Source organism: Shinella granuli (genome assembly GCF_004341885.1).
In the GTDB taxonomy this organism is placed as follows: domain Bacteria; phylum Pseudomonadota; class Alphaproteobacteria; order Rhizobiales; family Rhizobiaceae; genus Shinella; species Shinella granuli.
In genome coordinates, this window is the sequence record NZ_SLVX01000008.1 from 57,772 (window position 1) to 173,114 (window position 115,343).

Annotated in this window: 90 protein-coding genes and 2 pseudogenes (2 of these 92 only partly in view); 56 read left to right on the forward strand and 36 right to left on the reverse strand. The window is 67.4% G+C overall.

Features of this window, described 5'->3' with window-relative positions; translation table 11 throughout:
* The 3 genes in view from EV665_RS14735 to EV665_RS14745 are tightly spaced (at most 7 nt apart) and all read left to right on the forward strand, a layout consistent with a single transcriptional unit that may run on beyond the window.
* Positions 1-162, forward strand: partial view of a polysaccharide biosynthesis/export family protein gene (locus EV665_RS14735; protein ID WP_380685739.1) — the 3' end only. It extends 1,062 nt beyond the left edge of the window; only the last 162 of its 1,224 coding nucleotides appear in the window; its start codon lies beyond the left edge, outside the window; its stop codon occupies positions 160-162.
* A 7-nt stretch (positions 163-169) separates the two neighbouring features.
* Positions 170-1,444, forward strand: a complete 1,275-nt coding sequence (locus tag EV665_RS14740; RefSeq protein WP_210234637.1) for an O-antigen ligase family protein — start codon at positions 170-172, stop codon at positions 1,442-1,444.
* The gene (locus tag EV665_RS14745; protein WP_133034642.1) at positions 1,441-2,472 is read left to right on the forward strand and encodes an acyltransferase family protein; all 1,032 of its coding nucleotides are present in this window, start codon (positions 1,441-1,443) and stop codon (positions 2,470-2,472) included. The genes EV665_RS14740 and EV665_RS14745 overlap by 4 nt, the downstream gene beginning before the upstream one ends.
* Positions 2,473-2,772: 300 nt before the next feature.
* Here the strand turns inward: EV665_RS14745 and EV665_RS14750 are convergent, their stop codons facing one another.
* Together EV665_RS14750 and EV665_RS14755 are read right to left on the reverse strand one after the other, a co-directional pair.
* Positions 2,773-4,893 (reverse strand): ATP-binding protein, encoded by a 2,121-nt coding sequence (locus tag EV665_RS14750; RefSeq protein ID WP_133034643.1) that lies wholly within the window; start codon positions 4,891-4,893, stop codon positions 2,773-2,775.
* Complete coding sequence (locus EV665_RS14755; protein ID WP_133034644.1) at positions 4,890-5,630, reverse strand: response regulator; 741 nt, start codon at positions 5,628-5,630, stop codon at positions 4,890-4,892. The genes EV665_RS14750 and EV665_RS14755 overlap by 4 nt, the downstream gene beginning before the upstream one ends.
* A gap of 234 nt (positions 5,631-5,864) precedes the next feature.
* On the opposite strand from EV665_RS14755, the gene EV665_RS14760 reads away from it, so the two are divergent.
* The 11 genes from EV665_RS14760 (at position 5,865) to EV665_RS14810 (ending at position 19,724) form a co-directional block, all read left to right on the forward strand.
* On the forward strand, positions 5,865-6,887 hold the full coding sequence (locus EV665_RS14760) for an ABC transporter substrate-binding protein (RefSeq protein WP_064333541.1): 1,023 nt from the start codon (positions 5,865-5,867) through the stop codon (positions 6,885-6,887).
* A gap of 120 nt (positions 6,888-7,007) precedes the next feature.
* On the forward strand, positions 7,008-8,036 hold the full coding sequence (locus EV665_RS14765) for an ABC transporter substrate-binding protein (RefSeq protein WP_133034646.1): 1,029 nt from the start codon (positions 7,008-7,010) through the stop codon (positions 8,034-8,036).
* A 72-nt stretch (positions 8,037-8,108) separates the two neighbouring features.
* Positions 8,109-10,334, forward strand: a complete 2,226-nt coding sequence (locus EV665_RS14770) for an ABC transporter permease (protein WP_133034647.1) — start codon at positions 8,109-8,111, stop codon at positions 10,332-10,334.
* Positions 10,331-11,392, forward strand: a complete 1,062-nt coding sequence (locus tag EV665_RS14775; RefSeq protein WP_064333538.1) for an ABC transporter ATP-binding protein — start codon at positions 10,331-10,333, stop codon at positions 11,390-11,392. The genes EV665_RS14770 and EV665_RS14775 overlap by 4 nt, the downstream gene beginning before the upstream one ends.
* 19 nt (positions 11,393-11,411) lie before the next feature.
* The gene (locus EV665_RS14780) at positions 11,412-12,212 is read left to right on the forward strand and encodes an inositol monophosphatase family protein (protein ID WP_133034648.1); all 801 of its coding nucleotides are present in this window, start codon (positions 11,412-11,414) and stop codon (positions 12,210-12,212) included.
* Positions 12,213-12,434: 222 nt separating this feature from the next.
* Complete coding sequence (locus EV665_RS14785) at positions 12,435-14,261, forward strand: ABC transporter permease (RefSeq protein WP_133034649.1); 1,827 nt, start codon at positions 12,435-12,437, stop codon at positions 14,259-14,261.
* A complete protein-coding gene (locus EV665_RS14790; protein WP_133034650.1) occupies positions 14,261-15,382 on the forward strand; it encodes an ABC transporter ATP-binding protein in 1,122 nt (373 codons plus the stop codon). Before EV665_RS14785 ends, EV665_RS14790 begins: the two co-directional genes overlap by 1 nt.
* Before the next feature lie 72 nt (positions 15,383-15,454).
* Complete coding sequence (locus tag EV665_RS14795; RefSeq protein WP_133034651.1) at positions 15,455-16,561, forward strand: ABC transporter substrate-binding protein; 1,107 nt, start codon at positions 15,455-15,457, stop codon at positions 16,559-16,561.
* A 93-nt stretch (positions 16,562-16,654) separates the two neighbouring features.
* Positions 16,655-17,500, forward strand: a complete 846-nt coding sequence (locus tag EV665_RS14800) for an inositol monophosphatase family protein (protein ID WP_133034652.1) — start codon at positions 16,655-16,657, stop codon at positions 17,498-17,500.
* Positions 17,497-18,138: a dual specificity protein phosphatase family protein gene (locus EV665_RS14805; RefSeq protein WP_133034653.1), complete on the forward strand. Its 642-nt coding sequence runs from the start codon at positions 17,497-17,499 to the stop codon at positions 18,136-18,138. The genes EV665_RS14800 and EV665_RS14805 overlap by 4 nt, the downstream gene beginning before the upstream one ends.
* Positions 18,135-19,724: a metallophosphoesterase family protein gene (locus EV665_RS14810; protein WP_162853065.1), complete on the forward strand. Its 1,590-nt coding sequence runs from the start codon at positions 18,135-18,137 to the stop codon at positions 19,722-19,724. Before EV665_RS14805 ends, EV665_RS14810 begins: the two co-directional genes overlap by 4 nt.
* A 97-nt stretch (positions 19,725-19,821) precedes the next feature.
* Here the strand turns inward: EV665_RS14810 and EV665_RS14815 are convergent, their stop codons facing one another.
* A complete protein-coding gene (locus EV665_RS14815) occupies positions 19,822-20,868 on the reverse strand; it encodes a LacI family DNA-binding transcriptional regulator (protein ID WP_133034655.1) in 1,047 nt (348 codons plus the stop codon).
* Positions 20,869-21,059: 191 nt separating this feature from the next.
* On the opposite strand from EV665_RS14815, the gene EV665_RS14820 reads away from it, so the two are divergent.
* The 3 genes from EV665_RS14820 to EV665_RS14830 are packed head-to-tail and all read left to right on the forward strand — an operon-like array spanning position 21,060 to position 24,804.
* Positions 21,060-21,893, forward strand: a complete 834-nt coding sequence (locus EV665_RS14820; RefSeq protein WP_133034656.1) for an N-formylglutamate amidohydrolase — start codon at positions 21,060-21,062, stop codon at positions 21,891-21,893.
* The gene (locus EV665_RS14825; protein ID WP_133034657.1) at positions 21,890-23,743 is read left to right on the forward strand and encodes a flavohemoglobin expression-modulating QEGLA motif protein; all 1,854 of its coding nucleotides are present in this window, start codon (positions 21,890-21,892) and stop codon (positions 23,741-23,743) included. The genes EV665_RS14820 and EV665_RS14825 overlap by 4 nt, the downstream gene beginning before the upstream one ends.
* Positions 23,744-23,754: 11 nt before the next feature.
* The gene (locus EV665_RS14830; protein WP_064333527.1) at positions 23,755-24,804 is read left to right on the forward strand and encodes a glutathione synthetase; all 1,050 of its coding nucleotides are present in this window, start codon (positions 23,755-23,757) and stop codon (positions 24,802-24,804) included.
* A gap of 19 nt (positions 24,805-24,823) precedes the next feature.
* Here EV665_RS14830 and EV665_RS32645 read toward each other — a convergent pair whose 3' ends face one another.
* On the reverse strand, positions 24,824-25,039 hold the full coding sequence (locus tag EV665_RS32645) for a hypothetical protein (protein ID WP_210234638.1): 216 nt from the start codon (positions 25,037-25,039) through the stop codon (positions 24,824-24,826).
* Positions 25,023-25,586 (reverse strand): hypothetical protein, encoded by a 564-nt coding sequence (locus tag EV665_RS14835; RefSeq protein WP_210234639.1) that lies wholly within the window; start codon positions 25,584-25,586, stop codon positions 25,023-25,025. Before EV665_RS14835 ends, EV665_RS32645 begins: the two co-directional genes overlap by 17 nt.
* On the opposite strand from EV665_RS14835, the gene EV665_RS14840 reads away from it, so the two are divergent.
* The 13 genes and pseudogenes from EV665_RS14840 to EV665_RS14905 all read left to right on the forward strand — a co-directional run bounded on the left by EV665_RS14840 (position 25,573) and on the right by EV665_RS14905 (position 42,438).
* The gene (locus tag EV665_RS14840; RefSeq protein ID WP_133034658.1) at positions 25,573-26,010 is read left to right on the forward strand and encodes a TetR family transcriptional regulator C-terminal domain-containing protein; all 438 of its coding nucleotides are present in this window, start codon (positions 25,573-25,575) and stop codon (positions 26,008-26,010) included. The two genes, EV665_RS14835 and EV665_RS14840, sit on opposite strands and share 14 nt — an antisense overlap.
* Before the next feature lie 279 nt (positions 26,011-26,289).
* On the forward strand, positions 26,290-27,900 hold the full coding sequence (locus EV665_RS14845) for an ABC transporter substrate-binding protein (protein WP_133034659.1): 1,611 nt from the start codon (positions 26,290-26,292) through the stop codon (positions 27,898-27,900).
* Between the two features lie 362 nt (positions 27,901-28,262).
* Entirely contained in the window at positions 28,263-29,252 is a 990-nt protein-coding gene (locus tag EV665_RS14855; RefSeq protein WP_162853066.1) for an ABC transporter permease, read from the forward strand.
* A pseudogene (locus EV665_RS14860) lies at positions 29,249-30,055 on the forward strand (ABC transporter permease); the annotation flags it as partial. The gene EV665_RS14855 and the pseudogene EV665_RS14860, both read left to right, overlap by 4 nt.
* A 126-nt stretch (positions 30,056-30,181) precedes the next feature.
* Complete coding sequence (locus tag EV665_RS14865; protein ID WP_133034791.1) at positions 30,182-30,958, forward strand: ABC transporter ATP-binding protein; 777 nt, start codon at positions 30,182-30,184, stop codon at positions 30,956-30,958.
* Positions 30,955-31,752, forward strand: coding sequence for an ABC transporter ATP-binding protein (locus tag EV665_RS14870; RefSeq protein ID WP_133034661.1), 798 nt, complete (start codon positions 30,955-30,957; stop codon positions 31,750-31,752). The genes EV665_RS14865 and EV665_RS14870 overlap by 4 nt, the downstream gene beginning before the upstream one ends.
* Positions 31,742-32,839 (forward strand): aminotransferase class V-fold PLP-dependent enzyme, encoded by a 1,098-nt coding sequence (locus EV665_RS14875; RefSeq protein WP_133034662.1) that lies wholly within the window; start codon positions 31,742-31,744, stop codon positions 32,837-32,839. Before EV665_RS14870 ends, EV665_RS14875 begins: the two co-directional genes overlap by 11 nt.
* Positions 32,840-33,441: 602 nt before the next feature.
* Positions 33,442-34,056 carry an ANTAR domain-containing response regulator gene (locus tag EV665_RS14880; protein ID WP_133034663.1) on the forward strand — a complete coding sequence of 205 codons (615 nt, stop codon included), beginning with the start codon at positions 33,442-33,444 and terminating at the stop codon, positions 34,054-34,056.
* Entirely contained in the window at positions 34,053-35,264 is a 1,212-nt protein-coding gene (locus tag EV665_RS14885; RefSeq protein ID WP_133034664.1) for a CmpA/NrtA family ABC transporter substrate-binding protein, read from the forward strand. The genes EV665_RS14880 and EV665_RS14885 overlap by 4 nt, the downstream gene beginning before the upstream one ends.
* A gap of 313 nt (positions 35,265-35,577) precedes the next feature.
* Entirely contained in the window at positions 35,578-36,804 is a 1,227-nt protein-coding gene (locus EV665_RS14890; protein ID WP_133034665.1) for an MFS transporter, read from the forward strand.
* A 15-nt stretch (positions 36,805-36,819) separates the two neighbouring features.
* On the forward strand, positions 36,820-39,270 hold the full coding sequence (nirB, locus tag EV665_RS14895) for a nitrite reductase large subunit NirB (protein ID WP_133034666.1): 2,451 nt from the start codon (positions 36,820-36,822) through the stop codon (positions 39,268-39,270).
* 11 nt (positions 39,271-39,281) lie between these two features.
* Positions 39,282-39,611, forward strand: a complete 330-nt coding sequence (gene nirD / locus EV665_RS14900; RefSeq protein WP_064333515.1) for a nitrite reductase small subunit NirD — start codon at positions 39,282-39,284, stop codon at positions 39,609-39,611.
* Between the two features lie 175 nt (positions 39,612-39,786).
* Positions 39,787-42,438 carry a nitrate reductase gene (locus tag EV665_RS14905; protein WP_133034667.1) on the forward strand — a complete coding sequence of 884 codons (2,652 nt, stop codon included), beginning with the start codon at positions 39,787-39,789 and terminating at the stop codon, positions 42,436-42,438.
* Positions 42,439-42,507: 69 nt separating this feature from the next.
* On the opposite strand, the gene EV665_RS14910 is transcribed toward EV665_RS14905, so the two are convergent.
* Positions 42,508-43,554, reverse strand: a complete 1,047-nt coding sequence (locus tag EV665_RS14910) for a LacI family DNA-binding transcriptional regulator (RefSeq protein ID WP_064333514.1) — start codon at positions 43,552-43,554, stop codon at positions 42,508-42,510.
* A 287-nt stretch (positions 43,555-43,841) separates the two neighbouring features.
* Here EV665_RS14910 and EV665_RS14915 point away from each other — a divergent pair, with 287 nt between their 5' ends.
* The 7 genes from EV665_RS14915 to EV665_RS14945 all read left to right on the forward strand — a co-directional run bounded on the left by EV665_RS14915 (position 43,842) and on the right by EV665_RS14945 (position 51,238).
* Positions 43,842-45,176 carry an ABC transporter substrate-binding protein gene (locus EV665_RS14915; RefSeq protein WP_133034668.1) on the forward strand — a complete coding sequence of 445 codons (1,335 nt, stop codon included), beginning with the start codon at positions 43,842-43,844 and terminating at the stop codon, positions 45,174-45,176.
* A 270-nt stretch (positions 45,177-45,446) separates the two neighbouring features.
* Positions 45,447-46,394 carry a carbohydrate ABC transporter permease gene (locus tag EV665_RS14920; RefSeq protein WP_064333512.1) on the forward strand — a complete coding sequence of 316 codons (948 nt, stop codon included), beginning with the start codon at positions 45,447-45,449 and terminating at the stop codon, positions 46,392-46,394.
* A complete protein-coding gene (locus EV665_RS14925) occupies positions 46,391-47,329 on the forward strand; it encodes a carbohydrate ABC transporter permease (RefSeq protein ID WP_133034669.1) in 939 nt (312 codons plus the stop codon). Before EV665_RS14920 ends, EV665_RS14925 begins: the two co-directional genes overlap by 4 nt.
* Positions 47,326-47,514, forward strand: coding sequence for a hypothetical protein (locus EV665_RS14930; protein WP_064333510.1), 189 nt, complete (start codon positions 47,326-47,328; stop codon positions 47,512-47,514). Before EV665_RS14925 ends, EV665_RS14930 begins: the two co-directional genes overlap by 4 nt.
* A 4-nt stretch (positions 47,515-47,518) precedes the next feature.
* Positions 47,519-48,616 (forward strand): ABC transporter ATP-binding protein, encoded by a 1,098-nt coding sequence (locus tag EV665_RS14935; protein ID WP_133034670.1) that lies wholly within the window; start codon positions 47,519-47,521, stop codon positions 48,614-48,616.
* Positions 48,609-49,604: an ABC transporter ATP-binding protein gene (locus EV665_RS14940; protein ID WP_133034671.1), complete on the forward strand. Its 996-nt coding sequence runs from the start codon at positions 48,609-48,611 to the stop codon at positions 49,602-49,604. The genes EV665_RS14935 and EV665_RS14940 overlap by 8 nt, the downstream gene beginning before the upstream one ends.
* A 14-nt stretch (positions 49,605-49,618) precedes the next feature.
* Entirely contained in the window at positions 49,619-51,238 is a 1,620-nt protein-coding gene (locus EV665_RS14945; RefSeq protein WP_064333508.1) for a dihydroxyacetone kinase subunit DhaK, read from the forward strand.
* A 291-nt stretch (positions 51,239-51,529) separates the two neighbouring features.
* Here the strand turns inward: EV665_RS14945 and EV665_RS14950 are convergent, their stop codons facing one another.
* The 3 genes from EV665_RS14950 to EV665_RS14960 form a co-directional block, all read right to left on the reverse strand.
* A complete protein-coding gene (locus EV665_RS14950) occupies positions 51,530-54,718 on the reverse strand; it encodes an efflux RND transporter permease subunit (RefSeq protein ID WP_064333507.1) in 3,189 nt (1,062 codons plus the stop codon).
* Between the two features lie 324 nt (positions 54,719-55,042).
* Positions 55,043-56,233 carry an efflux RND transporter periplasmic adaptor subunit gene (locus tag EV665_RS14955; protein WP_133034672.1) on the reverse strand — a complete coding sequence of 397 codons (1,191 nt, stop codon included), beginning with the start codon at positions 56,231-56,233 and terminating at the stop codon, positions 55,043-55,045.
* Between the two features lie 45 nt (positions 56,234-56,278).
* Entirely contained in the window at positions 56,279-57,100 is an 822-nt protein-coding gene (locus EV665_RS14960; protein WP_064333505.1) for an alpha/beta hydrolase fold domain-containing protein, read from the reverse strand.
* Between the two features lie 142 nt (positions 57,101-57,242).
* Here EV665_RS14960 and EV665_RS14965 point away from each other — a divergent pair, with 142 nt between their 5' ends.
* Positions 57,243-58,211 (forward strand): LysR family transcriptional regulator, encoded by a 969-nt coding sequence (locus tag EV665_RS14965; protein WP_133034673.1) that lies wholly within the window; start codon positions 57,243-57,245, stop codon positions 58,209-58,211.
* Here the strand turns inward: EV665_RS14965 and EV665_RS14970 are convergent.
* Positions 58,180-59,505: an MFS transporter gene (locus tag EV665_RS14970; RefSeq protein ID WP_064333503.1), complete on the reverse strand. Its 1,326-nt coding sequence runs from the start codon at positions 59,503-59,505 to the stop codon at positions 58,180-58,182. The genes EV665_RS14965 and EV665_RS14970 overlap by 32 nt on opposite strands.
* A 296-nt stretch (positions 59,506-59,801) precedes the next feature.
* Here EV665_RS14970 and cyoA point away from each other — a divergent pair, with 296 nt between their 5' ends.
* The 5 genes from cyoA to EV665_RS14995 all read left to right on the forward strand — a co-directional run bounded on the left by cyoA (position 59,802) and on the right by EV665_RS14995 (position 64,903).
* Positions 59,802-60,896, forward strand: a complete 1,095-nt coding sequence (gene cyoA / locus EV665_RS14975) for a ubiquinol oxidase subunit II (RefSeq protein WP_133034674.1) — start codon at positions 59,802-59,804, stop codon at positions 60,894-60,896.
* An 84-nt stretch (positions 60,897-60,980) separates the two neighbouring features.
* Positions 60,981-62,981, forward strand: coding sequence for a cytochrome o ubiquinol oxidase subunit I (gene cyoB, locus EV665_RS14980; RefSeq protein WP_133034675.1), 2,001 nt, complete (start codon positions 60,981-60,983; stop codon positions 62,979-62,981).
* Between the two features lie 4 nt (positions 62,982-62,985).
* On the forward strand, positions 62,986-63,609 hold the full coding sequence (gene cyoC / locus EV665_RS14985; RefSeq protein ID WP_133034676.1) for a cytochrome o ubiquinol oxidase subunit III: 624 nt from the start codon (positions 62,986-62,988) through the stop codon (positions 63,607-63,609).
* A complete protein-coding gene (cyoD, locus tag EV665_RS14990) occupies positions 63,606-63,992 on the forward strand; it encodes a cytochrome o ubiquinol oxidase subunit IV (RefSeq protein WP_064333500.1) in 387 nt (128 codons plus the stop codon). Before cyoC ends, cyoD begins: the two co-directional genes overlap by 4 nt.
* Positions 63,993-64,183: 191 nt before the next feature.
* On the forward strand, positions 64,184-64,903 hold the full coding sequence (locus EV665_RS14995; protein ID WP_133034677.1) for an SURF1 family protein: 720 nt from the start codon (positions 64,184-64,186) through the stop codon (positions 64,901-64,903).
* Between the two features lie 6 nt (positions 64,904-64,909).
* Here the strand turns inward: EV665_RS14995 and EV665_RS15000 are convergent.
* From EV665_RS15000 to EV665_RS15015, 4 genes and pseudogenes are all read right to left on the reverse strand, one after another.
* Positions 64,910-65,857: pseudogene (locus EV665_RS15000) on the reverse strand (IS630 family transposase).
* A gap of 189 nt (positions 65,858-66,046) precedes the next feature.
* Entirely contained in the window at positions 66,047-67,714 is a 1,668-nt protein-coding gene (locus EV665_RS15005; RefSeq protein ID WP_133034678.1) for a metallophosphoesterase family protein, read from the reverse strand.
* Positions 67,715-67,718: 4 nt separating this feature from the next.
* Positions 67,719-68,204 carry a class I SAM-dependent methyltransferase gene (locus tag EV665_RS15010; RefSeq protein WP_133034679.1) on the reverse strand — a complete coding sequence of 162 codons (486 nt, stop codon included), beginning with the start codon at positions 68,202-68,204 and terminating at the stop codon, positions 67,719-67,721.
* 9 nt (positions 68,205-68,213) lie between these two features.
* On the reverse strand, positions 68,214-69,557 hold the full coding sequence (locus tag EV665_RS15015; RefSeq protein WP_133034680.1) for a nucleotide sugar dehydrogenase: 1,344 nt from the start codon (positions 69,555-69,557) through the stop codon (positions 68,214-68,216).
* A 166-nt stretch (positions 69,558-69,723) separates the two neighbouring features.
* Here EV665_RS15015 and EV665_RS15020 point away from each other — a divergent pair, with 166 nt between their 5' ends.
* Together EV665_RS15020 and EV665_RS15025 are read left to right on the forward strand one after the other, a co-directional pair.
* Positions 69,724-70,821, forward strand: coding sequence for a glycosyltransferase family 4 protein (locus EV665_RS15020; protein WP_133034681.1), 1,098 nt, complete (start codon positions 69,724-69,726; stop codon positions 70,819-70,821).
* Positions 70,818-71,552: a polysaccharide deacetylase family protein gene (locus tag EV665_RS15025; RefSeq protein ID WP_133034682.1), complete on the forward strand. Its 735-nt coding sequence runs from the start codon at positions 70,818-70,820 to the stop codon at positions 71,550-71,552. The genes EV665_RS15020 and EV665_RS15025 overlap by 4 nt, the downstream gene beginning before the upstream one ends.
* A 651-nt stretch (positions 71,553-72,203) precedes the next feature.
* Here the strand turns inward: EV665_RS15025 and EV665_RS15035 are convergent.
* The 9 genes from EV665_RS15035 to EV665_RS15080 form a co-directional block, all read right to left on the reverse strand.
* Positions 72,204-72,623 carry a cyclic nucleotide-binding domain-containing protein gene (locus tag EV665_RS15035; protein ID WP_064333492.1) on the reverse strand — a complete coding sequence of 140 codons (420 nt, stop codon included), beginning with the start codon at positions 72,621-72,623 and terminating at the stop codon, positions 72,204-72,206.
* Between the two features lie 47 nt (positions 72,624-72,670).
* Positions 72,671-75,382, reverse strand: coding sequence for an ABC transporter transmembrane domain-containing protein (locus EV665_RS15040; protein WP_133034683.1), 2,712 nt, complete (start codon positions 75,380-75,382; stop codon positions 72,671-72,673).
* A gap of 70 nt (positions 75,383-75,452) precedes the next feature.
* Positions 75,453-76,604 carry a glycosyltransferase family protein gene (locus EV665_RS15045; protein WP_133034684.1) on the reverse strand — a complete coding sequence of 384 codons (1,152 nt, stop codon included), beginning with the start codon at positions 76,602-76,604 and terminating at the stop codon, positions 75,453-75,455.
* A complete protein-coding gene (locus EV665_RS32850) occupies positions 76,601-77,968 on the reverse strand; it encodes a glycosyltransferase family 4 protein (RefSeq protein ID WP_245507722.1) in 1,368 nt (455 codons plus the stop codon). The genes EV665_RS15045 and EV665_RS32850 overlap by 4 nt, the downstream gene beginning before the upstream one ends.
* Positions 77,969-77,985: 17 nt before the next feature.
* Positions 77,986-79,188 (reverse strand): glycosyltransferase family protein, encoded by a 1,203-nt coding sequence (locus EV665_RS15055; protein ID WP_133034685.1) that lies wholly within the window; start codon positions 79,186-79,188, stop codon positions 77,986-77,988.
* Positions 79,189-79,261: 73 nt separating this feature from the next.
* Positions 79,262-80,437, reverse strand: coding sequence for an ABC transporter permease (locus EV665_RS15060; RefSeq protein ID WP_064333489.1), 1,176 nt, complete (start codon positions 80,435-80,437; stop codon positions 79,262-79,264).
* Entirely contained in the window at positions 80,434-81,432 is a 999-nt protein-coding gene (locus tag EV665_RS15065; RefSeq protein ID WP_064333488.1) for an ABC transporter permease, read from the reverse strand. Before EV665_RS15065 ends, EV665_RS15060 begins: the two co-directional genes overlap by 4 nt.
* A gap of 241 nt (positions 81,433-81,673) precedes the next feature.
* Complete coding sequence (locus EV665_RS15075; protein ID WP_133034686.1) at positions 81,674-83,575, reverse strand: ABC transporter substrate-binding protein; 1,902 nt, start codon at positions 83,573-83,575, stop codon at positions 81,674-81,676.
* Complete coding sequence (locus tag EV665_RS15080; RefSeq protein WP_064333486.1) at positions 83,572-85,485, reverse strand: ABC transporter ATP-binding protein; 1,914 nt, start codon at positions 85,483-85,485, stop codon at positions 83,572-83,574. The genes EV665_RS15075 and EV665_RS15080 overlap by 4 nt, the downstream gene beginning before the upstream one ends.
* Positions 85,486-85,730: 245 nt before the next feature.
* Here EV665_RS15080 and EV665_RS15085 point away from each other — a divergent pair, with 245 nt between their 5' ends.
* The 3 genes from EV665_RS15085 (at position 85,731) to EV665_RS15095 (ending at position 89,213) form a co-directional block, all read left to right on the forward strand.
* A complete protein-coding gene (locus EV665_RS15085) occupies positions 85,731-86,693 on the forward strand; it encodes a glycosyltransferase family 32 protein (RefSeq protein ID WP_133034687.1) in 963 nt (320 codons plus the stop codon).
* 166 nt (positions 86,694-86,859) lie between these two features.
* A complete protein-coding gene (locus tag EV665_RS15090; RefSeq protein WP_133034688.1) occupies positions 86,860-88,203 on the forward strand; it encodes a UDP-glucose dehydrogenase family protein in 1,344 nt (447 codons plus the stop codon).
* Positions 88,200-89,213 carry an NAD-dependent epimerase gene (locus EV665_RS15095; protein ID WP_133034689.1) on the forward strand — a complete coding sequence of 338 codons (1,014 nt, stop codon included), beginning with the start codon at positions 88,200-88,202 and terminating at the stop codon, positions 89,211-89,213. The genes EV665_RS15090 and EV665_RS15095 overlap by 4 nt, the downstream gene beginning before the upstream one ends.
* Positions 89,214-89,330: 117 nt before the next feature.
* Here EV665_RS15095 and EV665_RS15100 read toward each other — a convergent pair whose 3' ends face one another.
* From EV665_RS15100 to EV665_RS15110, 3 genes are all read right to left on the reverse strand, one after another.
* Entirely contained in the window at positions 89,331-91,784 is a 2,454-nt protein-coding gene (locus EV665_RS15100; RefSeq protein ID WP_133034690.1) for a beta-mannosidase, read from the reverse strand.
* A gap of 207 nt (positions 91,785-91,991) precedes the next feature.
* Positions 91,992-92,888, reverse strand: coding sequence for a fructose bisphosphate aldolase (locus EV665_RS15105; RefSeq protein WP_133034691.1), 897 nt, complete (start codon positions 92,886-92,888; stop codon positions 91,992-91,994).
* Positions 92,889-92,958: 70 nt separating this feature from the next.
* Complete coding sequence (locus EV665_RS15110; protein WP_133034692.1) at positions 92,959-94,464, reverse strand: winged helix-turn-helix domain-containing tetratricopeptide repeat protein; 1,506 nt, start codon at positions 94,462-94,464, stop codon at positions 92,959-92,961.
* Positions 94,465-94,613: 149 nt separating this feature from the next.
* Here EV665_RS15110 and EV665_RS15115 point away from each other — a divergent pair, with 149 nt between their 5' ends.
* A complete protein-coding gene (locus EV665_RS15115) occupies positions 94,614-94,820 on the forward strand; it encodes a DUF1127 domain-containing protein (protein WP_064333665.1) in 207 nt (68 codons plus the stop codon).
* A gap of 23 nt (positions 94,821-94,843) precedes the next feature.
* Positions 94,844-96,010: an MFS transporter gene (locus tag EV665_RS15120; RefSeq protein WP_133034694.1), complete on the forward strand. Its 1,167-nt coding sequence runs from the start codon at positions 94,844-94,846 to the stop codon at positions 96,008-96,010.
* 6 nt (positions 96,011-96,016) lie between these two features.
* Here the strand turns inward: EV665_RS15120 and yghU are convergent, their stop codons facing one another.
* Positions 96,017-96,931: a glutathione-dependent disulfide-bond oxidoreductase gene (gene yghU, locus EV665_RS15125; RefSeq protein WP_133034695.1), complete on the reverse strand. Its 915-nt coding sequence runs from the start codon at positions 96,929-96,931 to the stop codon at positions 96,017-96,019.
* A 385-nt stretch (positions 96,932-97,316) separates the two neighbouring features.
* On the opposite strand from yghU, the gene lhgO reads away from it, so the two are divergent.
* The 5 genes from lhgO (at position 97,317) to otsA (ending at position 105,435) form a co-directional block, all read left to right on the forward strand.
* A complete protein-coding gene (gene lhgO, locus EV665_RS15130; protein WP_133034696.1) occupies positions 97,317-98,510 on the forward strand; it encodes an L-2-hydroxyglutarate oxidase in 1,194 nt (397 codons plus the stop codon).
* Positions 98,511-98,672: 162 nt separating this feature from the next.
* Positions 98,673-99,263, forward strand: coding sequence for a 3'-5' exonuclease (locus EV665_RS15135; RefSeq protein ID WP_064333477.1), 591 nt, complete (start codon positions 98,673-98,675; stop codon positions 99,261-99,263).
* Positions 99,264-99,462: 199 nt separating this feature from the next.
* The gene (locus EV665_RS15140; RefSeq protein WP_133034697.1) at positions 99,463-100,572 is read left to right on the forward strand and encodes an efflux RND transporter periplasmic adaptor subunit; all 1,110 of its coding nucleotides are present in this window, start codon (positions 99,463-99,465) and stop codon (positions 100,570-100,572) included.
* A 3-nt stretch (positions 100,573-100,575) separates the two neighbouring features.
* Positions 100,576-103,725, forward strand: a complete 3,150-nt coding sequence (locus EV665_RS15145; protein ID WP_133034698.1) for an efflux RND transporter permease subunit — start codon at positions 100,576-100,578, stop codon at positions 103,723-103,725.
* 222 nt (positions 103,726-103,947) lie between these two features.
* Positions 103,948-105,435 carry an alpha,alpha-trehalose-phosphate synthase (UDP-forming) gene (gene otsA / locus EV665_RS15150; RefSeq protein ID WP_133034699.1) on the forward strand — a complete coding sequence of 496 codons (1,488 nt, stop codon included), beginning with the start codon at positions 103,948-103,950 and terminating at the stop codon, positions 105,433-105,435.
* A 6-nt stretch (positions 105,436-105,441) separates the two neighbouring features.
* On the opposite strand, the gene EV665_RS15155 is transcribed toward otsA, so the two are convergent.
* The 4 genes from EV665_RS15155 to EV665_RS15170 are packed head-to-tail and all read right to left on the reverse strand — an operon-like array spanning position 105,442 to position 110,392.
* Positions 105,442-106,476, reverse strand: a complete 1,035-nt coding sequence (locus EV665_RS15155) for a histone deacetylase family protein (protein ID WP_133034700.1) — start codon at positions 106,474-106,476, stop codon at positions 105,442-105,444.
* A gap of 1 nt (position 106,477) precedes the next feature.
* Positions 106,478-107,560, reverse strand: a complete 1,083-nt coding sequence (locus EV665_RS15160; protein WP_133034701.1) for an ABC transporter ATP-binding protein — start codon at positions 107,558-107,560, stop codon at positions 106,478-106,480.
* A 20-nt stretch (positions 107,561-107,580) separates the two neighbouring features.
* Entirely contained in the window at positions 107,581-109,017 is a 1,437-nt protein-coding gene (locus tag EV665_RS15165; RefSeq protein ID WP_133034702.1) for an amidase, read from the reverse strand.
* Between the two features lie 10 nt (positions 109,018-109,027).
* Positions 109,028-110,392, reverse strand: coding sequence for an aminotransferase (locus EV665_RS15170; protein ID WP_133034703.1), 1,365 nt, complete (start codon positions 110,390-110,392; stop codon positions 109,028-109,030).
* 185 nt (positions 110,393-110,577) lie between these two features.
* On the opposite strand from EV665_RS15170, the gene EV665_RS15175 reads away from it, so the two are divergent.
* Entirely contained in the window at positions 110,578-111,255 is a 678-nt protein-coding gene (locus EV665_RS15175) for a GntR family transcriptional regulator (protein WP_064333471.1), read from the forward strand.
* 19 nt (positions 111,256-111,274) lie between these two features.
* Here EV665_RS15175 and EV665_RS15180 read toward each other — a convergent pair whose 3' ends face one another.
* The 5 genes in view from EV665_RS15180 to EV665_RS15200 are tightly spaced (at most 11 nt apart) and all read right to left on the reverse strand, a layout consistent with a single transcriptional unit that may run on beyond the window.
* On the reverse strand, positions 111,275-112,018 hold the full coding sequence (locus EV665_RS15180; RefSeq protein ID WP_133034704.1) for an SDR family NAD(P)-dependent oxidoreductase: 744 nt from the start codon (positions 112,016-112,018) through the stop codon (positions 111,275-111,277).
* A gap of 10 nt (positions 112,019-112,028) precedes the next feature.
* Positions 112,029-112,832 (reverse strand): ABC transporter permease, encoded by an 804-nt coding sequence (locus tag EV665_RS15185; protein WP_064333469.1) that lies wholly within the window; start codon positions 112,830-112,832, stop codon positions 112,029-112,031.
* A 3-nt stretch (positions 112,833-112,835) separates the two neighbouring features.
* Positions 112,836-114,110, reverse strand: a complete 1,275-nt coding sequence (locus EV665_RS15190; protein ID WP_245507723.1) for an ABC transporter permease — start codon at positions 114,108-114,110, stop codon at positions 112,836-112,838.
* A complete protein-coding gene (locus EV665_RS15195) occupies positions 114,107-115,153 on the reverse strand; it encodes an ABC transporter substrate-binding protein (RefSeq protein WP_133034706.1) in 1,047 nt (348 codons plus the stop codon). The genes EV665_RS15190 and EV665_RS15195 overlap by 4 nt, the downstream gene beginning before the upstream one ends.
* An 11-nt stretch (positions 115,154-115,164) precedes the next feature.
* Positions 115,165-115,343, reverse strand: the end of a protein-coding gene (locus EV665_RS15200) for a polyamine ABC transporter substrate-binding protein (RefSeq protein ID WP_133034707.1). It continues 850 nt past the right edge of the window; only the last 179 of its 1,029 coding nucleotides appear in the window; the start codon falls outside the window, past its right edge — the gene reads right to left on this strand; its stop codon occupies positions 115,165-115,167.

Genomic DNA, 115,343 nt, shown 5'->3' on the forward strand with positions numbered 1-115,343 from the left:
GCCGATGCGGCCGCCTTCAAGGACGGGCTCTCGTCCGCCAACATCGCCTATTCGATCCTGCGCACGGTGAAGGGCAAGGCCGAAGAGATCGCCGCCACCGAAACGACGCCGGTCCTGCCAGGCGATATCGTCAAGGTGGGGCTGAGCCTGAAGACGCAGTGAGGCGGCCATGCGGATCGCCAAGGCAAGCCTGATCGACCCCGGGGCCAACACGGTCTATGCCGCGACGGCCGTCGCGCTGTCCTTCTTCGTCTTCGCCTATTCCTTCCGCTTCGGCCAAGTGTCGATCCTCGCCTATTATGCGCTGTGGCTGCCGCTGGTCATCGTCGATTACCGGCGGGTGCTCGGCAATTATGCGCGCTACGGCTGGATCTTCGCCTTCGCCGTCTTCGCGTGCCTCTCCGTCTTCTGGTCGCAGGCGCCAGGCGTCACGGCCCGCGCGAGCGTGCAATATCTCTCCCATGTCGTCTGCGCGCTGATCGCCATGCGCGTCGTCGACACGCGCACGCTGGTGCGCGGCGGCCTTGCCGGCACGGCGCTCGTATTGTGTTACTCGCTCGTCTTCGGCGTCTATCACCTTGATCCGCTCGACGGCACCTACAGCTTCGTCGGCGCCTTCGCCTCCAAGAACCAGCTCGGCTTCTACGCCTCGCTCGCCGTGCTCTTCGCCTTTGCCGCGCTCGTCCTCGGGGCCGAGCGCGGGGCGTGGAAGCTCGTCGCCCTCGTCTGCGTGGCCGTCGCGCTCTACTGCCTGAAAGCCTCGCAATCGGCAACCTCGGTGCTCACCACCGCTGCCGTCGCGGGTCTCTGCCTCGGGCTGAAGGCGCTGGAATGGCTGGCGCCGGCGCACCGCAAGATGCTGTTCCTCGTGCTCGCCGTCTTCGCCGTCCTCGTGCTCCTCGCCGGTGCCTATGGCGGCGGCTATGTGCTTGTGCTCGGCGCCTTCGGCAAGGATGCGACGCTGACGGGGCGCACCTATCTCTGGCAGCAGGGCATCGAGACGGCCGCGGCCGCGCCCTTCGTCGGCATCGGCTACCAGGCCTTCTGGGTGCAGGGTTTTGCCGAGGCCGAGCGGCTATGGGCCGCCTTCTTCATCGGCACCCGCTCGGGCTTCCATTTCCACAACACCTTCATCGCCGCGACGGTGGAGACCGGGCTGATCGGCTGCCTCTTGCTGTCGATGGTGCTGCTCGCCGCGCTCGCCGGCCATCTCCACCGGCTCCTGTCGGCGGCGCACGACCTGGAGGCGCTGGTCCTCTTCACCGTTGCGGCGCTCCTGGCGGTGCGAACCTTCGTCGAGATCGACATCCTCAATCCCTATCACGTCGGCTCCTTCCTGCTCTATTTCGCCGCCGGCAAGCTTGCCGATGCCCGCCGCGCCCGAAGAGGGCAGCCGGTCTACCGCGTCCGGCTGCCGCCGCGCGTCGAAGGCATCCGCCCATGACGGAAGAGACCCGGCCAGCGACGCTCTACGGCATCCAGTACCTGCGGGCGCTCGCCGCGCTCGCGGTCGTCTTCTTCCATGCCGGCGAGCGCAGCGGCCATGCGCTGGCGATCGGCGCGGCGGGGGTCGACGTCTTCTTCGTCATCAGCGGCTTCATCATGTGGGTGATCGTCGCGCGGCGCCCGGTCCCGCCCGGCCGCTTCCTCACCGAGCGCCTGCGCCGCATCGTGCCCATCTACTGGCTGGCGACCGGCGCCATGGTGGCGGGCGCGCTGCTCGGCCTCTTCCCCAATCTCGTGCTGACGGCACGCCACCTCCTCGCCTCGCTGTTCTTCGTGCCCTTGCCCTCGCCGAGCAGCGGGGAGGTCTGGCCGGTTCTCGTCCAGGGCTGGACGCTCAATTACGAACTCTTCTTCTACGCCGTCTTCGCCGCCTGCCTGCTCCTGCCCGCGCGCATGAGGCTTGCCGCCGTCGCCGCCATCTTCCTCGCCCTCGTGGCGCTCGGCCTAGCGGTGACGAGCGAAAACCCGCTCTTCGTCACCTATACCCGGCCGATCATCCTGGAATTCGTCGCGGGCATGCTGATCGGCCGGCTGTGGCTCGCCGGGCGGGTGCGCGGGAGGGTGCCGGGTCTTGCCCTCATCGGCCTGTCGCTCGCCGGTTTCGCGACGATCGGCATCCTCCGGCTGCCCTTCGACGAATGGACCTGCGGCCCGCTCGCGGCCATGCTCGTCTACGGCACCGCGGCGCTGGAGCGGGAAGGCGGCGTGCCGCACCTGCGGCTTCCCGCGCTCCTCGGCGATGCCTCCTATTCGATCTATCTCTGGCACACCTTCGCCATCTCGGTCGTGGCGAAGGCGGGAACGATGCTCGGGCTGGCGCCGGCGCTCGTCTTCCTCGCCTCTGTGCTCGCCGGCCTCCTGGCCGGCCTTGCCGGCTACCGGCTCATCGAGCGCCCGCTGCTGCGCGGGTTTTCCGGAAAGCGCCGCATGGAGGCCGCCCGCAAGGCAGTCGCCACCGAGGGATAACGCATCCGTCCATGAGCCCGTTCTGCCTGACGGCATCTCCCGCTTGGATGGAAACCGTTGCCGTTCTCCCCTTCTCCCCCGCGGGGAGAAGGTGCCGGCAGGCGAATGAGGGGGATGGCGAAGGCGCAAAGGCTCTATTCGACCCTTCGGGCCACCTTCTCCCCGCGGGGGAGAAGGGAAGGAGGCAATGCTGAATTCCACATGCGACTGCCTGGCCCTCAGGGGGAGAAGGTTGGGCGCCCGCATTTCTGGCGCAGAGAGTGTCGCGGGTTAGCCCCTCCCCCTTGTTGGGAGGGGACTTCACGCCGGGCGATTGCCCTCCGGCCCGAGCGGCGGAAAGGTGAGTTCCACCACCGTGCCCCGTCCCGGTGCCGAGAGGATGCGGGCGTCGCCGCCGCTCTGGCGCACGAAGCCATAGACCACGGCAAGGCCGAGGCCGGCGCCGCCTTCCTCGTCGCGCGTGGTGAAATAGGGCTCGAAGGCCTTGTCGGCGGCTTCCGGCGACATGCCGATGCCCTCGTCCGCCACCGAAACCACGACACCCGCCCCGCCGCCGAGGCAGCGGATGAGGATCGTGCCGCCCGACGGCATGGCGGCGGCGGCGTTGAGGCAGAGGTTGAGGATGGATTGCTCGAACAGCGCCGCATCGAGCAGCACCGTCGGCAGGCCTTCGGCAATGTCGAAGACGAGCCGGCACTTCTCGCCGACGGCGATTTCCAGCACGTCCGCCATGCCGCGCAGCAGCGCGCCGATTTCCACCGCGCCCGGATGGATCGGCTGCTGGCTGCCGATGGAGAGCATGCTGCCGGCGAGCGAGCGGCCCCGGTCGGCGGCCTTGCGGATGCGGGCGAGATGCCGCTTCTGCCGGTCGTTGAAGCCGGTCTCGCGCTCCAGGAGACCGAGGCTGCCGGTGATGATGCCGATCATGTTGCCGACTTCGTGGCTCACCTGGTGCGTCATGCGCATGATGCCGTCGAGGCGCTGGATCTTGGCCGCCTCCGCCTCCTGCCGGTCGATATCGGTGACGTCGCGCGCGAGCAGCACGATGCCGCCGTCCGGCTGGCGCGACAGCGAGACCTCCGTCACCCGCCCTGCCGCGGAGCGATGGCGCAGCACGGAGCGATCTTCGAGCGCGCCCGCCTCGCTTTCGGCCGGCAGCAGCGCCGGGTCGATCTCGGGGATCGGGGCGACGAATTTGCGCACCGGCAGTTTGCGCGCCGAACCCGACCAGCCGACGAGCTCGATGACGCGGCGGTTCATGGTGATCGGCCTGCCGCGCGGATCGAAGAGCGCGATGCCCTCGTTCATGGTGCGGAAGGTCGAGCGGATGGTGCGCGCGGCGGCCTCGGCGGTGCGCCGCAGCCGCGAGACGCGCTCGACGCTCTCCCGGAAGGCGCGGAAGGCCTCCAGCAGCCGCACCAACTCGGTCTCCGTGCCGTCGTAGCGCGGGGCGTCGACGTCCTTGCGCCCTTCCGCCAGCGCGTTCATGCCGTTCGACAGCGCGACGATGCCGCGTGAGACGCGCATGACGGAGCGGATGGAGAAGATCGCCATGACGAGCACGAGCAGCGCGGCGAAGGCGACGATGACGAGCAGGCGGCTCAGCGCATCGGAGGTCGAGACGAGATCGTCGTTGAGGCTGCGGGCGACGGCCTCGCTCTGGGTCTCCGTGGCATGCGAGAGATCGCGCGAGACGGAATGCAGCCGTGAGACGGCGGCGCGGATGGCGAACATTTCGAGGAGGTAGCGCGTCTGCGCCTCGAAGACGCGTTCATAGGGCGCGAACTCGGCGGCGGAAATCCGCACGTCCGGCGCGGCGCGCTCGATGCGCGGCGCGGTTTCGGCAACATAGCGGCGGCGCAGTTCCCCGAGCTGGAACAGGCTGTCGGAATTGGAGGCCGACTGCACGATCGCATTCAGCCGCCGGCGGAAATCGGTGTCGGCGATGCCGCTGCCGGTGGCGATCTCGCCGAGCGCGGCGGCGGCCTCGGCCTTGTGCTGCTGGGCACTGTCCGCATCGCCGGCAAGGGCCATGGTCTGCGTGCGGATCGTCTCCAGGAGCTCGACGATGCGGGCGCTGGCAAAGCCCTTCACGGCTGCCGCCCCGCTCTCCGGCGCCATGGTGCGCAGCAGCGCGTCGACCTGCGCGACCACCGAGCGGCTTTCGCTGGAGACCCGGTAGGGCGAGGTGGCGTTCATCAGGAAGGGCGCGCTGGAGACGAGGTCGGAGACCTGGCGCGAGACGAGCGAGGCCTTGGCGAGGCTCGAAAAGGCCTGCAGGCCGTAGCTCGCCATCTCCTCGCGCGCCCGCTGCAGGCCGTAGATGGCGATGGTCGACAGGCTGAAGACGAGCACGCAGATGAAGACGATCGCAAACGGGAGGCGGAAGGCGATCGAGGAGAGGAAGGGGCGGCTGATCACGGCGAAGGCTCGCCGTCGTCGGTGTCGAGCACGTAGCCCTTGCCGCGCCGCGTCTTGATATGGCGCGGCAGATCCGGGTTGCGCTCGATCTTGCGGCGCAGGCGCAGCACCAGCACGTCGACATTGCGGTCGATGTAGCGGTCGCTCTCGGCGCCGAGCCGGTCGAGGATATGCGCGCGGCTGACCGGGATGGTCGGCGTCTCGGCGAGGATCTCGAGCAGGGCGAATTCGGCGCCGGTCAGCGACTTTCCGGGATCGGTGCGGCAGACGGCGCGGCGGTTCGCAAGGTCCACCGACCAGTCGCCGAGCTTCAGGGACGCCGGTTCGTGCTCGCGCTCGCTGTCCCGCTCGGGCTTCAGCGAGGGGATCGTGCGGCGCAGCACGGCCTTGATGCGCGCCGTCAGCTCGATCGGCTCGAAGGGCTTGACGACATAGTCGTCCGCCGCCGTCTCCAGCCCCAGCACCCGGTCCGCGGCGCTGCCCGCCGCCGTCACCATGACGATGCCGATATTGGTCTGCGCGCGCAGGCGCTGGGCGAACACCCTGCCGGAAATGCCGGGCAGGTTATGGTCGACGAGCACGAGATGCACGCTTTCGCGCGCCAGCACGCCCGCCGCCGCCTCCGCCGACGGCGCGGTCACCGGTACCCAACCCTCCGCCTCCACCAGGTCGGAGATGAGCTCCGCCATGTCCGGATCGTCCTCGACGATCAGAATCCGTATCCTCTCGTTCAGCACATGTCCTTCCTCCCGCGCCCATCATAGTGAGGCCGGGATGATTGTTCAAAGCGGCTCGCATTATGCGGCTTTGTCACATTTGTAACCTTTGTCATCTTTGAGAGGGCGGGCAGGCCGGCGCTGTAAGAACGGTAACCATTCTTCGATTGCGGTGCGCGGCGGATGTGCCATCCTGAACGCGGAGATTGGAATGTCCGCCGTTGCAGGCGGCGCGTTCCAAATGGGAGGAACATCGTGAGAGGCATCAGCGCTTTCGGCGCGGGCGCGGCCCTGTGGCTGGCGACCGCCACGGCCGGCATGACGGCCCCTTCGCTCACCGTCCTGTGCGGTGTGGACGAGGTGTGGTGCGCCGCCATGCAGAAGGCCTACGAGGCGAAGACGGGCCTTGAGATCGCGATGACGCGCATGAGCACCGGCGACATCCTCAACCAGATCCGCGCGGAAAAGGCAGCGCCCACCGTCGACGTCTGGTGGGGCGGCACGGGCGACACGCATCTGCAGGCCGGCTCGGAAAACCTGCTCGAACCCTACCAGCCGGCGCATGAGCGCGACATGCTGCCCTGGGCGCAGAACTTCTTCGCCATGTCCGGCGGACGCTCGGCCGGCATCTATGCCGGGGCGCTGGGCTTCGCCTACAATGCCGACCTGCTGCGGGCGGCAAAGCTGCCGGCGCCGACCTGCTGGAAGGACCTGACGGACATCGCCTATCGCGGCCGCATCCAGAGTGGCAATCCGAACTCCTCCGGCACCGCGTTCACGACACTCGCGACGCTCGTGCAGCTCTTCGGCGAGGAGGAGGCCTTCCGCTATCTCGCCGCGCTCAACCGCAACATCGAGCGCTACACGTCATCGGGCTCCGCGCCGGTCAAGGCCGCGGCGCGCGGCGAGGTGCTGATCGGCATTTCCTTCATGCACGATGCCGTCACGCAGAAGGAGGCGGGCTCCCCGCTCGTCATCGTCGCGCCCTGCGAGGGCACGGGCTACGAGATCGGCGCCGTCAGCATCGTCAAGGGCGCGCGCCATGTCGAGGAGGCGAAGCGCTTCGTCGATTTCGCGCTGAGCCCGGAGGGCCAGGCGACGGGCGCGGCGGCCGGCCAGAACCAGGTGCCCTCGAACGCCATGGCAAGCCTGCCGCTCGCCGCGCCCGACATCTCGCTGATCAAGATGGTGGATTACGACTTCGCCACCTTCGGCTCGCCGGAAGAACGAAGTCGGCTGCTCGAGCGGTTCGACGCGGTGCTCTCCGCGACGAACTGATCGAGGCCCGGAAGCAAACCCTATTCGACAATGCGCGAACGAGCCGCCGGCGGGCAGCCCGAAGGCCCCGCCATGCCCGTCCGCGCCAGCATTCAAACCAAGGCAACAGGAGGATGCCCCATGAAGACCAGAACCCTTTCCCTCATGCTTTTTGCCGGAACGGCGCTTGCCGCCCTGCCGGCTGCGGCGGCCGGCGAACTCAACCTCATCTGCTCGGCCGACGTCGTCATCTGCGAGCAGATGAAGGGCGATTTCGAGAAGGCGCACGGCGACATCAAGGTGAACATGGTGCGCCTGTCCTCGGGCGAGACCTATGCCAAGGTGCGCGCCGAGGCCCGCAACCCGAAGACCGACATCTGGTGGGCCGGCACGGGCGACCCGCATCTGCAGGCCGCTTCGGAGAACCTGACGCTGGAATACAAGTCGCCGAAGCTCGACGAACTGAACGACTGGGCGAAGAGCCAGGCCGAAAGCGCGGGCTACAAGACGGTCGGCGTCTATGCCGGCGCGCTCGGCTGGGGCTACAACACCGAGATCTTCAAGTCGAAGGGCTTCAAGGAGCCGGTCTGCTGGGCCGATCTCCTGGCGCCGGAACTGAAGGGCGAGATCCAGATCGCCAACCCGAATTCCTCCGGCACCGCCTATACGGCGCTCGCCTCCCTCGTGCAGATCATGGGCGAGGACCCGGCCTTCGACTACCTGAAGAAGCTCAACGACAACATCTCGCAATACACCAAGTCCGGCTCGGCGCCCGTCAAGGCGGCGGCGCGCGGCGAGACGGCGGTCGGCATCGTCTTCGTGCATGACGCGGTGGCGCAGACGGCCGAAGGCTTCCCGGTCAAGTCGATCACGCCCTGCGAGGGCACCGGCTACGAGATCGGCTCCATGTCGATCATCAAGGGCGCGCGCAACCTCGACAATGCCAAGATCTGGTACGACTGGGCGCTGACCGCGGAGGTCCAGTCGCGCATGAAGGATGCCAAGTCCTTCCAGTTGCCGTCGAACAAGAACGCGAAAATCCCGAAGGAAGCGCCGCGCTTCGAGGACATCAAGCTGATCGACTACGATTTCGCGACCTATGGCGAACCGGCCAAGCGCAAGGCGCTGCTGGAGCGCTGGGACCGCGAAGTCGGCGCGGCCGCCAACTGACGGCCTGATGGACGGCGCCCGTCTCCTCCGGGCGCCGTCTTCCCGAAACGACACACCATAGCGAGGTCGGCCATGAGACATGGCAATCGCAGGCTGGACGTGGTCCTGATCCTGGGCGTGGTCGCTTTGACCCTTCTGCCCTGGTACCGGATCGACGGCGGCTTCTACGGGTTCGGTTGGCTGGCCGGTTTCCCCCTTTCCACCGAGGCCGCGCCCGGCCTCGTGCAGATCGCCGCGCATGGCCGCCTGTGGCTTGCCGGCGTCGTTCTGCTGCTTCTCCTCGCCGGCGCGGCGCGCGGCATGACGGACCCGATGCGCCGCGGCGCCGCACTGGCGTGGGTGGGCGCGCTCGGCGTCCTCTTCCTGTCGCTGCAGGGTCTTGCCATCGGCTTTTCCGGCTGGACGTGGACGATCAGCGAAAGCCTGTTCGGCATGCTCCCGGACGGCCAGCCCGCAATGGGCGCCGGCGCCGTGCTCTCGGCCGTCGTCTTCGTGCTGCTCTTTTCCTTCGGCCTTGCCGAGCGCGGCGTCATGAAGGGCGATGCCTTCGTCATCAGCGCCATCTCGCTGCTCGTCTTCCTCGTCGCCGTCTTCGTCTTCTATCCGATCGGCAGCATGTTCACCGGCGCGGTGCAGGATTTCGACGGCTCGTTCAACCCGGACAATTTCATCCGCAACCTTCAGGATCCGAGCATCTGGAGCCTGAACTGCGTCATCGGTGCGGGGCGCTGCGGCGTTGCCTGGCGCACCCTGTGGCTCGCCATCATGACCGGTCTCGGCTCGACGCTGCTCGGGCTCGCCTTCGCGCTGGTCGCCACCCGCACGCGCTTTCCCTACAAGAAGGGCCTGCGCCTCCTCACCATCCTGCCGATCATCACGCCGCCCTTCGTCATCGGCCTGGCGCTGACGCTGCTCTTCGGCCGCGCGGGCGTCATCACGCAGGGGCTTTCCGAGCTTTTCGGCATCGAGCCGGGCCGCTGGCTCTACGGCCTCACCGGCATCTGGATCGCGCAGGTCCTTTCCTTCACGCCGATCGCCTTCCTCGTCCTGATCGGCGTCGTCGAGGGCGTCAGCCCGTCGATGGAGGAGGCCTCCACGACGCTGCGCGCCGACCGCTGGCGCACCTTCCGGCGCGTCTCGCTGCCGCTGATGAAGCCGGGCCTCGCCAATGCCTTCCTCATCGGCTTCATCGAGAGCATGGCCGATTTCGGCAACCCGCTGGTGCTCGGCGGCAGCCACGGCGTGCTCTCGACGGAGATCTTCTTCGCCGTCGTCGGTTCGCAGAACGATCCCTCGCGCGCCGCCGTGCTCGCCATGGTTCTGCTCGCCTTCACGCTCTCGGCCTTCCTCGCCCAGCGTTTATGGCTGTCCGGCAAGAACTTCGCCACCGTTACGGGCAAGGGCGACAGCGGGGCGCATATCGCGCTGCCGCGCGGCCTGTCGATCGGCGTGCATGCCATCGTCATCCCCTGGGGCCTCTTCACCCTGGTCGTCTACGGCATGATCCTCGTCGGCGGCTTCGTGAAGACCTGGGGCCTCGACAATTCGCTGACGCTCGACCACTACGCCAAGGCCTTCTCCATCAGCTTCGACAATGGCACTGCTTGGGGCATCGCCTGGACGGGCGTCGCCTGGAACTCGTTCTGGACGACGATGGAGATCGCGCTGATCTCCGCGCCGCTGACGGCCATCGTCGGCCTTTTGACGGCCTATATCATCGTGCGCCAGAAGTTTACCGGCAAGAACGTGTTCGAGTTCGCGCTGATGATGAGCTTCGCCATTCCCGGCACGGTCATCGGCGTCAGCTACATCATGGCCTTCAACCTGCCGCCGCTGGAAATGACCGGCTCGGCGCTGATCCTGATCGCCTGCTTCGTCTTCCGCAACATGCCGGTCGGCGTGCGCGGCGGGATTGCGGCGATGAGCCAGCTCGACAAGAGCCTGGACGAGGCCTCGCTGACGCTGCGCGCCGGCAGCTTCCGCACCATCCGCAAGGTCATCCTGCCGCTCCTGCGGCCCGCCATCACCGCCGCGCTCGTCTATTCCTTCGTGCGCGCCATCACCTCGATCAGCGCCGTCATCTTCCTCGTCAGCGCCGAATACAACATGGCGACCTCCTATATCGTCGGCCTCGTCGAAAACGGCGAATACGGCGTGGCGATCGCCTATTCCTCCATGCTGATCGTCGTGATGATCACCGTCATCACCGGCTTCCAGCTTCTCGTGGGCGAACGGCGCCTGCGCCGTGAAAACCGCGTCGCCGGCCTTGCCCCCTCTCGTCAGGAGAAAACCGCATGATCAACCAGAAAGCCGGCTCCGTCACGTTCGAGAACGTGAAGAAGGCCTTCGGCGCCTTCACCGCCATCCCCGACCTTTCGCTCACCATCGAGCCCGGCACGCTCGTCACCCTGCTCGGTCCCTCCGGCTGCGGCAAGACGACGACGCTGCGCATGCTCGCCGGGCTGGAACACCCGACGGCCGGGCGCATCCTCATCGGCGGCAAGGACGTCACCATGCTGCCGGCCAACGAGCGCGACGTTTCGATGGTCTTCCAGTCCTACGCGCTCTTCCCGCACATGAGCTCGCTCGACAATGTCGCCTACGGCCTCGAATCCTCCGGCCTCTCGCGCAAGGAGGCGCGGGAGCGGGCGGAGGAGGGGCTGGCGCTCGTCGGTCTTGCCGGTATGGGCGGGCGCCTGCCGGCCGAGCTTTCCGGCGGCCAGCAGCAGCGCGTCGCCGTCGCCCGTGCGCTGGTGCTGGAGCCGCAGGTGCTGCTGCTCGACGAACCGCTCTCCAACCTCGATGCGCGCCTGCGCCGCCGGGTGCGCACCGAGATCCGCGAGCTCCAGCAGCGCCTCGGCTTCACCGCCGTCTATGTCACCCACGACCAGGACGAGGCGCTCGCCGTCTCCGACCGGATCATCGTCATGAAGGACGGCGAGATCGCCCAGTCGGGCGCCCCGCGCGAGCTTTACGAGTTCCCGGCCTCCTCCTTCATCGCCGATTTCATGGGCGAGGCGAATGTCATCGCCTGCGAGGTCGTCGGCATTGACGGCACCGAGGCCGATATCCGCATCGGCAGCCTGAAGCACCGCGTACCCGCCGGCCGGGCGAGGCCCGGCGCCGCCAGCCTTGCCGTGCGCCCCGGCGCGGTGACGCTCGCCGAAGGCCGCGGGGAGGGGCTTGCCGGCCGCATCCTGCATTCGGCCTATCTCGGCGACCATGTCGAATACGAGGTGGAGACCGATGTCGGTACGCTCTTCATCGTCGACCATGCCGTCGACCGCATCCTGCCCGCCGCCTCCGACGCCACGCTCGGCTTCAAGAACCGCGGCATCGCCCTCATCAGCAACTGATACACCAAGGAAGAACAGCATGACGTCGCAAGAGACGGACCTCGACAGGCGCTTCGTCCTCGCCAAGGCCATCGCCCAGGAGGCGGGGGCCATGGCGCTCGATTATTTCAACCGCCGCGACAGCCTGGTGATCGAGACCAAGCGCGACCCGCAGGACGTCGTCTCCATCGCCGACCGCACCGTGGAGAAGCTGATCCGCGAGCGGGTCGAGGCGACGTTCGCCGGGGACGGCTTCCTCGGCGAGGAGTTCGGCCATACCGCGGGCAGCTCCGGCTATACCTGGGTCGTCGATCCCATCGACGGCACCGCGCCCTTCGTCAGCGGCATGCCGAACTGGTGCGTCTCGATCGCCGTGCTGCACGGGAACGAGCCGGTCATCGGCGTCATCGGCGCACCCTGCCACAACGAGCTCTATGCCGCCGCCGCCGGCAGGGGCGCCAAGCTCAACGGCAGGGTCCTGACGCTCGACCCCACCCGCAACGTGCGCAACGCCATGACCGGCATCGGCGCCAACAGCCATGTGGCGCCGGAAGTCATGGCCGACATCATCATCCGGCTGCTGCAGGCCGGCGGCACCTTCATCCGCAACGGCTCCGGCGCGCTGATGCTCGCCTATGTCGCGGCCGGCCGGCTCGTCGGCTATTACGAGCCCTACATGCACGCCTGGGATTGCCTTGCCGGCTATTGCCTCGTGAAGGAGGCCGGCGGCTGGCATCACCCCTTCCCGGTGGAGGGCGAACGGCTGACCAGGGGGGCACCGGTCGTCGCCGCCGGCCCGGGCGCCCGCGCCGACCTCGAAAGGCTGGCCGGGCTTGCCTAGCAGGCCGGTTTTGCGCGTCTATGCACGGCTGTGCAATATTGTGTTGACAAGTGCCGACCCTCAATGATTGACTGCACCCACTGACCGGCCGGGATGGGAGGAAACATTCCCGGTTTGGTCGAATTCGGTGCGGTGGCCGGCGGAAGCTGGTAGGGGAGGAAGCATTGCACGGCTTTGCGAAGACTGTTGAAAAAACGTGCCGCAACGCACAAGGCGGGCTCCATGGCCACGTCTGATGCGGCTGTAGCGCCGGCGCCCGTTGGCGGCGCGCGCTGGCGCTACAGATTGCGGCTGGCGCTACGCGAGCCGACGACGGTGATCGCCGTTCTGATGGCGGCGCTGTTTGCCTATCTCATCGTGGTGCCGATCCTGTCGATCCTTTCGGACGCGGCCACCGTGCAGTTCGGCGACGAGCGGCGCACGGCGGGCGAAACGGGCAGCGTCACCATCTACTATCTCTACCGCGCCTTCGCCTCGCCCGTCGCGCACGATCTCTTCTGGGAACCGCTCCTCAACACGCTGAAGGTGGCCTTCGGCGCCATCGCCATCTCGCTGTCGGTCGGCGGCGTGCTCGCCTGGCTGATCGCCCGCACCGACATGTTCGGCCGCCGCTGGTTCGCCACCGCCCTCATCGTGCCCTACATGCTGCCGGCCTGGACCTTCGCGCTCGCCTGGACGACGCTGTTCAAGAACCGCACCGTCGGCGGCCAGCCGGGCTGGTTCGAGGCGATCGGACTGTCGCCACCCGATTGGCTCGCCTATGGCCAGGTGCCGATCACCATCATCCTCGCGCTGCACTATACCCCCTTCGTCATCCTGCTGTTCGGCTCGGCGCTGCGCCGCTTCGACAGCCAGCTTGAGGACAGCGCGCGCATTCTCGGCGCGCCGGGCCGGGTGGTCGCGCTGCAGATCATCCTGCCGCTGATGCGCCCCGCGCTGCTGTCGGCGGTGCTGCTCATCTTCGCCAAATGCCTCGGCGAGTTCGGCGTGCCCTATGTGCTCGGCCTGCCGGTGAAGTTCGACGTGCTGGCGACCTCGCTCTACCGCTCCATCGGCTCGCGACAGACCGGCGTTGCGGGCGTGCTCGCCGGCGCCATCATGCTGATCGGCGTTCTGGCCATCATGATCGACGCGCATCTCGCCCGCGAGGCGCGCCGCTTCGTCACCGTCGGCTCCAAGGGCGCGATGAACCGGCTGTCGCGGCTGAAATCCTGGCGCTGGCCGGCCAGCGGCTTTGCCGCCGCCATCTTCATCGTCTCCGTCGGCATGCCGCTCCTGACGCTGGCGCTCTCGACGGTCATGCACCAGCCCGGCAGCTTCGCCCTGTCGAACTTCACGCTCGATTACTGGATCGGCCGGGACCTGCCGACGGTCGCCATGCGCACCGGCATCCTGCTCAGCCCCGATCTCTGGCAGGCGGCGTGGAACACGATCACGATCGTCGGCATCGCCTCGGTCTGCTCGGGCATCCTCGGCGTGCTCACCGGCTATGTCGTGGTGCGCACCACCATCCGGCCGCTGGCGATCTTCCTGCGACAGGTCACCTTCATGCCCTATCTGGTGCCCGGCATCGCCTTCGCAGCCGCCTATCTCTCGCTCTTCGCCGTGCAGCGCGGGCCGATCCCCGGCCTCTACGGCACGACGCTGATCCTCATCCTCGCCCTGATGGCGGACCAGATGCCCTATGCGTCCCGCGCCGGCATCTCGGCCATGATGCAGCTCGGCAAGGACCCGGAGGAGGCGGCGCAGATCGTCGGCGCCGGCTGGTTCCGCCGCATGACGTCCATCGTCATCCCGATCCAGAAGGGCTCGCTCGTCACCGGCATCCTGCTGCCCTTCATCTCGGGCATCAAGGGGCTCAGCCTCTTCGTCATCCTCGCCGTGCCCGCCACGGACGTGCTGACGACCTTCTCGCTGCGCCTCGTCGACTACAACTACACCCAGGCCGCCAATGCCGTGGTGCTGATCATCGCCGGCCTTGCCTATGGCGGCACGGTGCTCGCCCAGCGGATCACCCGCACCAACCTTGCCGAGGGACTTGGAAACTGATGCCCGATATCGTTCTCAGCAATGTGCAGAAATCCTACGGCGCCGGCTCGCCCAACGCGGTGAGCGACCTCGACCTTCACATCCACGACGGCGAGTTCATGTGCCTGCTCGGCCCATCCGGCTGCGGCAAGACGACGACGCTGCGCATGATCGCCGGGCTGGAGAACCTGACGGACGGCGAGATCGGCGTCGGCGAGAAGATCGTCGACAGTCCGGCACGCGGCGCCTTCATCGGCCCGGAAAAGCGCGGCATGGGCCTCGTCTTCCAGTCCTATGCGCTCTGGCCGCACCTCACCATCGAGCGCAACACGGACTTTGGCCTGCGCCTGCGCAAGGTGCCGAAGGCCGAGCGCGAGGCGCGTGTGACCGAGGTCATGAAGGCGCTGGACATCGAGAAGTACCGGCACCGCTACCCCTCGCAGCTCTCCGGCGGCCAGCAGCAGCGCGTGGCGCTCGCCCGCATGCTGGCGGTCAATCCCGGCGTGCTGCTGCTCGACGAGCCGCTTTCCAACCTCGACGCGCGCCTGAGGCTCGAAATGCGCGCCGAGCTGAAGCGCATCCATGCCGCCTTCGGCACCACCATCGTCTTCGTCACGCACGACCAGTGGGAGGCGATGACGCTCGCCACCTCCATCGCCGTCATGAACGAGGGCCGGCTGCAGCAGATCGGCACGCCCAACGACATCTACGACCGGCCGGCCAACCGCTTCGTCGCCGAATTCGTCGGCAGTCCGCCGATCAACATTCTCGAAACCGCGACCGGCCATGCGCTGGATCGCGCCGCATCGCATTGGCTCGCCGGTCGGCTCGGCGAGAGCGCGGGGGTCGGCTCGGTGGGCTTTCGGCCCGAAGCCCTGCAGATCGCGCGCTCGGAGGCTGCCGTTCCCGGCGACAGCTTCCGCCATGCGGCCGAAGTCACCGGCATCCTGCCGACCGGCGGAAGCTGGATCATCGAACTGAAGGTCGACGGCCGCGCCCTCTTCGCCACCACCACCGAATGCCCGGTGCTGAAGGGCGGCGAACGGGTCTTCGTCCATGCCCGGCCGACGGCCATGCACGTCTTCGACGCAGCGGGCCTGCGGCTTGCCGGCGCGGACGACACGCTGGCGCGCGCCGCCTGAACCGAAACGGAAACTGAAACCCGCGCCATCCGATGGGAAGAGACGGATGGGGCGAAGCTGGAGGAGGAAAACATGCGGAAATACGGTTTACTGGCAGGCGCCGCGCTGGCGCTATGCATGGCCGGCGGGGCGCTGGCGGAGGACTTCAACCTCGACGCGCTGGTCGAGGCGGCGAAGAAGGAGCCGCCGCTGTCGGTCTATGACAGCACCGGCAAGATCGTCGACATGGTCGAGGCGTTCAACGCCAAATACGGGCTGAAGGCGGAGGGCTCGAAATCCAAGGCCACCGCGCAGCTCGAAACGATCATCCGCGAATCCCAGAAGGGCAACATCCAGACGGACGTGTCCTTCATCTCCGACCCCTCGGCGGTGGTCGGCCAGCTGATGCCCGCCGGCTTCGTGGAGAACTGGGTGCCGCCGGATCTGGCCAAGGACATCTCGCCCGAGGCGCACGACCCGCTGCTCGTCGTGTCGAGCCCGAACTTCCTCGCCTACAACACCAAGCTCTACGACAAATGCCCGATCACCAATATCTGGCAGCTCACCGAGGCGGAGTGGAAGGGCAAGGTCGCCATGCAGGACCCGCTCGGCAAGCCGTCCTACACCGACTGGTTCAACCAGATGCGCAGCCGCATCGACGACAAGATCGCCGCCGCCTACGAGAAGCAGTACGGCAAGACGCTGGAAACCGACCTCGGCAGCGCGACCGAGGCCTTCGTCGCGGCGCTTGCCGCCAACGGCCCGCTGCTGACGGATTCCGATTCCGCCGCCGGCGAGGCCGTCGCCGCGCCCGGCCAGAGCGAGCCCTTCGTCGGCCTCGTCGCCTCGGCCAAGTTCCGCGACAATGCGGGCAAGGGCTTCTCGCTCGGCCTGTGCGCCGGGGTGGATCCGATCATCGGCTTCTCCAACCCGACGGTCGGCGTCATCGTCAAGGGCTCGGACAGCCCGAACACGGCAAAGCTCTTCGTCCACTATGCCATGACGGCCGAGGGCATCGCGCCGCAGGCCGAGGACGGCAAGCTGTCCAGCAACCGCACGGTCGGCCTGCCGGACGACGAGCCGTCGGGCATCGGCAAGCATCTCGATGCCCTGCTGAACTACGACCCCGCCACGGGCCTGGAAGACTGGGACAGCCGGCAGGACTGGCAGGATTTCTGGCGCGTCCACTACAAGCGCTGAGCGAAAGACGGGCGGGCCGTTCCCCGGCCCGCCTGCCGCCCTTGCGGCGGCAACGATGAGATGAAAACGAACAGGGCAGGAAAGACAGGGCACATGAGCATTGACGAGGGGGCGATCGACCGCCGGGAGGCCTTCCTGCACGCGCTTGTCCGCGAGGCGGCGGAGCTTGCCCGCGCCGGCTTTGCCCGGCAGACGGGGCAGGCGGTCAGCATGAAGGGCCCGCAGGACTACCTGACGGAGACCGACGGGCAGGTGGAAGACCATCTGCGCGCCCGGATATCGGAGGCATTCCCCGAGGACGGCTTCCTCGGCGAGGAGGGCGGCGGCGAGCCGGGCGCGCAGGCCTGGGTGGTCGATCCCATCGACGGCACGGCCAATTTCGCCCGGGCGATCCCGCATTTCTGCGTCGCCATCGCCTTCATCGCCAGGGGCGAGGTGCAGCTCGGCGCCATCGTCAACCCGGTGCTGGACGAGGTCCATTTCGCCCGCCTCGGCCGCGGGGCGCATCGCAACGGGACGCCGATCCGCGTTGCCGCCACGACCGACATCACCGCCACCTCCTTCGAGATGGGCTGGTCGAACCGCCGGCCGCTCGCCTGTTATATCGGCGCGCTCAACGCGCTGTTCGAGGCGGGCAGCAATGTCAGGCGCGGCGCCTGCGGGGCGCTGGGGCTCGCCTATGTTGCGGACGGGCGCAGCGACGGCTATGCGGAGCTGCACATGAATTCCTGGGATTGCCTTGCCGGCCTCCTCCTCGTGCGCGAGGCGGGCGGGGTGACGGGGCCGTTCCTGTCGCTCGGCGGGCTGACCGCCGGCGCGGCGGTGCTGGCCGCCGCGCCCGGCGTCGCCGCCACCCTGTCGGAGGCGACGGGCATTCCCCTTCTGACCGGGCCGGACCTTCTGGCCACGGCGCAAGAAGAGCATCGGAGAACCGCATGACCGACAAACCCACCCGCCACTACGATCGCCCGCCGATCAGCCGCGTCTACGAGAACCTGCCGGGCTTCGGCGTCGATCTCTTCGTCGGCGGCCGCGAGGGGGCGTCGGACGTGCCGCTGCTGCGCGAGAACGGCATTTCCACCGTGCTCAACTGCGCGGTCAATCTCGACTTCAACTATGTCGCGGCGCCCGACGAGGTCTCGCATGACAGCCGCGTCGGCTACGGACCGGCGCCCATCCGCTATTACAAGCTCGGCATCGTCGACGGCCCCGGCAATCCCGACACGATGTTCCTTGCGGGCTACTACCAGCTCCTCGGCGCGCTGCAGCAGGTCCTGCCGGAAAAGCCGAGCTACCCGATGCGCGAGCGCGGCAACGTGCTGGTCAACTGCCGGGCGGGGCGCTCGCGCTCGGTGATCCTCGCCGCGCTCTTGCTGCATTTGCAGATCCCCGGCGAGTTCCCGACGCTTGGCTCCGCCGTCGACCATGTGCGGGTGAAGCGCGAGCTGCGTCCCGACGAATGGCACGAGACGCCGAAGCCCATGCTGGTCGCCGCCGCCGAAAGCGCCGCCGGCTGGGTGCGCCTCGTCGAGGCCGACCGCGCCCGCGCCGCCGCCCTCGCAAGGGCCACCGCATGATCCGCATCGCCGTCATCGCCGATCCGCATGTGCATGACTGCGCCTGGATACCTGATGGTTCCGGCCTGCCCGGCGCCATCCGCAGCTTCACTGAAACCGCCGCCTCGACGCGTGTCTTCAACGAGAGCATCCCCGCTTTCCGCGCGGCGCTGGACCGCGTCGCCGAGGCCGGCGCAAGGATCGTGCTCCTCGTCGGCGATCTCACCGACGACGGCCAGCGGCCGAACATCCGCGCGGCGCTCGCCCTTGTTGAGGAGTACCGCCAGCGCCACGGCATCCGCGTGCTGATGACCCCCGGCAACCACGATTTCTACGCCCTGGCCGGCCGGCCGCAGGACAAGAGCTTCCTGATGGCCGACGGCACGCCGCTGCTCCTCAGAAGCGCCGATTGCCCGGAGGCGGCGACGCTCGGCACGGCGGAGGCGCTCGCCATGCTCTCCGGCCTCGGCTTCATGCCCGAGGCGGGCGACCTGCACTGGGAAAGCCCCTTCGGCACCGATCCGGCCTGGGAGGCCCGCAGCTACGAGGCGGTGAGCCCGGGCGGCGGCACGCGCTGCCGGATGATCGATTCCTCCTATCTCGTCGAGCCGGTGGAAGGCCTCTGGGTGCTCGCCATCGACGCCAATGTCTGCGTGCCGCGCGACGGGGCGGGCGACCTTGCCGATCCCGGAGAGTTCCACGATCCGACCGACGGCGGCTGGCGGGCCGTGCTCGCGCATCGTGCCCATCTCTTTTCCTGGATGGCGGATGTGGCAGCGCGGGCGAAGGCCAGGGGCAAGCGGCTCCTCGCCTTCTCGCACTATCCGGCGCTCGATCCGCTCGGCGGCGTGTCGAGCGAGGAGGTCGCGCTGTTCGGCGCCACCGGCCTTGCCCGCCGCGCGCCGACGGCCGCGGTGGCCGATGCCTTTGCCGCGACCGGCGTTCCCCTGCATTTCTCCGGCCATCTCCATGTCAACGACACGGCGCGGCACGAAACGGGCGCGGGGCGCTTCGTCAATATCGCGGTTCCCTCGCCGGTCGGCTACGGCCCGGGCCTGAAGATCGTCGACCTCTACGCCGATCGCAGCGAGATCCGCACGCTCTGCCTCCGGCAGGTGCCCGGCCACGACGCGGCCTTTGCGGCCTATCGCACCGAGGCGGCGCGGGAAGGGGCGGAAGAGCCCGCCGCGAGCTCAGCGCCCGACCACGGCACCTTCCTCAGCCGCCATCTCGTCAATCTCGTGCACGGGCGTTACCTCGCGCGCGAATGGCCGCGCGACATGGTGGAGTTCGTGCGTACGGCGACGGTCGCCGACCTTCTCGAAGCGCTCGAGCTCGCCGCCGCCGGCGCGCCGGCCTTCGGCCTGAATGAACTCGTCGAGGACTGGTATCGGCTGCGCAAGGCGGGCGAGCTCAGCCATGCGGACATCGCGCCCGACCGGCTGGCCTTCTACCGCGATCTTTGCGCAAGGGCGCCGCATATCGAGGGCGACGGCCTGCCGGCCCGCTTTTCCACGCTGCTGCGCATGATGCGCGCCTATCTCGACCGCCCGCCGAACCGGGATTTCGCCCTCAGCCTGCCCGACCTCGTCGTCCGGGCGCTTTAGAGTTTGTCAGGGAAAAGTGGGAACCGGTTTTCCCGAAGAGACAAACGAAAACAAAGAAACCTGGAATCTGTCAGGTCCGGAATGAACCTGACAGATTCTAGGGCCGCACGCTCTTGCGCCAGGCGACCTGCGTCGGCAGGCGCTTGGGCGGGGCAGGGTCGGCCTCGTCCTTCTCGATGATGGCGACGATATGGTCGGCGATCTCGCCGATCGGCTGGCGGAAGGTGGTGAGGTTGTAGCCGATCCAGCCGGCCTGCGGGATGTCGTCGAAGCCGACGACGCAGAGCGCCTCGGGAATGTCGAGGCGGAATTCCAGCCGCGCCACGTCCATGAAGCCGAGCGCCAGGAGGTCGGTGACGCAGAACACGCCGGCCGGCCGGCTGGAGGCGCCGAGCAGCTGGCGGGCGCCTTCCGCGCCGGTCGCGTAGCTGGTCGGCCCGGCCCGGCTGACCTGCGCTTCGAGGCCGAGCTCGGCGGCAGCGGCGACGAAGGATTGCTCGCGCGTCACGATGCTCGGCGTGCCCGCCGTCGAGCTGACCACGGCAAGGCGCCGGCAGCCGGCCCGGTGCAGCATGAGGCAGGCCTCGCGCGCCGCGCTCTCATTGTCCACCAGCACGATCTCCGGCCCCTCGATCGGGTCGTCGCGGTTGATGAGGATGACGCGCTGGCCGTTCTCGATGCAGGTCTCGATCAGCGAGACGGGCGGCGCGCCGGACACCACCACCGTGGCGTCGGCGCGGTAGTTCAGCGTCTGGCGCAGCGCCGCCTCGACATTGTCCGGCTGGCCGGCCGTGTTCAGCACCATCACCACCTTGCCGATCGCCTGCAGCTTGCGCGTGGTGACCTCCACCACATTGGAATGGAAGGGCGCCTGCAGCTCCGCCACGATCATGCAGACGATGCCGGACCGGTGGTGGATCAGCCCGCGCGCTAGGTGGTTGACGTGGTAGCCGAGCTTTTCCGCCGCCGCGAGCACCTTGGCGCGCGTCGCCGGCGAAACGCTGGCCCCGTCGGTGAAGGTGCGCGAGACGGCCGAACGCGAGACGCCCGCGAGCTCGGCCACGCGAATGGCGCTGACCGAGGCCTTTTTCGGCCTGGACCTGGATGTCGTCACGTCTTCCTGCCTCCGGATACGTTTGTGCATACTTGCGCATATTCTTTGCCCTGTGCAAAGCCGCAGCGTGATGAATTTCCCCGGAAAAGCGTGAAATCGCGGGATCGCACCGCCTTTCCCGCCATCGGTCTTGCGCGGGTTTTCGCACGGCTGTGCAAGGTGCACTGTATCGACCTCGCGCAGGCAAGGGAACTCGAAATCGTCTTTCGCGTTATGGCTGCATGACGGACCTGATCGACAGCGATGAACGGCGGGAAGGGGCGCTCTGGAGCGTTGCACGCGGCCAGTCGCCGGTCATCGGCACCGCCATTCACGACGGCCACCTGCTGCGCAGCGACCTTGCGGCACGCATGAAGCTCGACGCTGCCGGCCGGCTGCGCGAGGAGGACCCTTTCACCGCCGCCTTCATCGCGGATATGAACAACCGGATCGTCGTCCATCGCTCACGCTTCGAGGTGGACCTGAACCGGCCGCGCGACGGCGCCGTCTATCTGCGCCCGGAACAGGCCTGGGGCCTCGACATCTGGGTCGAACCGCCCGGCCACGAAGTGCTGGAGCGCCTGCTCGGCCAGCACGACGGCTACTATGCCATGCTGAAGGCCCTGCTTGCGGACATGGCGCGTGCCCATGGCCGCTTCGTCCTCCTCGACATGCACAGCTACAACCATCGCCGGGCCGGCCCCGACGGGCCGACGACCGCGCAGGCCGACGCACCCGACATCAATATCGGCACCTTCTCCATGGACAGGGCGTTCTGGGCGCCGGTGGTCGATGCCTTCATGGCCTGCCTGCGGGCGCAGCCTTTCCCCGGGCGGCAACTCGATGTCCGGGAAAACGTCGCCTTTGCCGGCAAGGGCGAGCAGACGCGCTTCGTCCACCAGCATTTCCCCGGCCGCGGCTGCGCCATCGCCGTGGAGTTCAAGAAGATCTTCATGGACGAATGGACGGGCGCGCCGGACCGGGAAGCGATTGCCGCCTTTCGCGCCGCCATCCGCGCCAGCCTGCCGGTGCTCGAAGGCGCTCTCCGGGCCATGCCCGGCGGGGACGGGCCATGAGCGGGCGTGCCCGCAAGGCGGTGGACCCGCTCGCTGCCGTCACCGAGGCACTGGAGCGCGGCCTTCCCGTCCGCCTCGACCTGCCGCGCCGCGGCCGGCTCCACCTCGATCGCCCGCTGCCGTTTCTCGCCGTGCATGTGAACCGGCGCTCGGCTCCTGCGGCCCGCGCAGCCACCATGGCCAATGCCGCCTATCTCCTGGCGGGCAACCTCTCCGACGCCGCGGCCATCGTGCGCCTCGTCGGCGAACGGATGCGCGAGGAATTCGGCGCCTTCCTCGTGCTCGATTTCGGTGAGCTCGCGCGCGACCAGCTCGCCGCGGACACGCCCTATCTCGCGCCCTTCGAGATCAGCGTCTCGGCCTCGCCCGATGTGGCGGCGGAGCGCGCGCAGTCGGCCTTCGTCGGCGCGGTGGAGAAGATCGACGGCCGCTACCGCGCGCCGCGCATCGCGCGGCCGACGCTTGCCGAGGATCCCCATGCGGGCCTTGCCCGGCGCCTGCCGGATATCCCGACACTCACCGTGCGCGTCGCGCCGATCTACCGGGTGCCGACCTCGCGCGCCGTCTATCCGGAACTGCAGGGCCGGCTGGTCGCCCGGCTGGTCGATGCCGGGCTGCGGGCCGCCGGCCAGTTCGCCCGCAGCGAGACGGCGCTGGCGCCCGCCACCCACCGGGCGCTCGGACGGCGCGTCTTCGTCGAGGCGGTGGCGCGCGCCGACCGCGCCATGGACGACATCGCCGCCAGCTTCGATTTCCTGCTCGCGGTGACGCCGATCAATGCCGACGCGGCCTTCGAAGCCTTCCGCGCGGCCGGCTGCGAGCGCGCGCCGACCTTTCTCTACCGCCCGCTCGCCATCGAAATCGCCGCGCGCAAGAAGGCGCTGTTCTCCATTGCCCTCGACCGGTTCGAGGATCCGGTGCTGGAGCGGCTCTACGGCGAGAAGCAGCAGGAACTGGACCTCCAGCTCTCCATGCTCGCCGCCCGCGAGGATGCCCGCTTCGTCGAGATGAGCCGGGCGCTCTACGGCTCCGTCGACGGCCGGCTGGCGAAGGTCGCCGTCGATATCCTGGAGGCGACCGCCAAGCCCGGTCGCAAGGCAGCCCCGCAGGAGGTGGACCATCGCTATGTCGAGCGGCGGGCGCGGGCGATGATCGATCGCTACAGCGCGCAGTTCTCCGCCTTCGCGCCGAGCGTCGAGGTGCGCAACGACCTTCCGCCGGGGCTGATGGTGTCGAGCGACCGGCTGCTGATCGCCCGCACCACGACGATGGCGCGCGAGCGGGTCGAGGCGCTGCTGAGCCACGAGGTCGGCGTGCATCTCTTGACCTATTGCAACGGCTCCGGCCACGGGCTGCGGCTCTTCCGGTCCGGCCTTGCCGGCTACGAGGGCGCGCAGGAGGGGCTGGCGGTGCTGGCGGAATATCTCGTCGGCGGCATGACGACGGCCCGCCTCCGGCTGATCGCCGCGCGGGTGGTCGCCTGCGCCGCCATGCTGGGCGGGGCCGGTTTCGTGGAGACCTACCGGCTGCTGGCGAGCGAGCATGGCTTTACCCCGCCCGCCGCCTTCAACATCGCGCTTCGCCTCCACCGCGGCGGCGGCCTTGCCAAGGATGCGGTCTATCTGCGCGGCCTGCTGGAAATCCTCGCGCATCTGCGCGGCGGCGGCGATCTCGAACCGTTCTGGCTCGGCAAGATCGCGGCCCGCCATTTCGCCGTCATGCAGGAGCTCAGCCTGCGCGGCCTGCTCAAGGCGCCCCGCCTGACACCGCAATTCATGACCGCCAAGGGCGCGGACGAGCGCCTTGCCCGGCTGCGTGCCGGTCTTTCACCCCTCGATCTCATCGCCTGAGGAGGCTCTCCATGCGCATCGCTTTCTTCGTCAACTCGATTGCCGACGAAACCCCGCAGTTCACCACGACGACGCTGGCGCTCGCCGCGCTCAACCGCGGCCACGAGATCTGCTACGTCACGCCGGGCGATTTCGTGCTGCGCGCGGATGACAGCCTTGCCGTGCGCGGCCTGGTGCTGCCCTCCTCGGGCTACAAGAAGCCGGAGACGCTGCACAAGGACCTGCAGGGCGAGAACACCGAGACGCGCATCTTCGACGTCGCGGAGATCGACGTCCTGTTCCTGCGCAACGACCCCTCGCTCGACGTGACGGACCGGCCCTGGGCGGCCCATGCCGGGGCGCTGTTCGGGCGGCTTGCGGCGCTGCGCGGCACCCTGGTCGTCAACGATCCGGCCGGCCTCGCCAAGGCGCAGAACAAGCTCTACCTGCAGGATTTCCCGCCCTCCGTGCGCCCGGCCACGCTGGTCTCCAAGAGCATCGAGGAGATCCGCGGCTTCATCGCCGGGCAGAAGAAGAAGGGGGCGATCATCAAGCCGCTGCAGGGCTCGGGCGGCAAGAACGTCTTCAAGGTCGCCTCGGCCGACGACCAGAACCTCAACCAGATCTTCGAGGCGGTGAGCGGCGAGGGCTATCTCATCGCCCAGAGCTTCATGCCGGAGGCGAGCGAGGGCGACGTGCGCTTCTTCGTGATGAACGGCCGGCCGCTGATGCGCGACGGCAAATACGCCGCCTTCCGCCGCGTGCCGGCCAAGGGCGAGATCCGCTCCAACGTGCATGTCGGCGGCGGGCCGGCGCCGGTGGAGGTGACACCCGCCATGCTCGCCGTCGTCGAGGCGGTGCGCCCGAAGCTCGTCGAGGACGGCATGTTCCTCGTCGGCCTCGACATCGTCGGCGACAAGATCCTGGAGATCAACGTCTTCACCCCGGGCGGGCTCGGCAATCTGGCGCAGCTCTACGAGACCAACTTCTCCGACACGGTCATCGCCGCGCTGGAGGAGAAGATCGCCATGCGCGCGGCCTATGGCGGCCGGCTGGACAACAGCCGGCTCGCCACGCTGTGAGCGGCATGCCCCTTACGTTTCAGCGCCCGGTGGCGATGCCGGCGGTGAGGATGCCGAGCAGCGTCAGGAGCGCGACGCCGAGCACGACATAGCGCGCCGCATCGACCGCCACGTCCCCACCAGCCGCCATCAGCGTGCCGGCAAGCGCCGAGGTGACGGAGAAGGCGATGAGCTGGGCCGTGGTGATCGCGGCGGCCGCCTTGCCGCCCTCGGCCGGGTCATGCGTGCTGCTCATGGCGGCAACGCCGAGCAGGGGCCAGGCAAGGCCGATGCCCGCGCCCGCCAGCGCCAGCACCGCGACCCAGGCGAGCGAGCACCGCCCCGAGCAGGCCGCCGACCAGCGGGCCGACGCCGGCGAGCTGCTGGCTGAAGAGCGGGATGAAGGTCTCCACCATGACGCCGGCGCTGAGCGCGGCGACGGTGAGATAGCCCCATTTCAGCGCATTGTCGCGCCGGTAGGTGATACGCGGCAGGATGGTGTTGTGCGCGCGCCGCTCGACGAGCACGAAGAGGACGAGGAGCGCGAGGCCGGCGCCGACGGTCGCCAGTGTCGGCCAGCCGATCGGCACGATGGCGCTGAGGCTGATGGCGATAGTGGCAAGCACCAGCGGCACGAGCGAGGCGACGGGCACGGGCGTACGGTGCGGCAAACCGCCCATGCCGGCAAAGGCGCGCTGCGCGAGAAAGGCGAAGAGCAGGGCGATGATGGCCGAGACGACGAAGGACGTCGTCACCCAAGCATAATAGGTCTGGCCGCCGATATCGGCGATGATGGAAGGCATCGTCGAGCAGATGGCGGACGAGTACCTCGCGCGCCTGCACGGCGTCTTTGGCCGGCAGCAGGAGACGGGCGATGCCGCGACCGCGCTGCTGTCGGAGATCTGGAGCATGGAGAGCTGGGGGGACACCGCCTACTGTCGCATCCTGTTCGAGCTTCTGGCGGAGGCAGGGCGCAACGAGCGGGTCCGCGCCATCCTCGCCCGCAACACCGATGGCGTGCGCGCGCTCCTGTCGCAGGTGCTGAAGGCCGGCCAGGCGCGCGGCGAGGTGGACCCGGCGCTCGACCCCGAGCACACCAGCGCCATGCTGATCGCCATCGTCGACGCCGCCCCCATGCTGCCGCTGATGGTGCCCGGCATCCGCTTCGACGAGAGCCGGGCGCTGATCACCACCATGGTCCGGCGCTTCCTGCGGCCGGAAGGCTAGAACGACGGACGGTATTGTCCAGAATTCCCCTGTCCGGCCAGCACCGCCGTTCCAGAAGCCGCCGATGGGCAGGATGCGGCCTCAGGCAGGCGTCTTCCTGACGTAGCGGCAGGCGGCGTGGCGGCGCGATCGCCCGCCATCCGCAACGGGCATGCGGCCGCGGAATGTCACCCGGACAAGATTTTGTTGTCGCCGGCGGCAAGAGGAGAATTTCCTGCCTATGTTAACCGGCGAATCGCCGCCAATATCGGCAGCAAACGCTGACCGCAGGAGACACAGATGCTGATCGCGAATCCCACCCGGCGCTCGTTCTTGCAGGCCGGCGCCGCCCTTCTCGCTTCGACCGCGCTGCCGGCCATCGCCCTTGCCGAGAGCGCCCCAGCCGGCGGCCGGCTGGTGGTGGCGGCCGATTCCGAGCCGAAGAACCTCAATCCCGCGATCGTCGCCTCCAACGGCGTGTTTTTCGTCGCCAGCAAGGTTATCGAGCCGCTGGCCGAGGCCGCCTTTACGGGCGAGGACGGGCTGTCGCCGCGCCTTGCCACAAGCTGGGAAGGATCGGACGACGGCCTTTCGGTCACCTTCCGCCTGCGCGAGGGCGTGACCTGGCACGACGGCACGCCCTTCACCTCCGCCGATGTCGCCTTTTCGGCGCTCGAAGTCTGGAAACCCTTACAGAATCTCGGCCGCATCGTCTTCGCCCGTCTCGAAACCGTCGAAACGCCGGATGCCGCCACCGCCGTCTTCCGCTTTTCCAAGCCGACGCCGCTCCAGCTCATCCGCAATGCCCTGCCGGTCGTCAGCAGCGTCATCCCGAAGCATCTCTACGAGGGCACGGATATCGCGACGAACCCGGCGAACACCCAGCTCGTCGGCACCGGCCCCTTCCGCTTCGCCGAATACAGGCCGGGCGAATATTACCGCCTGACGCGCAACGAGGCCTATTGGGACAAGGACCAGCCGAAGCTCGACGAGATCATCTTCCGCGTGCTGCCGGACCGCGCCGGGGCGGGCGCGGCGCTGGAGGCGGAGGAGATCCAGCTCGCCGCCTTCTCCGCCGTGCCGCTCGCCGATCTCGACCGCATCTCCAAGGTGCCGGGCCTTGCGGTCGTCACCAGGGGCTACGAGGCGCTGACCTACCAGCTCGTCGTGGAGATCAACCATCGCCGCAAGGAGCTCGCCGACCTCAAGGTGCGCCAGGCGATCGCCCACGCCATCGACAAGACCTTCGTCGTCGACACCATCTTCCTCGGCTATGCCGAGGCCTCCACCGGCCCGGTGCCGAAGAACGCGCCGCAATTCTACGAGGCCGACGTGCCGGTCTATGCCTTCGATGTCGCCAAGGCCAATGCCCTGCTCGACGAGGCCGGCTATGCGAAGGATGCGAACGGCACGCGCTTCACGCTGAAGCTGCGCCCCGCGCCCTATTTCAACGAAACCCGCCAGTTCGGCGACTATCTCCGCCAGGCGCTCGCCGCCATCGGCATCGATGCGGAACTGGTGAACGCGGATTCGGCCGCCCACCAGAAGGCCGTCTATACCGATCACGATTTCGACCTCGCCGTCGCCCCGCCGGTCTTCCGCGGCGACCCGGCGATCTCCACGACCATCCTGGTGCAGTCGGGCATTCCGGCCGGCGTCGGCTTCTCCAACCAGGGCGGCTATGCCAATGCGGAGCTCGACGCCGTCATCGCAAAGGCGGCCGAAACGATCGACACGGCGGCCCGCACCGCGCTCTACCGCCAGTTCCAGAAACTGGTCGCCGCCGACCTGCCGCTGATCAACGTCGCCGAATGGGGCTTCATCACGGTGGCGCGCGACAGCGTGCTCAACGTCGCCAGCAACCCGCGCTGGGCGGTGTCGAACTGGGCCGATACCGCGCTCAAGACGTGACGGTGGGGCCATGACGGGCGCTTTCGTGGATCCCCTTTCAGGCCAGCCGACCACTTCTCCGGCAAGGCAGGGTGGCCGCATATGAACGGTGGAGTTCGCTACCCCCCTCTGCCCTGCCGGGCATCTCCCCCTCAAGGGGGGAGATCGGCAGGAGGCGAGCCCCTCGCTCAACCGGCAACGCCGGAGAGCACCGAAACGGTGCTCCATCCAATCTCCCCCCCTGAGGGGGAGATGCCCGGCAGGACAGAGGGGGGTGCCTTCACCATAGGCGATACCCTCGCCTCGGGCCGGAGACCGCCGGCAAGCCGCAGGGCATTATCACGCTCGCTCCACCCCACGCCCGCAACCCAGCGGCAAGCGCCGTGACCCGCGCCCTCCGCCTCACCGCACGCCGGGCGATCAGCAGCATTCCCGTGCTGCTGATCGTCGTCGTCATGACCTTCCTGCTCCTGGAAACGGCGGCGGGCGATGCGGTCGATGCCTACCTGCTCTCCATCGGCGGCGGGGATGCGGCGATCGCCGGGGCGCTGCGGCAGGCCTATGGGCTCGACCAGTCCATGGCGGCGCGGCTGTGGCTCTATCTCTCCGCGCTCGCCCGGCTCGATCTCGGCTGGTCCGTCGCCTTCGACCGGCCGGTTCTCGGGCTGATCATCGAGCGCCTGCCGAACACGCTGCTCCTGATGGGAAGCGCCACCGCGCTCGCCTTCGCCTTCGGCTCCACGCTCGGCATCCTCGCCGGCGCGCGGCCGGGCAGCCTGCGCGACCGGCTGCTCTCCACCCTCTCGCTGGTCGTCTATGCCATACCGGGCTTCTGGCTCGGCCTGGTGCTTGCCATTGTCTTCGCCGTGCAACTGCGCTGGCTGCCCACCTCGGGCATCGAGACGATCGCCTCGGGCCGCACGGGCCTTTCCCGCGCCGCCGACATCGCGGCGCATCTCGTCCTGCCCGTCGGCACGCTGGCGCTCATCTATACCGCGCTGTTCCTACGCGTCATGCGCGCCGGCATGGCCGGCATCTGGCGGCTGGATTTCGTGCTCTTCGCCCGCGCCAAGGGGCTTTCACGCGCCCGCATCGTCCTGCGCCATGTGGCGCGCAATGCGCTCCTGCCGCTTATCACCATGCTCGGCCTGCAGGCGGCCGCCATGCTTGGCGGCAGCGTCGTCATCGAAAGCATCTTCGCCATTCCCGGCTTCGGGCGCCTGGCGCAGGAGGCGGTGAGCGGGCGCGATGCGGCGCTGCTCTGCGGCATCATCGTCGTGAGCGCCGTGCTGGTCATCCTCGTCAATCTGCTCGTCGACATCGTCTATGCCGCGCTCGATCCGCGCGTCGGCACCGCGGAGCGCGGCGCATGAAGCTTGTCGGCGACATGCTGCGCCGGCCGGAGGGGGCGACCGGCCTTGCCATCCTCGTCCTGCTCGCGCTTCTCGCGCTGCTGGCGCCCGTCCTCTTCCCCGGCGATCCGCTGAAGATCGCCGGCCGGGCGCTGACGGCGCCCTTCACCGACCCCGCCTTTCCGCTCGGCACCGACCGGCTCGGCCGCGACGTCCTGGCCGGCATCGTGCACGGTGCGCGCACCTCGCTCTTCGTCGGCCTCGCCGCGGCGCTGGCGGCGCTGGCGATCGGCCTTTCGGTGGGGCTTGCGGCGAGCTTTGCCGGAGGGATTGCCGACGAGGCGCTGATGCGCGTGGTCGATGCCTTCCAGATCGTGCCGAGCTTCCTCCTGGCGCTCGCCTTCGTCAGCGTCATCGGCGCCTCGGTGCCGGTCGTGGTGCTGGCCATCGCGCTCGGCGCCTGGGCCGATCCCGCGCGGCTCACCCGCGCCGAGGTGCTGTCCGTGCGCGGGCGGGACTATGTCGCCGCCGCGCGTATTGCCGGCATGCATCCGGTGGAGATCGTCCTGCGGGAAATCCTGCCCAACGTGCTGCCCCCGGTGCTGGCGCTCTCGGCCATCATCGTCGCCACCGCCATCCTGACGGAGGCGGCGCTCTCCTTCCTCGGCCTCGGCGATCCCAATGTCGTCACCTGGGGTTCGATGATCGCCGAGGGACGAAACGTCCTGCGCTCCTCGCCCTTCCTGTCGATCTTCCCCGGCCTCGCTTTGGTCGCGACCGTGGTCGGCGTCTATCTGCTCAGCGAGGGGCTGACCAATGCGCTTGCGGGGGAAGCGAGTGTCGAAAGGAAGAAATCACGGCGCGCCGGCAAGTACCCCCCTCTGCCCTGCCGGGCAGAGGGGGGGGCCGGCGCTGGCGACAATCCCCCTGCCGAACAGGGGGAGGAGGGCATGCTCTGCCGGACGAAAAACCTCTCCGTCACCTATCGCGGCCAGGAGACACCGGCCCTGACGAACCTCGCCCTTGCGATCCACGCCGGCGAGCGGCTGGCGATCATCGGCGAGAGCGGCTCGGGCAAGAGCACCCTCGCGCGGGCGCTGGCCGGGCTCCTGCCCGAAGGGGCCGAGGTGGAGGGCACGGTGCGCTGGGCGGCGGGCGCCGCGCCGCTTCCCGGCCGCGATCTCGGCTTCGTGCTGCAGGACCCCTCCGCCAGCCTCAACCCGGTGCTGACGATCGGCGAGCAGGTGGCCGAAGGCGCGCGCCGGCATCTCGGCCTCTCCTGGCCCAAGGCCCGCGCCCGCGCGCTCGACATGCTGGAGCGGGTGCGCCTTCCCGAGCCGGAAAAGCTGCTCGCCGCCTATCCGCACCAGCTCTCCGGCGGCCAGCGCCAGCGCGTGGCGATCGCCGCCGCGCTCGCCGCCCGCCCGGGCCTCGTCATCGCCGACGAGCCGACCAGCGCCCTCGACATGGTGGTGCAGGCGGAGATTGTCGCGCTGCTCGACGAACTGGTGCGCGCGGCGGGCATGACGCTCGTCTTCATCACCCACGACATCGCGCTGGCCGCCGGCTTTGCCGACCGGGTGGCGATCTTCAAGGACGGGGCGCTCGTCGAAACCGGCCCGGCGGCGGCTGTACTGGCCGCACCGCGCGAAACATATACGAAGATGCTGGTCGCCAGCCATCGCGACCTCGCCTCCCCACCATTGGTCGGGGAGATCGGCGCATGAGCCTTCTCGTCGCGCAAGATCTTGGCAAGCGCTTTTCCTCCGGCGGCCGCACCGTGGAGGCGCTGCGCGATGTCTCGCTCAGCTTAGCGGCGGGGGAGACGCTCGGCCTTGCCGGCGCTTCGGGCAGTGGAAAATCCACGCTGGCACGCATCCTCACCCGGCTCGTGCCGGCCGATGGCGGCAGCGTGCGCTTCGCCGGCGAGGACTGGCTCGCCCTTTCGGGCGCGGACCTGCGCCGCCGCCGCGCCCGCATGCAGATGGTGTTCCAGGACGTTTCCGGCGCCTTCAATCCGCGCGCCACCGTCGCCGACGCGCTCGACGATCCCCTGCGCATCCACGCCGTAGTGCCGAAGGGCGAGCGCCCGCGCGAGATCGAGGCCCTGCTCGATCGGGTCGGCGTGCCCGCCGCCTATGCCGGCCGCGCGGTCCGCGACCTTTCCGGCGGCCAGCGCCAGCGTGTCGCCATCGCCCGCGCCATCGCCACGCGCCCGGCGCTGATCGTGCTCGACGAGGCGGTCTCGGCGCTCGACGTCTCGGTGCGCGAACGCATCCTGCACCTGCTCGCCACGCTGCAGGAAGAGCGCGGCATCGCCTATCTCTTCGTCTCGCATGACCTTGCCGTGCTGCGCGCGCTCTCCCACCGCATCGCCGTGATGGAGGCCGGACGCATCGTCGAATGCGGGCCGGCGGGCCGCGTCATCGCCGATCCGCAATCGCCCGCCGCCCGCGCCCTCATCCGCGCCGTGCCGCGCCTCCTACCCCAGGAAAGCAAGGAAAGCCCCGATGGCCGCTGACCGCTGGAACGCCCTGAACGATGTCCCCGATTTCCCGCCCCACCGCCTCGGCCCGCTCGCCGACCGGCTCGCCCGCATCCTGAAGACCCGCAACGACATCCTCCTCTTCCAGACGGAGGCCGTCGTGGCGCTGGAGGCGGTGGCGACCAGCATCGCCCGGCCGGGGCTGACGGCGCTCAACATCGTCACCAGCCCGTTCGGCGCCTGGTTCGGCGACTGGCTGCGGCGCGGCGGCGCGGATGTCGTCACGCTCTCGGCCAAACCCGCCTGGCCCATCGACATCGAAAGCGTGGAGGCGGTCTTCGATGCCCATCCCGAAGTGAAGGCCGTCATCCTCTGCCATGCCGAATCGGCGAACGGCGTGCTCAACCCGCTGGCGGAGATTGCCGCCGCGGCCCGTGCCCGCGGCATCGTGACGATCGTCGATGCGGTCGCCTCGGTGGGCGGGCATGCGCTCGACGTCGATGCACTCGGCATCGATATCGCGGTGATCGGCCCGCAGAAAGCGCTGGCCGGGCCGGCCGGCGTCTCGGCGCTGTCGGTCAGCCAGGCGGCCTGGGCCCTGATTTCGGCGGCGGGCGGGCGGCGCAGCTCGACGCTTTCCCTGCTCGACCGCCGGGACTGGCTCGACAGCGGGCGCGGCGCGCTTCCCGGCACAGCGGCGCCGCTGGAATTCTTCGCCTTGGAGGCCGCGCTCGACCGCTTCGAGGCGGAGGGGGCGGAAGCCGTGCTCGCCCGCCATGTCCGGGCGGCGGCGGCGGCGCGCGACGGCCTCCTGGCGCTCGGCGCCCGTCCCTGGGCGGATTTCGGCCGGGCATCCCATCTCGTCACCACCGCGGCGCTGCCCGAGGCCGTCGATCCCGAGACCTTCCTTGCCGCCGCCGCGCCGCTCGACATGGAACTGTCCGCCGGCATCGGCCCCGGTGCCGCGCGGCTGGTGCGGCTCAACCATACGGGCCTCCGGGCGCGCTTCGATAGCGTGCTCGGCAATGTGCTCGCCTATGGCATCGCCCTGCAGAAATGCGGCGCCCCGGCGGATCTTGCCGCCGCGGCCGCGGCTGTCGCCGCGCATTACGGCGCGGATTGAAGCCGTTCGAGGAAATCGGGCACCGCGCGTGCAACGGACAAAATCGCTGGCGCCCGCAGGGCATCGAATAAGGAGTTGGAAGCGCGCCTCCTGCTCCTTCTCCCCACGCGGAGAAGGTCGCGGCAGCGGGTTGAGGGGGCGGCGCAGGCGGAAGACGGCATGCTTCCCCCCTCGTCCGACCCTTCGGGCCACCTTCTCCCCATGGGGGAGAAGGGGAAAACGGCAACGTTGTGCGCCCTGGTGGCATCGGGGGTAGTGGTGCGCGCCAGACGGGCGACGTGCTGCCGTCGCCATCCGACAAGCCTGCGCAAAAATCGGGCACGCCGCGTCTCAGGCAGAAGCAACGCGGCATTTGCATAGCTGCATTGCACAATAAATGTTTCCCATCTGGTCAAAAAAATCGCATAGTGCCCTCAGTTGATGCACACGGCGGTTTTCCTCCCAGTGCCGCCGCATCAGCTGTTCCCCTCTGGAGGTTTTTGACCTTCACACTTCATGGGCCGCGGTTTCCGCTGGCCCATTTTTTTTGGTCCCTTCGCGGCTTGATTTTCCCGGCCATTCGGAGGCATCTGCCGGAAACACTCACGCCGACACGGTGGGACATGCAGCCGGGCGCACTGAACGTACTGGTCATCGACGAGAACCGCATTCGCGCCGCCATCATCGAGGAGGGGCTGCGCGATGCCGGCTATGCCGTGACCGTGGTCGAGGAGATGCAGGGCCTTGCCCGCCGCATCGCCGAGCTCAATCCCGACGTCATCGTCATCGATCTGGAAAACCCCAACCGCGACATGCTGGAGAGCATCTTCCAACTGACCCGCGCCATCCAGCGCCCCATCGCCATGTTCGTCGACAAGTCCGACGAGGCCTCCATCGAGGCGGCGGTGGAGGCGGGCGTCTCGGCCTATATTGTCGACGGGCTGAAGCAGGAGCGCGTGCGGCCGATCCTGAAAATGGCGATCAGCCGCTTCAACGCCTTCTCCCGCCTCAGCCGCGAGCTGGAGGAGACGCGCAGCGAGCTGGAGAACCGCAAGGTGATCGACCGTGCCAAGGGCCTCCTGATGCGCTCGCGCGGGCTGTCCGAGGAGGCGGCCTATGCGCTCTTGCGCCGCACGGCGATGAACCAGAACCGCAAGATCGCCGAGATCGCCCAAAGCCTCGTCACGGCGGCGAGCCTGCTCGATCCGGGAGCGCCCGATCCGGGAGTGAAGACATGACGATGCGCCACGCCATCACCGCGGGCTTCGTGCCGCTGCTCGACAGCGCCCTCCTCGTCGCCGCGAAGGAGAAGGGCTTTGCCGCGGCGCAGTCGATCGACCTCACGCTGGTGCGCGAGCGCTCCTGGGCGAGCATCCGCGATCGCCTTGCCGTCCGCCAGTTCGACGTCGCCCATATTCTCGGCCCCATGCCCATCGCCTGCAATCTCGGCCTCTCCGCCCCGGCCCCGAAGATGATCGTGCCCATGGCGCTCGGCCTCGGCGGCAATGCCGTCACGGTCTCCGCCGCGCTCTGGCGGGCGATGGCGGAAGCCGGCGCGACCGCCGACCTCGACGCGCGCGAAAACGGCGCGGCACTCCGCCGGGTCATCGACAGGCGTGTGGGCGAGCCGCTGCGCTTCGGCGTCGTGCATCCCTATTCCGGGCACAATTACGAGCTGCGCTACTGGCTGGCGGCGAGCGGCATCGATCCGGACCGCGAGATCGACATCCTCGTCCTGCCGCCGCCGGACATGGGCGATGCGCTCGCCGAAGGGCTTATCGACGGCTATTGCGCGGGCGAGCCCTGGAACACCTTCGGCGTCCTCAAACGCGGCGCGCATCTTGCCACCGTCAAGGCCGCGATCTGGAAATCGAGCCCGGAAAAGGTGCTCGGCGTCGATGCGGGCTGGGGCGAGGCGAACCCGGAGGCGCTGGCCGCCCTGCTGGTCGCGCTGCACCACGCCTCGCTCTGGTGCGGCGATTCGCGCAACCACGCGGAACTCGCTTCGCTGCTGGCGCTGCCCGCCTATGTCGGGCGCGAACCGGACCTCCTGCTGCCGGCCCTCACCGGCGTCCTGCCGGTCGGCGGCGGCGCGGTGCGCACGGTCGGCGATTTCTTCGTGCCGCAGGCCAAGGCGGCCACCTTCCCCTGGAAGAGCCATGCGTTGTGGTTCTACACCCAGATGGTCCGCTGGCGGCAGGTGGCGCATACCGAGGCGAACCGCCAGGTCGCCGCTAAGACCTATCGCCCGGATGTCTATCGCGCGGCGCTGAAGGCGCTCGGCATCGCCATGCCCTCGGCGAGCGCCAAGGTGGAGGGCGCGCTGACCGCGGAAACGCCCGTCGGCTCCTCCGGCGCGCTGACGCTCGGCCCAGACGGCTTCTTCGACGGCGGGCGCTTCGATCCCGACGACGTCGACGGCTATATCGCAGCGCAATCGCGCTAGCGCCTATTTTATGCGCACTGCACAAAATTTGGCGCCCCTTTGCCGATGGCCTATGCGCATGCCGGCATGCGGCCTTCCAGGAAATGAATTAAATCAATCGCTTGCCGAACTGGCACGCCGATTGCTTTTCTTTCCGTAGGCCTTCGGGCCACGATATCGGCGTCCAATGACGGGCGCCACCAGCAAAGCCGCTGATCGGGTTTTTCGCGCACATGACCTCCCTCGTGTCGCGCGAAAAGAACCTGGCCAGCGGCTTTTTGTTTTTCACCCCCCAAGATGGAGCGGCACGACCTTGTCGGGCCACGGAGACGCCATGTCCGAGATCAAGCAGCCCCTGTCCCCGCGCGAACCCGCCGTCGCGCTCTGGATGTCCACCTTCGCCTTCACCATCTGTTTCGCCATCTGGACGATTTTCGCCATCATCGGCATCCGCATCAAGGAAGACCTGGGGCTCACCGAAGCCCAGTTCGGCCTCCTCGTCGGCACGCCCATCCTCACCGGCTCGCTGGTGCGCATCCTGCTCGGTGTCTGGACGCCGCGTTACGGCGGCCGCCTCGTCTATACGCTGACCATGCTGGCGGCGGCGCTTTCGACGCTCATGCTCTCGCACGCCGCGACCTTCCCGCAGATGCTGCTCGCCGGGCTCGGCGTCGGCCTTGCCGGCGGGTCCTTCGCGGTCGGCGTCGCCTATGTCTCGCCCTTCTTCCCGCCGGAAAAGCAGGGCACGGTGCTCGGCATCTTTGGCGCCGGCAATGTCGGCGCGGCGCTGACGAAATTCCTCGCGCCCTTCGTGCTCGTCGCCGCCGGCTGGCAGATGGTGGCGGAAATCTGGGCGGCGGCGCTGATCCTCACCGCCTGCCTCTTCTGGTTCACCACCAGCGACGACCCGGCCTTCCGCAATCGCCGCGACGGCAAGGCGCCGAAGCGCAGCCTCATGCAGGAATTCGCGCCGCTGAGGAAGGCGCAGGTCTGGCGCTTCTCGCTCTATTACTTCTTCGCCTTCGGCGGCTTCGTGGCGCTGGCGCTCTGGCTGCCGCGCTACCTCGTCGGCGTCTACGGCTTCGACATCGCCACCGCCGGCATGGTCGCCGCCGCCTATTCCATCCCCGGCAGCATCTTTCGCGCGCTCGGGGGCATGCTTTCGGACCGCAAGGGCGCGCGTGCCGTCATGTACTGGATGTTCGGCATTTCCGCGGTCGCGACGCTCATCCTGTCGCTGCCGTCGGGCGTCACGCCCGCCGTCTTCATCGTCACCGTCTTCGTGCTCGGCTTCGTCATGAGCCTCGGCAAGGCGGCGGTCTACAAGCATATCCCGGCCTATTACCCCGACAGTGTCGGCCCGGTCGGCGGGATCGTCGGCATGGTCGGCGGGCTCGGCGGTTTCGTGCTGCCCATCGCCTTCGGCCTCCTGAAGGATGCGACCGGCCTGTGGTCGAGCTGTTTCCTGCTGCTCTTCGCCGTCGTCGCCGTCTCGCTCCTCTGGATGCATCTTTCCATCCGCCAGATGGAGCGCCCCTCCGTCTCCGCCGTCGCCGCGTAAGTGTTAGGAAATCCCATGACCGAGAAACTCGTCATCGTCGGCAACGGCATGGCCCCCGGGCGCATGCTGGAGCACCTCCTCGAAAAGGCCCCGGGCCGGTACGAGGTCACCATCTTCAACGCCGAGCCGCGGGTGAACTACGACCGCATCATGCTCTCGCCCGTCCTCTCCGGCGAGAAGGCGTATGAGGAGATCATCATCCACGGCGACGGCTGGTACATCAAGCACGGCATCACGCTCTACAAGGGCCACCGCATCGTCGCCGTCGACCGCGATGCGAAGACCGTCACCTCCGATCACGGCGTCACGGAACGCTACGACAAGCTCGTCATCGCCACCGGCTCCGTGCCCTTCATCCTGCCCGTGCCGGGCAACGACATGCGCGGCGTCATCACCTATCGCGACCTCGACGACGTGCAGGCCATGCTGCTCGCCGCCCAGTCGCGCGAGAAGGCCGTCGTCATCGGCGGCGGCCTGCTCGGCCTCGAAGCCGCCGCCGGCCTTGCCGGCCGCGGCATGGACGTCACGGTGCTGCACGTCATGCCGACGCTGATGGACCGCCAGCTCGACCCTGCCGCCGGCTATCTCCTGCAAAGGGAGCTGGAAGGACGCGGCATCAAGATCCTCTGCAAGGCGAGCACCCGGGCCATCGTCGGCAACGGCAAGGTCGAGGGCATCGAGCTGGACGACGGCCGCGTCATTCCCGCCACGCTCGTCGTCATGGCCGTCGGCATCCGGCCGAGCGTGAGCCTCGCCAGGGAGGCGGGCCTTGCCGTCAACCGCGGCATCGTCGTCGATCACGGCATGCAGACCTCGGACGGCAGCATCCTGGCGCTCGGCGAATGCGCGGAAGTGGGCGGCATGGTCTACGGCCTCGTCGCCCCGCTCTACGAGATGGCGCGGGTCGCCGCCGCCCATCTGGCCGGCGACCGCTCGGCCGCCTTCGTCCATTCCGATACGCCGACCAAGCTGAAGGTCACCGGTATCGAGCTCTTTTCGCTCGGCGATTTCGCCGACGGCGACGACCGCGAGGAGATCGTGCTGCGCGATGCCTCTGCCGGCGTCTACAAGCGGCTGGTGCTGAAGGACAACCGCATCATCGGCACGGTGCTTTACGGCGAGACCGCCGATGGCGCCTGGTTCAACGACCTGAAGAAGAAGCAGACCGACATTTCCGAGATGCGCGAGACGCTGATCTTCGGCCAGGCCTATCAGGGGGGCGCACCGCTGGACCCTATGGCGGCCGTTGCAGCCTTGCCGGATGATGCGGAGATCTGCGGCTGCAACGGCGTCTGCAAGGGCAGGATCGTCTCGACGATCACGCAAAAGGGCCTGGCCTCGCTCGACGACGTGCGCGCCCACACCAAGGCGTCCGCCTCCTGCGGCTCCTGCACCGGCCTCGTCGAGCAATTGATGACGCTGACGCTCGGCGACAGCTACAACCCCGCCGCCGTTCAGCCCATGTGCGGCTGCACCGATCTCGGCCATGACGACGTGCGCCGCCTGATCAAGGCGAAGGGGTTGAAGACCATTCCCGCCGTCATGCAGGAACTGGAATGGAAGACCTCCTGCGGCTGCGCCAAGTGCCGCCCGGCGCTCAACTATTACCTCGTCTGCGACTGGCCCGACGAATATGCCGACGACTACCAGTCCCGCTTCATCAACGAGCGCGTGCATGCCAACATCCAGAAGGACGGCACCTATTCCGTCGTGCCGCGCATGTGGGGCGGCGTCACCAATGCGCACGAACTGCGCGCCATCGCCGATGTGGTCGACAAGTTCGAGATACCCCTGGTGAAGGTGACGGGCGGCCAGCGCATCGACCTGCTCGGCATCGAGAAGGAGGACCTGCCCGCCGTCTGGGCCGATCTCGGCAAGGCCGGCTTCATCTCGGGACAGGCCTATGCGAAAGGCCTGCGCACGGTGAAGACCTGCGTCGGCTCCGACTGGTGCCGCTTCGGCACGCAGGATTCCACCGGGCTCGGCATCCGTATCGAAAAGTTCATGTGGGGCTCCTGGACGCCGGCCAAATTGAAGATGGCCGTCTCCGGCTGTCCGCGAAACTGCGCGGAGGCGACCTGCAAGGATATCGGTGTCGTCTGCGTCGATTCGGGCTTCGAGATCCATTTCGCGGGCGCGGCGGGCCTCGACATCAAGGGCACGGAGGTGCTCGGCCTCGTGAAGACCGAGGACGAGGCGCTGGAGCATATCGTGGCGCTGACGCAGATGTACCGCGAGCAGGCGCGCTACCTGGAGCGCATCTACAAATGGGCCAAGCGCATCGGCCTCGACGAGATCCGCCGCCAGATCATGGGCGATGCGGACAAGCGCAAGGCCTTCTACGACCGCTTCGTCTTCTCCCAGACATTCGCGCAGGTCGATCCGTGGTCGGAGCGGGTCTCCGGCAAGGACAAGCACGAATTCAGGCCGATGGCGACCATCGGCTACGGCGAGGCCGCGGAATGAGGAGCACGGACATGACCTGGTTTCCCATCGGCAACATCGCCGACATCCCCCTGCGCGGCGCGCGCTGCGTCAAGACGCCGGAGGGGAAAATCGCCGTCTTCCGGACGGCGGAAAACGAGGTCTTCGCCATCGAGGACCATTGCCCGCACAAGGGCGGACCGCTCTCGCAGGGCATCGTGCATGCCAAGGCCGTCACCTGCCCGCTGCACAACTGGGTGATCTCGCTGGAGACCGGCAAGGCGCTCGGGGCGGACGAGGGGGCGGTACGCACCATTCCCCTGCGCAACGAGGACGGGCTGCTCTCCATCGCGCTCGAAAGCCTGATGGCGGCGGCGGAGTAGGCAATGACAGGAGCAAGCCTCGCCCCTCATCCGGCTGCCGCCACCTTCTCCCCGTCCCGACGGGGAGAAGGGTGCTGGAGCACCGGCATTGCCATATCCTCCTTCTCCCCGCTTGCGGGGAGAAGGTCCCGGCAGGGGGATGAGGGGCGTGCGGCGCTCCGAACAGGAGCCGCCCATGCCCGTTGAGACGAAGACGACCTGCCCCTATTGCGGCGTCGGCTGCGGGGTCATCGCCACGGTCGGCGACGACGGCGCGGTCACCGTCAGGGGCGATCCGGACCATCCCTCGAATTACGGCCGGCTCTGCTCGAAGGGCTCGGCGCTTGCCGAGACGATCGATCTCGACGGCCGCATCCTCCACCCCGAGATCGCCGGCCGGCAATCCACATGGGACGAGGCGCTGACCCTCGTCGCGGAGAAGTTCTCCGCCGCCATCGCCGAACACGGCCCGGATTCCGTCGCCTTCTACGTCTCCGGCCAGCTCTTGACCGAGGATTATTACGTCGCCAACAAGCTGATGAAGGGTTTTGTCGGCGCGGCAAACATCGACACCAATTCGCGGCTGTGCATGTCCTCCTCCGTCGCCGGCCACCGGCGCGCCTTCGGCTCTGATACGGTGCCGGGCAGCTACGAGGACCTGGAGCTTGCCGACCTCGTCGTCCTTGCCGGCTCGAACCTCGCCTGGTGCCATCCGGTGCTCTACCAGCGGCTGGCCGCGGCCAAGGCGCGGCGGCCGGGCCTGAAGGTGGTGGTGATCGACCCGCGCCGCACCATGACGGCGGATATCGCCGACCTCCATCTCGCCATCCGGCCGGATACGGACGTGGCGCTCTTTGCCGGCCTCTTCTCGCACCTCGTCCGAAGCGATGCGGTGGATCAGAATTTCGTCGCGGCGCACACGACGGGCTTTGCGGAAGCCTTCGCGGCGGCGGTTTCCTTTCCGGAGGCGCTGGAGCGGACCGGCCTGCCGGCCATGCAGTTGCGCGAATTCTACCGGCTCTTCACGCAGAGCGAAAAGGTCGTGACCTGCTACAGCCAGGGCGTCAACCAGTCCTCCTCCGGCACGGACAAGGTCAACGCCATCCTCAACTGCCACCTCGCCACCGGCCGCATCGGCCGGCCGGGCATGGGGCCGTTCTCGCTGACCGGCCAGCCCAACGCCATGGGCGGGCGCGAGGTCGGCGGCCTCGCCAACATGCTCGCCGCCCATATGGCGCTCGAAAGCGCGGAGGATCGCGACCGGGTGCGGCGCTTCTGGCAGACCCCGACGATCGCCGGAAGACCGGGGCTGAAGGCGGTCGACCTGTTCCAGGCCGTCGCCGAGGGGCGCATCAAGGCACTCTGGATCATGGCGACGAACCCCGTCGTCTCGATGCCGGACGCCGGCGCCGTCGAGGCGGCGATCAGGGCCTGTCCCTTCGTCGTCGTGTCCGACATCCTGAAGGAGACGGACACGGCCCGCCATGCCCATGTGCTGCTGCCCTCGCTCGGCTGGGGCGAGAAGAACGGCACGGTCACCAATTCCGAACGCCGCATCTCCCGCCAGCGCGATTTCCTTCCCGCGCCCGGCGCGGCGCGGGCGGACTGGTGGCAGCTTGCCGAGGTCGGGCGGCGCATGGGTTTCGCAAGGGCCTTCGCCTACGAACGGCCGGCGGAGATCTTTGCCGAGCATGCCGCGCTTTCCGCCTTCGAGAACCACGGCGGCCGCGACTTCGATATCGGCGCCCATGCCGGCATCGGATCGGCCGCCTATGATGCGCTCGGCCCCTTCCAGTGGCCGCAACCGGCGGGCCGGGCCGAGGCGGAAACCCGCTTCTTCGCCGAAGGCGGCTTCTATCACGCCGATGGCAAGGCCCGCTTCGTCGCCGTCACGCCTGCCGACGCGGACCGCACGAACGCCGCCTATCCCTTCACGCTCAACACCGGCCGTATCCGCGACCAGTGGCACACCATGACGCGCACCGGCAAGAGCGCCCGCCTCTCCGCCCACATCGCCGAACCCTTCGCGGAACTCCACCCGCGCGACGCGCTGGAAATCGGCGTCGCGCCGGCAGGACTCGTCGAAATCGAAAGCCCGCTGGGCAGGGCGGTGGTGCGTGCCCTCGTCACCGACCGCCAGGCGCGCGGCAGCCTCTTCGCGCCGATGCACTGGAACGACCAGTATGCGGCGAAGGCCCGCATCGACGCCCTCGTGCCGCCGCTGACGGACCGGGTGTCCGGCCAGCCGGCCTCCAAGAACGTCGCCGTCGCCGCCCGCCCCTTCAAGGCCGCACACTATGCCTTCGCCGTGTCGCAGGCAAAACCCGAAGCCCTCGACGCCGCCTACTGGGCGATCGCCAGGGCAGAGGGTGGCTGGCGCATGGAGCTCGCCTTCGACACGGCGGCGGACGATTGGGCCGGCTGGTGCCGCCGCACCTTCGCCCTGCCGGAAGACATCGAGCCGCTCGGCTATGCCGACCGGCAGACCGGCGAGATCCGGCTTGCCTTCTTCGACGGACCGCGCCTGCTGGCGGCCTTCTTCCTCGCGAAGGAGCCGGTGGCGGTGGCGCGCAACTGGGCGATCGCCGAGCTCGCCGCCGAACATCCGGATCTGCGCAGGCGCTTTTCCCTCGTCGCCGGCCGGCCGGGAGCGGACAAGCCGGATCCCGGCGCGACCGTCTGCGCCTGCTTCGGCGTCGGCATCAACCAGATCGTCGCGGCGGTGCGCGGGGGATGCCATGGCGTCGAGGCGATCGGCGCGGCGCTGAATGCCGGCACCAATTGTGGTTCCTGCCGCGGCGAGATCCGCGGCATCATCGAGGGATGCCTCGCCACGGCGGCGGAATAACCCCGTCCGGGCAGGTTCTGCCGACGTTCACGGCAACGTTCCGGCCGGCGGCCGGTAGGGAACGATGCGTCAGAGGCCGGCGGCCTTCGGGGCGGGGAGGTTTTCCTTCAGCAGCACCTCGATGCGGATGCGCTCCTGCGAGGCGAGCAGTTCGCGGTGGTCGGCGCGGGCGCGCATGATGCGCAGCGCGCTGCGCACGGCATGGCCGGGGTCCTGGGCGATCACGGCGTCGATGCGCTCGTCCCTCAGCGCCTGCGCGCTGAAGGGCGTATGCTCGTGCGCGATGACGGTGAGGTCGCGGTCGCCCTGCGCATTCCAGACGGCCGTCAGCGGCACGCGCGCCTCCGCGCTCAGGACATAGACGGCGAGCGTATCCGGATGGTGCTGCAATGTGCGCTGGATGACGAGGTCGGCGCGCTTTTCGTCCGCATAGGTCTCCAGCGACGGCAGGCTCTGGAGATGCGGAAACTGGGCGTTGATGATGCTGTCGAAGCCGAGGCGGCGCTGGATGCTGTCGAGCGCCATCATGGTCTCGGCGACGACCATGATCTTGCCCGGCCGCGCGCCGATGAAGCGGCCGGCGATCTTTCCCGCCGTCGCGCCGGCGGCAAAGTTGTCGATGCCGACATAATCGGCACTCTCCAGCCGCTCCTGGCCGGAAAGGAACTGCACGACCTTGACGTCCCGTTCGACGAGCCGCACCAGCGCGTCGCGCACCTGCGGCGATTCCGGCGCCATGACGGCGACGCCGTCCACCGCGTCGTGGTCGATGGCGGTGAGGTATTTGGCGACGTGGTGCGGGTCGCTCATCGCAATCTGCGCGACCTCCACCTCGGTGGAATCGGCCCGCAGCGCCTCCTTCGCCTCGCCGACGCGGGCGATGAGTTCGGCAAGATACTGGTCGCCCGAGGTCGGCAGCACGAAGCGGAAGCGGTAGGTCTTGTTGCGGGCCAGCGCCACGGCCGCGGGGTTGCGCACGAAGCCGATGCGCTCGATGGCTTCGGCCACCTTCCGTGCGGCCCTGGAGCTGACATTCGGCCGCTCGTTAAGGACGCGGTCGACCGTCGCGAGGCTGACGCCCGCGGCTTCTGCCAGGTCTTTCGCGGTGGGCCGCATACTCCACTCTCTTTCACATCGGCGTGATCCTGAACCGATTCCTCTAACAAAAGCAGGCGAAAAGCAAGAATTGAAGTGCGCACCTCAAAAATTGCTTGCATTGAGGTGCGCACCTCAATATGAGTCGATGCGTGGCCGGCAGGAGGAATGTCGCCTGCCACGGAGGCGGCGCGGAGGAGAGCGACCCGCAGGACGGGTGCGCCCTGCCTCATTCCGCGCCATGTGCCCGCGACGGGCGTTTTCAACCTTCCGATGGAGGTCGGGAGGAGGGGGAGGAGAACCCAGCCATGACCATTCGCCATTTCAGAACACTGGCCGCTTCCGGCGCGCTTCTGGCCGCCGGCGTCGCCATCCCCGGTGGGGCGAGCGCCAGGGACCTGACGCTCTGCTGGGCCGCCTGGGACCCGGCCAACGCGCTGGTCGAGCTCAGCAAGGATTTCGAGGCCAAGAGCGGCGTCAGCATGAAATTCGAATTCGTGCCGTGGCCGAATTTCGCCGACCGCATGCTCAACGAGCTGAATTCCGGCGGCAAGCTCTGCGATCTCATGATCGGCGACAGCCAGTGGATCGGCGGCGCGGCGGAGAACGGCCAGTATGTCAAGCTCAACGATTTCTTCGACAAGGAAGGGATCAAGATGAGCGACTTCATTCCGGCGACCGTCGTCGGTTACGCCGAATGGCCGAAGAACTCGCCGAACTACTGGGCGCTGCCGGCCTTCGGCGACGTCGTCGGCTGGAGCTACCGCAAGGACTGGTTCGCCCGTCCGGAACTGCAGGCGGAGTTCAAGGAGAAATACGGCCGCGAGCTGGCCGTGCCGAAGACCTTCGGCGAACTGAAGGACATCGTGCAGTTCTTCCAGAAGCGCGAGATCGACGGCAAGACCGTCTATGGCGCGGCGATCTACACGGAGCGCGGCTCCGAGGGCATCACCATGGGCGTCATGGACGTGCTCTACAGCTTCGGCTTCAAGTACGAGAACCCGGACAAGCCCTATGAGCTGGAGGGTTACGTCAACTCCGCCGAGGCGGTGAAGGGGCTGGAGTTCTACAAGGAGCTCTACGACTGCTGCACGCCGCCCGGCCATTCCGACGCCTACATGTCCGAGGACATCGACGCCTACAAGTCGGGCCAGGTCGCGCTGCACATGAACTTCGCCTTCACCTGGCCGGGCATCCATGCCGACGCCAATGTCGGCGGCGAGAAATCCGGCTATTTCCCCAACCCAGCGGGTCCTGACGGCGCGGCCTACGCCCAGCTCGGCGGCCAGGGCATTTCGGTCGTCTCCTCCTCGGAAAAGCAGGAGGATGCGCTCGCCTATATCAAGTGGTTCGCGCAGCCGGAGATCCAGCAGAAATGGTGGGAGATGGGCGGCTATTCGGCACTGCTGAAGGTCGTCGAGGACCCGAATTTCGCGACCAGCCAGCCCTATGCGCAGACCTTCCTCGACTCCATGGCGATCGTCCAGGATTTCTGGGCGGAGCCGGCCTATGCCTCGCTGCTGCAGGCGGCGCAGAAGCGCTTCCACGACTATGTCGTCGCCGGCCAGGGTTCCGCAAAGGACGCGCTCGACGGCCTCGTCAAGGACTGGACGGAGGTCTTCGAGGACGAAGGCAAGTATTGACGGTCCGTAACCCCCCTCTGCCTACCGGCATCTCCCCCACAAGGGGGAGAAAGCAGGCCGCACGCTCTTCCCGTGATTTTTCATGGTGAGGGTCCGGCAGGCTAGCCCCTCCCCTTGTGGGAAGGGGTTGGGAAGGGGTCTTTCGATCAAGGCCGATCGCCTTCATACTCCGCCCTGCGCCCGCCGCCTCCCAGCGGGTCACGGCGCGGCCGGAGCCGGGGATCTGTCCCGGCTCTGCCGCCGCTCAGTCAAATATGTAGGGGAACACCCATGCTGAAATCCACCGTGGACCGGGTCGCCGAGGCGACGCCGCACGTCATCGCCAGACGCATGCACGGCCTGTCCGACCGCGCGCTCGCCTGGCTCTTCGTCGCCCCGTCGATCGTGCTCTTGCTGGCGGTCAACATCTTCCCGCTGATCTGGACGATCCGGCTGAGCTTCACCAATTTCCGCGTCAACCGGCCCAATGCCGAGGTCGATTTCGTCGGCCTCAGGAACTATGCCAGCATCCTGTCCGACCGCGACATCTGGCTGACCATGCAGGCGACGGCACATTTCCTGATCTGGACCATCGTGCTGCAGGTCCTCATCGGCTTCTCGCTCGCCTATCTCATCAACAAGAAGTTCCGCGGCAACGATCTGTGGACGACGATCATCGTGCTGCCGATGATGCTGAGCCCGGCGGTGGTCGGCAATTTCTGGACCTTCCTCTACCAGCCGCAGATCGGCCTCTTCAACTATGCGGTCGGCTTCCTGACCGGCGCGGACCCGTCCAGCTTCTCGATGATCGGCGACGTCAAGCTCGCGCCCTGGGCGATCATCATCGTCGATACCTGGATGTGGACGCCCTTCGTCATGCTGATCTGCCTTGCGGGCCTGCGTTCCATTCCGCCAAGCATCTATGAGGCCGCCGAATGCGACCGCGCCAGCAAGTGGCGGCAGTTCTGGACGATCACCATCCCGCTCGTCCTGCCCTTCCTGATGCTCGCCGTGCTGTTCCGCGGCATCGAGAACTTCAAGATGTTCGACCTCGTCGTGCAGCTCACCGGCGGCGGCCCCGGCTCGATCACCGAGCTGACCTCGATCAACCTCAAGCGCGAGGCCTTCGAAAAGTGGCGCACCGGCTATGCCTCGGCCTATGCCGTCATCCTCTTCGTCACGGTCTTCGGCCTCGCCTCGATCTACGTCAAGGCGCTCAACAAGGTGAAACAACGATGAGCTATTCCGTCACCGAGCCGTCGCGCCGGCAGAAATGGGTCGCGGGCATCCTGGTCATCGGCTATGCCCTGATCACCATCCTGCCGCTCGTCTGGATCATCGCCACCAGCTTCAAGTCCCCGTCCGACGCCATCGCCTATCCGCCGAAGACCTTCTTCACACCGACGGTGGAAGGGTACGTCAACGTCTTCACCACGCGCACCCGCCTTTCGCCCGACCAGTTGCAGGCGGTCGGCGAGCCGACCACCTGGTACGACAAGCTCGTGCGCAAGGACGGGCTCGTCATTTCCGGCCCCTCGCGCTTTGCCGAACGCTTCACCAATTCGGTGATCATCGGCTTCGGCTCGACGGTGCTGTGCATCGTGCTCGGGACAGTGGCGGCCTATGCCTTCTCGCGCTTCAAGGTGCCGCTGAAGGACGATCTCCTGTTCTTCATCCTCTCCACGCGCATGATGCCGCCGATTGCCGTCGCCATCCCGATCTTCCTGATGTTCCGCTCGCTCGGCCTCAGCGACACCCATGCCGGCATGATCCTGCTTTATACCGCAGTGAACCTGTCGCTCTCCGTATGGCTGCTCAAGGGCTTCATCGACGAGATCCCCGTCGAATACGAGGAGGCGGCGCTGATCGACGGCTACACGCGCTTCCAGGCCTTCTACAAGGTCGTGCTGCCGCAGGCGGCGACGGGCATCGCCTCCACCGCCATCTTCTGCCTGATCTTCGCCTGGAACGAATATGCCTTCGCCGTCCTGTTGACATCCGGCAACGCCCAGACGGCCCCGCCCTTCATTCCCACCATCATCGGCGTCAGCGGCCAGGACTGGCCCGCCGTCGCCGCCGGCGCGACGCTCTTCCTCGTGCCGGTCATGGTCTTCACCATCCTTCTGCGCAAGCATCTCCTGCGCGGCATCACCTTCGGAGCAGTCCGCAAATGACTCGATTTTTCAACGGCCTCCTGCATTTCCGGCGCAGCGCCTGGGAAATGCTGGCCTCGGTGCTGATCGCGGCGGGCGTCGTCATGCTCATGCAGCCCTTCGCGCTCGCGCTCTACTCCTGGTCCTTCGTCGTCACTCTCCTCGGCACGGTGATGTTCATCATCGTCAGCCATTTCCCGGAGTAGGCCGATGGCGCAAATCAGGATCCAGAACGTGCGCAAGGAGTTCGGTGCCTTCACCGCCGTCCGCTCCTCCTCCTTCACCATCGAGGACGGCGAGTTCTTCATGCTGCTCGGCCCCTCCGGCTGCGGCAAGACGACGACGCTGCGCATGATGGCCGGCCTCGAACTGCCGACCTCGGGCGAGATCTTCATCGACGGCGAGGAGGTCGGCATGAAGCCGGCCAGCCAGCGCGACATCGCCTTCGTCTTCCAGATGTTCGCGCTCTACCCGCACATGAACGTGCGCAAGAACATCTCCTATCCGCTCGTCAGCCAGGGCATGAAGCGCGAGGAGGTGCGGACGCGCGTCGCCGAAGTCGCCCGCATCCTCAAGATCGAGCACATCCTCGACAAGCCGGTCGGCGGCCTTTCCGGCGGCGACCGCCAGCGCGTGGCGCTCGGCAGAGCCATCGTGCGCCGGCCGAAGGCCTTCTTCATGGACGAACCGCTCGGCGCGCTCGACGCGGAATTCCGCGAGCATATGGCCGAGGAACTGCGCGCGCTGCACGACCGCATGGGCGCGACCACCGTCTATGTCACGCACGACCAGCTCGAAGCCATGCAGATGGGCGACAAGATCGTCGTGATGAACCACGGCGTCGTGGAACAGTTCGGCAAGCCGCAACAGATCTACGACTGGCCGGCGACGAAATTCGTCGCCCAGTTCATCGGCTCGCCCTCGATGAATTTCCTGGAGTTCGAAGGCATGATCGGCATCGGCGGCAACAGCGTCGATCTCGGCGGCGTCAAGGTCGACGTGCCCGCCGCGCGCGAAGGCCGCGACGGCCGCCTGACGCTCGGCGTCCGGCCGGAACATGTGAAGTTCCGCGACGATGCCGCCTATCGCGGCCGGGTCAGTGCCGTGGAATATCTCGGCACGACGCAGACCGTCACCCTCGCAACGGAACACGGCGAGCTGAAGGCGCGGATCTCCTCCGCCCACAAGGTGCGGGAGGAGGAGCTGGTCGGCCTCGACTTCGACGCGCGGACCCTCTCGCTCTTCGATGCGGAAAGCGGCAAGGCCCTCCTCTCCGAGGGCAATGAAGGAGTGCTCGGACATGGCTGAGGTCGTCCTTGAAAACGTCACGAAACGCTTCGGCAGCACGCTCGCGCTCGACAATGTCTCGCTGACGGTGCCGGACGGCTCCTTCGTCGTCCTCCTCGGCCCGACCGGCGCGGGCAAGACGACAACGCTGCGCATGGTCTCCGGCCTCGACGCGCCCGACAGCGGCGAGGTCACCATCGGCGGCAGGCCGATGAAGGGCCTGTCGCCCGCCGAGCGCAATGTCGCCATGGTGTTCCAGCAATATTCGCTCTATCCGCACCTCACCGTCCGCCAGAACCTGGAGTTCCCCCTGAAATCCCCGCTCCTGAAGACGCCCCGCGCGGCGATCGACCGGAAGGTCCAGGAGGTCGCCGAGGTGCTGCAGATCGCCCACAAGCTGGAGAACAAGGCAACGGCGCTTTCGGGCGGCGAGATGCAGCGCGTCTCCATCGGCCGCGCGCTGGTGCGCAATCCCGAGATCTTCCTGATGGACGAGCCGCTGAGTTCGCTCGATGCCAAGCTCCGGGCGGACCTGCGCATCGAATTGAAGCGCATCCAGGCGAAGTCCGGCGCGACGCTGCTCTACGTCACCCACGACCAGATCGAGGCGATGACCATGGCGACCCATGTCGGCGTGCTCAATGAGGGAAAACTGGTGCAGTTCGGCTCGCCGCGTGCGGTCTACGAAGAGCCGGTCAGCGTCTATGCCGCGACCCGCCTCGGCCAGCCGCGCATCAACGTGCTGCCGGCCGATCTTTTCGCCGGCGCCCCCGCGGGGGCAAAAAGCATCGGCCTTCGCCCGGAGCATATATCGCAAGGGGAGGGGGAGGAGGCGCTGGTCAAGCGGGTCGAGCATCTCGGCGACCAGACGCGCCTGCACCTTTCCTTCAAGCGGCACGACCTCATCACCATCACCGACGCCCACACGCCGCTGAAGGGCGGCGAGACCATCCGGATCCAACCGTCGCGGCCGCTCTATTTCGACGCCGCCGGCATGCGTTTAGCTTAGGGAGAACAACAACCATGGCGCAATTCATCAACAAGCGCGAAGACGTCGTCACCGAGGCGATCGACGGGGTGCTGGCCCTTTCGGGCGGCGCGCTGACCCGGCTCGACGGCTATCCGCATATCCGCGTCGTCCTGCGCAGCGACTGGGACAAGTCGAAGGTGGCGATCGTCTCCGGCGGCGGCTCCGGCCATGAGCCCGCCCATGTCGGCTTCGTCGGCAAGGGCATGCTGACCGCCGCCGTCTGCGGCGACGTCTTCGCCTCGCCGAGCGTCGATGCCGTGCTCGCCGGCATCCTCGCGGTGACCGGCCCCGCCGGATGTCTCCTCATCGTCAAGAACTATACCGGCGACCGCCTGAATTTCGGCCTCGCCGCCGAGCGGGCGCGCGCCTTCGGCCTCAATGTCTCCATGGTCATCGTCGGCGACGACATCGCGCTGCCCGACCTGCCGCAGGCCCGCGGCGTCGCCGGCACGCTCTTCGTGCACAAGATCGCCGGCGCGCTCGCCGAACGGGGGGCCGACCTCGACACGGTCACGGCGGCCGCCAGGAACGTCATCGCCGGCACGCGCTCCATCGGCATGTCGCTCGACACCTGCCGCGTGCCCGGCTCGCCGAAGGAGGACCGCATTCCCGAGGGCAAGGCCGAGCTCGGTCTCGGCATCCATGGCGAGGCGGGCGTCGAGCAGATCGATTTCGCCGGCGCGCGCGCCTCGGTCGCCACCATGGTCGAACGGCTCGCCACCGTCATGGGCGAGGGACCGCATGTCGCGCTGATCAACAATCTCGGCGGCGCGTCCGTCTTGGAAATGTCGGTGCTCGCCCATGACCTGCTCGGCTCTTCGGTCGGCACGCGGATCACCCATGCCATCGGCCCCGCGCCGCTGATGACCTCGCTCGACATGCAGGGCCTTTCCATCTCCGTCTTCCCCGCCGACGCGGCCGAGCTGGAGCTCCTGAAAACCCCCGTGCCGATCGCCGCCTGGCCCGGCGTCTCGGAAGTCCGGCCGATCGCGGTCGCGGCCTTGCCGGACGGCCTGACGCCGATCACGCCGATGCCCTCGAACCACGCGGCGACCCGTGCCTTCGTCATCAATTGCTGCAACGTGCTGATCGCCGCCGAGCAGGACCTCAACGCCCTCGACGCCAAATCCGGCGACGGCGACACCGGCTCGACGCTGGCGGGCGCCGCCCGCGCGCTGATCAACGCCATCGACCGCCTGCCGCTCTCCGACCACACGCAGCTCCTGCGCGCCATCGGCCTGGAGCTGAGCCAGACGATGGGCGGCTCCTCGGGCGTGCTGCTCGCCATCTTCTTCGCCGCCGCCGGCGACGGCGCCTCCAGCGGCCTGCCGATGCGCGAGGCGCTGCGCGCCGGCCTTGCCCGCATGCAGGAGATCGGCGGCGCCAGCATCGGCGACCGCACCATGGTGGACGCCCTCTCCCCCGCCCTCGAAGCGCTCGGCGAAAGTGTTTCTGCCGCTGCGGACGCGGCCCGCCAGGGCGCGAACTTCACCGCGACCCTCACCCACGCAAAAGCCGGGCGGGCGGCCTATATCAATGCGAAGCAGCTTGAGGGGCATGTCGACCCCGGCGCGGAGGCGGTCGCCCGGCTGTTCGAGCATCTGGCGGCGTGAGGTCATGGGAAAAGGCTGGAGCAGCCACGCGCTGCACCGGTCTCTTCAAGGGCTACGGCATGACCACGGCCCAGATCCTCTACCTCCTCGCAAAGCGCCGCAGCCCTCTCCTCCGTCATGGTCGGGCTTGACCCGACCATCCACAGGCCGCGGGTGCCGCGTGAATCCTCGGGTCAAGCCCGAGGATGACGGCGAGGGTGGGTTGGAGGCTGGAGGTCGGCAACGAAACAAGGCCGGGGCGGCGATTTGCTGCCCCGGCCTTTGCCATTCGGGATGATGCTGCGCGGGTTGTTACGCCGCGTGCGCTTCCCTTTCTCCCTCCATCGTCGACTTGCCATGCTGCACCAGCGGGCGGTTGCCCGTCAGGCGGCGGAGCAGCACGTAGAAGACCGGCGTCATGAAGATGCCGAAGAAGGTGACGCCGATCATGCCGGAGAAGACGGCAAGGCCCATGGCGGCGCGCATCTCCGCACCCGCGCCGGTGGACAGGACCAGCGGCACGACGCCCATGATGAAGGCCATCGAGGTCATCAGGATCGGGCGCAGGCGCAGGCGGCTCGCCTCGATCGCGGCCTTGATCGGCGTCCTTCCCTCGAATTCCAGCTCGCGCGCGAATTCGACGATCAGGATGGCGTTCTTCGCCGACAGGCCCACCAGCACCACGAGGCCGATCTGGGTGAAGACGTTGTTGTCGCCGCCCGTGTACCAGACCCCGGCGAGCGCGGCGAGCACGCCCATCGGCACGATCATGATGATGGCGATCGGCAGCGTCAGGCTTTCATATTGCGCGGCGAGCACCAGGTAGACCAGGAGCAGCGCCAGCGGGAAGACGACGATGCTCGAATTGCCGGCGAGGATCTGCTGGTAGGTGAGGTCCGTCCACTCGAAGTCGATGCCTGACGGCAGCGTCTCGGCCGCGATCTTTTCCACGGCCGCCTGCGCCTGGCCGGAGGAGAAGCCGGGGGCCGGGCCGCCATTGATGTCGGCGGCGAGGAAGCCGTTGTAGCGCGTGGTGCGCTCCGGCCCGGTCGTCGCGTCGACCTTCAGGAGCGCGGCGAGCGGGATCATCTCGCCCGATTGCGAGCGCACCTTGAGCTGGCCGATATCCTCCGGCTTGGCGCGGAAGGCCGAGTCCGCCTGGACGCGCACGGAGTAGGTGCGGCCGAACGCGTTGAAGTCGTTGACATAGAGCGAGCCGAGGTAGATCTGCAGCGTCTCGAACACGTCGGTCACGCGCACGCCGAGCTGCTGGGCCTTGGAGCGGTCGAGATCGGCATAGAGCTGCGGCACGTTGATCTGGAAGCTGGAGAACAGGCCCGCCAGCTCCGGCGTCTGGTAGGCTTTCGCCAGGAACGCCTGGGTCGCCTCGTTGAGCGGCCCGTAGCCGAGGCCGGCGCGGTCCTCGATCTGCAGCTTGAAGCCGCCCGTCGTGCCGAGGCCGTTGACCGGCGGCGGCGGGAACATGGCGATGAAGGCATCCTGGATGGCGCCGAACTTCTGGTTGAGCTGCATGGCAATCGCCCCGCCCGACAGTTCCGGCGTCGTGCGCTCCTCGAAGGGAGCGAGCGAGGCGAAGACGATGCCGGAATTCGAGCCGATGGTGAAGCCGTTGATCGACAGGCCCGGGAAGGCGATGGCGTGCTCGACGCCCGGCTGCTCCAGCGCGATCTCGCTCATCTTCTTGATGACCTCTTCCGTGCGGTCGAGCGTCGCGCCGTCCGGAAGCTGGGCGAAGCCGATGAGGTACTGCTTGTCCTGCGCCGGCACGAAGCCGCCGGGCACGGCGTTGAACACCGCATAGGTCGCACCGACGAGGGCGAGATAGATCGCCATCACCAGGGACTTGCGCGTGACGAGCCCGCCGACGCTGCGGCCGTAGCCGTTGCCGGCGGCGCTGAAGGCGCGGTTGAAGCCGCGGAAGAACCAGCCGAACAGGCCATCCATCACCCGCGTCAGCCAATCCTTCGGCGCATGGTGGTCCTTCAGGAGAAGGGCCGCCAGCGCCGGGGAGAGCGTCAGCGAGTTGATGGCGGAGATGACCGTCGAGATCGCGATGGTGAGCGCGAACTGCCGGTAGAACTGGCCGGAGAGGCCGCTGATGAAGGCGAGCGGCACGAAGACGGCGACGAGGACGAGCGCGATGGCGATGATCGGGCCTGACACTTCGCGCATCGCCCGGTAGGTGGCTTCGCGCGGGGACAGGCCGTTCTCGATGTTGCGCTCGACGTTCTCGACGACGACGATGGCGTCGTCCACCACGATGCCGATGGCCAGCACGAGGCCGAAGAGGGTCAGCGCGTTCACCGAGAAGCCGAAGGCATACATCACGGCGAAGGTGCCGATGATGGAGACCGGGACGGCGAGCAGCGGGATGATCGAGGCGCGCCAGGTCTGGAGGAAGACGATGACGACGAGCACGACGAGCGCGATGGCCTCGAGCAGCGTATCGACGACCTTGTCGATCGAGGCGCGCACGAATTCCGTCGTGTCGTAGACGATCTCGTATTTCACGCCCTCGGGCATGGCGATCTGGAGCTGGTCCATCGTGGCGCGCACATTGTCGGCGATCTCGATGGCGTTGGAGCCCGGCGCCTGCAGGACGGCAACGGCGACGGCCGGCTCGCCGTCGAGCAGCGAGCGCAGCGAATAGTCGGCCGCGCCCATCTCGATGCGCGCGACGTCGCGCAGGCGGGTGATCTGGCCCTCCGCGCCGGTCTTCACGATGATGTTGCCGAATTCCTCCGGCGTGCGCAGGCGCCCCTGCGCATTCACGTTGAGCTGGAGGTTGACGTCGTTGGCGGTGGGCGAGGCGCCGATGATGCCGGCGGCGGCCTGCACGTTCTGCTCGCGGATGGCGTTGGAAATGTCGCTGGCGGCGAGCGCATGCTCCGCCGCCTTCTGCGGATCGATCCAGACACGCATCGCATAGTCACCCGCGCCGAACACCTGGACCTGGCCGACGCCCTCGATGCGGGCGAGGCGGTCCTTGATGTTCAGCGTGGCGTAGTTGCGCAGATAGGTGATGTCGTAGCGGTCGGTCTTCGAGACGAGGTTGACCACCATGATGAAGTCCGGCGAGCTCTTGACCGTGGTGACGCCGAGCGCGCGCACTTCGGCGGGAAGGCGGGGTTCGGCCTGCGACACGCGGTTCTGCACGAGCTGCTGGGCCTTGTCCGGATCGGTGCCGAGCTTGAAGGTGACCGTCAGCGTCAGGACGCCGTCAGAGGTCGCCTGGCTGTTCATGTAGAGCATGTCCTCGACGCCGTTGATCTGCTCTTCGAGCGGCGTCGCGACGGTTTCGGAAATGACGACCGGGTTTGCGCCGGGATAGGTGGCGCGCACCACGATCGAGGGCGGCACGACCTCCGGATATTCGGAGATCGGCAGGGCGCGCATGCCGATCAGGCCGGCGACGACGATGAGGATCGACAGCACCCCGGCGAAGACCGGGCGATCGATGAAGAAACGGGAGATGTTCATGGCAATACCCCTCTCCAGGGACGAACGGACCCATCCGGCGGGCGATGCGCCGCCGGCGGGCATGGGATTGTTGGTTGTTTCGGGGCAGGGCGGGTGAGCGTCCTGCCGGTCTTCGGCTACGGTGTCTGTCGCGCCTCCCACAGGGAAGGTCATCGCAGACGGTTTTGCCCCTCATCCGGCCTGCCGGCCACCTTCTCCCCGCAAGCGGGGAGAAGGGATATGCCGAGCCGGTTTCCTCGACCCTTGCCGGTTCGTCGGGCACATCCCCTCTCCCCGCTTGCGGGGAGAGGGTTAGGGTGAGGGGCTGAACCCCGAACCGCCCGCCTACTTCGCCGAGGCGACATTCTCCTGCACCTGCGGATCGACGACGACGCCGGGGCGGACACGTTGCAGGCCATTGACGACGATGCGGTCGCCGCCGGCAAGGCCGCTTTCGACGACACGCTCGTTGCCGGACAGGCTGCCGAGCACGACCGGCCGGTAGGCGACCTTGTTGTCCTTGTCGACGACGAAGACGAACTTCTTGTCCTGGTCGGTACCGACGGCCTTCTCGCTGATGAGGATCTTGCTTTCGGCCTTCGGCTCGCCCATGCGGATGCGCACGAACTGGCCGGGGATCAGCCTGCCGCCGGGATTGTCGAAGACGGCGCGCACGGTGATCGTGCCGCTCGCTGCGTCCACCTCGTTGCCGATGAGCTGGAGCTTGCCGCGGATCGGCGTGCCCTCGTCGGCGAGCGTGCCGACCTCGACGGGGATCTGGTCGATCGGCGGCAGCGCGTCCGTGGAGGCCGGCAGGGCGGCGAGCGCCCTGGCGACCGTCTCCTCGCTGACATTGAAGCCGGCATAGATCGGGTCGACCGAGACAAGCGTCGTCAGCGCCGGCGAGGTCGAGCCGGCGGCGACGAGGTTGCCGGTGGTGATCTCCACCTTGCCGACGCGGCCGGAAACCGGCGCGCGCACTTCCGTATAGCCGAGCTCCAGCTTGGCGGCGTGCAGCGTGGCCTCGGCCGTCTTCAGCGCGGCACGGGCCTCGGCCAATGCGTTCTGGCGCGTGTCCACCTCGCTTTGCGAGATGCTGTTGCTCTTGGCGAGGCGCTGGCCGCGCTCAAGCTCGGTCGTGGCGAGCTTCACGCGCGCCTCGGCGGAGGCGTACTGGCCTTCGGCCTGCGTCACCGCGGTCTTGAAGGGCTCCTGGTCGATGGTGAAGAGCAGGTCGCCCGCCTTCACCAGCGCGCCCTCGCGGAAATTCACCGCCTCGATGGCACCGGCGACGCGCGAGCGGATCTGCACGCGGTCGATCGCCTCCAGACGGCCGGAAAATTCCTGCCAGGTCACCACGTCGCGGTTCTCGACCACGGCGACCGTGACCGGCACGGCGGGCACTTCGGCCGTCACGGTGGCTTCCGCCTGGGCGACATTGCCCGGCAGTTGGAAATAGAGGGCTGCGGCGGAAACGGACACAGCCAGTCCCAGGCCGGCGCCCGTCAGGGCCCAGCGTTTGCGCTTCGACGTCATGTTCTCTTCTCCTTGCGGCCCTTGGACCGCGTGTTTCAAATTAAATTAGTGAATGCTTATATTTTGAACAAAACCCGAAAACTGGCGGCCGACCTCCTCTTGCCAGGTGGATGGCCGCTTGGGAGACCAGTCAGGGGTTTCGCCCGTCTTCCCGCCATAAATTTCAGGCCAGCCTGTCCCGGCGGGGAGCACATGCCGGCGAACCTTGACGCCCGCTGCGGTAAGGCAGTCGGCGTAACCGAGGGCTTCGTCGCGCAGCGGATCGTCCTCCGCCGAAACGACGAGCGCGGGCGCGACGCCCGCAAGCCGCGAACAGAGGCACGGCGCCGCATAGGGATGGCAGACGCCGCCGCTGAGATAGTGGCTCCAGCCCTCCGCCCAGCGCTGGCTCATGCCGAGCGCCTCGGACTCGCGGAAGGAAGCGGTGCCCATGAAGGGATCGAGCAGCGGGGAGAACAGCACCTGGCCGTCCAGCTCGTCGGCGAAATGGTCGCGCGCCTTCAGCGCCACGCCGGCGGCGATGTTGCCGCCCGCCTCCTCGCCGCCGATGATGAGCGGCGACTTGCGGTCGCCGAGGCCGGCGCGCTTCTTGGCGAGATAGGAAAACATCGAAAAGCCGACTTCGAGCGGCTTGGGGAAGACACCGCCGCCCGGCGCGCCATAATCCAGAACCGCAACGATGGCGCCCGTGGAGGCGATGGCCTCGGCGACGGGGGAGGGGCGAAGGCCCTCTTCCAGGAACGCGCCGCCATGGAAGTAGAGCAGGATGGGGGCGCCCTTGGCGAACTCCGCTCCCTGATAGACGCGTGCGGACACGGGGCCGATGGCCACCTTGTCGAACGTCATATCCTTGATCTCTACCGGCATGGTTTCGTCCTCGGGCCCCTCTGGAATTAGGATGGGGCCTCACCATTTATATCGTGCCTGATCGCGGCGATATAAGTGTGCCAAAACTGACTTCACTATCCATATTCTCGAACAATAGCAGCTTCCAACCTGGGAATGTTCCATGGATCAGCTTTCCGCAATGCGTGCCTTCCTCCGCGTGGTGGAGACCGGCAATTTCACCCGGGCCTCCGCCGCGCTCGGCATGCCCAAGGCGACGGTGAGCAACCTCATCCAGAACCTCGAAACGCATCTGCAAACCAAGCTGCTCAACCGCACGACGCGCCGGGTGATGGTGACGACGGACGGGGCGCTCTACTATGAGCGGGCGATCCGGATCGTCGCGGAGATCGACGAACTGGACGGCAGCCTCTCCCATTCCCATGCCAGCCCGCGCGGGCGCCTGCGCGTCGAGATGGCGGGGGCCTTCGCGGACCTGCTGGTCATTCCCCGGCTCGGCGATTTCCATCAGAAATTCCCGGATATCCATATCGACCTCGGCGTCGGCGACCGGACGGTGGATTATCTGGCGGAGAATGTGGACTGCGCGCTGCGCGGCGGGGCGCCCGGCGACCAGTCGCTGATCGCCCGGCGCGTCGCCGAGATGGATATCGTCACCTGCGCCGCCCCGGCCTATATCGAGGCCTTCGGCACGCCGCGGCACCCGCTGGACCTCGGCGGCGCGCACCATTGCATCAACTATTTCCTGGCGCAGACCGGCCGCACCATGCCTTTCGAATTCGAAAAGGACGGCGAGACGGTCGAGGTCGACAGCCGCTATATCGTCTCGGTCAACGATGCGCGCAGCTATCTCGCCGCGGCCCTGTCCGGCCTCGGCGTCGCGCCGCTGCCGCGCTTCATGGCGACCGAGGCGCTGAAGAGCGGCGCGCTCGTGCCGGTGCTGCCGGGCTGGCGGTCGGAACCGATCCCGCTCTACATCGTCTATCCGCCGAACCGGCACCTCTCCAACAAGGTCCGCGTCTTCGTCGACTGGCTGGTGCGGCTGCTCGCCGAAGCGCAAATCGGCGCCTCGTCGGCGAAGGCGGCAAGGAACGAAAGCCTCAGTGCTGGTCGAGCGCCCGCGTCAGGGTGAGGGCGGCGATGGTGCAGATGGCGCCGGAGATCAGGTAGCCGCCGATGAAGACGATGCCGAAGCTGGTGGCAAGGCCGAGCGCCACGAGCGGGGCGAAGCCCGCACCGACGAGCCAGGCGAGGTCCGAGGTCAGCGCCGCGCCGGTGTAGCGGTAATATTGCGTGAAGCGCGAGGAGACGGCGCCGGAGGACTGGCCGAAGGTGAGGCCGAGGATGAAGAAGCCGATCAGGATATAGGCGTCCTGCCCCTTGCCGCCGGAATCGAGCAGGAAGGGCGCGGAGAAGGAGAAGATCGCGATGAGGATGGCGCCGGCCATGAGCTGGTTGCGCCGGCCGATGCGATCGGCGATGACGCCCGACAGCACGATGCCGACGACCCCGACGGCCGCGCCCGCCACCTGCACCCAGAGGAACTCCTCCACCGACTGGCCGCCGGTGAGCATGATCCAGGAGAGCGGGAAGATGGTGACGAGGTGGAACATGGCGAAGCTTGCGAGTGGCACGAAGGCGCCGAGCACGACATCCATGGCGTGCTTGCTCAGCATTTCGAAGATCGGCCGGGCCTGCAGCTCCTGCGCCTCCATGGCCGCGCCGAATTCCTTGCTGGCGACGATGCGCAGGCGCGCGAAGAGCGCCACGACGTTGATGGCGAAGGCGACAAAGAACGGATAGCGCCAGCCCCAGGCGAGGAAATCCGCCTCCGAGAGATTGCTGACGAAATAGCCGAAGAGGATGCTGGCGAGCGCGAAGCCGAAGGGCGCGCCGAGCTGCGGGATCATCGCGTACCAGCCGCGGCGGTTTTCCGGCGCGCTCAGGCTGAGCAGCGAGGCAAGCCCGTCCCAGGCGCCGCCGAGCGCGAAACCCTGGCCCAGCCGGAAGAGCGCGAGCAGCGCCACGGCCCAGTAGCCGATCGTCTCGTAGCCCGGCAGGAAGGCGATGGAGGCGGTCGAGCCGCCGAGGATGACCAGCGCCACCGTCAGCTTGGTGCCGCGGCCGTAGTTGCGGTCGATCCACATGAAGACGAAGGAGCCGACCGGCCGGGCGAGGAAGGCGAGGGGAAAGAGCGCGAAGGACATCAGCGTCGCGGCCACCGCGCTGCCGGCGAAGGGGAAGATGAGCTTCGGGAAGACGAGGATGGAGCCGAGGCCGTAGACGAAGAAATCGAAGAATTCGGAGGTGCGCCCGATCACCACGCCGATGGCGACGCTGCCGGGCGAAAGCGGCTTGTCGTCGTCATGCATGCGGCGGGCGTCCCGCTCGAGACCGGAGGAGGAGGGGTTAGCGACCGAACTCATGAATTTCTCCGAGCGATGTGCGCCATGTCGTTAGAGTGTTGACTATTCGGCGTCCAATATCAAGAATTAGGCGAAACGTGCGCGCTGCGGCAAGGTTGCGTCCGAACCTGCGACCCGTCGCAGCACGGCTTGAAGACCCGCGACGATTATTGCGCTAGATCAATTTTGCGGCGGCGGACAGCCCAAAAGTTTCTACCGCACTGCGACAGAATGCTGCGCTGCGACGAAGCACCTCATTTCCAAGCGCGACCATGCCCGCTTATTGCCGACTAGACAGAACGCAAGTTGAGGCCGCAATGCCGAAGCCATTCAGTTTAGCCCGAGTCTCGATCCTCCCCCTGATGCTGGCCCTGCTTTCCGGATGCAACATGGTCGTCATGTCGCCCTCCGGGGACATCGCCACGCAGCAGCGGGACCTGATCGTCATCTCCACCATCCTCATGCTGATCATCATCGTGCCGGTGATCGCCATGACGCTCTATTTCGCCTGGCATTACCGCCAGTCGAACACGGCGGCGAAGTATGATCCGGAGTGGCATCACTCGACGGGCCTGGAAGTCGCCATCTGGTCGGCCCCGCTCGCCATCATCATCGCGCTCGGCGCCATCACCTGGGTCAGCACCCACAAGCTGGATCCGTACCGGCCGCTGGAACGGCTCGATGCGGCACGGCCGGTGACGGAGGAGACGAAGCCGATCACCGTCGAGGTGGTGGCGCTCGACTGGAAATGGCTGTTCTTCTATCCGGACCAGGGCATCGCCACGGTCAACGAGATGGCGGCCCCCGTCGACGTGCCGATCAACTTCAAGCTCACCGCCTCCTCGGTGATGAACTCCTTCTACGTGCCCGCGCTCGCCGGCATGATCTACACCATGCCCGGCATGGAGACGAAGCTGCACGCCGTCATCAACAAGGCCGGCGAATACGAGGGCCTGTCGTCGAACTACAGCGGCGACGGCTTCTCGCACATGCGCTTCAAGTTCCACGGGCTCGACCAGGCCGGCTTCGACGCCTGGGTGGCGCGGGTGAAGCAGAACGGCACGGCGCTCAACCGCGACGCCTATCTGAAGCTCGAAAAGCCGAGCGTGAAGGAGCCGGTGCGCTACTACGCCACCGTCGACGACGGGCTCTACCAGGCCGTGCTCAACATGTGCGTGCGCGAAGGCCAGATGTGCATGAAGGACATGATGCATATCGACATGACGGGCGGGGCGGGCAAGGAGAGCCACGGGAACAAGGCGAAACTCGAACACGACAACCGCCATGCCGCGGACGAGGCGCCCGCCGCCACCTTCCCCGAGACCGGCAATCCCGCGCGCAGCGAAGAACCGGCCGAGGGCGTGGAGGAGAACCCGGCCACGACGAACCACGACGCGCACCAGTCGCACTAGCTTTCATTGCGCCCGCCGGCCGCGGCGGGCGCGCAAGGCCCTCGCATGCACCGGGCCGCCTACGAAACGATATTGGACGATCCCATGTTCGGCGACATCAGCCTCACGCAATTCATTTTCGGACGGCTCACCTGGGAGGCAATCCCCTACCACGAGCCCATCCTCGTCGTGACCTTCGCGGTCGTGGCGCTGGGCGGCATCGCGCTTCTCGGCCTGATCACCCGGTTCCGGCTCTGGGGCTATCTCTGGAACGAGTGGTTCACCTCCGTCGATCACAAGAAGATCGGTATCATGTACATCATCCTCGCCATCATCATGCTGCTGCGCGGCTTTGCCGACGCCATCATGATGCGCATCCAGCAGGCGATCGCCTTCAATGGCAGCGAGGGCTATCTCAACGCCCATCACTACGACCAGATCTTCACCGCGCACGGCGTGATCATGATCTTCTTCGTGGCGATGCCCTTCGTCACCGGCTTCATGAACTATGTCGTGCCGTTGCAGATCGGCGCGCGCGACGTCTCCTTCCCCTTCCTCAACAACTTTTCCTTCTGGATGACGACGGGCGGGGCGGTCATCATCATGATGTCGCTGTTCGTCGGCGAGTTCGCCCGCACCGGCTGGCTCGCCTATCCGCCGCTCTCGGGCGCGGACTACAGTCCCGGCGTCGGCGTCGACTATTACATCTGGGGGCTGCAGGTCGCCGGTGTCGGGACGACGCTTTCCGGCATCAACCTCATCGCGACCATCGTGAAGATGCGCGCGCCGGGCATGACCTTCATGAAGATGCCGGTCTTCACCTGGACGTCGCTGTGCACCAACATCCTGATCGTCGCGACCTTCCCGATCCTCACCGCCACGCTCGCCCTCCTGTCGCTCGACCGTTACGTGGGAACGAACTTCTTCACGAACGACCTCGGCGGCAATCCGATGATGTATATCAACCTCATCTGGATCTGGGGCCATCCGGAGGTCTACATCCTCGTGCTGCCGGCCTTCGGCATCTTCTCCGAGGTCGTCGCCACCTTCTGCGGCAAGCGGCTCTTCGGCTATACGTCCATGGTCTACGCCACCTGCGTGATCATGATTCTCTCCTACATCGTCTGGCTGCACCACTTCTTCACCATGGGCTCGGGCGCCTCGGTCAACGCCTTCTTCGGCATCACGACCATGATCATCTCGATCCCGACGGGCGCGAAGATGTTCAACTGGCTGTTCACCATGTATCGCGGCCGCATCCGCTACGAGGTGCCGATGCTGTGGACGGTCGGCTTCATGGTGACCTTCGTCATCGGCGGCATGACGGGCGTGATGCTGGCCATCCCGCCGGCCGATTTCGTGCTGCACAATTCGCTGTTCCTCATCGCGCATTTCCACAATGTCATCATCGGCGGCGTGCTGTTCGGGCTGATGGCCGGCGTCGTCTACTGGTTCCCCAAGGCCTTCGGCTACAGGCTCGATCCGTTCTGGGGCAAGATGAGCTTCTGGTTCTGGCAGATCGGCTTCTTCTTCGCCTTCATGCCGCTCTACGTGCTCGGCCTGATGGGCGTCACCCGCCGCGTCAGCCAGTTCGAGGACCCGTCCCTGCAGATCTGGTTCGTCATCGCCGCCTTCGGCGCGGCGCTGATCGCGCTCGGCATCGCCTCCTTCGTCATCCAGCTCGTCGTCAGCTTCCTGCGGCGCGACCAGCTCCGCGTGACGGGCGATCCCTGGGACGGCCGCACGCTGGAATGGTCGACCTCCTCGCCGCCGCCGGACTACAACTTCGCCTTCACCCCCGTCGTGCACGACCATGATAGCTGGTACGACATGAAGAACCGCGGCTACGAGCGCCCGCTGGAAGGCTTCAAGCCGATCCACATGCCGAAGAACACCGGCACGGGCGTCGTCCTGTCGGCCATCAGCGTCGTGCTCGCCTTCGCACTGATCTGGTACATCTGGTGGCTGGCGGCGCTCTCCTTCATCGCGCTCATCGCGGTGTCGATCGCCCATACGTTCAACTACGACCGCGACTTCTTCATCCCCGCCGAGACCGTGACGGCGACCGAGGACGCGCACACGAAACTGCTGCAAGAACGGACCTGAGCCCATGAGCGCGACCCAAGTCCACGATACCGACGGAAAGCCGGTCTTCTACCTCAAGGACGAGCATCACCCGGAAAACAGCACCATGCTGGGTTTCTGGCTCTACCTGATGAGCGACTGCCTGATCTTCGCCGTGCTCTTCGCAACGCACGGCGTGCTCGGCCGCAACTATGCGGCCGGCCCGTCGCCCGCCGATCTCTTCGACCTGTCGCTCGTCGCCATCAACACGGCGATGCTGCTCCTCTCCTCCATCACCTACGGCTTCGCCATGCTCCAGATGGAGCGCAATGCCAGGATGGAGACGCTGGTCTGGCTCGGCATAACAGGCGTCTTCGGCGCGGCGTTCCTGGCGCTGGAGCTCTACGAATTCTACCACCTGATCCATGAGGGCGCCGGCCCGACGCGCTCGGCCTTCCTGTCGTCCTTCTTCACGCTGGTCGGCACGCACGGCCTGCACGTCACCTTCGGCATCATCTGGCTGATCACGCTGATGGTGCAGGTGAAGAAGCACGGCCTCAACCCCGAGAACCGCCGCCGGCTGATGTGCCTCTCCATGTTCTGGCACTTCCTCGACGTCATCTGGATCGGCGTCTTCTCCTTCGTCTACCTGCTCGGAGTCCTCGGATGAGCCACGAAAGCGCTTCGGAAGCCCATCACGCCCATAGCCACGGCCACGATGCCGGCCATGGCTCGTTCAGGAGCTACATGATCGGCTTCGTCCTCTCGATCATCCTGACGGCCATTCCCTTCTGGCTGGTCATGGGCGACGTGCTCGACAGCAAGCTGTTCACCGCCGTGCTCGTCATGGGCATCGGCGTGGTGCAGATCGTCGTGCACATGGTCTACTTCCTGCACATGAACCCGCGCTCGGAAGGCGGCTGGACGCTGATGGCGCTGATCTTCACGCTGATCATCGTCGGCATCGCCATTGCCGGCTCGCTCTGGGTCATGCATCACCTCAACACGAACATGATGCCGATGACCCATGAGATGATGAAGACCATGCCTTGATCGGAGCGATGGGAATGCGCGCCGGGGCGACCACCCCCCTCTGCCCTGCAGAGCGGCATGGAAGATGGATGAAACGGTGCCACATCGCCTTCTCCCCCGCGGGGGAGAAGGGAAGGAGCGGCAATGTCACATTCCCCAAGCGCCCCTTGTGGGGGAGATGCCCGGCAGGGCAGAGGGGGATGGCCTAGCCCATGTCGGAACCCTCCGCCCGCGCCCGGCGCCTCCTCACAAGCGTCCTCGTTCTTCTCGCCGCCGTCTTCCTCGCCCTCGGCACCTGGCAGGTGCAGCGCCTGTTCTGGAAGCGCGACCTCATCGCCCGCGTCGAAAGCCGCGTCCATGCCGAACCGGTGGCGGCGCCGGCGCGGGCCGGATGGCCGGCGATCAGCACGGAAAGGGACGAATACCGCCGCGTCACCGCCATCGGCCTCTTCCAGCACGACAAGACGGTGCTCGTGCAGGCCGTGACGGAGCGCGGCGCCGGTTTCTGGGTGCTGACACCGCTGCGCCTGGCGGACGACACGACCGTCCTCGTCAACCGCGGCTTCGTGCCGGCCGATCGCCGCGCGCCCGCCGACCGCGCGGGAAGCGAGCTTGCGGCCGGCCCCGTCGCGGTGACGGGGCTGCTGCGCCTCAGCGAACCCGGCGGCGGTTTCCTGCGCGCCAACGATCCCACCGGCGAGCGCTGGTTCTCCCGCGATGTCGCCGCCATCGCCGCCGCAAAGGGGCTTTCCGACGTCGCACCCTATTTCATCGACGCGGATGCGACGCCCAATCCCGGCGGCCTGCCGGTCGGCGGTCTCACGGTCATCGCCTTCCGCAACAGCCACCTCGTCTATGCGCTCACCTGGTACGTGCTGGCTGCAATGAGCACGGCCGGCCTCTGGCACGTCCATCGGCGGCGGCGCGTCTAGAGCGTTTCATGTTTTGATTGAAGCGTATCCTGCGTTTAAGAAGTAGTTTCGGCATTCCCTTGGTCGGATTGTTTTGACGAGATCGGCGACGAAGCGGCACGTGTCCTCAATGGTGCGCTTCTGTGCGAGACGCATCCAGTCTTTGATTTTGGCGAAGGCTTGCTCGATGGGATTGAGGTCCGGAGAATAGGGTGGCAGGAACCAGAGCCTCGCACCTGCCGCTTTGACGGCCTGGCGGATGGCCGCCGATTTGTGGCTGCCGAGATTGTCCATGATAACGATGTCGCCGGGCTTGAGAGCGGTCACGAGTTGTTGCTCGACATAGGCACGAAAGCACCGGACGTTGATCGGACCGTCGAAGACGCATGGGGCGGTCAGCCGGTCGCAGCGCAAGGCTCCGAGGAAGGTCAGGGTACGCCAATGGCCATGCGGCGCGAAGCCGCGCAGGCGCTTGCCCTTCGGTCCCCAGCCCCTTAGCGGCGCCATGTTGGTTTTGATCCAGGTCTCATCGATGAAGACGAGCCGCGTCGGATCGAGATGGCCTTGCCATACCTTCCAGCGTTGGCGTTTGCGGGCGATGTCGGCCCGGGCCTGCTCAAGGGCAAACAGTGTTTTTTTTGAAGCGCAGGCCTTCACGACGCAGGAACTGCCACACCGTGTTGTGCGAGACCATCACCCCGCCCGGCTCAGTTCATCCTTCAGTCCGTGTAGGCTCAGATGTGGATTCTGCTGTAGACGGGCGGCAATGAAATCGCGATGCGGCTCCAGAATGCGCTTGCAATGTCCGCCCATCTTGCCTGGTGCAACCGAGCCGGTCGCCCGGTAGCGTTGCGACCACTTCACAACCGACGAAACAGCAACACCAAACCGCCCTGCCACCGAGCGGCAACTCTCGCCGGCAAAAACGGCCGCGACAACACGTTCGCGAAGGTCTCCAGATAGGGCTCGAACCATCCGATGCTGGCCTCCTCCCAGCCAGCATCTTGAATCACAAAACCAACCTCATGGGAATCCAGATCGATTCAATCAAAGACAAAAACGCTCTAGGATGCGATCGATGCGCCATGCCAGCGGCCTCGTGTCTTGAAGGCCGACGGCAGGCCAAAGACGCCATTCCGGTGAGCTGCAAAGCCGCTGCGCCCTTCAACGTGGCAGGGCAGCAGCCGATCCGGCAGAACGTCCCGCCTCCCTTGACGCCCGTTCCAAGCTGCGGCCGAGAACGCCGAGGAAGATTGCGAAGAACCGCCGCGGCCCGTCCTCGCCCGCCGGCGTGAGGTCGCCGAAATGCTCGGCGAGAGACCGGTAGCAGGCGAGCCTGTCGGGGGCGATATGGGCGGGGGCAGCGGCGGGGGACTGGCGCAGGCAATACCAGTCGGCGACGAGGTCGAGGAGCGGGACGGCCTCCAGCGGACCCGTGTCGAGGCCGGCCGGCGGCGTGCCGTCCGCCATCAGCCGGCAGAGATCGGCGAGCGTCATACGCCGCGCCATCTGCGCCATGTCCGCCGGCCATTCTTTCGGCAGGAAGCGGTGAACGACGAGGGCGCGCATGTGGTGGTGCAGGAAATCGCCGTAGTCGCGGGCGGCGAGCGCCGGGTCCGGGGCGAGGCCTTCGCGGGCCTGCTCGGCCCGGTAGAGCGCGAGGAGATCGGCATCGAGCGGCGTCTCGGCAAGCGAGACGGTTTCGACGGACGGCGCCCCATCCCCCGTCTCGACCACGACGAAGCCGGCGGGAAAGGCGACGAGCGAGGGCACGGCGATGTTGACGAGGCTGCGGCCACCGTCATCGTGGCGCGAGCGGGCCTCGACATGCAGGTGGCCGCTGAAATGCAGCGACAGGCCGGCGGCGATGAGCGTTTCGGCGACGATCGGGCGGGGCGTGCGCTTCGCGACGTTCGTTTCGCCGAAGAGCGCACGCTCGCTGTCCGTCTCGTCCTCGAAGGGATCGAGCGCGGGATAGTGGGAGAAGGCGAGGAGCGTCTTGCCCTTGCGCGCCGCCCGCGCCGCGACATCGGCGATCCAGGCGAGGAGATAGGGTTTTACGCGCAGGAGCGCGTTCCAGCCGGCATCGGAACTGTCGAGGAAGGCTTTCTTGCGGGCGATGTCGCGCCGGCCGTTGCGTGGCTCGAAGACATTGGCATCGATCATCAGCAGCCACAGGCCGTCCTCCGGCTCGACCAGGTAGGAGGCATCCATCAGCCGCCGCACGGTGCCGCCATCGGCGGAGCGCAGGTCGTGCTCGCGCGCGGCGGGCGCGTCATCGGCGCCGAAGGGCGTTTCGAAATGAAGGTCGCCGGGGCGGCGGAAATAGCCGAAATCGCCAAGCGCGCGGATGCCCGCCGGCACGCCGTCGCAATACATCTTCTCCGTCACCACCGGACGGCCCGGATCCTCCGCCGCCTTCTCCGCATCGCTCGTCACCAGTACCGTGCCGCCCCCGGCATGCACATAGCGGGTGTCGCGGTGCTTGCCGAGCGGGCCGAAGACGTCGTGGTTGCCGGGTGTCGCGTAGAAGTTGAGGCCGTGGTGGTCGCGATAGGCCGCAAGCAGCCGCACGAGGCTCGCCACCGTGCCGCGCTGGCCGTCGTCGGTATAGTCGCCGAGCAGGACGACGTGGCGGATGCCCATGGCGACGATCCGGTCGAGCGCCGCGGGGAGGGCGGTAAAACTCTCGTTGAAGACGCGGGTGGAGCGGACGGTGTCGGCGAAGGTGCGCACCGTCAGCCTTCGCCCGTTCACGACGAGGCCGGGAAAATCGTAGTCGCCTTCGATATCGTGGAAATGGGCGTCCGCGATGACGGCGACGCGGGCCATGGGCCTACGCCCGCCTGCGGTAGAGGAAGTAACGCTTGCTGTCGACGGTGGCGGGCAGCGCCAGGGGCTCCAGCGCCGCGTGGTCGAGCGGCAGGCCGCTGATGGCGATGCCGCCGGCGCCGAGCGCGCCGGCGACGATGTCGGGCAGCCAGGTTAGCGTGACCGCGTCCTTGTCGTCATAGCCGGTGCCGATATCGGCGTGGACGAGCGCGGCATTCGTGCCGGCAAAGGCCCTTGCCGTCTCGACGATCTCGCCGAGCACCAGGTCGCCCGGCGGCGGCGTGGAGGAGGAATGCGCGCCGAGCGCCCTATCGAAGGCGACGATGCGCCGGCCGGGGAATTTCTCGCGCAGGTGATCGAAGGTGCGGCCGTTGCCGAGGCCGATCTCGAGGATCGCGCCGTCCTCCGGCAATGGCAGGGCCTGCGCGACATGGTCGATGACGTCACGCTGGGCGGACATGCGGCGGATGAAGCTTTCGAGGCGGCTCATGCGGGGATCTCAGGCCTTGAGGATCGTATCGGCGGCGATGCCGCGCCGGGCGAAGACGTTGCGCGTGTCGACGATCAGCGCGCCCCATTCGGCGAGCGCCGCATAGTCGATATCGTCATGGTCGGTGGCGATCAGGATCGCGTCGAAGGCGCGGATGTCCGCCTCGTCCCAGGCGACCGACGGGCGGCCGCGGAAGGCGCCGTATTCGCGGGTCGGCGGGATTTCCGGCACATGCGGATCGTAATAGCTTGCCGCGCCGCCGCGCTCCTCGATCAGCTCGATCAGCTTCAGCGAGGGGCTTTCGCGGATGTCGGGCACGTTCTTCTTGTAGGCGAGGCCGATCACCAGCACCTTCGAACGGCTCAGCGCCTTGCCGGCGCGCCGGTCGAGCGCCTCGGCCAGCCTGCCCACCACATGGCGGGGCATGGAAGAGTTGATCTCGCCGGCGAGCTCGATGAAGCGGGTCGGCAGCTCGTGGGCGCGCGAGGCCCAGGTGAGGTAGAAGGGATCGATCGGGATGCAATGGCCGCCAAGGCCCGGGCCGGGATAGAAGGGCATGTAGCCGAAAGGCTTGGAGCTTGCGGCGTCGATCACCTCCCAGATGTCGATGCCCATGGCCTCGTAGACGACCTTCAGCTCGTTCACCAGGGCGATGTTCACCGCGCGGAAAATGTTCTCCGTCAGCTTCACCGCTTCGGCCGTGGCGGTGGAGGAGACGGGCACGACCGTCTTGACCACCGCGCCGTAGAAGGCGGTGACGAGCGCCTGCGCCGCCGCGCCGTCGCCGGCGACGACCTTCGGGATGGTCGAGGTCTGGAACTGGCGGTTGCCGGGGTCCTCGCGCTCCGGCGAGAAGCCGAGGAAGAAGTCCGTGCCGGACGTGAGGCCGCCGGCCTCCAGCGTGCGGCGCACCAGGCCGTCGGTCGTGCCGGGATAGGTGGTCGATTCCAGAACGACGAGCTGGCCGGGGCGCAGCGTCGCGGCGATGTCGCGGCAGGTCTGCTCGACATAGCGCATGTCGGGGTCGCGGTGGCGCGTCAGCGGCGTCGGCACGCAGATGGCGATGATGTCGCATGCGCCGAGCCTTGAGAAATCGCTCGTCGCGGCAAAGCGGCCGGCGCGGTGCTCGGCGGCGAGGATATCGCTCGGCACCGCCTCGATATAGCTGCGCCCGGCCTCGATCGCGGTGATCTTGCCGGGGTCGATGTCGAAACCCGTCACGGCAAAGCCGGCGCGGGCGGCGGTGATGGCGAGCGGCAGGCCGACATAGCCGAGACCGATGACGCCGACGCGGGCCTCGCGAGACGTTATTCGGGCCAGCAGCGTCTCGTGGGAAAGCAAGGCAGTTGGCATCGGCACTCCGCGCACATATACAGGACCGCGCGTTGAGATGGGAGAGTTTGGCCAGCCTGTCAACCCTTGCCGTCCGGCCCCGCCGGGCGCGCAGCACGATGGGCCGCAAAGCCGTGCCGCGGTTCGCGGCGCCAGGGCGACGATGAGAAAGGGCCTGCGGGCGAGCATGAAGATCGCGTTCTACGCCCCGCTGAAATCGCCGGACCATGCCGTGCCCTCGGGCGACCGGCTGATGGCCCGCCAGCTTGTCGACTGCCTGAGGCGGGCCGGCCATGCCGTCACGCTCGCCTCGGAGCTGCGCGCCTTTTGCGGCGACAGCGACGATGCGGCCGCCTATGCGGTGCTCCGGGCGCGGGCGGCGGCGGAGGTCGAGCGGCTTTCGGCGCTCTGGCGGGCGGAGGGCGCGCCGGACCTTTGGTTCTGCTACCATCCCTATTACAAGGCGCCGGACCTGATCGGCCCTCCGCTCTGCAAGCGCTTCGGCATCGCCTATGCCACGGCGGAAGCCTCCTATTCCGCACGCCGCAATATCGGCATCTGGCGCGACATGCAGGCGCGGGTGCTGGAGGCGGTGCGCGGCGCGGCCGTCAATATCGGGCTCACCGCCCGCGACCGGGCGGGCCTTGCCGCCGCCGCGCCGGATGCGGCCATTGCGCCGCTGAAACCCTTCATCGACGCGGCGCCATTCACCAGCCGGGCCGCACGGCCGCAGCCGGGCCACCTCGTCACCGTGGCAATGATGCGGGCCGGCGACAAGCTGGAGAGTTTTCGCGCGCTTGCTGCAGCGCTGCGGCGGATCGAGGACCGGCCCTGGCGCCTTTCGGTGGTCGGCGACGGGCCGCTCAGGGCCGAGGTGGAGGCGCTGTTTTCCGGCTTTGGCGACGGGCGTATCGCCTGGCTCGGGCAGAAGTCGCAGGCCGCGGTGGCGGAGGTCCTGGCCGGGGGCGCGCTCTATGTCTGGCCGGGCTGCGGCGAAGCCTATGGGCTCGCCTATCTGGAGGCGCAGGCCGCCGGCCTTCCGGTCGTCGCCTGGCGGACGGCAGGCGTTCCCGAAGTGGTCGAGGACGGCGAGACGGGGCGCCTCACCGCACCGGGCGATCACGCTGCCTATGCGGCGGCCATCGCGGCCCTCCTGGACGACGCGGCGGAGCGCCGGCGCCTTGCGGAAAAGGCCCGCGCCCGCGTGCTGGCCGACCATTCGCTGCCGGCCGCCGCCGCGGCGCTGGATGCCATCGTGCGGAACACTGTGGGAGAGACGGGATGACGCTGCCTGCCTGCGCAAGACCCCTTGCGGACGAGATCGCCCGCCGGGCCGCGGCCGGCAGGCCGCTCCGGCTGTGGCTGCGCGACGACGATGCGGTGGCGCCGACCGCGGCGCTCGACACGCTCCTGGCGCTGACCGCGCGCCATGCGGTGCCCGTGCTCATCGCCGTCATCCCGGCCTTGACAGGCGCGGCGCTGGCGGCGCGGCTTGCCGAGGCCCCGCTGGCAGGCGTGGCGGTGCATGGCTGGGCGCATGAGAACCATGCGGGACCCGGCGAGAAGAGCCAGGAACTCGGCGCCCACCGGCCGGCGGAGACGGTGCTTGCCGAGCTCGGCCGGGGCTTCAAACGCCTCGCTGCGCTCCATGCCGGCCGCTTCGTGCCCATGCTGGTGCCGCCATGGAACCGCATCGCGCCCGCCGTCGTCGACGGCCTGCCGTCACTTGGCTTCAAGGCGCTCTCCGTCTTCGGCCCGGAAAAGCCCGCGCCGCTCGCCGTGCGCAACACCCATGTCGACATTATCGACTGGCGCGGCACGCGGGGCGCCCGGCCGGCGGAAGCGGTGATCGCCGATCTCGTGCGCCTCTCGCAGGCCCATGACGGCCCGATCGGCCTCCTCACCCACCACCTCGTGCACGACGCGGCGGCCTGGGCGCTGATGGCGCTGATTTTCGAGGCGACGGCCGGGCAGGCGGGGTGCGTCTGGGAGCGTGCGGAGGATCTGGTCGGGTAGGGCGGCGGGTTGCCGGGGGCTCCTCCAGCGCCGCTTCGTCCTTCTGGCGCTGCTCGCAAGGGCGGTGCGTTGGTCGCGCCGGAAAGAAGCGTGCGCGCTCCGCGACCACCCCCCTCTGCCCTGCCGGGCATCTCCCCCTCACGGGGGGAGATCGGCAAGAGGCGAAAGCCTCACTTAATCAGCAGCGCTGGAAACGGGCGAAACGGCTCTTCATCCAATCTCCCCCCTTGAGGGGGAGATGCCCGGCAGGGCAGAGGGGGGTGGTCACCACCTATCGCACGCCGCAGGAAACGACTCCCGCACGCGGCGCACCGCTCCTGCACCGAGCAACATGCGCCGGTCGCAACCTCGCAGGCGGTGAGCGGATGATCACAGAAATATGAAGGCGCAAGAGCGCGGCGAAGGCGGTTAGTCCCTTGTTTCTGCCGCAATTCCTTGGCAAATCCAGCCCGCGCCACAAGGTGCTTCGCTGCTTCGCGGAACGGGGTTCTCCCACCGCAAAGGCGAAAAGTCCGGAAAGGAATGCCTTTGCAGCGCGCGGAAAGGCTTTCGGCGAAGGACAATGGGGCGGCCGGCGCACGCAACAGTGATCCGGGCGACCCGGAAGGGACGTTCAGGAAATGCCGGCAGGCAAGGCCGACGGAGCAGTCCTCAGTGCGCGGTGGCGAGCCGCTCGCCCATGATGCGCATGGTTTCGGCCATGCTGCGGGGGCAGGACGAGAGGACCTTGAGGAAGCAGTCCTTGCGGATACGCAGTGCTTCCACGACCGTGGAGGCCTTGACGGTGGCATTGCGGGTCGTGCCGCAGAGGATGGCGATTTCGCCGACGACCGAGCAACTGCCGGTCGATGCGATCTTCTCGTCTCCCGAGGGGCCTTCCTTGTAGACGTCGACGACGCCCGAGAGAACGACATAGGCGGCATCGCCTTCGTCGCCCTGATGGAAGAGTTCCTGACCTTCACGGTAGCTGACCCGATCGGAAGCGAAGGCGAGCAGTTTCAGCTTGCCTGCATCGATGCCCGAGAACAGCGGCACCCGTCGTAACATCTGCACTTCGTCGTTCAAGATCATAACAGTCAACCGCCTCGAATTCCGGTTATCTGATCACTTCATACCAGTCATGCTATCAGTTGCTTGTATACCGTACCACTTTCGACGATCGTGTCGTAGGTTCCGTCTTCCACCAAACTTCCGCCATCAAAAGCAAGCACCCTTTTAAAGTGTTTTGCAAGCGGGGTATTTGACAAAACCCAGACAACAGCGGGATTATCACCGCTCTTGGCAATGAACGCAAGGGCCGCCTCCACGACGTGTTCCTGGAGGTGATGGTCGACGCCCGAGAACGCCCGGTTGAAGATGTAGTAGTCCGAGCGGCGGATGAGGGCGCGGGCAAGGCCCAGCTTCAGGCGCTGCAGGCTGTTCAACCGCCGGCCGCCGGCGCCGATGTTCGATTCCAGCCCCAGTTCCATCAACGCATGGTAGAGTTCCGGCCGCTTGGCCAGAAGCTCCCCGCCGATCTCCCTGAGCTTGGAAATGGCGTCGCTGAAGCGATGGTTGAGCTTGCCGAACACGATATTGTCCACCAGCGTTCCCGATGTCAGATAGGCATTCGGATTGTAACGTTCAATGTGGGCCTGCAGTTCCGCCGGCAGGTTCGCGTGGAACTGGTGGCGGACCTCGACGATCTTGCGCATCAGCTTCTCGTCGAGCACGCCGAAACGGTGCCGCGGCTCGACATAGAAGAAGCTGAGCTTGATGAGCGCGATCCGGTCCTCCTCGCTCGGTGCGGCATTGTGCCGCAGCTTCTGCAGCAGGTGCTGATAGGTCGGGATCTCGTCCGCCCGCATGAAGGTCAGTTGCTCGAAGAACGGGTGGTCGGGCGGCAGGTCCTTGAAGAGCTCCACCGCGCTTTCGGCGATGCCCTTGCCCATTTCGAACAGCGCTTCGCCGAGGCCGCTCTCGCGCATCATGTTGCGGAAATAGGGCGTCTTGACGATGGCCTTGGTCGAGGCCTTCGGGTCCGGCATCATGCCGAAGAACAGGTTCTCGGCGACCGGCGCCTCGGTATTGTACTCGTTGTCGCGGAAGGGCACGATGAGGTTGTTGAGGTCGCGGCGGTCCAGCTCCTCGCGAAGGTCATGGCGCATCTCGACGATCTGGGCGGTGAAGTCGGGATTGGTGTTGACCGCGATCGAGGAGTGCAGCGCCAGTTGCAGCACGTCGTCGGACAGCTCCACCACGTCCAGCACCGCCATCATCGCGCCGAACAGCCCGTCCGTGCCGTTGGCATTGAGTGTGCTCGGGTCGATCCAGTTGCCGTTGAGGTCGAAATCCGGATTGCCGGAGCGGCGCGCCTCCAGCACGTCCCATCGGCGCTGGTCGGCGGCCGGCCCCTTGTAGGCGGCCGGCTCGATCGGCGCGTGCTTGAGGCCGTAGAGCAGGTTGTCCTTCAGGCTGCCGTGGAAGAAATAGGCGTCGGGCGAGACATAGGAGATGCGCCGGCCGGTCACCGCCTCCGGCAGGGTGAAGAGGTCGTCGTCACCCGCCGTCACCTTGCCGCCGGCCGGCCAGACGACGCGGGCCAGCGCCTCGGCGAGGCGGTCACCGCCGCTGGCCGCCGCACCGATGATGGCGACGGTCTCGCCGGGCGCGATCTTGACGGTGACGTGTTCGAGAACCCGGCCGCCGATATCGTCGTCGATCAGGAGGTTCGTGGTGCTGAGCGGGTGGTTCAGGACCGCCCGGCTTTCCGTGTCGATCGCCTGGATCTCGGGGGCGATCATCTCGTCGGCCTCGAACTGCTCGACGACCTGCTCGTATTTGACCTGCACGTCCTGGCGCACCAGTTCCCAGTCGATCAGTTCCTTCAGCGGCCCCGGCAGCTCCTTGTAGGCGTTGATGACGGCGACGAGCTGGCCGACGTCGAGCTTGCCGACGATGGTGAGGTAGCCGCCGATGCAGTAGAACAGGAAGGGCGTCAGCTGGGCGAGGAAGTTGTTGAGGAACTTGACCAGGAACTTCCACTGGTAGATGTCGTAGCGGATCTTGAAGATGCGGCCGAGGCGGGCGGCGATGTCGGCGCGCTCGTAGTTCGAGGTGTCGTAGGCGTGGATCGTGTCGATGCCGTCGACGATCTCCGCCACGCGGCCGGCGAGCTGGCGGGCGGTGAGCTGGCGTTCGCGGCCGAGCTCGATGAGACGGCGGCGCATGCGCGGGATGATGCCGACCTGGATGGCGGCCATGGCGAAGGCGATGAAGCCGAGCCAGAAATGCTGGATGAAGATGAAGATCAGCGCCGTCAGCGCCTGGCCGCCGAGCAGCGCCGGCTGCACGAAGGCATCCGCGGTGAAGCCGCCGAGCGGTTCCACCTCGTCCTTGACCATCGAGGAGACCTCGCCGGCCTTGATGTGCTTGAAGTAGCGCGGCGGGAAGCGAAGGATGCGATCGACGAGCTCGTAGCGGATGCGCCGCAGCAGCCGCTCGCCGAGACGGCCCTTGTAGGTGTTGATGAAATACTTGAACAGGCCGTTGATGATGACGAGCACGAGGAACGTCAGGCTGAGGGCGAGCAGCGAGGGCATGCGCTCCAGCGGCAGGCCGGCGAAAAGCTCGACATGGCCGAAGAGCGGCAGATCGAAGGCGATCGGCATGAAGAGCTGGGTGTTGCCGGGCTGCTCGAATCCGGTCCCCTGGATCGGGCCGTTGACGATCTGCTTGGGCAGGTCGAAGGCCAGATAGTAGGGGATCATGGACAGGGCGACGATCAGCAGGATGAAGAGCTGCTGCGGCCGGGTATGGACCCAAATGTACCGGGCGAGGCTTTTTTCCATAAAGAGCTTCTGTGCGTGAACGGCCGCTGTCTGGCGTGAAGATTATAAGACAGCCGCAATACCGCAAGAGCTAGGTAGCCGCGTGCTGTTTTAGTAGGGCCCTCAGGATTTTTGCGGTACGATTGGCGCCATCCAGTTGCAAAACAGGCACATTTTTCTCCGTTTCGGCGGAAAGCGCGCGGGAAATTGCGTCCGCCATCGTCTCCCTGGAAAGCGCATCCTCGCGCAGCACGACCGCCCGGCCGAACCGTTCCAGCCGTTCGGCGCGCGCCGTCTGCTCGCTCTCGCCGCCCGACGCGAAGGGCACCAGCACCGCGCCGCAGCCGGCCTGCAGCACGTCGCAGACGGTGTTGTAGCCGGCCTGCGAGACCGACAGCCGCGCTGCCGCCAGGAGGTTGCGGAAGTCGGTGCGGAAGCGCACGAGATCGACATTGGCCGGGCACGCGGCGGAAAGCCGTGCGAAATCGGCCTGCGGCAGGTTCGGGCCGGTGATGACGAGCCAGCGATACGTGCCGTCGAGCCCCGGTGCCGCCTGGAGCGCGGCCTCCACGAGGCCGGCGCCCACCGCCCCGCCGCCGGCCGAGACGACGATATCGTAGCGTTCCGCGGCAGGCTCGACCGCCGGGCCGCCGACGAGGCCTGTATAGACCACCCGATCGGCAATGGCGTCCGCCAGCGGAAAGGTGTCCTCCAGGCGCACGAAGGCCGGGTCGCCATGCACGAGCACCCGGTCGAAATGGCGGCGCACGAGATCGATCGTCTCCTCGTCGCGGCCGTGCTTGGCGCGCTCCTGCAGGATGTCGCGCAGCGAGGTGAGGAGGAGGGGGCGCGGCGTGCTCGCCTCGATGGCCGCAATCAGCGGCAGCAGTTCGAAGCGCACCTGGCGGCGGCCGAAGGGGAAGGCCTCGACGATGACGATGTCGGGCCGTGCGGCGTGATAGGCGGCGAGCAGCCGGTCGCGCCGCGCGGCCTTGAAGGCCTCGTCGATGACCGTGCCGGTCTCGTCGACGAGCGCGGAAAAGCCGCCGTCGCCCACCGCGATGGCCGGCAGGGCGACATGGTCGATGCCGGGGCCGGGAAAGCCGTCGACCGGCATGCCGCCGGTGAGAAGCGTGACGGCGAAGCCGTCGTCGACGAGCGCGCGCACGATGCGGCTGGCGCGGGCGAGATGGCCGATGCCGAGCAGGTGCTGGACGTAGAAGAGGACGCGCGGGCCGCTCATCGCCGGGCTCCGGCCGTAAACAGCGCCTTCAGTTGCGCGATGCTGGTATGGTGGTCGAAGCTCCGGCGCACCTTCGCCTCGGCGGCCGCGCCGAGCCGGTGGCGAAGGGCCGGGTCGCGGATCGCCCGTTCGAGGGCCCGGGAAAACGCCTCCGCGTCCTCGGAGGGCACGAGCAGGCCGTTCTCCTCGGTCTCGAAAAGCTCGGGAATGCCGGAAATGTCGGTCGCCACGCAGGCGAGCTGCTGGCTTGCCGCCTCCACCAGCACGTTCGGCAGCCCGTCACGGTCGCCGTCCGGCGTGATGCGGCAGGCGAGCGCGAAGATGTCGGCGCGGCGATAGGCGGCGAGCACGTCCTTCTGGTCGACCGCGCCGAGCCAGGTGATCCTGTCGGCGATGCCGAGCGCGTCGGCGAGCTTCTGCAGCTTCGCCCGCTCGCCGCCGTCGCCGGCATGGACGAAACGCCAGGAAAGACCGGCCGGAAGCCGGGCGAGGGCCTTCAGCAGGATGTCGTAACCCTTCTTCGGCACCGCGCGCCCGACGCTGATGATGGTGACGGGATCTTGCGGGTCGGCGCCGTCACGCGGCGGGCGGGGATTTTCCCCCTGCCTGCCGGCATCTCCCCCACAAGCGGGGAGACAGCAGCGCTCCTGCGCTTCCCCGGGCGCTTCATCGAGCGGGTGCTGCAGGGCAAGCCCTTCTTCCTTGGTTGGGGAGGGGTCCTGCAATGGCGGAAAGCGGTCGAGGTCCAGCCCGTGATAGCTGAGATGCACCCGGTCGCGATGGAGGCCGGCGAGGGTCTGCAGGTGGGCGTGGCCGGACCGGGTGCAGGTCACGGCCCAGTCGGCGGTGGCCAGCTTGTCGGCGAGCTCCCAGTCCTCGGACGTCCAGATGTCCTTGGCATGGGCCGAGACGGTCCAGGGCAGGGCCAGCATGCGGCTGGCATAATTGGCGACGGAAGCGGGGGTGTGGATGAAATGGGCGTGCAGCCACCCGCCGCCGTCCGGCCATTCGCCGACGAGCACCGCCGCCTGGCCGAAACGGCGGAACCGGTTGCGGCTGAAATCGCGCGGCAGGTCTTTCAAGAACCGGCGGAGCGCGGCGCCGAAGCCGGGGGCGCGAACGCTCTTCACGAGGCCGCGCAGCACGCGCAGCGGCTCCTCGTGCAGGTATTCCGGCAGGTAGAGGACCGGCGCGCGGATCTCGTCATGCACGGGATGGCGCTTGGCATCGGTCGGGCGGCGCAGCGAGACGAGCACGAGATCGAGCCCGGCGCGCTCCAGCCCGAGCAGCTCCTGGGCGATGAAGGTTTCCGAAAGGCGCGGATAGCCCTTCAGCAGCACGACGATCTTGTAGGGCAGCGACACGGCGGGCGTGGCCTCTTTCACGCGACGGAGGGCGGGGTGAGTTCCCGCGCGGAAAGCTCGTCGCCGACGATGCGGGCGATGTTGCGCAGGCCTTCGAGCCGGAGCTCGGGATTGCCGCTCGAAGGCGGACGGCGCTGGGGCAGGGTCTTCAGCGCGGCGGCAAGGCGCGCGGGATCGGCCGATTCCTCCGGCAGCAGCATGTCGATGAGACCGAGCTCGGCGGCGCGGGTGGCGCGGATGAGCTGTTCCTCGCGGGGCTGCACGCGCGGCACGATGAGCGCCGGCTTGTCGAAGGAGAGGATCTCGCAATAGGTGTTGTAGCCGCCCATCGCCACCACCGCCTTCGCGCCGGCGACGAGGTCCTCCATGCGTGAATCGAACTCGATCACCTCGACATAGGGGATCTTCGCGGCTTCCTGCGTCAGCTTGGTGCGCTCGCCCTGCGGCATGTAGGGGCCGAGCACGATGAGAGCACGGTGGGTGAGGCCGGCATCATGCCGGTAGGCGCGCAGCACGTCCTCCACCAGTTCCGCCCCGTCGCCGCCGCCGCCGGTGGTGACCAGGATGTAGTCGCCCGACGGCTGGTACTGGGCGCGGTCCATCTGCAACGCGTTGCGCTGCAGGAAACCGACGAAGTTCAGCTTGTCGCGCACGCCCTGCGGCACGTCGAGCCCGACCAGCGGATCGTAGAAATCCGGCGGGCCGTAGACCCAGATGTCGTCGTAGAACTTCGCGATCTTGTGCATGACGTCCTTGCGCTTCCACTCGGCGTCGAGCAGGTGCGGGGAATCCATGACTTCGCGGAGGCCCAGGATCAGCCGCGTGCCGCGGCCCTTCAGGTAGGCGAGCGTTTCCTCCACCTCGCCGGAAAGGCCCATCGGCTCCTTGTCGATGATGAAGATGTCCGGATTGAACGTCTCGGCCGTGTGGCGGATGATCGACCGGCGCATGGTCAGCGTGTCTTCGAGGTCGATATGGCGCTCCAGCGAGGTATATTCGCCGTTGCGCAGCTTGATGACGCTCGGGATCTTCACGAAGTCCACGCGGGCGCGGTAGTCGAAGGCGCCGGCGATCGTCGCGCCCGAGATGATCAGGACGTTGAGGCCGCGATATTCCTCGACAAGCGCGTGCGCGATCGTGCGGCAGCGGCGCAGGTGCCCGAGGCCGAACGTATCGTGGCTGTACATGAGGATGCGGGCGTGCTCGAAACTGCGGCTCAAGGACAGGACCTCCTGAAATCCGCCGGGCTCGCCGTCATGGAGGGGCGCTTCTTCTGCATTCGTAATCCCGATTTCACTTATAGGGGTCAGCCGCATCGCGCAGTCCATCGCCGAGGAAGTTGAAAGCCAGAATGACCAGAACGACGGGTACCACCGGAAAGAGCAACCACGGATAGAGAGCGATAATATTGATGCTGCGGGCTTCCGTCAGCAGGATGCCCCAACTGGTGATGGGCGGCCTGAGGCCGAGCCCGAGGAAACTCAGTGCCGTCTCCCCGAGGATCATGCCCGGGATGGTCAGCGTTGCGCTGGCGATCAGGTGGGACATGAAGCCGGGTATGAGATGGCGGCGGATGATGCGGGCGCTGCCCGCGCCCATGACCTGGGCCGCCAATACATAATCTTCCTCCCGCAAGGCAAGAAGTTTCGAGCGCACGGCGCGCGCAAGTCCGGTCCAGTCGAGCATGCCGAGGATGATCGTAATGCCGACATAGACGAGAATGGGGCTCCAGGTGACGGGGATGATCGCGGCGAGCGCCATCCACAGCGGAATACTGGGGATCGATTGCAACACTTCGATGACGCGCTGCACGACAAGGTCGAAGACGCCGCCGTGATAGCCGGCAAGGCCGCCGATGACGATGCCGAGCACGAAGCTCATGGCAACGCCGAGCGCGCCGATGGTGAGCGAGATGCGCGCGCCGTAGAGGATGCGCGAGAGCATGTCGCGCCCCAGCCGGTCGGTGCCGAGGAAGAAGAACTGGCCGTCCTTGGCCGGGCAGACGAGGTGGACGTCCGAGGTGAAGAGGCCCCAGAACCGGTACCTGTCGCCGCGGCAGAAGAAGCGCAGCTTCTGCACGTCGGTCCTGTCGTCGGTGTAGACGCGCCGGAGATTGTCCATGTCGAGCGTCATCGTCTGGCCGTAGACGAAGGGGCCGACGAACCGGCCCTCATGCATGAAGCGCAGGGTCTGCGGCGGGGAATAGATGAAGTCGATGTTGCGGGTGTGCAGGTTGTAGGGCGCCAGGAACTCGCTGACGGTGATCATCAGGTAGATGACGATGAGGAAGATGCCGGAGACGAGCGCCATGCGGTGGCGGCGGAACTGCCACCACATCAACTGGAACTGCGAGGCCTGGGCGACCTTCTTCAGCTCCTCCGTCTTGCGCTCGGCGGCATAGGGGTCGAACGGCTTGTCCGAGACGAAATGGCCGAGCGGGGCGCCGGGTTCGGGAAGGGGCGTCTTCACTTGCGGGCGCCTCCGCCGAGCCGGATGCGCGGATCGAGGATGGCGAGCGCGATGTCGGAGACCAGCACGCCGATGACCGTCAGGAAGGCGAGGAACATCAGGAAGGAGCCGGCGAGATACATGTCCTGCGTCTGCAGGGCCTTGATCAGCATGGGGCCGGTCGTTTCCAGCGACAGCACGATGGCGGTCACTTCCGCGCCCGAGATGATCGAGGGCAGGATGGAGCCGATGTCGGAGATGAAGAAGTTGAGGGACATGCGCAGCGGATATTTGGTGAGGACCCGCATCGGCGGCAGGCCCTTGGAGCGCGCGGTCACGACATATTGCTTGTTGAGCTCGTCGAGCAGGTTGGCGCGCAGGCGCCGCACCATCGCGGCCGTGCCCGCCGTGCCGATGATGATGACCGGGATCCAGATATGCGAGAGGATGGAGCGGACCTTCTCCCAGCTCATCGGCGCACCGAGATACTGGCGGTCCATCAGCCCGCCGATCGAGACGCCGAACCAGATATTGGCGAAATACATGACGACGAGCGCCAGCATGAAGTTCGGCACGGCGATGCCGATGAGGCCGGCGAGCGTCAGGCCATAATCGCCCCAGCTATACTGGTGGGTGGCGGAGTAGATGCCGATCGGGAAGGCGATGAGCCAGGTGAAGATGATCGTGACGAAGGAAACCAGCACCGTCAGCCAGAGCCGGTCGCCCACCACTTCGGAGACGGGCAGGCGGTATTCGAAGGAATAGCCGAAATCGCCGGTGAGCATGCCGCCGACCCAGTAGACATAGCGCAGCGCCGGCGGCTTGTCGAAGCCGTAGCGCTCGCGCAGCTCCTCGATCTCGGCCATGTCGGTGGCCTCGCCCATGGCGCGCAGCTCGGCGATGTAGCTCTCGAAATAGTCGCCCGGCGGCAGTTCGATGATGGTGAAGACCAGCACCGAGATGAGCGCCAGCGTCGGAACCATGACGGCGATGCGCCAGAGGATGTAGCGGATCATCGGGCGGGCTCCTCGGGGTGGGGCCGATGGGGTTTCGTTCCCGCTCGCCCCTCATTCGCCTGCCGGCACCTTCTCCCCGCAAGCGGGGAGAAGGAGGATGTGGCGCTGTTTTGCCAAACGTCCGCTCGGGCCGCGACCGTGCCGCAAATCCCTTCTTCCCGTTCACGGGGAGAAGGTGCCGGCAGGCGGATGAGGGGCATCCGGCCGGCCGACGACCACGCATGGAAGATCGCCTGTCCCATCACGCCTCCTCCTCGTACCAGAACGTATCCGGCATGTAGACGCCGAGGAAGCTGGTCGGCTGGAAGCCGCAGAGGGCCTTTTCCGGCATGTTGCGCAGCCGGCGCGACCGCACGACGGGCTGCGAGATGCCGTTGACCGTGCCGATGGTGAAGACCTGTTCGGCATGGTGGGCGAGCATGTCGTGCCAGATCGTCGCGCGTTCCTCCTCCGTCGTCGTCATTTCCCAGGCGGCGAGCTTGTCGACGAGATATTGCACCTCGGGCATGTCCGGCGGCTCGCCCTTGGTCTTCACGGTCGCGTAATACATGCCCCAGACCGGCCACTGGTATTGGTCGTCGGCGCTCGGGGCGAGCTCGGCGGGCGACATTTCCGGCGTCGGCACGCCGTTGTCGAGCCCGTACCAGACGGACATCACCACCTCGCCGCCGATGGCGCGGCTGCGGAAGATGTCGCGCTGGGAGACGCGCACGAAGAGGCCGAGGCCGACCTCGCGGAAATAGTCGGTGACGAGTTCCAGCACGTCCGTTTCCAGCGTGCTCTCCCCGGCGCTCTCGATGACGACATGGGCGGGGCGGCCGTCCGGCAGGAGGCGTGTGCCTTCCTCGTCGCGCTTGTCGAGGCCTGCCGCGTCAAGCAGGCGGTTGGCTTCCGCGGGGTCGTAGCCGGCATAGGCCCTGGCATAGTCCGGCTTGAAGAGGGGGCTTTCCGGCAGCACCGTGTTGGCGCTCTCCTGGCCGAGGCCGTAGAAGACGGCCTTGTTGATCTCCGTGCGGTTGATGGCGAGCGACATGGCCCGGCGCACGCGCACGTCGCGCAGCACGTCGCGCCAGCCCCTGTCGCCGCAGTTGAGATTGGGGATCAGCGCGACGCGCGAGCCGAGCGTGCGCTTCCACAGCATCACGTTGATCGGATACATCGTCTCGGCGTTCTTCAGCAGCGTGTAGTCGGTGAAGTCGAGATTGGCGATCTGGAGATCGCTCTCGCCCGTCGCCGTCTTGGCCGAGATGAGGTCCGGCGAGGAGACGTTCAGCACCAGCCGGTCGACATAGGGTAGCTGCGTGCCGTTCTCGTCGACCCGGTGGAAGAACGGGTTGCGCTCGAAGATGAACTGCTCGGCGGGCGGGGCGGTGCGCGGCCGCCAGGCCTCCAGCGTCGGCAGGTCCGGGTTTTCCGGCCGCGTCTGGCGCGACATCTTGATGTGCAGGCCGCGCCAGTCGTCGACGCGCTGCTTCTTGATGTGCTTTTCCAGCTCCTCCGCGGCCTGGTACTTCTTGTGGAACTGCCGCATGTAGGCGGAGGGCAGCGCCAGCACCAGCGGAATGGGCGAGGCGAGCTTCGGCAGGAAGTCCGGGATCGGCTTTTCCCAGGTGTAGCGCACCGTGACGGGATCGATCACCTCGAAGGCCGGCGGCTTGCCCTCGACCAGCAGGTCGACCGGCGGACCGCCCTTGAAGAGCTCGCGGTTGAGGATGACCTCCTCCCAGCAATAGCGGAAATCCTCCGCCGTGAAGGGGTCGCCGCTCGACCACCGGTGCCCTTCGCGCAGGCGGAAGGTGAAGATGCGCTCCTCCTCCACCGCGAAGCTCTCGAGGATATCGGCCTGGAGCTTCAGGTCCCGGTCGTAGCCGACGAGGCGCGAATAGCTGTTGATCGGCACGAGGCGCACGTCGCGCTGGCCGCCGATCAGCATGCGCAGCCGGCCGCCCTGGGCGCCGGGGGCGCCGCCGAGCGCGGCGGTGTTGATGACGCGCGGCACCTTGGGCAGCCGCGCGGCGACCGGCGGCAGCTCGCCCGCCGCGACCTTGTCCTTGAAATAATCGGTTTCGCCGAAGGCGCTGCGGGCAAGGCCCGGAACGAAGGCGGCGGCTAGGAGGCCGATTGTGGCGCGGCGCGTGATCACGAGGAGAGTTCCCGCATGTCGGCGTTCCTGCGCGCGAGCACGAAATGGCCGCCGCCGAGATCGGCCGGCGCCATGCCCTCGCTTCCCGTCTCGTCGTCGCGGAAGACGCGCGCCCAGCTCTCGCGCGAGACGGCGCTGGCCCGCCCGGCCGTCTCGAAGTTCAAGGGGCGTTCGAGATCGGGGAAGGGCACGGCGTCGAGCAGCGCCCGCGTATAGGGGTGCACCGGCGCGGTCATGATGATCTCGCGCGGCGCGATCTCGACGATGCGCCCGGCCCACATCACGGCGACCCGGTCGGCCATGTAGTCGACCACGGCGAGGTTGTGCGAGATGAAGAGATAGGTGAGGCCGAGGTCCTTCTGGAGGTCCTTGAGGAGGTTGAGGATCTGCGCCTGCACGGAGACGTCGAGCGCGGAGACCGGCTCGTCGCAGATGATCATGCTCGGCCCCAGCGCCAGCGCCCGGGCGATGCCGATGCGCTGGCGCTGGCCGCCGGAAAAGCTGTGCGGATAGCGCTTCAGCGAGGCCTCGTCGAGGCCGATGGCGCGGATCAGCGCCTTGGAGGCCATCCTGCGCTTGGCCGCATCGCCGTAGTCGTGGATGTCGAGGGGCTCGCGCAGGATGTCGCCGACCGTCATGCGCGGCGAGAGCGAGGATTGCGGGTCCTGGAACACCATCTGCATGCGCGTGCGCAGCGATTGCAGCTCCGCACCGCTGGCGTTCAGCACGTCGACCGGTCCCTTGCCGTCGTCGAACAGCACCGAGCCGGCATCCGGCTTTATGGCGCGCATCAGGATCTTGCTGACGGTGGTCTTGCCGCAGCCGCTTTCGCCGACGAGGCCGAGACATTCGCCGCGCCGGATGTCGAAGCTGACGCCGTCGACGGCCGGCCGGGGCTTCTCCTTGTGCCGTCCCGGCATGTTCCAGCTGTCCTTGCGGGACTCGAAGGTCTTGCTGAGATCGCGGACCGACAGGATGACGTCCGGCCCGGTTCGGGCCTGGTATTTCTTGGAGAGCAGGCTGTCCTGGTCGACCTCGATCTCGCGCAGCGGCTTCAGCCGGTCGCCGCGCTTCATGCCGAAATGCGGGATCGCCGCCATCAGGCCCTTGAGATAGGGATGGGCGGGCCGCTGGAAGATCGTCTCGACCGGCCCCGCCTCCATGATCTCGCCCTGGTAGATCACCACCACCTCGTCGGCGATGTTGGCGACGACGCCGAGATCGTGCGTGACGAGCAGCACGGCCATGTCCATCTGCTGCTGCAGGTCGCGCAGGAGTTTGAGGATCTGCGCCTGGATCGTCACGTCGAGCGCCGTGGTCGGCTCGTCGGCGATCAGCAGCGCCGGGCCGCAGACGAGCGCCATGGCGATCATCGCGCGCTGGCGCATGCCGCCCGACAGCTCGAAGGAATACATGTCGTAGACCTTGCGCGGATTGGAAAAGCCGACGCGCGACAGCATGTCCTCGCAGCGCTCGCGCATCTCCGTCCCTGTAAGGCCGCTGTGGATGGCAAGGGACTCGCTGATCTGGTCGCCGATCGTGTGCAGCGGCGAAAACGAGGTCATCGGCTCCTGGAAGATCATGCCCATGCGCCCGCCGCGGATGGAGCGGATCTTCCTGCCGTCGCGCGGCAGGGGCAGGATGTCGATGGGGCCTTCGTCGGAGAGCGGGTCGTCGAAGAGGATCCTGCCGGACACGCGGGCGGTCGGCGGCTGCAGGCCCATTGCGGTCTGGCTGATGACGGACTTGCCGGAGCCGGATTCGCCCACCAGGGCGGTCACCTTGCCGGGCAACACCCTGAGACTTGCGCCCCTGACGGCGGTGATCCTCGCGCCCATCAGGGAGAAGGAGACGTGCAGGTCTTCAATCCGCAGCAGGTCCCTCGGCCGGCGCCTCGCATTCGAGTTCATATGTGCTTTCTCGCCTGACGGATTTTATCCACGCGGCCTTTTCTTGATGTTCCCCGCCGTGACACTAGCGCGCGCACTTTTTTCTGTCCACGCCTTACTCCGGGCAAGGTTGGGGGTTGTCGTTGCTTCGGCCGGGGCCGAATATGAAGGAACGTCTCCGGCGGGCGGGCTCGCTCTTGCCTTGCCCCCGGCGCCGGATGCAAAACCGCGTCGCACTTTTGCCGGACTTCCTCTAGGACAGCTTGATGTCAGCCAAGCAACGATTGAACGAACAACTGGAAAAAGCCGCCGAATACCGCGAGGCCGGCGATTTCGGCGCCGCCTGGCAGGTGCTGGAGGAGGTTTCCATCGATCCCGAGCGCGCCGCCCTCGGGCCGGAAACGGCGCTCGGCCTGCCGCGCCGCCTGCATTCGGCCTTCCTCAAGCTCGCGAAGGCCGAAGGCGATCCCCTCGAGCGCATCGGCTACCAGTACCATCTCGTGCCCGACCCGGACCTGCTGGCCGCCCACGGACGCTTCTCCTCGGCCGAGCGGCGGGCGATCGCCGAGGCGAACCGCACCGCGATCCCGCCCGTCATCCACCAGGTCTGGATCGGGGAGGGGGCCGTGCCGCCCGCGGCCAAGGCCTGGGAACAGCACGCCAAGGCCCACGGCTACGGCTATTTCCTCTGGCGGGAAAAGGACCTGGAAGAGGCCGGCATCCACGGGAACAGGGCGTTCGCCGCCATGCTGGAGCGGGGAGACTATCCCGGCGCCGTCGATATCGCCCGCTACCTGCTCGTCGAGCAGGAGGGCGGCATCTACCTCGACTGCGACTGGTATCCCGCCCGCGCCGACGTCAGCTTCCACGACCTGCTGCCGATGACCGGGCTGACCGCCATGGCGGAGGACATTCCGCGCAAGACCGGCCGCGGCAGCCTGCTGCTCGCCAATTCCTTCCTGGCCGCCCCCGCCCATCACCCGGTCCTCATCCGCCTCAATACGGTGCTGCCCGATGTCGTCGCGGCGATGCCCGGCGCGCCCGCCTGGTGGTCCACCGGCCCGCTGATCTTCACCGTCGTCGCCCGCGGCGCAGCGATCACGCTCGCCGATGCCGGGCTGGTCGCCGGCACCCTGCCGCGCGGCGCACCGCTTGCCGATGTCGAGGCAGCCTGCCGGGCGGCCGAGCGTGACGATGGCGGGCTGTTGTTGGCGTGGAAGTCGTGGTGAGGCAGGCCGGAGGCGGGTGGCAAAGGCCACCGGCCCTTCCTAGATAACCGCCCGCATTCCACTTGAAGCCGGCCCTGTTCCGTGCTTTGCCCGGCACCATATTCCATCTGTGACGAACGACGGCTAGGACAGCCGCGACAAGGGTCCCATCCGGAGAAGAAACACCATGAAGATCGCGATGATCGGTTCGGGCTATGTGGGCCTGGTATCGGGCGCCTGTTTTGCCGATTTCGGCCATACCGTCGTGTGCATCGACAAGGCCGAGGCGAAGATCGAGGCGTTGAAGCGCGGCGAGATGCCGATCTTCGAGCCGGGCCTGGAGGCGCTGGTGGCGGAGAACGTCAAGGCGGGGCGGCTCTCCTTCACCACCGAGTTCGCCGGGCCTGTCAGCGAGGCCGACGTCGTCTTCATCGCGGTCGGCACGCCCTCGCGGCGCGGCGATGGCCATGCGGACCTTTCCTATGTCTACGCCGCCGCCCGCGAGATCGCCCAGTCGGTCAGGGGCTTCACCGTCGTCGTGACGAAATCGACCGTGCCCGTCGGCACCGGCGACGAGGTGGAGCGCATCCTGCGCGAGACCCGCCCGGAGGCGGACATCGCCGTCGTGTCGAACCCGGAATTCCTGCGCGAGGGCGCGGCGATCGGCGATTTCAAGCGGCCGGACCGCATCGTCGTCGGCATCGAGGACGAGCGGGCGCGCGAGGTGATGACGGAGGTCTACCGGCCGCTCTATCTTAACCAGTCGCCGCTGCTCTTCACCACCCGCCGCACCTCCGAGCTGATCAAATACGCCGCCAACGCCTTCCTCGCCATGAAGATCACCTTCATCAACGAGATCGCGGACCTGTGCGAGAAGGTCGGCGCGGACGTGCAGCAGATCTCGCGCGGCATCGGCCTCGACGGGCGCATCGGCGCCAAGTTCCTGCATGCCGGCCCCGGCTATGGCGGCTCGTGCTTCCCGAAGGACACGCTGGCGCTGGTCAAGACCGCACAGGACAATGACAGCCCCGTGCGGCTGATCGAGACGACCATCGCCATCAACGACACGCGCAAGCGCGCCATGGCCCGCAAGGTCGTTTCGGCGCTCGGCGGCGAGGTGCGCGGCAAGAAGATCGCCGTGCTCGGCCTCACCTTCAAGCCGGAGACCGACGACATGCGCGACGCCCCGTCGATCTCCATCATCCAAGCCCTGCAGGACGGCGGCGCGCACATTTCTGCCTACGACCCGGAGGGCATGGAGGCGTCGAAAGCCGTGCTCGACAACGTGACCTACGGCACCTCGCCCTATGATATCGCCGAGGGCGCCGAGGCGCTTGTCATCGTCACGGAATGGAACCAGTTCCGCGCGCTCGATTTCCAGCGGCTGAAGGCCGGCATGGCGAAACCCGTCCTGGTGGACCTGCGCAATGTCTACAAGCCGGAGGAGGTGGCCCGCCACGGCTTTGCCTATTTCAGCATCGGCCGCGGCACCTCTCCCATGGTCGCGCCGGTCTGCGAGGCGGCGGAATGACGCATTTCCTCGTCACGGGCACCGCGGGCTTCATCGGCTTCCACCTGGCGCGGCGCCTGCTGGAGGACGGCCATTCCGTCACCGGCTTCGACGGCATGACGCCCTATTACGACGTGCGGCTGAAGCAGGCGCGCCTTGCGCTGCTTGCGCCGTACGAAGGGTTTCGACAGGTCACCGGCATGCTGGAGGACCGGGCGGCGCTGGATGCGGCCGCGGCGCTGCAGGAACCGGAGGCGATCATCCACCTCGCCGCCCAGGCCGGCGTGCGCTACAGCCTGGAAAACCCGAAGGCCTATGTGGATTCCAACCTGGTCGGCTCGTGGAACGTGCTGGAGCTGGCGCGGGCGCTGCAGCCGCGGCACCTGCTGCTCGCCTCCACCTCCTCGATCTACGGCGCAGCGGAAAAGATCCCCTTCGCCGAGGCCGACCGGGCCGACGAACCGATGACGCTCTATGCCGCCACGAAGAAATCCATGGAGCTGATGGCGCATTCCTACGCCCATCTCTACCGGGTGCCGACGACGGCCTTCCGCTTCTTCACGGTCTACGGCCCCTGGGGCCGGCCCGACATGGCGCCGATCAGGTTTTCCGACGCCATCCTCTCCGGTCGCCCGATCGACGTCTACGGCGAGGGGAAGATGAGCCGCGACTTCACCTATGTCGACGACATCGTCGAGGCGATCGTGCGGCTCGTCGACGTCGTGCCGCGGGAAGAAAGCCGCGTCACGGCATCCGGCGTCGTCGACACGCTCTCGGCCGGCACGCCCTTCCGCACGGTCAATATCGGCGGCGGCCAGCCGGTCGGGCTGATGACCTTCATCGAGACGATCGAAAAGGCGCTCGGCCGCCCGGCCATGCGCAATTACCTGCCCATGCAGCCCGGCGACGTTCCCCGCACCTTCGCCTCCACCGACCTTCTTGCCCATCTCACCGGCTTTTCCCCCCGCGTGACGCTGGAGGAGGGCATCGCGGCCTTCGTGGCGTGGTATCTGGAGTGGCGCGCGCGCTAACGCCGCGCTTCATTTCCGTGGGGCAGGAGCGGCCCGAGGCGGGATGGCGACAGCCGGGTTCGGCGATTTCGGATCACATAAGACGATTTATGGAACTAGAGCGAATTCCAGAATGCTCTAATGGCAGGATTGCAGGTCGTAGAGGCGGAATTCCGGGCGGGTGCCGGCGGCGAGCGGTTTGGCCGGGGTGAAGGTGATGCGGCGCGTCTCGCCGGCGGCAAGGTCGAAGGCGTTGTCGGAATAGCGGCCGTCGCCATCGGTCTCGATCATCACGAAGAGCGCCAGCCCTGCGGCGGTGACGTCGAGATGGATGGCGCCGTCCGGTCCGTCCTCCTGCGTGAGCGTCAACCCGGCGGGCTCCAGCTCCAGCGCCTTGTAGGTGCCATGGACATGGTGCCCTTCACCCTGCATGCCGTTCGACGCCGTGAAGCGCCAGGCCAGCAGGCTGCCGGCCGGCAGATCGGCCACGGCGACGGTCGTTGCGGTCACGGCAGCATCCGGCGTGCAGACCGCCCGGACATCCGCCAGCGGCCGGCGCTCCCCCTTCATGTCGAGGAGCGAGATCGAGAGATCGACGGTGACATCGGCGAGGGTGTCGTTCACCAGCGAGAAACGGATCGCCCCGCCGTCATTCTGCGGGATCGCGGCAATCGCGACCGGCTGGAAGAAGCGCCGGACGAGATAGTGCATCGCCTTCCAGCGGCCGCCATAATCGAGGCTCGACCAGGAGGCGACCGGCCAGGTGTCGTTGAGCTGCCAGTAGAGCGTGCCCATGCAATGCGGCTTCAGCGAACGCCAGTATTCCACCGCCGTCTTGATGGCGAGGCCCTGCTGGATCTGGCTGAGATAGACGAAATTCGGAAAATCCTTCGGGAAGCGGAAATAGCGGAACATGGTGCCGGCGATGCGTTCGTTGCCGCCGGCATTCTTCTGGTGCAGCTCCATCACGGGCGAGGCGATGTTCATGTCCCTCGCCTCGGCATAGGTCCTGATGACGGGCAGCGACGTATAGGACTGGAAGCCGAATTCCGAGCAGAAGCGCGGCCGCACGGTGCGGTAGTTGTCGAACGGCTTGTTCTCGTGCCAGACGGACCAGTAATGCATGTCGCCGGAACCGTCGGCATGCCAGGCGTCGCCGAAATCGAGATAGCCGGAGGCCGGGCTCGACGGCCACCAGATGGCGTCGGGCGCGGCCCTGCGCATCGCCTGCTCGATCGTCCGGTTCAGCCGGTCGTAGGAAACGAGGTAGCGGTCGCGGTCCTTCCGCGGCTCGTCGAACCAGGTGAGCGCGCCGACCAGCTCGTTGTCGCCGCACCAGAGCGCGATCGACGGATGGGAAGAGAGGCGGCGCACCTGGTAGTCGACCTCCCGCGCGACATTGTCGAGGAAGTCCTCGGTCGAGGGATAGAGGTTGCAGGCGAACATGAAGTCCTGCCAGACCAGGAGGCCCATGCGGTCGCACAGGTCGTAGAACCAGTCCTGTTCGTAGAAGCCTCCGCCCCAGACGCGGATCATGTTCATGTTGGCCGCCCTGGCGGAGTGCAGCAGGTCCTCGGTCCTGTCGCGACTCGACAGCGAAAACAGCGCGTCGGCCGGAATCCAGTTGGCGCCGCGGCAGAAGATCTCGCGCCCGTTGACCTTCAGCGCGAAGCGGCTGCCGGCCGCGTCGGGCGTGGTGACGAGGTCCACCGTGCGCAGGCCGATCTGCCGGACGACGACGTCGCCGGGCAGCTCGACCGTGAGCGTATAGAGCGCCTGTTCGCCGCTTCCCGCCGGCCACCACAACCGCGGCTCGGCGATCTCGAAGACATGGGTGACGGCCGTTTCGCCGGCGCCGACGCCGGCATCGAGGCGGATGCGCTCGCCATCGAGCGCGAAATGCAGGGCCACGATATCCGGGGTCTTCGCGAACACGGTCGCCGTCACCTGCAGATAGACCGACCCGTCGGGATTGTGCACCTGCCGCGTCGTGACATGCTCGATGCGGGCCCTGTCGAGCCTGCGCAGCAGGATCGTGCCGTAGAGGCCCAGCGGCGCGATCGCGATGTTCCAGTCCCAGCCGAAATGGCATTGCGGCTTGCGCAGCATGTTGCCGTTGGGAATGGGCGAATTGCCGGCATGGTAGGGGACGTAGAAGGGTTGCCGGGCCTGCCGGTCGGCACCGGCCGCGATGTTCGAATGGAAGACGATGCGGATGACATTCTCGCCGGCCTTCAGTTGGGCGCCGACATCGGGCCTGTAGCGGCGGAAGCAGTTGTCGGCGAGCAGGACAGGCGCGCCGTTGACGAAGACGGCGGCCACCGTGTCGAGATAGTCGATGTCGAGATACCACTCGCCATCCGGCTCCGCCACCAGGAAGCGGCGCTCGACGACCCAGTCGCGCTGCGCCACCCACTGCACGGCCTCCTCGTTGCGGCCGAAATAGGGATCGGGAATGAGGCCGGCGTCCCGCAGTGCCGTGTGCACGTCGCCCGGCAGGGTGATCGGCGCCGTGATGTCGCCCTCGGCCGAGGCGAGCGTCCACGGGCCGGAAAGATCGATCGCGGGATTGGTTTTCGGCAAGGATGTCATGGCTCTATCCGGATCACAAATCGAGGGACGAAAGGCTCGCGGTGCGCGATGAGGCGCGATTTGCAGGAAGGGCAGCAGCCCGCGCCACCGCGCGAGCGATGCCCACCAGCAAGCACGCCCTTCCGCTGCGTGCTGCCGATGATGAATATCCCGGGCTGGCCGGGCGCGCCGGGATCAGACCCGACCCGCACGCGCCCGGCCCCGCCGTCAGGCCTTGACCACGCTGGCGGTGTAGATCTCGTCGATCGTCCGTCCGAGGCTGGCGTTGAACGCGTCATCGTCCATCGCCACGCGCAGATCCTCCGTCAGCGCGCGCGAGAAGCTGGCGATCATGCCGTGGTTGCGGCTGAGCTTCTCGCAGGCATCCGCCCGGCTGTAGCCGCCCGAAAGGGCGACGGCGCGGATGACCGCCTTGTGGTCGACGAGCGGCTTGTAGAAATCCGCGATCGTCGGGATGGTGAGCTTGAGCATCACCTTCTCGCCCACCGGCAGCGCATCGAGCTCCCGGGCGATCTCGTCGCGCAGGATCGCCTCGGCTTCCTCCTTGCTCGGGCTCTTGATCGAGACTTCCGGCTCGATGATCGGCACGAGGCCGTGGCCGAGGATTTGCCGGCCGACCGCGAACTGCTGCTTCACCACGGCGGCGATGCCGGCCCTGTCGGCATGGGCGATGACCGAGCGCATCTTGGTGCCGAAGATGCCCTTCTTCACCGCGCGGGCAAGCAGGGCGTCGAGATCGGGCATCGGCTTCATCACCTGCGCGCCGTTCTCCTCGGCGGCAAGGCCCTTGTCGACCTTGAGGAAGGGCACGACGCCGCGCTCCTCCCACAGATAGGACGGCACCGGCCTGCCGCCGGCCTCGCCGTCCATGGTCTTCTCGAACAGGATGGCGCCGATCACCTTTTCGCCGGTGAAGGCGGGGGCCGTCATGATGCGCACGCGCATCTCGTGCATCAGGCGGAACATCGCCTCCTCGCCGTCATAGTCGGTCTCGGCGATGCCGTAGAGCCGGAGGGCGCCGGGCGTCGATCCTCCGCTCTGGTCGAGGGCGGCGATGAAGCCCTCCTTGCCGGTCATCTGCGCCATCATCCTTGCATCGGCCATGGTTTCCTCCCTGTTGCGGGCCGGGGCGCGGCGCGCCCTGCCCTGATCTCGTCTTCCCCGCCGCCCGGCCTCATGCCGGAAGGCCGGCCTTGCGGTAGCCCTCGACGAAATGCGCCCGCGTCGCGGCATCGCGGAACGGCTCCGTCTCGGCCCATTGGCTGGTCGAAAAATGCGGGTTCGCGACCAGGAACAGTTCCACCTCCGCCCGCGCCTCGTCGAGCCGGCCGAGCTGGGCAAGGCTTGCCGCCAGGAAGCGGCGCGAGCCCGTGCGGTAGGTCTCGTCCCGGGTCAGCGTCTCGACGGCGGCCTCATAGGCGCCGGCGGCATATTGCGCCTGGCCGAGCGTCAGATAGTACCAGCTCGCCGGATAGGGATTGAGCCGGAACGCCTTGCGGATCTGCTCCAGCCCCTCCTCGATGCGCCCGGCAAGGACGAGGATGTCGGAGAGGGTGGCGAAGGTGTCGGCCTCGTTCGGATCGAGCGCGATGGCTCTCGCGAATTCCGCATCCGCCTCCTCGAAGCGGCGCTCGTAGGCGAGCAGGTTCGCCAGCACCCAGCGGCAGCCCGCATCGTTGGGATCGAGCGCAACGGCCTTTTCCGCAAGGGCAAGGGCAAGACGGCGGGCCGGCTCCTCCGGCTCGCCCCAGTGCACCCAGCCCATCCAGTGGTTCATGGCGAGCCAGCGATAGGCCTCGGCATAGTGCGGGTCGAGCGCGACGGCACGTGTCAGCATCAGGTGCGCCTCGCGCGCCGTCTGCGGCGAATCGTCGATCAGCTTGCGCGCCCGCACGCACAGGTCGTAGGCTTCGAGGCTGTTCGGCCGGTTGCGCGGCGGCGGGGCGCGCAGGCGCCCGAGCAGCGCCTCGACGATCTTGCCGGCGACCTCGTCCTGCACGGCGAAGATGTCGTCCAGGCTGCGGTCGAAACGTTCGGCCCACAGGTGGTCCCCGTTCTGTGCATCGACCAATTGCGCGTTGATGCGCACGCGCCCGCCGGCATGTCGCGCGCTGCCCTGGAGCAGGTAGCGCACGCCGAGATCCTCGGCGATGGCGCGCACATCCGCCGCCCTGCCCTTGTAGGCGAAGACCGAGTTGCGGGCGATGACGAAGAGGCCGGGCATGCGGGAAAGGTCCGTGATGAGATCTTCCGTCAGACCGTCGGAAAAGCTCTCCTGCTGCGGATCGCTGCTGACATTGACGAAGGGCAGCACGGCGATCGACGGCCTGTCGGGCAGCGGACGGGGCATGCGATCCACCCGATGCGGCGCGATGGCCCCGGTGAAGCGATAACCGACGCGCGGCACCGTCGAGATCCATTCGCCGCCGCCTTCGGCCGGGCCGAGCAGCTTGCGCAACTGGGCGATCTGGACGGTGAGGTTGCCCTCCTCGACGGCCGTACCCGGCCAGGCCGCATCCATCAGCTCGGCCTTGCCGAGGATTTCGCCAGGCCGCCCGACGAGCGCGGCAAGCAGCTTCAGCCCGCGATGGCCGACCGCAACGGGGTCGTCGTTCCGAAGGAGCGTTCCCGCACCGGAATCAAGCACGAACGGACCAAAGGCAAAGCGCGCTCCCTGCATAGGGCGCATCTATAACCGGTTTTGGAAGTTTTTGAGAACTTTTTGGGAAGGTTTAAGGACGGTTCCCGTCCGCCTCCCGCACAATCCAGCCTTCAAGACGGGCCAGCCGCCGGAACCCGGCCGGCCCGGCAAACCCGATGGAGGTTGCCATGACCACGATATCCTCGCACGCAAGGCCGATCGCCCTGCCCGTCCCCGCGACCCTTGGCGCCCTTCTGGCCGCCTGGGACGCCCGCCTGCGCTTTCGCTGGGACCTCGCGCGCAAGGCGGCGGAAACCCCGCACCTGATCGACGATATCGGTCTCACGCGCGACGAGGTCGCCGCGGAGATCGCCAAGCCGTTCTGGCAGGTATAAGACGGGATCATGTCGAGGTTTGCATGACGGCCGAAAGCACGACAGCAGGTGAGGAGCGCGGCCTCCCATGGGCCGCGATGGCCGGCATCATCGCGACCGTCTCGGTCTTCGCCCTGGCGCAGGGGCTGACCTATCCGCTGCTCAGCTTCATCCTGGAGCGGCAGGGCACGACGCCCGGCCTCATCGGCCTGTCGGCCGCCATGACGCCGCTCGGCTTCATCGTCTCGGCGCCGCTCATTCCGGTGCTCGCGCGGCGCGTCGGCGCGGCGCGGCTGGCGGTCCTGTGCGCGCTCCTCGCCGCGCTCATCCTTGCGGCCATCGGGCTCGTGCAGGACGTGCGGGCCTGGATGCCGCTGCGCTTTCTCCTCGGCGTCTTCGCCAATCCGCTCTATGTGATCAGCGAGACCTGGCTGATCGCGCTCACGCCCGCCGCGCGCCGCGGCCGCATCCTCGGCCTCTATTCCTCGGTCGTCTCGGGCGGCTTCGCCATCGGCCCGCTGTCGCTCGGCCTTGCGGGCACGACGGGCTGGGCGCCGTTCTTCGTCGGCATCATCGCCTTCGTCCTGTGCAGCCTGATCGTGCTCGCCGTCGCCCGGCGCCTGCCGGACATGCCGCGGGAAGGCGAGACGGCATCGGTCGGCGGCATTTTCTCGCGCGCGCCGCTCCTCCTCTTCGCGGTCTTCACCGCGGCGGCCTTCGAGCAGACCTTCGTGTCGCTCTTTGCGGTCTATGGCGCGGCGCTCGGCAGCGGCGAGGCCCGCATCGCCGCGCTCATCACCGTGTTCATCGCCGGAAACGCCGTGCTGCAGGTCGTGCTCGGGCGCATCGCCGAGCGCTGCGGGGCGGCGCGCACCATGCTGGCCTGCGCCCTTGCCGCGCTTTTCTTCTGCCTGCTTTTGCCGCAGGTCTTTGCCGCCTGGCCCGTCTGGCCGCTGCTCTTCGTCTGGGGCGGGGTCTCGTTCGGCATCTACACCATGGCGCTGATCCAGCTTGGCGAGCGCTTCACCGGCCAGGCGCTGATCGCCGGCAATGCCGCCTTCGCCCTCGTCTGGGGCCTCGGCGGCATTGCCGGCTCGCCCGCGACGGGCCTGGCCATGCAGCTGATCGGCCACCAAGGCCTGCCGGCCGCGCTCGGCCTCCTGTGCGCCGTGCTGGCGCTCCTCTTGATGGCGCGGCGACGGCGGGCCTGATCGCCTTTATGCGGTCTTGTTCGCCTCCAGCTTGTCCTGCGTCTTCGTGTCGAAGTCGGCGGCGTCGTGGCGTTCGTGCAGCTGCTCGGACGGATCGCCGCTCAACCGGTTCACCATGCGGCCGCGCTTGACCGCCGGGCGGGCCGCGATCTCGGCCGTCCAGCGCTGGACGTTGCCGTAGCTCTGGACATCGAGGAAGGTGCCGGCATCGCCATAGGCCTGGTTGAGCGCGAGGTTGCCGTACCACGGCCAGATGGCCATGTCGGCGATCGTGTAATCGTCGCCGGCCATGAACCGGTTGTCCGCCAGATGCCGGTCGAGCACGTCGAGCTGACGCTTCACCTCCATGGCATAGCGGTCGATGGCATATTGGATACGCATCGGCGCATAGGCATAGAAATGGCCGAAGCCGCCGCCGAGGAAGGGCGCCGAGCCCATCTGCCAGAACAGCCAGTTGAAGGTTTCCGTGCGGGCGCGCAGCGCGCTCGGCAGGAAGGCACCGAACTTCTCGGCGAGATAGAGCAGGATGGAGGCGGATTCGAAGACGCGCACCGGCGCGCCGCCGCCCGTCGGCGCGTGGTCCATCAGCGCCGGGATCTTGGAATTCGGATTGACCTCGACGAAGCCGGAGCCGAACTGGTCGCCATCGCCGATGCGGATGGGCCAGGCATCGTATTCGGCGCCCGCATGGCCCGCAGCCAGAAGCTCCTCCAGCATGATCGTGACCTTCACGCCGTTGGGCGTGGCGAGCGAATAGAGCTGCAGGGGATGCCTGCCGACCGGCAGGTCCTTGTCATGCGTCGGGCCGGCGATGGGGCGGTTGATATTGGCGAAGGCGCCGCCATTGCCCTTTTCCCAGGTCCATACCTTCGGGGGCTCGTAGCCGGCGGGGAAATTGTCGGCGGGGGATTTCTCGGTCATGAATCTATCCTTGTCTTTGCCCGAACGCATCCGGCTGCCGGATGCACCTTGCTCCATATAGGAAGGCGATTGCGTTTTCTTATCCCCTCCCGCGGCTCCCGTGCAATGCAGGGTCATCGCCTCTGACGTTCGACGGTGCTGCACATCCCCTTCTCCCCCGCGGGGAGAAGGTGGCCCGAAGGGTCGGATGAGGGGGTGGCTCATGCGGATCGTTTGCGCCTTCGGCACCCCCCTCATCCGCCTGCCGGCACCTTCTCCCCGCGGGGGAGAAGGGGAAGAAGGCGATGGCCCGCCTTCAGCAGGGCAGGATCACGCCCGGGATGGCGCGGGGCTATGGCGGATGCCGGGCGGTTGGCGCATAGTCCGCCGCCGAGAGGCAAGACACATGAAATACGATTACTGCGTCATCGGCGGCGGCATCGTCGGGCTGGCAACGGCTATGCGGCTTCTGGAGGAGCGTCCCGGCAGCAGCCTGGTCCTCCTGGAGAAGGAGGCGGCGGTCGGCCGGCACCAGACCGGCCACAACAGCGGCGTCATCCATGCCGGCATCTACTATCCGCCCGGCAGCCTGAAGGCCGAGCTGTGCCGCGAGGGCGCGGCCGCCACCAAGGCCTTCTGCGCCGAGAACGGCATCCGCTTCGAGACCTGCGGCAAGCTTCTCGTCGCCACCTCCGATCTCGAAATGCAGCGCATGGATGCGCTTTACGAACGCTCGAAGCAGAACACGATCGAGGTGCACCGCCTCGGCGCGGACGAGTTGAAGGAACGCGAGCCGAATATCCGCGGCCGCGGGGCGCTCTTCGTTCCCGCGACCGGCATCGTCAGCTATGCCGAGGTCTGCGAGGCCATGGGACGCCGCATTGCGGCCCTCGGCGGCGAGATCCGCCTGTCCACCCGCGTGACCGGCATTCGCGAGGCACCGGACGCGGTGACCATCGGGTCGGAAGGCGGAAGCTGGCAGGCGCGCAAGCTGGTGGTCTGCGGCGGCCTCCAGTCGGACCGGCTCGCCCTTCTCGCCGGCCTGTCGATCGAGCACCGCATCGTGCCCTTCCGCGGCGAATATTACCGCCTGCCCGCCGACAGGAACGACATCGTCCACCACCTGATCTACCCCGTCCCCGATCCCGCCTTGCCCTTCCTCGGCGTCCACCTGACGCGAATGATCGACGGCAGCGTGACGGTCGGGCCCAATGCCGTGATCGGCTTTGCCCGCGAGGGCTATCCGCGCCTTTCCGTCAACCTTTCCGACATGGCCGACTACGCGCTGTTCCCCGGCTTCTGGAAGACCGTGTTCGCCAACCGGAAATCGGCCGTGACGGAGCTGCGCAACTCGCTCTGGAAACCGGGCTATCTCGCGCAATGCCGGAAATACTGCCCGGGCCTCGGGCTTGCCGACCTCCTGCCGCACGAGGCCGGCATCCGCGCCCAGGCGGTGGGGAGGGACGGCGCCCTCATCCACGATTTCCTGTTCGTCCAGACGGAGCGCATGCTGCATGTCTGCAACGCGCCCTCCCCCGCCGCCACCTCCGCCATCCCGATCGCCCGGATGATCGCCCGCCGCACGATGGAGACGCCGTAGCCGCCCAGCCGGAAAGGGCGGTGCGATGACTTCGCTGCGATGCCCCCTGGCGCCTTCAGGGCGCTTGCGTGGACCGAAGAGGGCGGGCCTTCCGCCTTTGCCTTTTGCCGAATCGCCCGGGTGCCGCTAGAGCAGGACGCACACAACGGGACCGGAACATCCTTGAAGACCATCGCGATCGATTTCGAGACAGCCAATGAACAGCGGGCCAGCGCCTGCTCGGTCGGCCTTGCCTGGATCGAGAACGGGCGGGTGGTGCGCGTCGAGGAGCGGCTGATACGGCCGAAGAGCATGCGCTTTTCCTCCTTCAACATCGCGATCCACGGCATCCGGCCGGAACATGTCGAGGACGCGGGCGAGTTTCCCGAAGTCATGGACGAGTTCGCCGACGATTTCCGGAACGCCACGATGATCGCCCACAACGCGGCGTTCGATTTCAGCGTCTGGCGCGCCTGCCTCGATCAGTACCGGCAAGGCTATCCCGAGCTTCGTTATCTCTGCTCGGTGAAGATGGCGCAGAAGGTCTGGCCCGATCTCGGATCCCACAAGCTCAACGTGCTCGCCGCCCATCTCGGCCTGAGCTTCGCGCACCACAATGCGGCCGAGGACGCCGCGGTCTGCGCGGAGGCCGCCCTCTCGATCGCGCGATCGCTCAAGGTGGACAGCGTGCAGGACGTGCCGGCGCGGATCGGCATGAAGGCGGGCCGGCTGTTTGCCGGCGGCTACGAGGCCTGCACCTGCCGCAGGTTCTGACCGGCGGCCCTGCCGCCGGCCTCGTTTTCCGCCTTGCAAAAGCCCGCATCTGGTTGAAAAAAGAGCCGCGTCATCGCAATGCGGGGCGCTCCCGCACTATCGCCAAGATTTTTTCTATCTTCGCTTTTCATTCCTGGATTGTACGCAGCCGAAACTCTACGTACCGGTCCAACACCGCCGGCTGTCATTCGGAGCAACAATGTTCGCACGCAACAAGGCATGGTCCAGCGCGGCCGGGGCCGTCTGGCTTTTGATCACGGTAGCCACTAGCGGATCTCAGGCCGCATGGGCGCAGACGGCGGATGCTTCCAGCCCGCCGCTGGAATTGGCCGGCGTCGACGTCACGCGCGTCGAGCCGCGCGACATTGCCAGCGACGTGCGGATCTCCGGATCGCTGGCGCCGATCCGCCGGTCGACGCTCGCCGCGCGCGTCGCCTCGACGATCGTCGAGCTGCCCGTCAAGGTCGGCGATGTCGTCCGCAAGGGAGACCTTCTCGTTCGCTTCGACACGCGGGCGCTCGAATCCACGCTGACCGTGCGCCGGGCTTCGGCGGAGGCCCTGGCCGCGCAACTGCAGCTCGCCGAATCCGTCCTGCGCCGCACCACCAGCCTCGGGCAGAGCGGCGCGTCCACGGAGGCGGCGACCCTGGAGGCCGAGGCCAATGTCGCCAATCTCGCCGCCCAGCTTCGCTCGAAGCAGGCCGAGATCGCGGATGCCGAGCGCGACCTCGCCGATGCGCAGGTCCGCGCCGTGTTCGACGGCGTCGTCGCCTCGCGGCCCGTCGAGCAGGACCAGACGGTGGCGCTCAACACCGAGCTCCTCACCATCGTCGATCTCTCCAGGATGGAGGTGGATGCGGGCGTGCCGACCAGCCGCATTCCCATGGTGCGGGTCGGCCAGCCGGTCGAGCTCACGGTCGAGGGTTTTGCGGACAGGACCTTCTCCGGCGCGGTCACGCGCATTTCGCCCACCGCCGTCGCCGGCTCGCGGGCCGTGCGGGTCTTCCTGGCGATCGACAACAACGACCGCACGCTGAAGGGCGGCATGTTCACGACGGGCATCCTCAAGGTCGACGAGCGGAAGGGCGTCATCGCCCTGCCGAACGCGGCGATCCGCCAGGACCAGACGGGCAGCTTCGTGCTCAAGGTGACGGAAGGCGTGCTGCGCCGCCAGCCGGTCGTGCTCGGCACGGCATGGACGGACCGGGGCCTCGTCGCGGTTTCGGGGCTTGAAACCGGCGACGTCGTCGTGTCCGCGCCGCTGCCGGCGCTGGAGGCGGGCATGCCGGTCGTCGTCGAGGGGCTGTAAGCGATGTTCCTCACGCGCATCAGCGTCCGCCATCCCGTCTTCGCCACCATGATGATGGTGACGATCCTGGTCATCGGGCTGTTCTCCTATTTCCGCCTCGGCGTCGACCAGTTCCCCGAGACCGACCTTCCCATCGTCGTCGTCACCGCGAGCTATACGGGCGCCTCGCCCTCGACCGTGGAAAGCGAAGTGTCGCGCCCGATCGAGACGGCGCTGAACACGATCGGCGGCATCGACACGATCATCTCCGAATCCTACGAGGGCCGCTCCGTCGTCGTCGTGCAGTTCGAGCTCGACGTGGATTCGCAGGTGGCCGCCCAGGAGGTGCGCGACCGCGTCGCGCGGCTGGAGGCGAGCTTCCCCGACGCGGTGGACACGCCGCAGGTCACCCGCTTCAATCCGGACGACGCGCCCATCCTCTCCATCGCCGCCTCGTCCTCGAAGCGCACGCTTTCGGAGATCACCACGCTCGCCAACCGCGTGATCACCAACCGGCTCAGCGTCATCGCCGGCGTCGGCCAGATCTCGCTGGTCGGCGGCAGCGAGCGCCAGGTGCTCGTTATGGTCGATCCCGACCGCCTCGAAGCCTATGGCATCGCGGTCACCTCCGTCATGGACGCCATCCGCAAGGAGAACCAGGACCGCGCCGCCGGCACGCTGATCTCCGGCATCAACCAGCGCATCGTCACCGTCGAGGGCCGCGTGCCGGATGTGGCGGGCTTCAACGGCATCATCGTCGCGCAGAGCGGCGGCTATCCGGTCTATCTGTCCGACGTCGCGACGATCCTCGACATCGGCGCCGAGGTGACGAGCCGCGCCACCTACCAGGGCATGCCCTCGCTGGGGCTGGACGTCGTCAAGGTGCAGGGCGCCAACACCGTGGAAGTGGCGCGGGAACTGCGCAAGGAGATCGCGGCGCTGAATGTCGAGCTTGCCCGCGAGGGCGTCGAGCTGAAGGTGACGCGCGACAATTCCCGGCCCATCGCCGCCCAGGTGCAGGAGGTCCAGCGCACCCTGATCGAGGGCGGCGTGCTCACCGTGGTGATCGTCTTCCTGTTCCTCAATTCCTGGCGCTCGACCGTCATCACCGGGCTGACCCTGCCGATCTCGGTGATCGGCACCTTCGCCCTCATCCATGCGCTCGGCTTCACGCTCAACACCATGACGCTCATGGCGCTGTCGCTGTCGATCGGCATCCTGATCGACGACGCGATCGTCGTGCGCGAGAACATCACGCGCCATCTGCACATGGGCAAGAGCCATGTGGATGCTGCCCTCGACGGCACGAACGAGATCGGCCTTGCGGTTCTCGCCACCACGCTCTGCATCGTCGCGGTCTTCCTGCCCGTCGCCTTCATGGGCGGGCTCATCGGCCGGTTCTTCCTGCAGTTCGGCGTGACCGTCGCCGTCGCGGTGCTCATCTCGCTCTTCGTGTCCTTCACGCTCGACCCGATGCTGTCGAGCGTCTGGTACGATCCGCAGTCCGAGGTGAACGCCAAGCGAGGCCCGCTCGGGCGGCTGATCGCGCGGTTCGACCGCTGGTTCGAGCGCCTCGCCGACCGGTATCGCCGGCTCATCCGCTGGACCTTCCGCTATCGCAAGACGACGGTCTTCGTGGTCATCGCGCTGTTCTTCGCAAGCCTGATGCTCGTGCCGCGCATCGGCGCGGAATTCCTGCCGCCGGCCGACCAGGGCGAGGTCTCCATCGCGCTGAAGGCCACCGAGGGCGCGTCGCTGGACTACATGGCGGCGAAGGTCGGCCAGGTCGAACGGGCGCTGCGCGAGTTCGACTATGTCGACACCATCTATTCCACCATCAATGCCGGCGGGGCGCGCGGCTTCAACGAGGCGACGGTGGCCGTCCAGCTCAAGCCGAGCACCGAGCGCTCGGTGACGACGGCGGCCAGCATGGAGCCGTTCCGCAAGCGCCTCGCCTCCATTGCCGGCCTGGAGGTCTCCATCGGCCAGAACACGGGCATGGGCTCGTCGCAAAAGCCGCTCCAGCTCTCCGTGCTCGGCGACGGCGAGGCGGAACTGCGCCGCATCTCCAACGAGATCACCACCGCCCTTGCCGCCATCCCCGGCGCGACGGAGGTCGAATCGTCGATCGAGAACAAGCGCCCGACGCTCGCCGTGCGGATCCGCCACGAGGCGGCGAGCGACCTCGACGTCTCGATCGCGGCCATCGGCGACACCCTGCGCCCGCTGGTGGCGGGCGATGCCATATCCGTCTGGAACGCACCGGACGGGGAGACCTACGATGTCGTGGTGCGCCTGCCGGCGACGGGCCGGCGCGATGCCGCGCAGCTTCGCGACCTCACCATCGCCACCGGCCGGACGGACGAGAACGGCAAGCCGATCACCGTTCTGCTCGACCAGGTGGCCGACGTCATCGAAAGCACCGCGCCGGACGCCATCACGCGCAAGGACCTCTCCCGCGAGATCCGTATCGAGAGCAATATCGAGGGGCGCGCGCTCGGCGACGTGACGGCGGACCTCAACGCCGCCATCGCGAAGATGCAGATCCCGGCGGGCTACCGCATCAGCTTCGGCGGCGATGCGGAAAACCTCCAGGAGAGCATGGGCTATGCGCTCCAGTCGCTCGCCCTTGCCGTCATCTTCATCTACATCATCCTCGCCTCGCAGTTCGGGTCCTTCCTCCAGCCCGTCGCCATCATGATGACGCTGCCGCTGTCGCTGATCGGCGTCTTGATCGGCCTTCTCGTCACCGGCTCGACGCTCAACATGTTCTCGATCATCGGCTTCATCATGCTGATGGGCCTCGTCACCAAGAACGCGATCCTGCTCGTCGACTATTCCAACCAGGGCCGGCGAGAAGGCAAGAGCCTGCAGGACAGCCTGGCGGATGCCGGCGCGGTGCGCCTGCGGCCGATCATCATGACGACACTGGCGATGATCTTCGGCATGCTGCCGATGGCCATCGGCCTCGGCGAGGGCGGCGAGCAGCGCGCCCCGATGGCCCACGCCGTCATCGGCGGCCTCATCTCCTCCACGCTCCTGACGCTCGTCTTCGTGCCCGTGGTGCTGACGCTGCTCGACCCGGTCGGCGCGCGCGTCGCCGGATGGTTCCCCAGGGGACCCCGCCACCGGGAGCGGCAGGCCGAGGAGGACGCCGCCCTCCAGCGCCCTTGAAGCGCCCCGTCCCGGGGGCGGGCCGAGCCGCGGAAACGGCCCCGCGGGACGGCAAAATCGCCGGTTTAGGGAACCTTCCCGGCCCCCGGCCGTTTACGGTGCATTGCGAAAAAGTCCGCCAGCGCTGCCCGCTGGCGCAAAATTCCTCTTTTTCGGGTTCAACGCGCCCTCGCAAAGCCCTCATGCAATGAGGGGCGCGGCCCACAAGGTAGTACCGATTTCATGGCTCGTCTCGTCGTCGTTTCCAACCGCGTTCCCATTCCCGACAAGAGCGGGACTGCGCCTGCCGGCGGCCTCGCCGTCGCCCTTCAGACAGCGCTGGAGGCGCGGGGCGGGCTCTGGCTCGGCTGGTCCGGCCGGTCCTGCGCGGATGATGCGGTCGGGCCGCTGCAGAGGCTGAAGGAGGGCAATATCGAATACGCGCTCACCGACCTCACCGAGCGCGACGTCGAGGAATACTACCAGGGCTTTGCAAACCGGGTGCTCTGGCCGATCTGCCACTACCGGCTGGACCTTGCCGAATACGGCCGGCGCGAAATGGCCGGCTATTTCCGCGTGAACCGCTTCTTCGCAAACCGCCTCCTGCCGCTCATCGAGCCGGACGACCTGATCTGGATCCACGACTACCATCTCATCCCGCTGGCCGCCGAACTGCGCCGGCAGGGCGTGACCAACCGGATCGGCTTCTTCCTGCACATCCCCTGGCCCGCGCCCGACGTCTTCCACGCCATGCCCGTGCACGAGGAGATCCTGACGAGCCTGACGGCCTATGACGTGCTCGGCTTCCAGACGGAGCACGATTGCGAGAACTTCGCCGATTGCCTTTTCCGGCGCGGCCTCGGCAAGCGGCTCGATACGTTCCGCTTCGTCGTCGGCGAGCGGGCCTTCACCGCCCGGTCCTATCCGATCGGCATCGAGACGGACGATTTCGCCGCGCTGGCGAAACGGGCGGCCGAGACCGCGCTGCACAAGCGCATGCTGCAGAGCCTCGACGGCAAGCAGCTCATCATCGGCGTCGACCGGCTCGACTATTCCAAGGGCATCACCCAGCGCATCGACGCGCTCGAATCCTTCCTCAACCGCCACCCCGACAGCCAGCGCAAGGTGACGCTGCTGCAGATCACGCCGAAATCACGCTCCGAAGTGCCGGAATACGAGGCGATGCAGCGGGCCGTCGCCGAACAGGCCGGCCGCGTGAACGGCGCGCTCGGCACGGTCGACTGGGTGCCGATCCGCTACATCAACCGCTCGCTGCGCCGCCCGGCGCTGGCCGGGCTCTACCGCATGGCCAAGCTCGCCCTGGTCACGCCGCTGCGCGACGGCATGAACCTCGTCGCCAAGGAATTCGTCGCGGCCCAGAGCGAGGAGGACCCGGGCGTCCTGCTGCTCTCCCGTTTTGCCGGCGCGGCGCAGGAGCTGAAGGAGGCTGTGCTCGTCAATCCCTACGACGTCGAGGGCACCGCGGACGCCATGGCCCGCAGCCTCGCCATGCCCGTCGAGGAGCGCCGGGAGCGCTGGAAGGCCATGATGAAGACGCTGCGCGCCAACGACGTCTTCACCTGGTGCAACACGTTCCTCGATGATCTCGCCGGGGGACCCGCGGCGCAGAAGGCGCGCGCCGCCTCCGTGTCGACCTCCGTCAGGCCTGCCGAGACACGCGTGCAGACCCAACGGAAGGCCACGTCGGTATCCTTCGCGCGCTGGTCGTAGCCGGCCTCAGCAGGCGCCGCCGTCCCCGGCCGCGCCGTGCTGCCGGAAAGCCGACAGGAACCGGGTGGCTGCCTGTTCGAGGTTCGCCAGATCGTATCCGCCCTCCTGGATCAACAGGACCGGCAGATTAAGCCGCCCGAGCACGTCGCCCATCGTCCCGAAGGCCCCGGCGGTCAATTGGAGGCCCTGGGCCGGGTCGCTTGCCAGGGCGTCGAAGCCGAGGGAAACGATCAGGACCGCGGGCCGATGGGCGAGCGCGGCGTCGAGGCATGTCCCGAATGCGGTGAGATAGGCCGCATCGCCCGTGCCCTCCGCAAGGGGATGGTTCAGCGTGCGGCCCGGGGCGGATCGCCCTCCCGCCTCGTCGGCAAAGCCGGTGAGGTGCGGATAGTAGCCGGCAGGGCTCCTGTGCAGGGAGGCGAAGAAGGTGTGCGGGTCCTCCCAGAATATATCCTGCGTGCCGTTGCCGTGGTGGACGTCGACATCGATGAGGCTTGTCCGCCCGAAAGACGAGGCAAGCGCCCGTGCGGCTATGGCGGCATTGTTCAGATAGGTCGCGCCGCCGCCGAAATCGCGGCCGGCATGATGGCCCGACGGCCGGCAGAGGGCATAGGCCCGCCGCTCCCCTTCCTGGATGAGCGCGGCGGCGGTGAGGGCCACCTGCGCCGCCCAGTACGCGGCCTGCCATGTGCCCGCGCCGACGGGGGTGAGCTGGTCGCGCAGATGAAACCCCGCTTTGGCGATCGGCGACCAGTCCGGCCGGTAGGCATCGGGACGGCTTTCGAAGACGGCGGGCGCGAGCGACCCGTGTCCAGCGCCTTGCGATGCGGCGAGGAAGTCGAGATAGCGGTCCGTATGGACGGCCGCCAGCGGCGTCATGCCGTGATCGACGGCGTCGACGACCGCAAGCCCGGCGCGCCGCACCGCCCGCAGCAGCGCGTCGAGGCGTTCGGGCACGTCCCGGCTCGGCCGGGCAACGCCGCGTTCGACGACGGTGCCGGGGCTGTGCAGCCGGTGCCGGTCGGAATAGACCGCCTTCATGTCAGGCGGGGATCAGCACGGCGTCGCGGCTGTTCCAGCCGAGCGAAATGGCCTGCGCGGGCGCGATATCGATGCCCGTGCCGGCATTGGGGATCTTGGCGACGAGCGTCGCATTGTCCCCGAAGCGGACATGGACCCGGCGATGGTCGCCGAGATAGATGACCTCGTCGACGGTCCCGGAGACGCGGTTGCTGCAGGCCGCGGCCCGGTCGAGATAGAGCCGTTCCGGGCGCAGGGAGACGATGACGGGCTGGCCCTTCGAGAAGGCCGCGCTGCTGGAGACGCTGATGAGCTGCCCGTCCTCCGTGCGCACGCCGTATTCATCCCCCTCGCCGCTGACGATCCGACCGGTGAACCGGTTGTTCTCGCCGATGAAGCCGGCGACGAAGGCCGTCGCGGGCCGCTCGTAGAGCTCGCTCGGCGGGGCAAGCTGCTCGATCCTGCCGGCATTGAACACGGCGACGCGGTCGGACATGGTCAGCGCCTCGGACTGGTCGTGCGTGACATAGACGACGGTGATGCCGAGGCGCTCGTGGAGATGCTTGATCTCGAGCTGGAGATGTTCGCGCAGGTTCTTGTCGAGCGCGCCGAGCGGTTCGTCCATCAGCACCACATCCGGCTCGAAGATGATGGCGCGGGCGAGCGCGATGCGCTGCTGCTGCCCGCCCGAGAGCTGGGCGGGCTTTCGCTCGCCCATCGCCCCCATCTGGACCATCTCCAGCGCCTTTCGAACGCGGCCGGCCCGCTCCCCCTTCGCGATCTTGCGCACCCGCAAGGGGTAATCGAGGTTTTCGGCGACCGTGAGGTGGGGAAAGAGCGCATAGTTCTGAAAGACCATGCCGATGTTCCGTCGATGCGGCGGCACGGCGTCCAGCGATCGCCCGTCGATCCGGATGCTGCCGGAACTCGGTGCCTCGAAACCCGCCAGCATCATCAGGCTCGTCGTCTTTCCCGAGCCGGACGGCCCGAGCATGGTCAGGAACTCGCCCTTCGCGATGGTGAGGTTGAGATCGTCGACCACGAGGTTGCGACCGTCGTAGCTCTTGTCGATGTTGAGGAATTCGACGTAGTTGGAGGATGACATTCCGGTTCCCCTTTTATCTGTCATGCGGCCGCGTGGACCGCGGGACGGCGCTGCGCCCAGGGGCGCGCCTCTTCCAGTTGCGCCGCGAGCTGAAGCAATGTCGCCTCGTCGCCGAACCGGCCGGTGAACTGCGTGCCGACGGGCAGGCCGTCGGCCGTCCAGGAGAGCGGCACGCTCATTGCCGGCAGGCCCGCCATGTTCGCGAAGGTGGTGAAGGCCAGAAATTCGAGGAAGCGCTCCATGACCGCCTCGCCGCCATGCCTGTCGGCATCGAAATGGCCGAGTTCGGGCGGCGGCGTGCCGAGCGTCGGGGTCAGCCAGACATCGACGTCGAGCAGGAAAGTCGCCAGCGTCCTGCCCGTCATGTGGAACCAGTTGAGATCGACGAGATAGTCGGCGGCCGAAATCCGCGAGCCGACGCCGTAGAGATACTGGTTGAAGCTCTCCACCTCGGCCACGAGCGCGGACGGGTCCTCGCCGCGGCTTCGCGCCAGCGCGGTGATCGCGCGCGTCGCCGTCATCGCCCAGAACCGCTTGTAGAGGGTGCGGTAGGTTTCCCCGTCGATCGACGGCGCGCAGTCCACGACCTCGTGGCCGAGGCTTTCGCACAGGCGCGCCGTGTCGATCGCCGCCGCCACGCAGTCGGGATCGACCGTCGTGCCGAGCAGGGAGGCCGTGGTGAGGCCGATGCGCAGGCGGCGCGGTTTCGTCCGGATCGCATCCGCATAACGGCCCGAAGGAGACGGCGCGGTGTAGGGATCGCCGGGCATCGGACCCTGTGTCGCATCGAGGAGGGCGGCGCTATCGCGCACGCTGCGGGACAGGACATGCTCGTTCACGATCCCGCCCGTGCTGTCGCCGAGATCCGGACCCAGCGTGATGCGCCCGCGGGAGGGTTTCAGCCCGAAGACGCCGCAGCAGGATGCGGGAATGCGGATGGAGCCCGCACCGTCGCCGCCATGCGCCGCCGGCACGATGCCCGCCGCCACCGCCGCGCCGGCGCCGCCGCTCGAACCGCCGCTCGACCGCGCGACGTTCCAGGGATTGCGCGTCGGGCCGAACAGCTTCGGCTCGGTGGTGCCCAGCGTGCCGAATTCGCACAGGTTGGTCTTGCCGAACGTGCTGAGGCCGGCCGCACGGTAGCGGCGCATCAGCTCGCTGTCCCGGGCGGGCACGAAATTCCGGGTCAGCCGGGATGCGCCGGTGGTCGGCACGCCCTTCATGTGGCAATAGAGGTCCTTCACCAGGAAGGGCGCCCCGGCGAAAAGGCTGTCCTTGGCCGCCTGCGCGGCTTCCGCGCGCGCCTCGTCATGGAGCGGTGCGATGATCGCGTTGATCGCGGGGTTCACCTGTTCGGCGCGCCGGATGGCCGCCTCGACCAGCTCCCCCGCCGTGACCTGCCCCGATTTCACGAGATCCGCCTGCGCCGTGAGGTCCAGATCGCCAAATTCATCCATCGTCACGCCCTCACGCTGCAAGCCGGTCGGCGGCATCGTCGAGCGCCGCCGCTATGCCGTCGACGAGCTGGTCGACCTCCTCCGGCGTCATGACGAAGGGCGGGCATAGGGAGATGACGTCGCCCATGTTTCGGATCATGACGCCATGCGCCCGGCAGCGCTGCTCGACAAGCGCGCCGACCTTCAAGGCGGGATCGAAGGGCGTGCGGCTCGCCTTGTCGGCCACGAGCTCGATGCCGGCAAGGAAGCCGGTCCCCCTGACCTCGCCGACGAGGACATGGCCCGCGATGCGCGCGTCGAGCGCGGCGAAGAGCCGGCGGCCGAGCTCGGCGGCCCGTCCGGGAGCGTCCATTTCCCGGTAGATGCGCAGCACATCGGCCGCCACCGCGGCGGTGACCGGATGGCCGGAATAGGTGAAGCCGTGGCCGAAGACCCCGATGCGGTCGGCCTCGTCGGCAATCGCCTGGTAGATGGGATCGCCGATCACCGCCGCGGCGATGGGCAGGTAGCCCGAGGACAGGCCCTTGGCGACCGACATCATGTCCGGGACGAAGCCGCAGGCCTCGGACCCGAACCACTTTCCGGTTCGCCCGAAGCCGGAGACGACCTCGTCCGAAAGAAGCAAGATGTCGTGCTTCGTCAGAAGCTGCCGCAGCGCCGGGAAATAGCCCGCCGGCGGCGGGACGACGCCGCCCGCCCCCATGATCGGCTCGGCGATCATCGCGGCGATGGTTTCCGGCCCTTCCGCTTCGATCAGGGCTTCCAGCGCGGCGATCAGCCGGGCGCAATAGACCTCCTCGCTCTCGTCCGGCAGGGCGTTGCGGTAATAGTGCGGCTTTTCCGTATAGATCACGTTGAGGCCGGGCATGTTGAAGCTCTCATGCATGTGCGGCAGCCCGCCGAGGGCCGCCCCCATGACGGTGCTGCCGTGAAAGGCGCCCTTGCGGCTGATGATCTTGCGCTTGCCGGGCTTGCCGCGCGCGACATTGTAGTACCAGGCGAGCTTGATCATCGTGTCATTGGCTTCCGAGCCCGAATTCACGAGGAAGACCTTGCTGCCCGGAATGGGGGAAAGCGTCGCGATCTGCTCGACGAGTTCCACGGTCGGGTCGTTCGAGCGGTGATTGAAGGTGTGGTAGGTGGCGAGCCTGCGCATCTGGCCTGCCGCCACATCCGCAAGGCGCTCGCTGCGGAAGCCGAGCGAGGCGCACCAGAGGCCTCCCATGCCTTCGAGATAGCGGTTTCCCATCTCGTCGACGACATAGCAGCCCTCCCCCGCCGTGATCACCAACGGGCCCTCGGCCTCGTGCCGGCGCGGATTGGTCTGGGAATGGAAGTGGTACGCCATGTCGCGCGCCCGCAGCGAGTTATGCAAGGTAGCCTCCGGAACCGTGTTTGCTATTTTATAAGTTATAAGTTATCAGAAAGCGCATGCAAGCGAATTTCGCCGAGGGCGGAAAACTTTTTGCAACGCCCCGCCCATGGCGAGCGATAAGATATAAGCGATTGGCGGCTCCGGGCATTTCAGCTAGAGCTGCGATAAAGACGAGGAGAATGCCCATGAGCGTTATGGAGATGCAGCCCGGCGAGGTGGGCAGCCTGTCCGCCCGGATCTACACCAAGGTGCGGGAAGGCCTCATCGTCGGCAATTTCGCGCCGGGCGACCGCCTCCTCATGCAGGACCTGGCAGAGCAGCTCGGCACCAGCGTCACGCCGGTGCGCGAGGCCTGCCTGCGGCTCGTCAGCGAGCAGGCGCTGGAACTGCGCTCCGGCCGGTTCGTCACGGTGCCGGACCTCAGCCGCGCCCGCTACATCCAGATCAAGCTGATCCGCATGGCGCTCGAGGGGCTGGCGGCGGAACACGCCGCCGACCATGTGACCGCCGCCGATCTCGCGCAGCTCGAAGCCTTCCACGCCGCCTTCGTGAAGAACGAGAAGGCCGGCAACCTGGAGGCGGCGCGCTCCTCCAACCGGGCCTTCCATTTCGGCGTCTACCGCCTGTCGCGCATGCCGATGCTGGTCGGCCAGATCGAGAGCATGTGGGTCTCGATGGGGCCGATCCTCAACGTCTACTACCGGGAAATCCCGCACAACTATACCGGTGCGGAGGAGCACGTGCACCTCATCGAGGCCCTCAGGGCCGGCGACAAGAAGAAGGCCCGCCAGGCCATCGAGAACGACATCCAGCGGGCCTCGCCCAGTCTCCTGCGCTATTTCGAGGAACGCGGCGCCGCATGAACCCGGCGCCGGATTGATCCTAGACCTGAGCGATGCGCGGGGTGCGCAGGCCGGCGGTTTCCCCGCCGTCCACGGTCACGACCGTGCCGTTGACATAGGTCGACTGATCCGACAGCAGCCAGGCGACGACATCCGCCACCTCCTGCGGGGCGCCGAAGCGGTTGGCGGGGATACGCAGTTCGAGCTGCTTCCTGCGCAGGGCATCGCTCATGATCCTGTCCATCATGCGCGTTCCGATCTGGCCGGGGCAGACCGCGTTGAAGCGCACCTCCTCGCCGAATTCCAGCGCCAGCGCCTGCGTCAGGCCGATGACCGCGGCCTTCGAGGCGCAATAGACGGCAAGCCCCTCCTCGCCGGTCTTTCCGGCGATGCTGGCGATGTTGACGACCGATCCCCGGCCGCGCCGCAGGCCTTCCAGCGCGTGGCGGATGAAGAGGAACGTGCTGCGTGCATTGACCGCCAGCACCTCGTCCCAATCGTCCCGCGTGGCGGAGGCGAAGGAAATGCGCTTCGACATGCCGGCATTGTTGACGAGGCCCGCAAGCCGGCCCTCGCCAAGATCGAGCGCGCGGTCGACGACGCGCCGGCAGTCCTCTTCGCGGCCGACATCGCCGGGCACGAAGGTGATGCCGGGACCGATCTCTTCGAGCGCCCTGCCCGCCGCCGCATCGCGGCCCGTCGCCACCACCCGGGCGCCGGCCGCTGCAAGCTTCTCCACGCAGGCCCGCCCTATCCCGTGCGTGGCACCTGTCACGATGATCATGGTTTCACCCCTACAGATTGGCAATCGAACGGTTCGCCGCCGCGCGCTTCTGCGCCAGGGCACCGCCCCCCATCAGGACGATGGAGATGATCACGAGCAGTGTCGACATCGCCAGGATCGACGGATCGATATTGTCCCGGAGGCCGTCGAACATCTGGCGCGGCAGCGTGCGCTGGCCCGGCCCGCTGATGAAGAGCGCGACCACGACCTCGTCGAACGAGAAGACGAAGGCGAAGAGCGCGCCCGAGATGACGCCCGGCGCGATGAGCGGCAGCGTCACCGTGCGGAAGGCATGGAACGGGCTCGCGCCGAGGCTCGCCGCCGCCCGCACGAGATTCATGTCGAAATTCTTCAACGTGGCGGTGACCGTGATCAGCACGAAGGGCACCGCCAGGACCGCATGGGCGAGAACGAGGCCCAGGAAGGACGCGACGAGCCCCAGCCTGGCGAAGAAGAAATACATGCCGACGCCGCTGATGACGACGGGCACGATCATCGGCGAGATCACCACCGCGAGGATCATCGAGCGGGCCGGAAGCCGGCCGCGCGACATGCCGAGCGCCGCCAGCGTGCCCAGCACCGTGGAGACCAGCGTCGCGCCCACGCCGATGATCAGGCTGTTGAGGAGCGCCGACATCCAGGGCTGCGGCTGCAGGATCTTCTCGTACCATTGCAGGGAGAAGCCCGGCAGCGGATAGGACAGGAAGTTGGCCGAGCTGAAGGAGATCGGGATGATGACGAGCGTCGGCCCGATCAGGAAGACCATCGCGAGGCAGCAGAAGGCGATCTGCACGCGTCTCAAGGCAACAGGCATCTCTCACTCCATTCCAACGATGCGGCCGATGCCGACGATCCGCCCGACGATCCCGTAGAGCGCGAGGATGCAGGCCAGAAGCAGGACGCCGAGCGCGGCGGACATGCCCCAGTTGATCGTGGTGTTGGCATAGAAGGCCACGAAGTAGCTCAGCATCTGGTCCGACGCGCCGCCGACGAGGGTGGGCGTGACATAGTAACCGGCGGAGATGATGAAGGTCAGCAGACATCCCGCGCCGACGCCCGGCAGGGTGAGCGGCAGATAGACCCTCAGAAACGTCGTCACGGGTCCCGCGCCGAGCGATGCGGAGGCTTTGACATAGGACGGCGAGATGCCCTTCATGACGCTGACCAGCGGCAGCACCATGAACGGCAGCAGGATATGCACCATCGCGATGTAGAGGCCGGTCCGGTTGAACACGAGTTCGAGCGGCGCATCCGTGATGTTCAGCGCCTGAAGCAGGCGGTTCACCACCCCCTCCTTCTGCAGGATGACGATCCAGGCGCTCGTCCTCACCAAGAGCGACGTCCAGAAGGGCAGGAGCACGCAGGCCAGCATGATCGCCGAGAAACGCCCGCCGATGGCGACGATGGCATTGGCGACCGGATAGGCAACGAAGAGGCAGATCACCGTGACCAGCGCACTGATCGTCAAGGTCCGCATCAGCGTCGAGAGGAACAGCCGCTCCTCCGGCGGCGCCATCTGCACGCCGCCGTTCTCCCCGGGGCGCAGGTCGACGGCCGAGAGCAGGTAGAAGGCCGTCAGCGGCGCGCCGTTGCGCTGGATGACCCGCCAGTAGGCCGGCTTGTCCCAGTTCCCGTCGATGGCGAGCAACTGCGCCCTGGCGGGTTCCACCAGCGCCTTGCGGACCGTTCGCACCGTCTTGGCAAGAAGGCTGCGGAACCCGGTGATCTCGTAGTTCAGCCGGCGGCCCGCCTCCGCCAGGACCTTGGGATCGGCGGCCGCCCGGATGTCGGCGGCCAGCGCCTCGAAGGCCGCCTCGGGCGGCGTGTCGGCCCCGTCCCAGCCCTCCAGCGAGGCGAGCGTCATCGGCAATGCATTGCGGACCTCGGGATTGTTGATGGCATGGAACAGCATCGTGCCGAGCGGCAGCACGAAGGCAAACACGATGAAGGCGACGAGAGGGCCGATCAGGACGAGGCTGACGATCGTCTGCCGCCGCCTGTCGGCGCGAAAGCCGGTGGCAAGGGCGGAAACCCGCCCCTGCTGGCCGTCGGCCGCGCCAGCGCGCGGCCGCAGGAGGACATCCGACGTCATTGCGCGCGCCATGTCGCAAATCTCGCCTCAAGCGCCTCGCCGTGATCGGCCCAGAACTCCGTGTCGAGCGCCACGGCCGCGGCCATGTTCGCCTCGGTGGTCGGAAGGTCCTTCGCGATCTCCGGCTTGACGCCCCTGATGGCCGCAAGGTTGGTGACGCCGTAGGCGATATGTTGCGGGAAGGCCGCCTGGGCGCTCTCGGTCGAGGCGAAGGCGATGAACTTCTCCGCATTCTCCCGGTTGGGCGAGCCCTTCACGATGCCCCAGTAATCGATGCCGAAGACCTGCCCGTCCCAGATGAGGGCGAAGTCCTTGCCGGAGGCGTTGGCTGCAGCGACGCGGCCGTTGAAGGTCGCCGTGGCGACGACGTCGCCGGCGGCAAGGCGCTCGACGGATTCCGCCCCCGTCGTCCACCAGAGGATCGACGACTTGATCTCGTCGAGCTTGGCGAAGGCGCGGTCCTGGCCCTCGTCCGTGGCAAGCACGTCATAGACCTCGTCCTTGGCAACGCCGTCCGCGAGGAGCGCGATTTCGAGCGTCATCTTGGCCGTCTGGCGGAACCCGCGCTTGCCGGGCCATTTCTCGACATTCCACAGGTCGGCCCAGGTCTTCGGCCCATCCGCGAGCTTCGCCTTGTCGTAGCTCGGCACCATGGACCAGACGAAGGCGCCGACGCCGCAATCACTGTAGGCTTCGGGAATGAAATCCTCCCGCTTGCCGATCCTGCTCCAGTCGAGTTCCTCGAAAAGGCCCTCGGCGCAGCCCGACAGGAGGGTGTTCTGCTCCACCTGCATGACATCCCAGGAAACGCTGCCGCTGTCGACCATGGCGCGCACCTTGGCCATCTGCCCGGAATAGGAATCTTCCGTCAGCACCACGCCGGACGCCGCCGCGAAGGGCTCGAAGAAGGCCTTGCGCTCGGCATCCTGCAGCACGCCGCCGGCCCCGACGACGGTCAATCTGCCGGCATCGGCAAAGGCGGCGGGCGCACCCGCCAGGACGGCGAGCATGCCCAGCCCGCCGAAGAACCTACGATACGTCATGACATCCTCCCTTATTGCGCGACCCAGCGGTTGAAGCGCTGCTGCAGTTCCTCTTCGTGATCCACCCAGAACGGCGTGCTAACGGCAAGCGCACCCGCCATGTTCTCCTCGGCCGTCGGAAGCTGCGGCTTGATGTCGGCGGCGATGCTGTCCATCGCCCTGGCGTTGGTCACGCCGTAGACCATCTTCT

What these genes read in the sequence shown, in the direction of transcription:
- EV665_RS14740 (WP_210234637.1), top strand. Translation starts at nt 170, where the DNA reads ATGCGGATCGCCAAGGCAAGCCTGATCGACCCCGGGGCCAACACGGTC.
- EV665_RS14745 (WP_133034642.1), top strand. Translation starts at nt 1,441, where the DNA reads ATGACGGAAGAGACCCGGCCAGCGACGCTCTACGGCATCCAGTACCTG.
- EV665_RS14765 (WP_133034646.1), top strand. Translation starts at nt 7,008, where the DNA reads ATGAAGACCAGAACCCTTTCCCTCATGCTTTTTGCCGGAACGGCGCTT.
- EV665_RS14770 (WP_133034647.1), top strand. Translation starts at nt 8,109, where the DNA reads ATGAGACATGGCAATCGCAGGCTGGACGTGGTCCTGATCCTGGGCGTG.
- EV665_RS14775 (WP_064333538.1), top strand. Translation starts at nt 10,331, where the DNA reads ATGATCAACCAGAAAGCCGGCTCCGTCACGTTCGAGAACGTGAAGAAG.
- EV665_RS14780 (WP_133034648.1), top strand. Translation starts at nt 11,412, where the DNA reads ATGACGTCGCAAGAGACGGACCTCGACAGGCGCTTCGTCCTCGCCAAG.
- EV665_RS14785 (WP_133034649.1), top strand. Translation starts at nt 12,435, where the DNA reads ATGGCCACGTCTGATGCGGCTGTAGCGCCGGCGCCCGTTGGCGGCGCG.
- EV665_RS14790 (WP_133034650.1), top strand. Translation starts at nt 14,261, where the DNA reads ATGCCCGATATCGTTCTCAGCAATGTGCAGAAATCCTACGGCGCCGGC.
- EV665_RS14795 (WP_133034651.1), top strand. Translation starts at nt 15,455, where the DNA reads ATGCGGAAATACGGTTTACTGGCAGGCGCCGCGCTGGCGCTATGCATG.
- EV665_RS14800 (WP_133034652.1), top strand. Translation starts at nt 16,655, where the DNA reads ATGAGCATTGACGAGGGGGCGATCGACCGCCGGGAGGCCTTCCTGCAC.
- EV665_RS14805 (WP_133034653.1), top strand. Translation starts at nt 17,497, where the DNA reads ATGACCGACAAACCCACCCGCCACTACGATCGCCCGCCGATCAGCCGC.
- EV665_RS14810 (WP_162853065.1), top strand. Translation starts at nt 18,135, where the DNA reads ATGATCCGCATCGCCGTCATCGCCGATCCGCATGTGCATGACTGCGCC.
- EV665_RS14815 (WP_133034655.1), bottom strand. Translation starts at nt 20,868, where the DNA reads ATGCACAAACGTATCCGGAGGCAGGAAGACGTGACGACATCCAGGTCC.
- EV665_RS14820 (WP_133034656.1), top strand. Translation starts at nt 21,060, where the DNA reads ATGACGGACCTGATCGACAGCGATGAACGGCGGGAAGGGGCGCTCTGG.
- EV665_RS14825 (WP_133034657.1), top strand. Translation starts at nt 21,890, where the DNA reads ATGAGCGGGCGTGCCCGCAAGGCGGTGGACCCGCTCGCTGCCGTCACC.
- EV665_RS14830 (WP_064333527.1), top strand. Translation starts at nt 23,755, where the DNA reads ATGCGCATCGCTTTCTTCGTCAACTCGATTGCCGACGAAACCCCGCAG.
- EV665_RS32645 (WP_210234638.1), bottom strand. Translation starts at nt 25,039, where the DNA reads ATGAGCAGCACGCATGACCCGGCCGAGGGCGGCAAGGCGGCCGCCGCG.
- EV665_RS14840 (WP_133034658.1), top strand. Translation starts at nt 25,573, where the DNA reads ATGATGGAAGGCATCGTCGAGCAGATGGCGGACGAGTACCTCGCGCGC.
- EV665_RS14835 (WP_210234639.1), bottom strand. Translation starts at nt 25,586, where the DNA reads ATGCCTTCCATCATCGCCGATATCGGCGGCCAGACCTATTATGCTTGG.
- EV665_RS14845 (WP_133034659.1), top strand. Translation starts at nt 26,290, where the DNA reads ATGCTGATCGCGAATCCCACCCGGCGCTCGTTCTTGCAGGCCGGCGCC.
- EV665_RS14865 (WP_133034791.1), top strand. Translation starts at nt 30,182, where the DNA reads ATGCTCTGCCGGACGAAAAACCTCTCCGTCACCTATCGCGGCCAGGAG.
- EV665_RS14870 (WP_133034661.1), top strand. Translation starts at nt 30,955, where the DNA reads ATGAGCCTTCTCGTCGCGCAAGATCTTGGCAAGCGCTTTTCCTCCGGC.
- EV665_RS14875 (WP_133034662.1), top strand. Translation starts at nt 31,742, where the DNA reads ATGGCCGCTGACCGCTGGAACGCCCTGAACGATGTCCCCGATTTCCCG.
- EV665_RS14880 (WP_133034663.1), top strand. Translation starts at nt 33,442, where the DNA reads ATGCAGCCGGGCGCACTGAACGTACTGGTCATCGACGAGAACCGCATT.
- EV665_RS14885 (WP_133034664.1), top strand. Translation starts at nt 34,053, where the DNA reads ATGACGATGCGCCACGCCATCACCGCGGGCTTCGTGCCGCTGCTCGAC.
- EV665_RS14890 (WP_133034665.1), top strand. Translation starts at nt 35,578, where the DNA reads ATGTCCGAGATCAAGCAGCCCCTGTCCCCGCGCGAACCCGCCGTCGCG.
- nirB (WP_133034666.1), top strand. Translation starts at nt 36,820, where the DNA reads ATGACCGAGAAACTCGTCATCGTCGGCAACGGCATGGCCCCCGGGCGC.
- nirD (WP_064333515.1), top strand. Translation starts at nt 39,282, where the DNA reads ATGACCTGGTTTCCCATCGGCAACATCGCCGACATCCCCCTGCGCGGC.
- EV665_RS14905 (WP_133034667.1), top strand. Translation starts at nt 39,787, where the DNA reads ATGCCCGTTGAGACGAAGACGACCTGCCCCTATTGCGGCGTCGGCTGC.
- EV665_RS14910 (WP_064333514.1), bottom strand. Translation starts at nt 43,554, where the DNA reads ATGCGGCCCACCGCGAAAGACCTGGCAGAAGCCGCGGGCGTCAGCCTC.
- EV665_RS14915 (WP_133034668.1), top strand. Translation starts at nt 43,842, where the DNA reads ATGACCATTCGCCATTTCAGAACACTGGCCGCTTCCGGCGCGCTTCTG.
- EV665_RS14920 (WP_064333512.1), top strand. Translation starts at nt 45,447, where the DNA reads ATGCTGAAATCCACCGTGGACCGGGTCGCCGAGGCGACGCCGCACGTC.
- EV665_RS14925 (WP_133034669.1), top strand. Translation starts at nt 46,391, where the DNA reads ATGAGCTATTCCGTCACCGAGCCGTCGCGCCGGCAGAAATGGGTCGCG.
- EV665_RS14930 (WP_064333510.1), top strand. Translation starts at nt 47,326, where the DNA reads ATGACTCGATTTTTCAACGGCCTCCTGCATTTCCGGCGCAGCGCCTGG.
- EV665_RS14935 (WP_133034670.1), top strand. Translation starts at nt 47,519, where the DNA reads ATGGCGCAAATCAGGATCCAGAACGTGCGCAAGGAGTTCGGTGCCTTC.
- EV665_RS14940 (WP_133034671.1), top strand. Translation starts at nt 48,609, where the DNA reads ATGGCTGAGGTCGTCCTTGAAAACGTCACGAAACGCTTCGGCAGCACG.
- EV665_RS14945 (WP_064333508.1), top strand. Translation starts at nt 49,619, where the DNA reads ATGGCGCAATTCATCAACAAGCGCGAAGACGTCGTCACCGAGGCGATC.
- EV665_RS14950 (WP_064333507.1), bottom strand. Translation starts at nt 54,718, where the DNA reads ATGAACATCTCCCGTTTCTTCATCGATCGCCCGGTCTTCGCCGGGGTG.
- EV665_RS14955 (WP_133034672.1), bottom strand. Translation starts at nt 56,233, where the DNA reads ATGACGTCGAAGCGCAAACGCTGGGCCCTGACGGGCGCCGGCCTGGGA.
- EV665_RS14960 (WP_064333505.1), bottom strand. Translation starts at nt 57,100, where the DNA reads ATGCCGGTAGAGATCAAGGATATGACGTTCGACAAGGTGGCCATCGGC.
- EV665_RS14965 (WP_133034673.1), top strand. Translation starts at nt 57,243, where the DNA reads ATGGATCAGCTTTCCGCAATGCGTGCCTTCCTCCGCGTGGTGGAGACC.
- EV665_RS14970 (WP_064333503.1), bottom strand. Translation starts at nt 59,505, where the DNA reads ATGAGTTCGGTCGCTAACCCCTCCTCCTCCGGTCTCGAGCGGGACGCC.
- cyoA (WP_133034674.1), top strand. Translation starts at nt 59,802, where the DNA reads ATGCCGAAGCCATTCAGTTTAGCCCGAGTCTCGATCCTCCCCCTGATG.
- cyoB (WP_133034675.1), top strand. Translation starts at nt 60,981, where the DNA reads ATGTTCGGCGACATCAGCCTCACGCAATTCATTTTCGGACGGCTCACC.
- cyoC (WP_133034676.1), top strand. Translation starts at nt 62,986, where the DNA reads ATGAGCGCGACCCAAGTCCACGATACCGACGGAAAGCCGGTCTTCTAC.
- cyoD (WP_064333500.1), top strand. Translation starts at nt 63,606, where the DNA reads ATGAGCCACGAAAGCGCTTCGGAAGCCCATCACGCCCATAGCCACGGC.
- EV665_RS14995 (WP_133034677.1), top strand. Translation starts at nt 64,184, where the DNA reads ATGTCGGAACCCTCCGCCCGCGCCCGGCGCCTCCTCACAAGCGTCCTC.
- EV665_RS15005 (WP_133034678.1), bottom strand. Translation starts at nt 67,714, where the DNA reads ATGGCCCGCGTCGCCGTCATCGCGGACGCCCATTTCCACGATATCGAA.
- EV665_RS15010 (WP_133034679.1), bottom strand. Translation starts at nt 68,204, where the DNA reads ATGAGCCGCCTCGAAAGCTTCATCCGCCGCATGTCCGCCCAGCGTGAC.
- EV665_RS15015 (WP_133034680.1), bottom strand. Translation starts at nt 69,557, where the DNA reads ATGCCAACTGCCTTGCTTTCCCACGAGACGCTGCTGGCCCGAATAACG.
- EV665_RS15020 (WP_133034681.1), top strand. Translation starts at nt 69,724, where the DNA reads ATGAAGATCGCGTTCTACGCCCCGCTGAAATCGCCGGACCATGCCGTG.
- EV665_RS15025 (WP_133034682.1), top strand. Translation starts at nt 70,818, where the DNA reads ATGACGCTGCCTGCCTGCGCAAGACCCCTTGCGGACGAGATCGCCCGC.
- EV665_RS15035 (WP_064333492.1), bottom strand. Translation starts at nt 72,623, where the DNA reads ATGATCTTGAACGACGAAGTGCAGATGTTACGACGGGTGCCGCTGTTC.
- EV665_RS15040 (WP_133034683.1), bottom strand. Translation starts at nt 75,382, where the DNA reads ATGGAAAAAAGCCTCGCCCGGTACATTTGGGTCCATACCCGGCCGCAG.
- EV665_RS15045 (WP_133034684.1), bottom strand. Translation starts at nt 76,604, where the DNA reads ATGAGCGGCCCGCGCGTCCTCTTCTACGTCCAGCACCTGCTCGGCATC.
- EV665_RS15065 (WP_064333488.1), bottom strand. Translation starts at nt 81,432, where the DNA reads ATGATCCGCTACATCCTCTGGCGCATCGCCGTCATGGTTCCGACGCTG.
- EV665_RS15080 (WP_064333486.1), bottom strand. Translation starts at nt 85,485, where the DNA reads ATGAACTCGAATGCGAGGCGCCGGCCGAGGGACCTGCTGCGGATTGAA.
- EV665_RS15085 (WP_133034687.1), top strand. Translation starts at nt 85,731, where the DNA reads ATGTCAGCCAAGCAACGATTGAACGAACAACTGGAAAAAGCCGCCGAA.
- EV665_RS15090 (WP_133034688.1), top strand. Translation starts at nt 86,860, where the DNA reads ATGAAGATCGCGATGATCGGTTCGGGCTATGTGGGCCTGGTATCGGGC.
- EV665_RS15095 (WP_133034689.1), top strand. Translation starts at nt 88,200, where the DNA reads ATGACGCATTTCCTCGTCACGGGCACCGCGGGCTTCATCGGCTTCCAC.
- EV665_RS15100 (WP_133034690.1), bottom strand. Translation starts at nt 91,784, where the DNA reads ATGACATCCTTGCCGAAAACCAATCCCGCGATCGATCTTTCCGGCCCG.
- EV665_RS15105 (WP_133034691.1), bottom strand. Translation starts at nt 92,888, where the DNA reads ATGGCCGATGCAAGGATGATGGCGCAGATGACCGGCAAGGAGGGCTTC.
- EV665_RS15110 (WP_133034692.1), bottom strand. Translation starts at nt 94,464, where the DNA reads ATGCAGGGAGCGCGCTTTGCCTTTGGTCCGTTCGTGCTTGATTCCGGT.
- EV665_RS15115 (WP_064333665.1), top strand. Translation starts at nt 94,614, where the DNA reads ATGACCACGATATCCTCGCACGCAAGGCCGATCGCCCTGCCCGTCCCC.
- EV665_RS15120 (WP_133034694.1), top strand. Translation starts at nt 94,844, where the DNA reads ATGACGGCCGAAAGCACGACAGCAGGTGAGGAGCGCGGCCTCCCATGG.
- yghU (WP_133034695.1), bottom strand. Translation starts at nt 96,931, where the DNA reads ATGACCGAGAAATCCCCCGCCGACAATTTCCCCGCCGGCTACGAGCCC.
- lhgO (WP_133034696.1), top strand. Translation starts at nt 97,317, where the DNA reads ATGAAATACGATTACTGCGTCATCGGCGGCGGCATCGTCGGGCTGGCA.
- EV665_RS15140 (WP_133034697.1), top strand. Translation starts at nt 99,463, where the DNA reads ATGTTCGCACGCAACAAGGCATGGTCCAGCGCGGCCGGGGCCGTCTGG.
- EV665_RS15145 (WP_133034698.1), top strand. Translation starts at nt 100,576, where the DNA reads ATGTTCCTCACGCGCATCAGCGTCCGCCATCCCGTCTTCGCCACCATG.
- otsA (WP_133034699.1), top strand. Translation starts at nt 103,948, where the DNA reads ATGGCTCGTCTCGTCGTCGTTTCCAACCGCGTTCCCATTCCCGACAAG.
- EV665_RS15155 (WP_133034700.1), bottom strand. Translation starts at nt 106,476, where the DNA reads ATGAAGGCGGTCTATTCCGACCGGCACCGGCTGCACAGCCCCGGCACC.
- EV665_RS15160 (WP_133034701.1), bottom strand. Translation starts at nt 107,560, where the DNA reads ATGTCATCCTCCAACTACGTCGAATTCCTCAACATCGACAAGAGCTAC.
- EV665_RS15165 (WP_133034702.1), bottom strand. Translation starts at nt 109,017, where the DNA reads ATGGATGAATTTGGCGATCTGGACCTCACGGCGCAGGCGGATCTCGTG.
- EV665_RS15175 (WP_064333471.1), top strand. Translation starts at nt 110,578, where the DNA reads ATGAGCGTTATGGAGATGCAGCCCGGCGAGGTGGGCAGCCTGTCCGCC.
- EV665_RS15180 (WP_133034704.1), bottom strand. Translation starts at nt 112,018, where the DNA reads ATGATCATCGTGACAGGTGCCACGCACGGGATAGGGCGGGCCTGCGTG.
- EV665_RS15185 (WP_064333469.1), bottom strand. Translation starts at nt 112,832, where the DNA reads ATGCCTGTTGCCTTGAGACGCGTGCAGATCGCCTTCTGCTGCCTCGCG.
- EV665_RS15190 (WP_245507723.1), bottom strand. Translation starts at nt 114,110, where the DNA reads ATGACGTCGGATGTCCTCCTGCGGCCGCGCGCTGGCGCGGCCGACGGC.
- EV665_RS15195 (WP_133034706.1), bottom strand. Translation starts at nt 115,153, where the DNA reads ATGACGTATCGTAGGTTCTTCGGCGGGCTGGGCATGCTCGCCGTCCTG.